General features: G+C 45.2%; 116 protein-coding genes, 1 tRNA gene, 3 rRNA genes, 3 pseudogenes, 1 riboswitch and 2 other annotated features (1 of these 126 cut by a window edge). Of the genes and pseudogenes, 77 read left to right on the forward strand and 46 right to left on the reverse strand.

Translation table 11 applies throughout. The features are described 5' to 3' along the window. Window positions 1-48: 48 nt before the first annotated feature. A complete protein-coding gene (locus tag AAV35_RS03995) occupies window positions 49-1,035 on the reverse strand; it encodes an NAD(P)/FAD-dependent oxidoreductase (RefSeq protein ID WP_008587330.1) in 987 nt (328 codons plus the stop codon). Between the two features lie 228 nt (window positions 1,036-1,263). On the opposite strand from AAV35_RS03995, the gene AAV35_RS04000 reads away from it, so the two are divergent. Both AAV35_RS04000 and AAV35_RS04005 read left to right on the forward strand, forming a co-directional pair. Continuing rightward, on the forward strand, window positions 1,264-2,484 hold the full coding sequence (locus AAV35_RS04000; protein WP_008587331.1) for an NAD(P)/FAD-dependent oxidoreductase: 1,221 nt from the start codon (window positions 1,264-1,266) through the stop codon (window positions 2,482-2,484). A 124-nt stretch (window positions 2,485-2,608) separates the two neighbouring features. Further along, window positions 2,609-2,926: a YuiB family protein gene (locus AAV35_RS04005; protein ID WP_008587332.1), complete on the forward strand. Its 318-nt coding sequence runs from the start codon at window positions 2,609-2,611 to the stop codon at window positions 2,924-2,926. 72 nt (window positions 2,927-2,998) lie between these two features. Here AAV35_RS04005 and AAV35_RS04010 read toward each other — a convergent pair whose 3' ends face one another. From AAV35_RS04010 to kapB, 3 genes are all read right to left on the reverse strand, one after another. Next, complete coding sequence (locus AAV35_RS04010) at window positions 2,999-3,475, reverse strand: divergent PAP2 family protein (RefSeq protein ID WP_008587334.1); 477 nt, start codon at window positions 3,473-3,475, stop codon at window positions 2,999-3,001. A 93-nt stretch (window positions 3,476-3,568) separates the two neighbouring features. Then, window positions 3,569-4,279: a purine-nucleoside phosphorylase gene (gene deoD, locus AAV35_RS04015; protein ID WP_008587336.1), complete on the reverse strand. Its 711-nt coding sequence runs from the start codon at window positions 4,277-4,279 to the stop codon at window positions 3,569-3,571. Window positions 4,280-4,387: 108 nt separating this feature from the next. Beyond that, on the reverse strand, window positions 4,388-4,768 hold the full coding sequence (gene kapB, locus AAV35_RS04020) for a kinase-associated lipoprotein KapB (protein WP_008587338.1): 381 nt from the start codon (window positions 4,766-4,768) through the stop codon (window positions 4,388-4,390). A gap of 104 nt (window positions 4,769-4,872) precedes the next feature. Here kapB and AAV35_RS04025 point away from each other — a divergent pair, with 104 nt between their 5' ends. After that, window positions 4,873-5,061: a hypothetical protein gene (locus AAV35_RS04025; protein WP_008587340.1), complete on the forward strand. Its 189-nt coding sequence runs from the start codon at window positions 4,873-4,875 to the stop codon at window positions 5,059-5,061. A 52-nt stretch (window positions 5,062-5,113) separates the two neighbouring features. On the opposite strand, the gene AAV35_RS04030 is transcribed toward AAV35_RS04025, so the two are convergent. After that, window positions 5,114-6,289 carry a MalY/PatB family protein gene (locus AAV35_RS04030; protein WP_008587342.1) on the reverse strand — a complete coding sequence of 392 codons (1,176 nt, stop codon included), beginning with the start codon at window positions 6,287-6,289 and terminating at the stop codon, window positions 5,114-5,116. A 321-nt stretch (window positions 6,290-6,610) separates the two neighbouring features. Here AAV35_RS04030 and yugI point away from each other — a divergent pair, with 321 nt between their 5' ends. The 6 genes from yugI (at window position 6,611) to AAV35_RS04060 (ending at window position 10,653) form a co-directional block, all read left to right on the forward strand. Beyond that, window positions 6,611-6,997, forward strand: a complete 387-nt coding sequence (yugI, locus tag AAV35_RS04035; protein WP_008587344.1) for a S1 domain-containing post-transcriptional regulator GSP13 — start codon at window positions 6,611-6,613, stop codon at window positions 6,995-6,997. A gap of 104 nt (window positions 6,998-7,101) precedes the next feature. After that, window positions 7,102-8,268, forward strand: coding sequence for an iron-containing alcohol dehydrogenase (locus AAV35_RS04040; RefSeq protein WP_008587346.1), 1,167 nt, complete (start codon window positions 7,102-7,104; stop codon window positions 8,266-8,268). Window positions 8,269-8,486: 218 nt separating this feature from the next. Then, window positions 8,487-8,657: a hypothetical protein gene (locus AAV35_RS04045; protein ID WP_156330838.1), complete on the forward strand. Its 171-nt coding sequence runs from the start codon at window positions 8,487-8,489 to the stop codon at window positions 8,655-8,657. A 66-nt stretch (window positions 8,658-8,723) separates the two neighbouring features. Then, a complete protein-coding gene (locus AAV35_RS04050) occupies window positions 8,724-9,026 on the forward strand; it encodes a hypothetical protein (protein ID WP_008587351.1) in 303 nt (100 codons plus the stop codon). A gap of 2 nt (window positions 9,027-9,028) precedes the next feature. Then, on the forward strand, window positions 9,029-9,223 hold the full coding sequence (locus AAV35_RS04055) for a helix-turn-helix transcriptional regulator (protein ID WP_008587353.1): 195 nt from the start codon (window positions 9,029-9,031) through the stop codon (window positions 9,221-9,223). 89 nt (window positions 9,224-9,312) lie between these two features. After that, window positions 9,313-10,653 (forward strand): glucose-6-phosphate isomerase, encoded by a 1,341-nt coding sequence (locus AAV35_RS04060; protein WP_008587355.1) that lies wholly within the window; start codon window positions 9,313-9,315, stop codon window positions 10,651-10,653. Window positions 10,654-10,944: 291 nt separating this feature from the next. Here the strand turns inward: AAV35_RS04060 and trxA are convergent, their stop codons facing one another. Continuing rightward, window positions 10,945-11,256, reverse strand: a complete 312-nt coding sequence (trxA, locus tag AAV35_RS04065) for a thioredoxin (protein ID WP_008587357.1) — start codon at window positions 11,254-11,256, stop codon at window positions 10,945-10,947. Window positions 11,257-11,371: 115 nt separating this feature from the next. Here trxA and AAV35_RS04070 point away from each other — a divergent pair, with 115 nt between their 5' ends. Further along, on the forward strand, window positions 11,372-11,926 hold the full coding sequence (locus AAV35_RS04070) for a CGNR zinc finger domain-containing protein (RefSeq protein WP_008587359.1): 555 nt from the start codon (window positions 11,372-11,374) through the stop codon (window positions 11,924-11,926). A gap of 59 nt (window positions 11,927-11,985) precedes the next feature. Beyond that, on the forward strand, window positions 11,986-13,047 hold the full coding sequence (locus AAV35_RS04075) for a M20/M25/M40 family metallo-hydrolase (protein WP_008587362.1): 1,062 nt from the start codon (window positions 11,986-11,988) through the stop codon (window positions 13,045-13,047). A gap of 68 nt (window positions 13,048-13,115) precedes the next feature. On the opposite strand, the gene AAV35_RS04080 is transcribed toward AAV35_RS04075, so the two are convergent. From AAV35_RS04080 to AAV35_RS04090, 3 genes are all read right to left on the reverse strand, one after another. Beyond that, the gene (locus tag AAV35_RS04080) at window positions 13,116-13,478 is read right to left on the reverse strand and encodes a TraR/DksA C4-type zinc finger protein (protein WP_008587364.1); all 363 of its coding nucleotides are present in this window, start codon (window positions 13,476-13,478) and stop codon (window positions 13,116-13,118) included. 21 nt (window positions 13,479-13,499) lie between these two features. Beyond that, window positions 13,500-13,886: a PaaI family thioesterase gene (locus AAV35_RS04085; RefSeq protein ID WP_008587365.1), complete on the reverse strand. Its 387-nt coding sequence runs from the start codon at window positions 13,884-13,886 to the stop codon at window positions 13,500-13,502. A gap of 142 nt (window positions 13,887-14,028) precedes the next feature. After that, window positions 14,029-14,967, reverse strand: a complete 939-nt coding sequence (locus AAV35_RS04090; protein ID WP_008587367.1) for a 1,4-dihydroxy-2-naphthoate polyprenyltransferase — start codon at window positions 14,965-14,967, stop codon at window positions 14,029-14,031. Between the two features lie 227 nt (window positions 14,968-15,194). Here AAV35_RS04090 and AAV35_RS04095 point away from each other — a divergent pair, with 227 nt between their 5' ends. The 8 genes from AAV35_RS04095 to ytkD all read left to right on the forward strand — a co-directional run bounded on the left by AAV35_RS04095 (window position 15,195) and on the right by ytkD (window position 24,020). After that, the gene (locus AAV35_RS04095; RefSeq protein WP_008587369.1) at window positions 15,195-16,595 is read left to right on the forward strand and encodes an isochorismate synthase; all 1,401 of its coding nucleotides are present in this window, start codon (window positions 15,195-15,197) and stop codon (window positions 16,593-16,595) included. Then, window positions 16,592-18,337 (forward strand): 2-succinyl-5-enolpyruvyl-6-hydroxy-3-cyclohexene-1-carboxylic-acid synthase, encoded by a 1,746-nt coding sequence (menD, locus tag AAV35_RS04100; RefSeq protein WP_008587371.1) that lies wholly within the window; start codon window positions 16,592-16,594, stop codon window positions 18,335-18,337. The genes AAV35_RS04095 and menD overlap by 4 nt, the downstream gene beginning before the upstream one ends. Beyond that, window positions 18,318-19,109, forward strand: coding sequence for a 2-succinyl-6-hydroxy-2,4-cyclohexadiene-1-carboxylate synthase (menH, locus tag AAV35_RS04105; RefSeq protein ID WP_008587373.1), 792 nt, complete (start codon window positions 18,318-18,320; stop codon window positions 19,107-19,109). The genes menD and menH overlap by 20 nt, the downstream gene beginning before the upstream one ends. 54 nt (window positions 19,110-19,163) lie before the next feature. Further along, window positions 19,164-19,982: a 1,4-dihydroxy-2-naphthoyl-CoA synthase gene (gene menB / locus AAV35_RS04110; RefSeq protein WP_008587375.1), complete on the forward strand. Its 819-nt coding sequence runs from the start codon at window positions 19,164-19,166 to the stop codon at window positions 19,980-19,982. Window positions 19,983-20,050: 68 nt separating this feature from the next. Then, entirely contained in the window at window positions 20,051-21,502 is a 1,452-nt protein-coding gene (locus AAV35_RS04115) for an o-succinylbenzoate--CoA ligase (protein WP_008587377.1), read from the forward strand. Then, window positions 21,489-22,565, forward strand: coding sequence for an o-succinylbenzoate synthase (gene menC, locus AAV35_RS04120; protein ID WP_040609003.1), 1,077 nt, complete (start codon window positions 21,489-21,491; stop codon window positions 22,563-22,565). Before AAV35_RS04115 ends, menC begins: the two co-directional genes overlap by 14 nt. A gap of 74 nt (window positions 22,566-22,639) precedes the next feature. Further along, entirely contained in the window at window positions 22,640-23,416 is a 777-nt protein-coding gene (locus AAV35_RS04125) for an IucA/IucC family C-terminal-domain containing protein (protein ID WP_008587383.1), read from the forward strand. A gap of 139 nt (window positions 23,417-23,555) precedes the next feature. Then, a complete protein-coding gene (gene ytkD, locus AAV35_RS04130; RefSeq protein WP_008587385.1) occupies window positions 23,556-24,020 on the forward strand; it encodes an RNA deprotection pyrophosphohydrolase in 465 nt (154 codons plus the stop codon). A 137-nt stretch (window positions 24,021-24,157) separates the two neighbouring features. Here ytkD and pckA read toward each other — a convergent pair whose 3' ends face one another. Beyond that, on the reverse strand, window positions 24,158-25,747 hold the full coding sequence (gene pckA, locus AAV35_RS04135; protein ID WP_008587387.1) for a phosphoenolpyruvate carboxykinase (ATP): 1,590 nt from the start codon (window positions 25,745-25,747) through the stop codon (window positions 24,158-24,160). Between the two features lie 150 nt (window positions 25,748-25,897). On the opposite strand from pckA, the gene AAV35_RS04140 reads away from it, so the two are divergent. Then, the gene (locus AAV35_RS04140; protein WP_008587390.1) at window positions 25,898-26,275 is read left to right on the forward strand and encodes a thiol-disulfide oxidoreductase DCC family protein; all 378 of its coding nucleotides are present in this window, start codon (window positions 25,898-25,900) and stop codon (window positions 26,273-26,275) included. A gap of 46 nt (window positions 26,276-26,321) precedes the next feature. After that, window positions 26,322-26,424: riboswitch (SAM riboswitch) on the forward strand. A gap of 261 nt (window positions 26,425-26,685) precedes the next feature. Continuing rightward, complete coding sequence (gene metK / locus AAV35_RS04145) at window positions 26,686-27,888, forward strand: methionine adenosyltransferase (protein ID WP_008587392.1); 1,203 nt, start codon at window positions 26,686-26,688, stop codon at window positions 27,886-27,888. A gap of 103 nt (window positions 27,889-27,991) precedes the next feature. Here the strand turns inward: metK and AAV35_RS04150 are convergent, their stop codons facing one another. Continuing rightward, window positions 27,992-28,507 (reverse strand): gamma carbonic anhydrase, encoded by a 516-nt coding sequence (locus tag AAV35_RS04150; RefSeq protein WP_008587395.1) that lies wholly within the window; start codon window positions 28,505-28,507, stop codon window positions 27,992-27,994. 62 nt (window positions 28,508-28,569) lie between these two features. Between AAV35_RS04150 and AAV35_RS04155 the strand changes: the two genes are divergently transcribed. Next, window positions 28,570-29,343 carry an alpha/beta hydrolase gene (locus AAV35_RS04155; RefSeq protein ID WP_008587397.1) on the forward strand — a complete coding sequence of 258 codons (774 nt, stop codon included), beginning with the start codon at window positions 28,570-28,572 and terminating at the stop codon, window positions 29,341-29,343. A 15-nt stretch (window positions 29,344-29,358) separates the two neighbouring features. After that, complete coding sequence (locus AAV35_RS04160; RefSeq protein ID WP_008587400.1) at window positions 29,359-30,423, forward strand: tetraprenyl-beta-curcumene synthase family protein; 1,065 nt, start codon at window positions 29,359-29,361, stop codon at window positions 30,421-30,423. A gap of 9 nt (window positions 30,424-30,432) precedes the next feature. Here AAV35_RS04160 and mnmM read toward each other — a convergent pair whose 3' ends face one another. After that, window positions 30,433-31,005, reverse strand: coding sequence for a tRNA 5-(aminomethyl)-2-thiouridylate-methyltransferase MnmM (mnmM, locus tag AAV35_RS04165; RefSeq protein ID WP_008587401.1), 573 nt, complete (start codon window positions 31,003-31,005; stop codon window positions 30,433-30,435). Window positions 31,006-31,305: 300 nt separating this feature from the next. Next, window positions 31,306-31,504: a binding site (T-box leader), on the forward strand. Window positions 31,505-31,627: 123 nt separating this feature from the next. On the opposite strand from mnmM, the gene leuS reads away from it, so the two are divergent. The 7 genes from leuS (at window position 31,628) to AAV35_RS04200 (ending at window position 40,562) form a co-directional block, all read left to right on the forward strand. Further along, window positions 31,628-34,042, forward strand: a complete 2,415-nt coding sequence (gene leuS, locus AAV35_RS04170; protein WP_008587405.1) for a leucine--tRNA ligase — start codon at window positions 31,628-31,630, stop codon at window positions 34,040-34,042. Between the two features lie 103 nt (window positions 34,043-34,145). Then, on the forward strand, window positions 34,146-34,460 hold the full coding sequence (locus AAV35_RS04175) for a rhodanese-like domain-containing protein (RefSeq protein WP_008587408.1): 315 nt from the start codon (window positions 34,146-34,148) through the stop codon (window positions 34,458-34,460). A gap of 13 nt (window positions 34,461-34,473) precedes the next feature. Further along, on the forward strand, window positions 34,474-34,809 hold the full coding sequence (locus tag AAV35_RS04180; RefSeq protein WP_008587410.1) for a rhodanese-like domain-containing protein: 336 nt from the start codon (window positions 34,474-34,476) through the stop codon (window positions 34,807-34,809). Between the two features lie 456 nt (window positions 34,810-35,265). After that, window positions 35,266-36,834: ribosomal RNA gene (locus tag AAV35_RS04185) — 16S ribosomal RNA — on the forward strand. 223 nt (window positions 36,835-37,057) lie between these two features. Continuing rightward, window positions 37,058-39,969 (forward strand): 23S ribosomal RNA (locus AAV35_RS04190). A gap of 51 nt (window positions 39,970-40,020) precedes the next feature. Then, window positions 40,021-40,135: ribosomal RNA gene (gene rrf, locus AAV35_RS04195) — 5S ribosomal RNA — on the forward strand. The 16S, 23S and 5S rRNA genes sit together here, the layout of an rRNA operon. A 172-nt stretch (window positions 40,136-40,307) precedes the next feature. Beyond that, on the forward strand, window positions 40,308-40,562 hold the full coding sequence (locus AAV35_RS04200; RefSeq protein WP_008590806.1) for a hypothetical protein: 255 nt from the start codon (window positions 40,308-40,310) through the stop codon (window positions 40,560-40,562). A 95-nt stretch (window positions 40,563-40,657) separates the two neighbouring features. Here AAV35_RS04200 and AAV35_RS04205 read toward each other — a convergent pair whose 3' ends face one another. Beyond that, the gene (locus AAV35_RS04205; protein ID WP_008590808.1) at window positions 40,658-41,923 is read right to left on the reverse strand and encodes a BaiN/RdsA family NAD(P)/FAD-dependent oxidoreductase; all 1,266 of its coding nucleotides are present in this window, start codon (window positions 41,921-41,923) and stop codon (window positions 40,658-40,660) included. 95 nt (window positions 41,924-42,018) lie between these two features. Here AAV35_RS04205 and AAV35_RS04210 point away from each other — a divergent pair, with 95 nt between their 5' ends. Both AAV35_RS04210 and AAV35_RS04215 read left to right on the forward strand, forming a co-directional pair. Continuing rightward, window positions 42,019-43,638: a putative polysaccharide biosynthesis protein gene (locus AAV35_RS04210; protein WP_008590810.1), complete on the forward strand. Its 1,620-nt coding sequence runs from the start codon at window positions 42,019-42,021 to the stop codon at window positions 43,636-43,638. 11 nt (window positions 43,639-43,649) lie between these two features. Next, complete coding sequence (locus tag AAV35_RS04215; RefSeq protein WP_008590813.1) at window positions 43,650-44,378, forward strand: pseudouridine synthase; 729 nt, start codon at window positions 43,650-43,652, stop codon at window positions 44,376-44,378. Window positions 44,379-44,437: 59 nt separating this feature from the next. Here AAV35_RS04215 and AAV35_RS04220 read toward each other — a convergent pair whose 3' ends face one another. Further along, on the reverse strand, window positions 44,438-44,635 hold the full coding sequence (locus tag AAV35_RS04220; RefSeq protein ID WP_065757339.1) for a DeoR family transcriptional regulator: 198 nt from the start codon (window positions 44,633-44,635) through the stop codon (window positions 44,438-44,440). A gap of 262 nt (window positions 44,636-44,897) precedes the next feature. On the opposite strand from AAV35_RS04220, the gene pepV reads away from it, so the two are divergent. From pepV to AAV35_RS04240, 4 genes are all read left to right on the forward strand, one after another. Further along, window positions 44,898-46,241 carry a dipeptidase PepV gene (gene pepV / locus AAV35_RS04225; RefSeq protein WP_008590816.1) on the forward strand — a complete coding sequence of 448 codons (1,344 nt, stop codon included), beginning with the start codon at window positions 44,898-44,900 and terminating at the stop codon, window positions 46,239-46,241. 36 nt (window positions 46,242-46,277) lie between these two features. Next, window positions 46,278-46,811, forward strand: a complete 534-nt coding sequence (gene thpR, locus AAV35_RS04230; protein WP_008590818.1) for an RNA 2',3'-cyclic phosphodiesterase — start codon at window positions 46,278-46,280, stop codon at window positions 46,809-46,811. Next, on the forward strand, window positions 46,799-47,689 hold the full coding sequence (locus AAV35_RS04235; protein ID WP_040609521.1) for an NERD domain-containing protein: 891 nt from the start codon (window positions 46,799-46,801) through the stop codon (window positions 47,687-47,689). Before thpR ends, AAV35_RS04235 begins: the two co-directional genes overlap by 13 nt. A 99-nt stretch (window positions 47,690-47,788) precedes the next feature. Continuing rightward, the gene (locus AAV35_RS04240) at window positions 47,789-48,571 is read left to right on the forward strand and encodes a phosphotransferase family protein (protein ID WP_040609531.1); all 783 of its coding nucleotides are present in this window, start codon (window positions 47,789-47,791) and stop codon (window positions 48,569-48,571) included. A 72-nt stretch (window positions 48,572-48,643) separates the two neighbouring features. On the opposite strand, the gene AAV35_RS14480 is transcribed toward AAV35_RS04240, so the two are convergent. Next, window positions 48,644-48,802, reverse strand: coding sequence for a hypothetical protein (locus AAV35_RS14480; protein WP_008590823.1), 159 nt, complete (start codon window positions 48,800-48,802; stop codon window positions 48,644-48,646). A gap of 265 nt (window positions 48,803-49,067) precedes the next feature. Here AAV35_RS14480 and trmB point away from each other — a divergent pair, with 265 nt between their 5' ends. Both trmB and AAV35_RS04250 read left to right on the forward strand, forming a co-directional pair. Beyond that, the gene (gene trmB / locus AAV35_RS04245) at window positions 49,068-49,709 is read left to right on the forward strand and encodes a tRNA (guanosine(46)-N7)-methyltransferase TrmB (protein ID WP_008590826.1); all 642 of its coding nucleotides are present in this window, start codon (window positions 49,068-49,070) and stop codon (window positions 49,707-49,709) included. Window positions 49,710-49,765: 56 nt separating this feature from the next. After that, window positions 49,766-50,611, forward strand: a complete 846-nt coding sequence (locus AAV35_RS04250) for a YtnP family quorum-quenching lactonase (RefSeq protein WP_008590828.1) — start codon at window positions 49,766-49,768, stop codon at window positions 50,609-50,611. Window positions 50,612-50,724: 113 nt separating this feature from the next. On the opposite strand, the gene AAV35_RS04255 is transcribed toward AAV35_RS04250, so the two are convergent. Then, entirely contained in the window at window positions 50,725-51,042 is a 318-nt protein-coding gene (locus AAV35_RS04255) for a PepSY domain-containing protein (RefSeq protein ID WP_008590829.1), read from the reverse strand. Window positions 51,043-51,189: 147 nt separating this feature from the next. Here AAV35_RS04255 and AAV35_RS04260 point away from each other — a divergent pair, with 147 nt between their 5' ends. Beyond that, window positions 51,190-52,257 carry a M42 family metallopeptidase gene (locus AAV35_RS04260; RefSeq protein ID WP_008590831.1) on the forward strand — a complete coding sequence of 356 codons (1,068 nt, stop codon included), beginning with the start codon at window positions 51,190-51,192 and terminating at the stop codon, window positions 52,255-52,257. Between the two features lie 98 nt (window positions 52,258-52,355). Next, window positions 52,356-52,859: a DUF84 family protein gene (locus AAV35_RS04265; RefSeq protein ID WP_008590832.1), complete on the forward strand. Its 504-nt coding sequence runs from the start codon at window positions 52,356-52,358 to the stop codon at window positions 52,857-52,859. Window positions 52,860-52,988: 129 nt separating this feature from the next. On the opposite strand, the gene AAV35_RS04270 is transcribed toward AAV35_RS04265, so the two are convergent. After that, window positions 52,989-53,429, reverse strand: coding sequence for a YtoQ family protein (locus AAV35_RS04270; RefSeq protein ID WP_008590834.1), 441 nt, complete (start codon window positions 53,427-53,429; stop codon window positions 52,989-52,991). A gap of 130 nt (window positions 53,430-53,559) precedes the next feature. Here AAV35_RS04270 and AAV35_RS04275 point away from each other — a divergent pair, with 130 nt between their 5' ends. The 14 genes from AAV35_RS04275 (at window position 53,560) to motS (ending at window position 67,015) form a co-directional block, all read left to right on the forward strand. Continuing rightward, on the forward strand, window positions 53,560-54,588 hold the full coding sequence (locus AAV35_RS04275) for a PTS sugar transporter subunit IIC (RefSeq protein ID WP_008590836.1): 1,029 nt from the start codon (window positions 53,560-53,562) through the stop codon (window positions 54,586-54,588). Window positions 54,589-54,621: 33 nt separating this feature from the next. Then, complete coding sequence (locus AAV35_RS04280; protein ID WP_008590838.1) at window positions 54,622-54,936, forward strand: thioredoxin family protein; 315 nt, start codon at window positions 54,622-54,624, stop codon at window positions 54,934-54,936. A gap of 19 nt (window positions 54,937-54,955) precedes the next feature. After that, window positions 54,956-55,780: a DUF1444 domain-containing protein gene (locus AAV35_RS04285; RefSeq protein WP_008590840.1), complete on the forward strand. Its 825-nt coding sequence runs from the start codon at window positions 54,956-54,958 to the stop codon at window positions 55,778-55,780. Further along, a complete protein-coding gene (gene ytpR / locus AAV35_RS04290) occupies window positions 55,777-56,382 on the forward strand; it encodes a YtpR family tRNA-binding protein (RefSeq protein WP_040609524.1) in 606 nt (201 codons plus the stop codon). Before AAV35_RS04285 ends, ytpR begins: the two co-directional genes overlap by 4 nt. A 146-nt stretch (window positions 56,383-56,528) precedes the next feature. Further along, window positions 56,529-58,976 (forward strand): DNA translocase FtsK, encoded by a 2,448-nt coding sequence (locus tag AAV35_RS04295; protein WP_008590843.1) that lies wholly within the window; start codon window positions 56,529-56,531, stop codon window positions 58,974-58,976. Between the two features lie 77 nt (window positions 58,977-59,053). Further along, window positions 59,054-60,166: a nicotinate phosphoribosyltransferase gene (locus tag AAV35_RS04300; RefSeq protein WP_008590845.1), complete on the forward strand. Its 1,113-nt coding sequence runs from the start codon at window positions 59,054-59,056 to the stop codon at window positions 60,164-60,166. A 178-nt stretch (window positions 60,167-60,344) separates the two neighbouring features. Next, window positions 60,345-61,652 carry a UDP-N-acetylmuramate--L-alanine ligase gene (gene murC / locus AAV35_RS04305; RefSeq protein WP_008590847.1) on the forward strand — a complete coding sequence of 436 codons (1,308 nt, stop codon included), beginning with the start codon at window positions 60,345-60,347 and terminating at the stop codon, window positions 61,650-61,652. Window positions 61,653-61,796: 144 nt separating this feature from the next. Beyond that, window positions 61,797-62,201 (forward strand): DUF948 domain-containing protein, encoded by a 405-nt coding sequence (locus tag AAV35_RS04310; protein ID WP_008590849.1) that lies wholly within the window; start codon window positions 61,797-61,799, stop codon window positions 62,199-62,201. Between the two features lie 16 nt (window positions 62,202-62,217). After that, window positions 62,218-62,547 carry a YtxH domain-containing protein gene (locus tag AAV35_RS04315; protein ID WP_008590851.1) on the forward strand — a complete coding sequence of 110 codons (330 nt, stop codon included), beginning with the start codon at window positions 62,218-62,220 and terminating at the stop codon, window positions 62,545-62,547. Between the two features lie 94 nt (window positions 62,548-62,641). Further along, on the forward strand, window positions 62,642-62,962 hold the full coding sequence (gene ytxJ, locus AAV35_RS04320; protein ID WP_008590853.1) for a bacillithiol system redox-active protein YtxJ: 321 nt from the start codon (window positions 62,642-62,644) through the stop codon (window positions 62,960-62,962). 123 nt (window positions 62,963-63,085) lie between these two features. Further along, window positions 63,086-64,162 (forward strand): bifunctional 3-deoxy-7-phosphoheptulonate synthase/chorismate mutase, encoded by a 1,077-nt coding sequence (locus AAV35_RS04325; protein WP_008590854.1) that lies wholly within the window; start codon window positions 63,086-63,088, stop codon window positions 64,160-64,162. A 166-nt stretch (window positions 64,163-64,328) separates the two neighbouring features. Next, window positions 64,329-65,330, forward strand: coding sequence for a catabolite control protein A (gene ccpA, locus AAV35_RS04330; protein WP_008590857.1), 1,002 nt, complete (start codon window positions 64,329-64,331; stop codon window positions 65,328-65,330). Between the two features lie 46 nt (window positions 65,331-65,376). Continuing rightward, window positions 65,377-66,207: a flagellar motor protein MotP gene (gene motP / locus AAV35_RS04335; protein ID WP_008590858.1), complete on the forward strand. Its 831-nt coding sequence runs from the start codon at window positions 65,377-65,379 to the stop codon at window positions 66,205-66,207. Next, complete coding sequence (motS, locus tag AAV35_RS04340) at window positions 66,197-67,015, forward strand: flagellar motor protein MotS (RefSeq protein WP_008590861.1); 819 nt, start codon at window positions 66,197-66,199, stop codon at window positions 67,013-67,015. The genes motP and motS overlap by 11 nt, the downstream gene beginning before the upstream one ends. Window positions 67,016-67,050: 35 nt before the next feature. Here the strand turns inward: motS and AAV35_RS04345 are convergent, their stop codons facing one another. The 4 genes from AAV35_RS04345 to AAV35_RS04360 form a co-directional block, all read right to left on the reverse strand. Then, window positions 67,051-68,217 carry an acetoin utilization protein AcuC gene (locus AAV35_RS04345; protein ID WP_008590862.1) on the reverse strand — a complete coding sequence of 389 codons (1,167 nt, stop codon included), beginning with the start codon at window positions 68,215-68,217 and terminating at the stop codon, window positions 67,051-67,053. Then, window positions 68,214-68,861: an acetoin utilization AcuB family protein gene (locus tag AAV35_RS04350; protein WP_008590864.1), complete on the reverse strand. Its 648-nt coding sequence runs from the start codon at window positions 68,859-68,861 to the stop codon at window positions 68,214-68,216. The genes AAV35_RS04345 and AAV35_RS04350 overlap by 4 nt, the downstream gene beginning before the upstream one ends. Window positions 68,862-68,864: 3 nt before the next feature. Further along, window positions 68,865-69,512, reverse strand: a complete 648-nt coding sequence (locus AAV35_RS04355) for a GNAT family N-acetyltransferase (RefSeq protein ID WP_008590865.1) — start codon at window positions 69,510-69,512, stop codon at window positions 68,865-68,867. 115 nt (window positions 69,513-69,627) lie between these two features. Then, window positions 69,628-72,378, reverse strand: a complete 2,751-nt coding sequence (locus tag AAV35_RS04360) for a transglycosylase domain-containing protein (protein ID WP_008590867.1) — start codon at window positions 72,376-72,378, stop codon at window positions 69,628-69,630. 125 nt (window positions 72,379-72,503) lie between these two features. Beyond that, window positions 72,504-72,721: a binding site (T-box leader), on the forward strand. Window positions 72,722-72,781: 60 nt separating this feature from the next. Between AAV35_RS04360 and tyrS the strand changes: the two genes are divergently transcribed. After that, a complete protein-coding gene (tyrS, locus tag AAV35_RS04365) occupies window positions 72,782-74,050 on the forward strand; it encodes a tyrosine--tRNA ligase (protein ID WP_008590868.1) in 1,269 nt (422 codons plus the stop codon). 82 nt (window positions 74,051-74,132) lie between these two features. Here the strand turns inward: tyrS and AAV35_RS04370 are convergent, their stop codons facing one another. Both AAV35_RS04370 and AAV35_RS04375 read right to left on the reverse strand, forming a co-directional pair. Then, window positions 74,133-75,293, reverse strand: coding sequence for a DUF4317 family protein (locus tag AAV35_RS04370; RefSeq protein WP_008590870.1), 1,161 nt, complete (start codon window positions 75,291-75,293; stop codon window positions 74,133-74,135). 141 nt (window positions 75,294-75,434) lie between these two features. Next, window positions 75,435-76,952, reverse strand: a complete 1,518-nt coding sequence (locus tag AAV35_RS04375) for an AbgT family transporter (protein WP_008590872.1) — start codon at window positions 76,950-76,952, stop codon at window positions 75,435-75,437. Window positions 76,953-77,305: 353 nt separating this feature from the next. Between AAV35_RS04375 and AAV35_RS04380 the strand changes: the two genes are divergently transcribed. Then, complete coding sequence (locus AAV35_RS04380; RefSeq protein ID WP_008590874.1) at window positions 77,306-78,094, forward strand: carbon-nitrogen family hydrolase; 789 nt, start codon at window positions 77,306-77,308, stop codon at window positions 78,092-78,094. Between the two features lie 137 nt (window positions 78,095-78,231). Continuing rightward, a pseudogene (locus AAV35_RS04385) lies at window positions 78,232-79,452 on the forward strand (NRAMP family divalent metal transporter). Window positions 79,453-79,580: 128 nt separating this feature from the next. Here AAV35_RS04385 and AAV35_RS04390 read toward each other — a convergent pair. Continuing rightward, complete coding sequence (locus tag AAV35_RS04390; protein ID WP_008590881.1) at window positions 79,581-80,060, reverse strand: nucleoside deaminase; 480 nt, start codon at window positions 80,058-80,060, stop codon at window positions 79,581-79,583. Window positions 80,061-80,260: 200 nt separating this feature from the next. Between AAV35_RS04390 and AAV35_RS04395 the strand changes: the two genes are divergently transcribed. From AAV35_RS04395 to AAV35_RS04415, 5 genes are all read left to right on the forward strand, one after another. Next, window positions 80,261-80,455: a hypothetical protein gene (locus tag AAV35_RS04395; protein ID WP_008590883.1), complete on the forward strand. Its 195-nt coding sequence runs from the start codon at window positions 80,261-80,263 to the stop codon at window positions 80,453-80,455. A 172-nt stretch (window positions 80,456-80,627) separates the two neighbouring features. Continuing rightward, the gene (locus tag AAV35_RS04400; protein WP_008590885.1) at window positions 80,628-81,935 is read left to right on the forward strand and encodes a lipopolysaccharide biosynthesis protein; all 1,308 of its coding nucleotides are present in this window, start codon (window positions 80,628-80,630) and stop codon (window positions 81,933-81,935) included. 2 nt (window positions 81,936-81,937) lie between these two features. After that, entirely contained in the window at window positions 81,938-82,702 is a 765-nt protein-coding gene (locus tag AAV35_RS04405; RefSeq protein ID WP_008590886.1) for a 7-cyano-7-deazaguanine synthase, read from the forward strand. After that, window positions 82,699-84,444 carry an asparagine synthase-related protein gene (locus tag AAV35_RS04410; protein ID WP_008590888.1) on the forward strand — a complete coding sequence of 582 codons (1,746 nt, stop codon included), beginning with the start codon at window positions 82,699-82,701 and terminating at the stop codon, window positions 84,442-84,444. The genes AAV35_RS04405 and AAV35_RS04410 overlap by 4 nt, the downstream gene beginning before the upstream one ends. A 40-nt stretch (window positions 84,445-84,484) precedes the next feature. Next, a complete protein-coding gene (locus AAV35_RS04415) occupies window positions 84,485-85,510 on the forward strand; it encodes a glycosyltransferase family 2 protein (RefSeq protein WP_008590890.1) in 1,026 nt (341 codons plus the stop codon). 674 nt (window positions 85,511-86,184) lie between these two features. Here the strand turns inward: AAV35_RS04415 and AAV35_RS04425 are convergent. From AAV35_RS04425 to AAV35_RS14485, 3 genes are all read right to left on the reverse strand, one after another. Next, a complete protein-coding gene (locus tag AAV35_RS04425; RefSeq protein WP_008590894.1) occupies window positions 86,185-86,616 on the reverse strand; it encodes a hypothetical protein in 432 nt (143 codons plus the stop codon). Between the two features lie 301 nt (window positions 86,617-86,917). Beyond that, window positions 86,918-87,565: a hypothetical protein gene (locus AAV35_RS04435; RefSeq protein WP_008590899.1), complete on the reverse strand. Its 648-nt coding sequence runs from the start codon at window positions 87,563-87,565 to the stop codon at window positions 86,918-86,920. A 122-nt stretch (window positions 87,566-87,687) separates the two neighbouring features. Continuing rightward, window positions 87,688-87,858 (reverse strand): hypothetical protein, encoded by a 171-nt coding sequence (locus AAV35_RS14485; protein ID WP_008590901.1) that lies wholly within the window; start codon window positions 87,856-87,858, stop codon window positions 87,688-87,690. Between the two features lie 253 nt (window positions 87,859-88,111). Here AAV35_RS14485 and AAV35_RS04440 point away from each other — a divergent pair, with 253 nt between their 5' ends. The 4 genes from AAV35_RS04440 (at window position 88,112) to AAV35_RS04455 (ending at window position 89,815) form a co-directional block, all read left to right on the forward strand. Beyond that, a complete protein-coding gene (locus tag AAV35_RS04440) occupies window positions 88,112-88,336 on the forward strand; it encodes an N-6 DNA methylase (RefSeq protein WP_008590902.1) in 225 nt (74 codons plus the stop codon). Next, a complete protein-coding gene (locus AAV35_RS04445; protein WP_073991984.1) occupies window positions 88,317-88,805 on the forward strand; it encodes a recombinase family protein in 489 nt (162 codons plus the stop codon). The genes AAV35_RS04440 and AAV35_RS04445 overlap by 20 nt, the downstream gene beginning before the upstream one ends. 155 nt (window positions 88,806-88,960) lie before the next feature. Continuing rightward, window positions 88,961-89,185, forward strand: coding sequence for an AAA family ATPase (locus AAV35_RS04450; RefSeq protein WP_008590906.1), 225 nt, complete (start codon window positions 88,961-88,963; stop codon window positions 89,183-89,185). Window positions 89,186-89,572: 387 nt separating this feature from the next. Continuing rightward, entirely contained in the window at window positions 89,573-89,815 is a 243-nt protein-coding gene (locus AAV35_RS04455; RefSeq protein ID WP_008590908.1) for a hypothetical protein, read from the forward strand. Window positions 89,816-90,008: 193 nt separating this feature from the next. Here the strand turns inward: AAV35_RS04455 and AAV35_RS14330 are convergent, their stop codons facing one another. From AAV35_RS14330 to AAV35_RS04490, 8 genes are all read right to left on the reverse strand, one after another. Beyond that, window positions 90,009-90,356: a hypothetical protein gene (locus AAV35_RS14330; RefSeq protein ID WP_156330891.1), complete on the reverse strand. Its 348-nt coding sequence runs from the start codon at window positions 90,354-90,356 to the stop codon at window positions 90,009-90,011. 16 nt (window positions 90,357-90,372) lie between these two features. Next, complete coding sequence (locus AAV35_RS04460; protein WP_008590910.1) at window positions 90,373-91,230, reverse strand: S8 family peptidase; 858 nt, start codon at window positions 91,228-91,230, stop codon at window positions 90,373-90,375. Window positions 91,231-91,306: 76 nt separating this feature from the next. Then, a complete protein-coding gene (locus AAV35_RS04465) occupies window positions 91,307-91,549 on the reverse strand; it encodes a glutaredoxin family protein (protein WP_008590913.1) in 243 nt (80 codons plus the stop codon). Between the two features lie 86 nt (window positions 91,550-91,635). Further along, a complete protein-coding gene (locus AAV35_RS04470) occupies window positions 91,636-91,824 on the reverse strand; it encodes a YvrJ family protein (protein ID WP_008590915.1) in 189 nt (62 codons plus the stop codon). A 47-nt stretch (window positions 91,825-91,871) separates the two neighbouring features. After that, window positions 91,872-91,942: transfer RNA gene (locus AAV35_RS04475), tRNA-Cys, on the reverse strand. 312 nt (window positions 91,943-92,254) lie between these two features. Further along, window positions 92,255-92,830, reverse strand: coding sequence for a sigma-70 family RNA polymerase sigma factor (locus tag AAV35_RS04480; protein ID WP_008590917.1), 576 nt, complete (start codon window positions 92,828-92,830; stop codon window positions 92,255-92,257). Between the two features lie 133 nt (window positions 92,831-92,963). Further along, a complete protein-coding gene (locus tag AAV35_RS04485; RefSeq protein WP_008590919.1) occupies window positions 92,964-93,194 on the reverse strand; it encodes a hypothetical protein in 231 nt (76 codons plus the stop codon). Between the two features lie 17 nt (window positions 93,195-93,211). Next, window positions 93,212-93,457 (reverse strand): glutaredoxin family protein, encoded by a 246-nt coding sequence (locus tag AAV35_RS04490; protein WP_008590921.1) that lies wholly within the window; start codon window positions 93,455-93,457, stop codon window positions 93,212-93,214. Between the two features lie 145 nt (window positions 93,458-93,602). Here AAV35_RS04490 and AAV35_RS04495 point away from each other — a divergent pair, with 145 nt between their 5' ends. Together AAV35_RS04495 and ltrA are read left to right on the forward strand one after the other, a co-directional pair. Next, window positions 93,603-93,806 (forward strand): hypothetical protein, encoded by a 204-nt coding sequence (locus AAV35_RS04495; RefSeq protein ID WP_008590923.1) that lies wholly within the window; start codon window positions 93,603-93,605, stop codon window positions 93,804-93,806. Window positions 93,807-94,435: 629 nt separating this feature from the next. Next, window positions 94,436-95,677: pseudogene (gene ltrA, locus AAV35_RS04500) on the forward strand (group II intron reverse transcriptase/maturase). 197 nt (window positions 95,678-95,874) lie between these two features. Here ltrA and AAV35_RS14540 read toward each other — a convergent pair. The 4 genes and pseudogenes from AAV35_RS14540 to AAV35_RS14615 all read right to left on the reverse strand — a co-directional run bounded on the left by AAV35_RS14540 (window position 95,875) and on the right by AAV35_RS14615 (window position 100,954). Beyond that, window positions 95,875-97,050, reverse strand: a pseudogene (locus AAV35_RS14540) (cation:dicarboxylate symporter family transporter). 2,123 nt (window positions 97,051-99,173) lie between these two features. Then, window positions 99,174-100,067, reverse strand: a complete 894-nt coding sequence (locus AAV35_RS04510) for a S8 family peptidase (RefSeq protein ID WP_008590932.1) — start codon at window positions 100,065-100,067, stop codon at window positions 99,174-99,176. A 39-nt stretch (window positions 100,068-100,106) separates the two neighbouring features. Next, window positions 100,107-100,790, reverse strand: a complete 684-nt coding sequence (locus AAV35_RS04515) for an N-acetylmuramoyl-L-alanine amidase (protein ID WP_008590934.1) — start codon at window positions 100,788-100,790, stop codon at window positions 100,107-100,109. 11 nt (window positions 100,791-100,801) lie between these two features. After that, window positions 100,802-100,954, reverse strand: a complete 153-nt coding sequence (locus AAV35_RS14615; protein WP_008590935.1) for a YvrJ family protein — start codon at window positions 100,952-100,954, stop codon at window positions 100,802-100,804. Between the two features lie 182 nt (window positions 100,955-101,136). Between AAV35_RS14615 and AAV35_RS14490 the strand changes: the two genes are divergently transcribed. From AAV35_RS14490 to AAV35_RS04550, 7 genes are all read left to right on the forward strand, one after another. Further along, a complete protein-coding gene (locus tag AAV35_RS14490) occupies window positions 101,137-101,445 on the forward strand; it encodes a hypothetical protein (protein WP_008590937.1) in 309 nt (102 codons plus the stop codon). A 97-nt stretch (window positions 101,446-101,542) separates the two neighbouring features. Further along, window positions 101,543-101,719 (forward strand): sigma factor-like helix-turn-helix DNA-binding protein, encoded by a 177-nt coding sequence (locus AAV35_RS14695; RefSeq protein ID WP_204855002.1) that lies wholly within the window; start codon window positions 101,543-101,545, stop codon window positions 101,717-101,719. Beyond that, window positions 101,716-101,919 carry a hypothetical protein gene (locus AAV35_RS04530; RefSeq protein ID WP_008590940.1) on the forward strand — a complete coding sequence of 68 codons (204 nt, stop codon included), beginning with the start codon at window positions 101,716-101,718 and terminating at the stop codon, window positions 101,917-101,919. The genes AAV35_RS14695 and AAV35_RS04530 overlap by 4 nt, the downstream gene beginning before the upstream one ends. 504 nt (window positions 101,920-102,423) lie before the next feature. Next, entirely contained in the window at window positions 102,424-104,562 is a 2,139-nt protein-coding gene (locus tag AAV35_RS04535) for a glycoside hydrolase domain-containing protein (RefSeq protein WP_244890597.1), read from the forward strand. Window positions 104,563-104,703: 141 nt separating this feature from the next. After that, entirely contained in the window at window positions 104,704-105,252 is a 549-nt protein-coding gene (locus AAV35_RS04540) for a hypothetical protein (protein ID WP_008591951.1), read from the forward strand. A 323-nt stretch (window positions 105,253-105,575) separates the two neighbouring features. After that, window positions 105,576-105,761 (forward strand): hypothetical protein, encoded by a 186-nt coding sequence (locus AAV35_RS04545; protein ID WP_008591949.1) that lies wholly within the window; start codon window positions 105,576-105,578, stop codon window positions 105,759-105,761. 181 nt (window positions 105,762-105,942) lie between these two features. Beyond that, complete coding sequence (locus AAV35_RS04550) at window positions 105,943-106,497, forward strand: recombinase family protein (RefSeq protein WP_008591799.1); 555 nt, start codon at window positions 105,943-105,945, stop codon at window positions 106,495-106,497. A gap of 1,702 nt (window positions 106,498-108,199) precedes the next feature. Here AAV35_RS04550 and AAV35_RS04560 read toward each other — a convergent pair. From AAV35_RS04560 to AAV35_RS04585, 6 genes are all read right to left on the reverse strand, one after another. Beyond that, a complete protein-coding gene (locus AAV35_RS04560; protein ID WP_008591797.1) occupies window positions 108,200-109,189 on the reverse strand; it encodes a DUF2268 domain-containing putative Zn-dependent protease in 990 nt (329 codons plus the stop codon). A gap of 94 nt (window positions 109,190-109,283) precedes the next feature. Continuing rightward, a complete protein-coding gene (locus AAV35_RS04565) occupies window positions 109,284-109,649 on the reverse strand; it encodes an ATP-binding cassette domain-containing protein (RefSeq protein ID WP_065757342.1) in 366 nt (121 codons plus the stop codon). A 41-nt stretch (window positions 109,650-109,690) separates the two neighbouring features. Beyond that, complete coding sequence (locus AAV35_RS04570) at window positions 109,691-110,881, reverse strand: IS256 family transposase (RefSeq protein ID WP_065757343.1); 1,191 nt, start codon at window positions 110,879-110,881, stop codon at window positions 109,691-109,693. 99 nt (window positions 110,882-110,980) lie between these two features. Then, a complete protein-coding gene (locus AAV35_RS04575) occupies window positions 110,981-111,193 on the reverse strand; it encodes a hypothetical protein (protein ID WP_008591482.1) in 213 nt (70 codons plus the stop codon). Between the two features lie 256 nt (window positions 111,194-111,449). Next, window positions 111,450-112,052, reverse strand: a complete 603-nt coding sequence (gene rpsD / locus AAV35_RS04580) for a 30S ribosomal protein S4 (RefSeq protein ID WP_008591480.1) — start codon at window positions 112,050-112,052, stop codon at window positions 111,450-111,452. A gap of 272 nt (window positions 112,053-112,324) precedes the next feature. Continuing rightward, entirely contained in the window at window positions 112,325-112,804 is a 480-nt protein-coding gene (locus AAV35_RS04585; protein WP_008591478.1) for a GAF domain-containing protein, read from the reverse strand. A 93-nt stretch (window positions 112,805-112,897) separates the two neighbouring features. On the opposite strand from AAV35_RS04585, the gene refZ reads away from it, so the two are divergent. After that, window positions 112,898-113,482 carry a forespore capture DNA-binding protein RefZ gene (refZ, locus tag AAV35_RS04590; RefSeq protein WP_008591476.1) on the forward strand — a complete coding sequence of 195 codons (585 nt, stop codon included), beginning with the start codon at window positions 112,898-112,900 and terminating at the stop codon, window positions 113,480-113,482. Here the strand turns inward: refZ and hisJ are convergent. Beyond that, window positions 113,460-114,257 carry a histidinol-phosphatase HisJ gene (gene hisJ / locus AAV35_RS04595; RefSeq protein WP_008591474.1) on the reverse strand — a complete coding sequence of 266 codons (798 nt, stop codon included), beginning with the start codon at window positions 114,255-114,257 and terminating at the stop codon, window positions 113,460-113,462. The genes refZ and hisJ overlap by 23 nt on opposite strands. Before the next feature lie 160 nt (window positions 114,258-114,417). On the opposite strand from hisJ, the gene AAV35_RS04600 reads away from it, so the two are divergent. Further along, on the forward strand, window positions 114,418-114,562 hold the 5' end (the start) of the coding sequence (locus AAV35_RS04600) for a septation ring formation regulator EzrA (RefSeq protein ID WP_008591472.1). 1,544 nt of this gene lie beyond the right edge of the window; 145 of the gene's 1,689 nt are visible here — the first part of the coding sequence; it begins with the start codon at window positions 114,418-114,420; its stop codon lies beyond the right edge, outside the window.

A 114,562-nucleotide genomic window follows, 5' to 3' on the forward strand; every position in this document is an offset into this window, starting at 1 on the left:
ACATAAAAAAGCCTGCTCATTGAGTTCAATGAACAGGCTGGGGCGGACTCAGCCGAACATACTTGTGGAATGTTTCGGCTGCACCCGGGCGCTCGGGTCGATGAAATTCTTGGCGTTGTTGACGGCTGTCGGCCCTTCGCCGAAGCCTGAAGCGATCAGTTTCACTTTGCCGGGATACGTACAAATATCTCCGGCGGCGTAAATACCTTCAATGTTTGTTTCCATCTTCTGATTGACGACGATACTGTTCTTGTCGATATCCAGTTCCCACTCCTTGATAGGACCGAGAGAGCTGATGAATCCGTAGTTGACGATAAGATCGTCGATGTTAATGGATTCTTCCTTCTCGCCCTTCACTTCTTTCAATACGACCTGATCGATCGTTTCGTCCCCGACAAGTTTTTCGGGAGTGAAGGGGGTGAGCGTGCGGACGCTTGAATTCTCCAGCTGTTCTACGCTGTGCTCGTGAGCCCGGAAGTTGGCTCTGCGGTGTACGAGTGTCACTTCATTGGCAATCGGCTCCAGCATGAGAGACCAGTCTACAGCTGAATCGCCACCGCCGCAGATCATGACGTTGTGATCGCGGAAACGTTCCATATTATTGACGTGGTAGTGAAGGTTCGTTTCCTCGAAGCGCTCCGTATCCTTGATTTTCAGTTTGCGGGGTTCAAAAGCTCCGTTCCCTGCCGTGATGATAATCGTCTTCGTGTAATGGACATCTTTGTTCGTTGTAAGTTTGAAAGATCCGTCTTCCCGACGCTCGACCGTCTGCACCGCTTCTTCCAGTGTAACGTCAGGATCGAACGCCATCGCCTGTTCGGTGAGGCTGTCCACGAGTTCCTGTGCTCTTACTTTCGGGAATCCGGCGACATCGTAGATGAATTTCTCCGGATAAAGGGCGGTAAGCTGACCGCCGAGATGGGGCAGGCTTTCGATTATGTTGACGGATGCCTGGCGCATACCTCCGTAAAAAGCAGTAAACAGGCCGACAGGTCCACCACCGATGATTGTAATATCATGAACTTTTTCACTCATATAGGGAACCTCCTGTATATACAAAAAATCTCTTGTTTATAGTTTAGCACAATTATTACAATAGATAATTATAGAAAGATTCGCAAGCAAAAGGTTGAAAAACAAAACAAAAAAAGCTAAGATGATAGCTGAGACATTTATGAAAGCGTTACTTTCGCAGTAATCTTTCGACTTTTTCGCCTAACTGTGTGAAATGTGTCACAAATATATAAAATGGATGTGATTGGAATGAACAGACCAAATATTGTTATTTTGGGCGCTGGTTACGGTGGCATGATGACTGCCTCCAAGCTTCAGAAGAAAGTCAGTGCCGACAGTGCAAACATGACCCTCGTCAATATGCACAGCTACCATTATCAATCTACGTGGCTGCATGAAAACGCAGCCGGGACGCTGCATCATGATCGTACGAGAATGGAAGTGGACAATGTTATCGACACGAACAAGATCAACTTCGTGCAGGATACTGTAACAGGTATCGATCCCGATAACAAAAAGGTGAGCCTTCTGAACGGGGAAATCTCCTATGATTATCTCGTAATCGGTCTCGGATTTGAGGCTGCGACGTTCGGAATCAAGGGACTTCTTGAAAACGCCTTTACCATCTCAAGTATCAATAAAGCCCGTCTGATTCGTCAACATATCGAATATAACTTTGCGAAATACAATAATGAAAAAGATAAGAAACAGGAACGTTTGAACCTCGTTGTAGGCGGGGCAGGGTTTACGGGCATCGAGTTCGTAGGTGAACTTGCCAACCGTGTTCCGGAACTGTGTAAAGAGTATGACGTACCGCGTGAAAACGTACGTATCATCAACGTCGAAGCTGCTCCGACAGCACTTCCCGGTTTCGATCCGGAGCTCGTAGAGTACGCAATGAATTCCCTTGAAGCTCGTGGCGTAGAGTTCAAGCTCGGCGCGATGATCAAAGAAGTTACAGCGGACAAGCTTGTTTACGAACAGGGTGATGAAATCGAAGAGATCCCTACCAACACAGTCGTATGGGCGGCCGGTGTTCGCGGAAACAGCCTTGTGGAAGAAGCCGGATTCGAATCGAACCGCGGCCGTACGCCGGTACGTGAAGACCTTCGTCCGAACGGTTACGATGATGTGTTCATCGTCGGGGACTGTGCTCTCATCATGAACGAAGAGACAGAACGCCCGTATCCACCGACAGCACAGATCGCTATTCAGGAAGCGGAACATACAGCCGGGAACCTGAAACGTATCGTGGAAGGTAACCACAACCTGGAACCGTTCGAGCCGAACATTCAGGGTACGGTAGCTTCCCTCGGTAATAAAGACGCAATCGGTGTCATTTTCGATGATAAGAAGATTTTTGGGTGGACAGCCACTGCCATGAAGAAAATCATCGATAACCGCTACTTGTGGAAAGTCGGCGGAGCCGCACTCGTTCTTAAAAAAGGGAAACTCAACTTCTTTAAATAAAAAAGAGGAACAAAGGTCCGGGAACGGGCCTTTGTTTTTTTAAGTGACGGACCGGGCGCTTGCGCTTTTCTGACAGGAATACTACAATATAGCTTGTATCGGAGTGAGAGTAGGGGGAAGAGTATTGGATATTGTACAATTTGCGGTTTCCATATTATTGTTTTTTGTGTTGTTTTTCGGTATATCATTTTTATTGAACATGGTATTGCGGATGTCATGGTTCATGCTTTTCGTTTTTCCGCTGATCGTACTTCTGATCGTGGATGATTTTCCTTTGAATCGTTATTTCCGGGAGCCTGTAGGCGCCCTCAGTGATGTGTGGTCTTCGATTCTCTCTTTAAGCGTGTTTGATATCATTATCTTACTGAGCGGGTTCCTCGGCACACTTGCAGCTGGAATCGTCATCCGTCTGTTACGTAAAAACGGTTATCAAATGTTTTAAGCATCTGAATGCTATTCGGATGCTTATTTTAATGAAAAATTATAAAAAAAGGAAGGCCCGGCGCCTTCCTCCTTAAAATATAAGATAATGGACAAAAAACGTGAGGAAAACTCCGAACACTCCCCCTACGAACACTTCCACAGGCTGATGCCCGAGCATTTCCTTGATTTCTTCGCGTTTTTCGAATCCTTCCTTCGTTCCCCAGCCTCTCGCCTGTTCGACGAACCGCTGGAAATCGTTCAGAAGAATGTTGAGCATAATCGCCTGCTCTCCGGACTGCCTGCGAACACCGGTGGAGTCGAACATTACGATGATAGCGAAGACAGTGGCTACGGAGAAGATGGCAGAGTCGAAACCCTGGTCGATTCCGACACCGGTCGCAAGTGCGGTGACGGCAGCGGAGTGACTGGACGGCATACCGCCCGTGGAGAAGGCGAGTTTGCCGTCGATTTTTCGTGAAGCTATAAATGAAATTGGGATTTTGATACCCTGAGCGAGAAAAATAGCAAGAATTGCCGCCCAGAGAGGGAAGTTCTGGAGGATCTCCATAGCGATCTTCAGCCTTTCTGCATGAAACCTTTATTATGTATTGCATATTATACGTTAAAGTAAAAGCCTCCCGCAATGTGGAGGCTTGTTTGATTAATCCTGGATTACAGCGTCGAGTGCGATTTCCATCATGTCGGTGAAAGTGGTCTGACGTTCTTCGGACGTCGTCTCTTCTCCGGTAAGGATGTGGTCACTTACGGTTAGGACGGTGAGCGCCTGACGATTGTACTTCGCTGCCAGCGTATAAAGGGCGCTCGTTTCCATTTCGATGGCCAGCACGTTATAGTCAGCAAGTTTCTGGTTAAACTCTTTTGCGTTGTCGCGGTAGAACTGATCACTCGTAAACACGTTCCCGACGTGAAGATTGAGATTCTTTTTCACTCCGGCATCGTAGGCGTTTCTGAGAAGGGTGAAGTCGGCGCTCGGGGCGAAATCGACTTCTCCGAAAGTGGCACGGTTCATGCTTGAATCGGTAGAGGACGTATTCGCAAGGATGACATCGCGGACATTCACATCTTCCTGGATAGCTCCGCAGGAACCGACTCTTACAAGTTTCTGCACATCATATGCATCCATAAGTTCGTTTACGTAGATAGAAATGGACGGAACTCCCATCCCTGTTCCCTGGACGGAAACCCTTTCTCCTTTATACGTACCGGTATAACCGTACATACCGCGTACTTCATTATAACATACCGCATCTTCAAGAAAATTCTCCGCAATAAACTTGGCGCGTAGCGGGTCTCCCGGAAGAAGTACTTTATCGGCGATATCACCTTTATTAGCTCCAATATGTGTTGTCATTATAGCTCCTCCTTTGACCGTCTTTCTTATCTAAATTATCATAACGGTTTCATTAAGACAAATGCCCGGTTTGACAGGGGTGGACTTCTTCCCGTTTCTAAAGTGCTTTTACTTGAAGTACTGCTTTTCTAGATCCTGAAGACGGGTCAGCGCTTTCTGATTGAACTCTGTATCCCGTCGCTCCAGTTTCTCTTTGTATTTCTGTACGGAATCTTCCAGGGATTTCATGTAATCAGGGATTTCATCGTCGTAAGGATGAACTGCCTGTTTGTCGACGTTAGCTTTTTCATGGTGGGCCAGGGCTTTTCGCTGATGGAAAAACACATCTTCGGTCTGGCCCGGATTGTGCAGGTCGCCCTGGGCCGGGTGTGTGTGTACGGCAAGGACCTCGACAAGAAATTTGGAACCGCGATCTTCTTTGACTTTTCCTATGTACGTCCCTGTTTTATAAAACGCTTTTACCGTATCATCGATTTTCACTTCATCCATAATTTGGACACCTCCTATGACATTTCTATGAGAATAATAACATATTTACTGCTGAACCCGACCGTTCTTTGTTACAATGAACGCAGGGAGCGTGGTACGACACTATGGATTTTCTATATTTTCCACAGGATAAAACAGAATACATTCCGTCAATGATTATGCTGGTATTGTTCATGGTGGCTGCAATTGTAACTGTCTATATTTTCGTGAAAGCTTCGAAACGGGAAGAAGACCACGTGCCGGAGCATCTGAAGGACGATCCTCATTATTATGAGCGGGAAGAAAATAAATAGAAAAAGCGCGTGACCCCTTGAGGTTCAACCACCCCGGGGTTCACGCGTTTTTTTACGCTTTCGAGTTTACGGCTTTAATGATTCTGTCTACGCCTTCTTCTACGGTCTGACGCGGAGCAGCGATATTCATGCGCATGAATCCTTCACCTTCTTTGCCGAAAGAAGCTCCATCGTTGAGACCGACTTTCGCCTCTTCATTCATGAATTTTTTCAGTTCGTCGGGATCGAGACCGAGCTTCCGGCAGTCGAGCCACAGCAGATATGTGCCTTCCGGCTCGATCACTGTAATGGTATCCGTCTCTGTATGGAAGCGGTCGCGTGCGTATTCTGAGTTTTCAGTAAGGGTTTTCTGAAGATTTTCAAGCCATTCCTCTCCATGTTGGTAGGCAGCTTCAAGAGCGGTGAGACCGAGAGTATTCAACATGTTGACTCCCTGACTCTGGAACTGGCGATTCAGTCTTTCGCGTTTCTTCTCATCCTTCGTCACGACATAAGATGCCTGCAGACCGGCCAGGTTGAAAGTTTTGGTCGGGGAGTAGCAGGTGACGGTGACATCATCGATTTCATCGCTTAGTGAGGCGATAGACGTATGGGTGTTGTCGCCAAGCAGCAGGTCGGAGTGGATCTCATCCGATAGAATGGTAACGTTATGTTTCACACATATGTCGGCCATCTGTTTCAATTCTGATTCCGTCCATACGCGTCCCACCGGGTTATGAGGGCTGCATAGAATGAACAGCGGAACATTGTTGTCTTTGATTTTCTGTTCGAAATCCTCAAAATCGATGGTGTAACGGCTCCCGTCGAAGTTCAGCTCATTTTCGACGATGTGCCGTCCATGTGTTTTTACAACGTTGTAAAACGGAGGGTACACAGGAGTCTGGATCAGTATATCGTCGCCGACTTCGGACAGTGCCTGCACGAGCATATGTAGGCTAGGAACTACGCCGGGGCTGTAAGTGATCCAGTCTTTATCGATGTCGTATTTGTAATGGTTTTTCACCCAGTTCTGGATTGTCTGTTTTACTTCTTCATCCGGGAGAGTGTAGCCGAAAATTCCGTGGGCTACTCTGTCTTGCAACGCAGTCGTTACCGCATCCGGGACCTGGAAGTCCATATCTGCGACCCACATTGGGAGAATCTCTTTATTCTCGAACAGACTCTCAGCAAAGTCCCACTTCACGGAACGCGTACCCTTTCTATCAATCACTTCATCAAAATTGGCCATATTCCTCACCTCATTCATTAATGTATACATACATCTTAACGGAAAACGCAAGGGTTTGTTAACTAAAGGGGAACGTTTATGGAGAAAAATAAGGAAAGCACGCTCGTCAGAAATAAAAAAAGCAAAGCGATAAGTAATCGCTTTGCTTACACAGGGGGAATACGAGAAAGTCTTACATTATATAATATAGCCGGGAGACACGGAGATTAAACATATTTTCGGTAAAAATTTCAGGAAAGTTATTTTTGAATAATAACAACTCTTGTGCTATAATAACTAATTGTGTAAAGAAACGAATAAATAAATCAGGAGTTGTATAGTATGGCAGAGAATTTTCAAGAAGGTCAAGTCGTAGAAGGTAAAGTAACCGGAATCCAACCGTATGGTGCGTTCGTTGCACTTGATGATAAGGTTCAGGGTCTCGTGCACATTTCGGAAGTGACACACGGTTTCGTTAAAGATGTTAACGAACACCTTTCAGAAGGAGACGAAGTACAGGTTAAGATTTTGAATATTGATGAAGCGAAGAACAAATATTCACTTTCTATCCGTGCTACTCAGGAAGCTCCAAAGCGTGCTCCTAAACAGAACAATCGTCAACAGGCGTCTTCCGCTCCAAAAGAAGACCAGTCCGGTTTCAACACTTTGAAAGACAAGCTTGAAGACTGGATCAAACAATCCGACGATCGCGAAAAATATCGTAACTAAGTCCGGGGACCTCCCGGACTTTTTTATTTAGTCAAACATATCTTTTGAGATGTGGGCGAAATTTCTTCATACTTAACGGGAACGAAAAAGGAGGAATTTTCAGTATGAAATCATTTGTTTTTTACAATCCGACCAAACTGATCTTCGGTAAAGATCAGGTAAAAACACTCCCGGACCATTTGCCTGCAGGTACGAAAAACGTACTTCTCGTCTACGGTGGAGGCAGTATAAAGAAGAACGGTGTATATGATGACGTAATGGAGCAGCTGAATAATGAGGGGGCTGCCGTTACGGAGCTGTCCGGTGTGGAACCGAACCCGAAACTGACAACGGTGCGTGAAGGCGTCGAGTTGTGCCGTGAACATGATATAGATTTTATTCTCGCTGTTGGCGGAGGCAGTGTCATTGACGCTGTGAAGACGATTGCCGCAGCTGCGAAATACGAAGGGGATGCCTGGGACCTCGTTACGAGAAAAGCGGCTCCAGTAGACGCTCTCCCGTTCGGCACCGTACTTACAATGGCGGCGACGGCCAGTGAAATGAATGCCGGATCGGTCATCACGAACTGGGAGACAAATGAAAAATACGGGTGGGGACATCCGCCTTATACGAATCCGAAATTTTCTATTCTCGATCCCCAAAACACCGTGACGGTTCCGAAAGATCAGACCGTCTACGGCATCGTTGATATGATGACTCACTTGATGGAACAGTATTTCCACGAGGAAACGCAGTCTCCTGTCCAGGATGAGATGATCGAAGGGGTCATGCGTGCTGTGAAGGATACCGCTCCGAAACTACTCGAAGACCTCTCGAGCTATGAGCACCGCGAGACGATTATGTATGCCGGAACACTTGCCCTTAACGGAATGATGCAGATGGGTTACAAAGGAGACTGGGCGTCCCACAACATTGAGCATGCCGTTTCGGCCGTTTATGATATTCCGCATGCCGGTGGTCTCGCTATCCTGTTCCCGAACTGGATGGAATACAATATCGACGTTCAGACGAAGCGTTTCGCCCGTCTTGGTGAAAAAGTGTTTGGTATCGAAACGGAAGGCAAAACGGACAAAGAAGTCGGCCTTGAGGGCATCAAAGCCCTTAGAAAATTCTGGAGTTCTCTCGGCGCACCGGAAACGCTTGCCGATTACGACATTTCTGACGAGAAATTCGATACAATCGTGGACCGTGCCATGAAACGCGGACCATTCGGTAACTTCTCCGAACTTCAGGAAAACGACGTCTACCGCGTTCTCGAGCTTTCCAAATAAGAAAAGATCACGGAGTTTCGGTTATAGGAGAAACACGAGCATTAGGATTGAAACAGAATAATTACACAAGAACCGGACCCATGGGGTTCGGTTTTTTGTTTTTGTACCACTCGAATTCCGGTATCCTTCCTTTCAAAAGAAATGAAAGAGGCTGAAGGGAAGGATTAGATGCTTTTCCTGCCGTTGGGGAGAGAAAAATAGTAGTGAAGGTCACGATTATGGAAGAAACGTTACCTTCAGTCCCATTGTCAAAGCGCGAAGGGAAGGAAAAATCGGAATTACCACACGACGATCGAATCCTGCTGCTTTTTCTATTAAAAAAAGAGACCACACTGGCTACAGAAGAAAATTCTGGCTCGAATACACTCATTTTTGTAAAAAGTATTTGACATGAAGAGCGACAATGCTACAATAAAAATGTCAAAAAAATTTTACATTATAACGGGAGGTATTGGATGGACTGGGTCAAAATCGTATATGCGCTCGTTTTGCTTGCATGTGCTGTGTACATTTTGAGTGTAACTTTTTTCGCAAGAGGGGACGAAAGGAAGAAATTCATCAATCGTAAGGCTCAATCGTATACGTTTGGAGTGATCTTCGGAACGCTGATTCTGGACATTGGCAATGTGATTTTTCAGACAGTCCGTGGGAACCCCGCCAGTTACGGGGAAGGAATCTCACCGCTCATGTTCCTCACTATAATTATAGTCATTTATATGGGAACGCTGCTATTTTACAGAAATAAGTATGGAGATTAACTATGGAAAATCAGATCAAAGAACTAAGAAAAACGGCGAAACTGTCGCAGGAGGAACTGGCCAGGGCATGTAAAGTTTCCAGACAGACGATAAATGCAATCGAGAACAATAAATATGATCCCACCCTGCAGCTGGCATTCGATATTGCCTCCGTACTGGACTCTAATGTGGATGACCTGTTCGTCCCGAGAAGGTAGGCGGTCTTCCCCCGTGTTTACTTGATTTACATTTGGTGATTCTGTAAAGTTAATGAATGAAAATACAACAAGGATCGGGAGGAGTTTGGATGACGCACGTACGTTTCGATTATGATAAAGCACTGAAATTTATGAATGAACATGAGGTCGGCTATATGCAGGATGCCGTCTCTCTCGCCCACCGCGCCCTGCACGAAGGAACCGGGGCCGGGAGTGATTTTCTCGGGTGGCTGGACCTGCCTGAAAACTACGACCAGGAAGAATTCGGACGTATCGAGAAATCGGCGGAGAAGATTAAAGCTGATTCGGACGTATTGCTCGTTATCGGTATCGGAGGATCGTATCTCGGAGCGCGGGCGGCGATTGAAATGCTTCAGCACAGTTTTTTCAATGAACTCGGAGACCGCAGCGCGCCTCAGGTATTTTTTGTAGGTAACAATATAAGTTCTTCCTATATCAACGACCTGCTTGAATTGATCAGGGATAAAGACGTATCCATCAACGTTATTTCGAAAAGTGGTACGACGACGGAACCGGCGATCGCTTTCCGTATTTTCCGTAAGTTCCTTGAAGAGAAATACGGCAAAGAAGAAGCGACGAAACGGATTTATGCCACCACTGATAAGAAAAAAGGTGCGCTCAAAACACTGGCGGATGAACAGGGATATGAAAGTTTCGTCGTTCCGGATGATGTCGGAGGACGGTACTCCGTTCTGACAGCAGTAGGCCTGCTGCCGATTGCCGCTTCCGGTATTCCGATACAGGAAATAATGAAAGGCGCCCGCAAAGCTCAGCACGAACTTTCCGGTTCTTCGCTTGAGGATAACCCGGCGTATCAGTATGCGGCGGTGCGCAACATTTTTTATAATAAAGGGAAATCGATTGAAATGCTCGTGAACTATGAACCGGGACTGCAGTACTTCTCCGAATGGTGGAAGCAGTTGTTCGGAGAAAGTGAAGGGAAAGACCAGAAAGGTATTTTCCCTGCATCGGCAAATTTCTCGACAGATCTGCACTCTCTCGGTCAGTTCATACAGGACGGCCGCAAAGATCTGTTCGAAACGGTTCTTCATGTGGAAAAACCGAAGTCCGATTATACGCTCGAAGCGGAAGAGAATGATCTGGACGGGCTGAATTACCTCGCCGGTAAAACGATTTCCGAAGTGAACGAGAAAGCGTACCAGGGAACGATGCTTGCGCATACGGACGGAGATGTTCCGAACCTGATCGTCCATGTGCCTGAGATGGATGCCTACACATTCGGTTATCTCGTATATTTCTTTGAGAAAGCCTGTGCCATCAGCGGCTATATCCTCGGAGTGAATCCGTTCGATCAGCCGGGAGTGGAAGCGTATAAGAAGAATATGTTTGCCCTCCTCGGTAAACCCGGCTTCGAAAAAGAGAAAGAAGAACTGGAGAAACGGCTGTAAAAATAGCATGGCACTTATGAAACCGGACCCCAGGGGCCCGGTTTTTGTGTTTGCTTATTGTTTTCGTGCCCTTCAGAAGGCAAGGGGGGGACTGAAGGTAAGGCAAAACCACTTTTCCTGCCGTTGGGGAGAAAAAAACGGCGCCGACGGTCACGATTACGGGATAATCGTTACCTTCAGGCCGATTGTCAACTTATGAAGGGAAGGGAAACCGACGTCCTTATGGAAAAGAGGACATTTTACTAAAAAAACTCCCCGCTTCTTCCTGCGGGGAGTCTTCACATTCGTCTATTACACGTGTTTTTGTGCTGTAGCCATGATTTCTTCTTTCGGCTGGAAACCGACGGCCTGGTCTACAACTTCCCCGTCTTTAAGGAAAAGAAGGGTAGGAATGCTCATCACGCTGTGTTTCTGAGCAGTTTCCGGATTTTCATCAACGTTCAATTGTACGACGCTGATCTGATTATCCTCTTCATCGATCTCCTCAAGTACAGGAGCAATCATTTTGCAGGGACCGCACCACGGAGCTCCGAATTCAGCTACGACGAGACCTTCTTTTGTCTCCTCGGTGAATGTGGAATCTGTAACATCTTTAACAGCCATGATATCTCTCCTTCGTGCCATTATTTCTAACCGTTAAAATTAAACTAAGTGGTTAGAAGTACACTTTAAAATATGATAGAATAAAAGTCAACCATTCAGTTTAAGGAGAATGTATATGACTGTGATAACGGAAACAGGATATTCTTATATCAGTGATCATCTTTTCGTGAACTTCCTGAATACGATCAATGGGGCAAACAGCCAGGTGACGGACCTACTCATGCAGGAATCCGGGACCGATAAGTGGCTGGAGTTGATGTACAGCCGGGAACTGCTCAATTCTGAACAATTCAGGAAGCTGAAGGAAGAAACTTTTGATGATGGTGCGATCCGCGATTTCCGTGACAGGGGCAGGGAGTATGTGTTGGAAGGGAAACATACGGAATTCATCTCGTCTCTGACCGGGAACGTGAAGCAGGCACCTCTCTACTTTGATAAGCATTTAAATCCGGTTCCGAGTTGCGGGGGCAGCTCTGGACTTCTATCCCTCCTCTCTTATAAAATGCTCGAAGCATACCAGGGCAGCATTTTTTCCAAAATAAAAAAATGTCATTCCCCGGACTGTTATGCATTATTCGTAGATTACAACGGGAGAAGGAAATGGTGCTCCATGGAAATATGCGGCAATCGCACAAAAGCGCGAAAGCACTATGCAAAGAAAAAGGAATAATCCGAAGTACAGAGAATTCATAGTACAGAACGGAAATACAGAACAAAGGGGACGAGGATATGAGGGAAAAAAATACGGACTTTCTTATGGAGCTGCTGAACACAGCCTCTCCTTCAAGCTATGAAATGCCGATTCAGAAAAAATGGATGGAGGCGATGAAACCTTACGCGGATGAAATCCGCACGGATCATGCGGGTAACGTGATCGCCGTCAAGAACCCGGAAGCCGAAATGAAAGTGATGCTTGCCGGTCACTGTGATGAAATAGCGCTTGTAGTGAACAGAATCGATGAGGACGGATACGTATATATCGATAAAATGGGCGGCGTGAACCCGAAAGCGGCCATAGGAATGAAAGTGGATATCCTGGGCACACACGGTCGTCTCTCAGGCGTGATCGGAGTCAACGCTCAGCATCACGGTGGCATCAAGGGAGATTTTGACCTGAGCGATCTGTTCATTGACTGCGGGGCGAAATCAAGAGAGGAAGTCACTGAATATGTACAGATCGGGGACCTTGCCGTTTATAGACGGACACCCGAAGTGATGATGGACAGATACGTTACCGGACGGGGACTTGATAACAGAACCGGCCAGTATATCGTGGGAGAAGTGTTGCGGAGACTCCATCAGACGAATATCAATGTGGGAGTATATGCAGCCAGCACCGTAAATGAAGAAACGAATATGGGAGGAGCTTATTTCGCTGCAGCCGGAGTGGAACCTTCTATGGCTATTGCCTGCGACGTCACGTTTGCTACCGATTACCCGGGAGTAGATAAAAAAACACACGGGGACGTGGAGCTTGAGAAAGGCCCGGTGCTCGCCAAAGGAGCACCGATCAACCGGAATATTAATCAATTGCTTGAAAAAGCTGCCGGGGAGAAGGATATTTCTCTTCAATATGAACTTACGTCACGAGCTACCGGTACAGATGCCGATCGGATGAGGCTGACCGGGAAAGGCGTGCCTGTAAGTCTCGTTTCCCTTCCGCTCAGATATATGCACTCGCCGGTCGAAACGGCCAGTCTTGAAGATATAGAGGAGTGCATCGAGCTTCTCGTGACCTTCATCAGTGATTTGAGCGGCGAGGAGAGTCTTAACCCGCTGGACTTAGTATGAATTCAGGTGATTTTCATTAAAACAAAGACGAGACCCGAATGCAGGGTCTCGTCTTTGTTTCGTATAGATCATTCTTCTTCATCCACGCGGATACGGGCAGTAGGCATCGCTTCGAGTCGTTCCACCGGAATGTCTTTGCCGGAAATTTCGCTTTTTCCATACGTACCTTTTTCAATCTTCTCAAGACCGTCCACTGCAGCCAGGTAACGCTCGCGTGCTGTGTCAAAAAGCGTCTGCTCTTTGGACTGTTCGTGCATTTCCGTACCGGAGTCGGCCGGATGGTCCTGGATAGACGAGATATCACCGGTGTTGTCTTTCGAATATTCTCCGTTTTCATATCCGTCGTGGTGACGTTCCATTTCTTCTTCCGCTTCTTCTTTGATTTCGGTAAGGCGCTGTTTGAAGTGTTGCAGTTGTTCTTCGGATAGCATAAAATAATCCTCCTTATAGATTCACGCAGGAACGACACCGAGAGTGCAGCGGGATACGGACAGGTTATTACCGTCTTCGTCGGTGATCTCCACCGACCACACCATGGTACGACCGCCCCGGTGCACCGGTACTGCCTTTGCATATACCGTTCCGTCGCGTTTACTTCTGATGTGGTTAGCGTTGATTTCGATGCCGAATACCTGCTGCTGTTCAGGGTCGATGTTCAGAAATCCTCCGATACTTGCTGCCGATTCCGCCAGCGCAACGTTGGCGCCGCCGTGAAGAAAACCCATCGGCTGATGAGTCCGTTTATCCACAGGCATCGACATCTTCACCTGTTCCTTATCCGCTTCTATCAGTTCTATTCCAAGCGTTTCCATTAAAGTGTTTTTCAACATTTCTTTCATGACACTCATTCCTTTCCAGTTTTCCCGTAATTTTTCCGTTCAAACTTAAGAGTGAAAGCAGTGTTTCCGCGCACCCTTACTGATTACTATATATGAAAAAGAGGGGGTACGGTAGTGCACCCCTCTTCTTTTTATGCTTATTTTAAATCAGGGAAATGAGTAAGGACAGGCCGAGCAGCACCCCGTAGAAAGTGTTCGTCTGGGCGGTACCTTTCATAGCCGGCATCATATCCACCGGTGTCTTCTTCCCGGAGAAGCTTCTCACCGCTTTTTGAGCGTGAACGGCACTGAGAAGAGTGAGAAGAGACCACCATGGCAATAATCCGGTGATTATATAAATGATTGTCAGCAGGTAAACGATGATAAAGTTCGCTGCCAGAAAAGTCACTGCCCCCTCGTGTCCGAGGAGAATGGCGAGTGTACGTCTGCCGTTCGTTTCATCTCCGACGCGGTCCCGTATATTATTAGCCATCATAATCGCTCCAATACAGATGGCAACAGGGATGGAGATACCGAAAACGGCCCAGGTGACAACTTCCGTCTGGATGTAATAAGCGATACCTATGATGACAGGACCCATAAAAAACCCGGCTACCAGCTCACCAAATGGGGTATAAGCGATAGGGAGGGGGCCTCCGGTATACAAATACCCGACGAGCATGGAAGCAGAGCCTATAAGGGCGATCCACCATGAGGTGAGCATACATATATACACACCGAGAAGTACGGCGATGGCGAAGAAAGATAGTGCGAGATATAATACCGTTTTGGGATGGATGCCATCGCGTACGATCGTGCCTCCGATACCGACAGACTCTTCCGTATCAAGCCCGTGGACGTAGTCATAGTATTCATTGAACATATTCGTGGCAGCCTGAATGAGTATAGAGGCGATCAGCATGGCTGCAAACAGCCCGAAAGCGATCGTGCCCTCTTTATGGATGACGGCAAACATCGTTCCCACAAATACAGGAACGAAAGACGCAGTCAGGGTGTGGGGTCTCAGCAGACGCCACCACACATGGAAGCCGCTCCGTTCATTCAGAGAAGCCCGTACGTCATTTGTGGTTCCGGTGCTCATGAAGCTTCTCTCCTTTAATCATTAGTAATAACATACTAAGTTTAGGCAAATCAGCAGGTAGTGTCAATCTTTGTAACCCGCTGCCATATGGAGGGAGGGGATAGTGTATGAACTGCTGCGAAAGTTCTTTTTTCCACCGGCTGTCAACAGATTTCTTGAAGCCTAAGTAAAAAGAGAATAAAATAGAGAAAGATATGAAAGCTGTCCCCCGGGATAGGAGGAGAAAAATGCTACAAGTGAAAACTTTTCAAACAGAGGATAAATTACGCAATGTGCATGAGGAGGCCCGGATGAACGATGAGCCGCTCCTGATGAGTATTACAGAAAGAATAGACCCGCTGGACCCTTTTTCTTTTTTTGAACAGGGAAAGCAGGTGGATATGCACCGTCATTTCTGGAAAAGTGCGGAAGAAGATTTCACCCTTGTCGGTATCGGAAGCGCTGTACGGATATCGAAAGAAGGAGAAGGACGTTTTCAGGAGAGCGAGCAGGAGCTGTTCGACTGGCGAAAGAGTGTCCGGCAGTGGAATCCGTACAATAAGAAAGGAACCGGTACGGTAGCTCTCGGAGGATTCGGCTTCCGCCCTGAATCGGGCGGGGAAGAACCCTGGCAGGAATTCCCGAACAGCAGCATGACGATTCCTGAGTTCCTTTTGACCAATGATGCGGAAGGTTCTTTTCTGACGACGAATTATCTCGTTTCGCCGGAGGAGGACGTCGAAACGATTATATGCCGGATGGAAGAAGATAAGGAGAGACTGCAGACTTCCGACTCTTCCGGTGACACGGAAACCGGTGTCCGTCTTGAGAAAATCGAAGAGGTGCGTCCGAAAGAATGGAAGCAGTCGATCGCCGACGCCACTGCTGAACTGAAAGCAGGCACTCTTTCGAAAGTGGTGCTGGCACGGGAAGTCCGCCTGACGTTCGACTCCGAAGCCTCGATTACGAAAGTGCTGAAGGATCTTTCCGACATGCAGAACTCGAGTTACGTGTTCGCGTTTGAACACGGCGGCTCCTATTTTGTCGGGGCTACACCGGAGCGGCTGGTGAAAGTCGAGGACGATGAGCTGTTTTCGGCCTGTCTGGCCGGCACGACGAAGCGCGGGAGTAGCGAGGAGGAAGATGAGACACTCGGTCTTGCTTTACTCAACGACCAGAAGAACCGTCTGGAACATGACTATGTCGTTCAGATGATCCGGGGTGCCGTGGAGAATTACTCCGTAAACGTAGAGATTCCGGAAGCACCGTCATTATATAAACTTAGAAACCTGCAGCACTTGTATACGCCAGTGAAAGCGAAACTGAAGGAAGGGTACTCCCTTCTTGATGTAGTGAAAGATCTTCATCCGACTCCCGCTCTCGGGGGGCTCCCGCAAAAAGAAGCCGTTACCTATATCAGCCTCCACGAAGTGATGAACCGCGGGTGGTATGCAAGTCCGGTCGGGTGGATCGATGGCGGAAGGAATGGGGAATTCGCTGTTGCTATCCGTTCTGCTCTCATACGGGGAGATAAAGCTTCTCTGTTCGCCGGATGCGGCGTAGTAGAGGATTCGAAGCCGGAAGAAGAATATGAAGAGACGAAAGTGAAGCTGAAACCGATGCTTGCAGTTTTAGGAGGGGAAGAATGAGTTATACGGAGGATCTCTCACGTTACATCACCCATTTCATCGATCAACTTACTTTATCCGGAGTGAAACATGCCGTAATATCACCGGGGTCGCGTTCGACACCGCTCGCGATTACGGCAGCCGAATCCGGAGGTGTGAAGCACTGGATCCAGCTGGATGAACGTTCCGCTGGATTTTTTGCAGTCGGACTTGCAAAGGAGAAGCAGGAACCTGTAGCCCTTATTTGTACCTCCGGGACAGCTGCTGCCAACTATTACCCGGCTGTGATCGAAGCCTTCTACAGCCGGGTGCCGCTGATTCTGCTTACGGCAGACCGTCCGCATGAACTGAGGGATGTAGGTGCCCCGCAGTCCATAGACCAGAATAATATGTACGGGTCCTACACGAAATGGTTTCATGACATGATGATTCCGGAAGCGGGTATGGAAATGTATGCCAGGAAACAGGCGGCCCGGTCTGTAGAGGAATCTCTGAGAAACCATCCCGGTCCTGTGCAGCTGAACTTCCCTTTAAGAGAGCCGCTTATGCCTGATTTCAGTCTCTCCGGTCTGTGGAGAGGAGAGCGGACTTTCTCTCCGTTCACCCGGGGCAAATTGAGAGTGGAGGAGGGTGAACTGCAACGGCTTGCCGGTCGCTTCCGAAAACGCGGTAAGGGAGTAATCGTCTGCGGCCCGCAGACAGACTCTTCGCTCGTACCGGCAATTGAAAAGCTCGCAAAAGCGCTGGACGTCCCTGTCTTCGCCGATCCGTTGTCCCAGCTTCGTACTGCCGGGTTTTCGGAAGAGTACATTATTACGCATTATGATTCCCTCCTCCGTTCGGAAAGGTTCAACGCCCTGCTGCTCGAAGCCGATTATGTTGTGAGATTCGGGGCGATGCCCGTCTCAAAAGCGTATTTGAAATGGGTGCAGCGTGCCGGGGACACAGAAATGTTCGTCGTTGACAGCGACTCCGGGTATCGCGACCCATCCGGAGTAGCGGGTGAATTCATATGGAGTGACCCCATCGCGTTCTGTGAGGATATTCTTCCTTTCATCGAAACACCGGAAGATAGCTGGAGAGAGTTTCTGAAAAGTCTGGATGAACTTGCAGCCGAGACGATGTTCCATAAAGAAGAGGAGGGATTGTACGAAGGGGATGCCGTACATGATTTGGCCCCTCTTCTCCGGAAAAATTCCGTTTTGTTCGTCGGAAACAGTATGCCGATCAGGGATGTCGACACGTTTTTCCCCGCTTTGGATACAAACGTCTCCATCCTTGCGAACCGCGGAGCTAACGGAATCGACGGGGTGACATCGGCGGCGGCCGGCACAGCTGCCTCCGGTCGTGCCGTGACCCTGCTGACGGGTGATGTTTCCTTCTTCCATGATATGAACGGGCTTCTCGCTGTGAAACAGTATGACCTCGATTTGACGATTGTAGTGTTCAACAACAACGGCGGGGGAATCTTTTCCTATCTTCCTCAGGCCGGGCAGACGGAACATTATGAAGCGCTTTTCGGTACGCCGCTTGATATAAATCTTGAGGAGGCGACCCGGATGTACGGCGGCTCTCACCGGCGGGTGGAAGAAAGGGAAGGCTTCATAGCGGCAGTGCAGGAAGCTCAGGCCGAGAAAGGTCTTTCAGTCGTGGAAGCCGCAGTGTCACGGGAAGATCACGTTGCCAATCACCGGAATAAGTGGAGCAGTCTCGACAGACAGATAGCCGGGAAGGTGCAGGAATATGTACATCACCGTCCGTGAGCGTTCCTACTGGGTGGAAGATGAAGGAACAGGACCGGTCCTCTGCTTTCTCCACGGTTTTACGGGCAGCACGTCCATATGGAAAGAAGTAAGAAAGTTTTTTCCTGAGTTCCGGTTAGTACTGATCGATTTGCCGGGGCATGGAAAAACGGGGGATCTCGGTCCTGTCTCCATGGAGAAGGCTGTGCATGATCTGGAAATGATTTTTCAAAGACTGGAAGTGACCAGGGTCTCTCTGCTCGGCTATTCCATGGGAGGGAGAACCGCTTTATGTTTTGCGGAACGCTTCCCTCATCTTATAGACCGGCTGATTCTTGAAAGTGCTTCTCCCGGACTTTCCTCCCGGGAAGAAAGGGAAGAACGCATCCGTAAAGATAAAAAAGTGATAGCGCTTTTGCAAAACAGCGGAATCGAGGGCTTTACCGATAAATGGGAATCCCTCCCTCTCTTCGAAACGATAGCTTCCCTGCCCGGACACCGGCAGCAGAAGCTGAGAGAGGAACGTCTCGATAACGATATCGACGGACTTGTCCATTCTCTGGAAGGGATGGGCACCGGAGTTCAGCCTTCCATGTGGGACTCCCTCTCTTTTCTTATGTTTCCGGTATGTCTTATTGCCGGAGGAGAAGATAAGAAGTATGTGGCAATCAACGAAAGAATGGCCGGTCGCTTCCCGGATGCACAGCTCTGCGTAATAGAAGGGGCCGGACACATCCCTCACCTGGAAAAACCGGAGATTTTCTCTGAAATCACCCGTTCATTCGTGATATAATGCCAATTGGGTAATACATTCTATACAATTTACATAATAAAAGGAGGACTTTTCATGTCTGTGAATTGGGTTCAGGAACATGAATATGAAGAAATTCTGTATGAAACATATGGCGGAATCGCAAAAATCACCATTAACCGTCCGGAAGTGAGGAACGCGTTCACCCCGCTTACCGTCCGGGAACTGATTGACGCATTCACACGGGCCCGTGACAATTCGAACGTGGGAGTTATCGTACTTGCAGGAGCCGGAGACGCCGCATTCTGTGCAGGTGGTGACCAGAGCGTACGCGGCCACGGCGGGTATGTCGGAACCGATGAAGTGCCTCGTCTGAACGTACTGGATCTTCAGCGTCTGATCCGTGTCATTCCAAAACCGGTGGTAGCTATGGTGTCGGGATACGCAATCGGTGGAGGGCACGTACTGCATGTCGTATGTGACTTGACGATTGCCGCTGATAACGCAGTTTTCGGTCAGACAGGACCGAAAGTGGGAAGCTTTGACGCAGGATACGGGGCAGGACTCCTGGCTCGCATCGTCGGTCACAAGAAAGCCCGCGAAATCTGGTATCTGTGCCGTCAGTACTCGGCCGAGGAAGCAGAAAAAATGGGCCTCGTAAATACGGTCGTCCCGCTTGAACAGCTGGAAGAAGAAACGCTCCAGTGGTGTAAAGAGATGCTTGAGAAATCTCCGACGGCCCTTCGTTTCCTCAAAGCCTCTTTCAATGCTGACACCGACGGTCTTGCCGGACTTCAGCAAATGGGCGGAGACGCAACGCTATTGTACTATACGACCGAGGAAGCGAAAGAAGGACGCGATGCGTTCAAGGAAAAACGCAAGCCTGACTTCGATCAATTCCCGCGTTTCCCATAAGTAAAGGAAAGAGCGTCTGTTGCAGGCGCTCTTTTGTGCGTATGAATTTATTGAGAGGAGCGAGTTGTATGACGACGATGCCGCATTGGCTCAGTAAACAGGCTTTTCTGCAGCCGGAGTACCCTGCCGTCGACTTCCCGGACGGTTCCTGCATTACATTTGCAGAGCTTGAGGAAAGGTGTAAACGTAAAGCGGCAGCTCTTTCTTTTCATGGAGTGAAGGAAAAAGACCACATAGCGATTCTTTCTTCGAACCGCGTCGCCTTTATCGAGTCGGTATTTGCTCTCAGCTATCTGGGAGCAAGAGCTGTTCTTTTGAACACCCGGCTCACGATCAGGGAACTGGATTATCAGATTCACGATGGAGATGTGAAGGCGATCATTTATGAGGCGGCTCAGGAAGAGAAAGTGGAAGCACTGACCGCCGGGGATGTATCGCCTCTGCCATTTCACACTCTCACCGGCGATTACACGATGCCGGAGATGAAAGAGAGGATCGATCTGGAGGATGTTTTTACATTAATGTACACTTCGGGGACGACCGGGGCTCCGAAAGCCGTCCTTCACACCTACGGTAATCACTGGCACAGCGCCGTCAGCTCCGCCTTGAACCTCGGAATGGAACGGAGAGATAAGTGGATTTTGAATTTACCGATGTTCCACGTAAGCGGATTTTCCACTCTGATGAAAGGTGTCATTTACGGAATGACCATCGAGCACCATGCCCGTTTTGATGCGCAGGAAGTAGTGGAGAGCATTAAACACAGAGGAGCCACGATGGTCTCCGGTGTTTCCGTGATGCTCGAGGAGCTTGTGGAAGTGTTCGACCGTGACGATATCCCCGGTTCTTTTCGCTGTTTCCTGCTTGGCGGAGGTCCTGCTACAGAGAAATTGCTGAACCGGGCGGCCTCGCTCGGGATTCCGGTATTTCAGACGTACGGTATGACGGAAACGACTTCTCAAATTGCAACGCTCGCTCCGGCTGATGCCACGAGGAAGCTCGGTTCTGCAGGGAAAGCCCTAGCTACAGCTTCTCTTCACATCAATGCAGCGGAGGGAGAGATCGGCGAGATTCTTGTGGCAGGGCCGATGGTGTCCGGTGGGTATTATAAACGCGATCGGGAGGAAGGACTCCTGTTCGCCACCGGAGACATGGGTTACTTCGACGGAGAAGGCTTCTTGTATCTTTCCGGGCGTAAGAAAGAAATGATCATCTCGGGCGGGGAGAATATTTATCCGGCGGAGATCGAGAACGTACTCGTGCAGGTGCCCGGAGTGTCGGGGGCGGCTGTCACCGGCATGAAAGATGAGAAATGGGGAGAGGTTCCCGCGGCTTTTCTCACCGGGAAAGATATAAAAAGGGATGAGATACTGCAATATTGCGAAAGACACCTGGCGCGTTATAAGCATCCGGCATATGTATACCGGGTGGCCGAACTCCCTCGAAACGCTTCGAATAAAGTGCTGAAGTATAAGCTTACGGAGATGGTGAAAGCGGGGGAGTGCGATGAAATTGAATAAAGCCGTCCTTCACAGGGTGGAGGTACCCATGAAAGCCCCTTTCACTACGGCACACGGAGCGATCGGGTCGCGTGAAGTGATTATCGTGGAAGTGGAAGATGACAAGGGGGAAAGAGGGTACGGCGAAATTGCCGCTTTTCCGAGCCCCTTCTATACGGAAGAGACCGTAACGACAGCCTGGCATATAGCGAAAGATTTCCTCCTCCCCTCTCTGAATGAGAAGGACGCCACCAGGATATTCAGGACCGTACAGGGGCACCCTATGGCGAAAGCCGGTATCGAGCAGGCCCTGTTCGATCTGAAAGCCAAAAGAGAAGGCAGGAGTTTATCCGAGTATATCGGGGGGACGAGAAAGGAAGTTGCCGCCGGGGGAGTGATCAGTCTCTCCGGTGACCCGAAAAAAGAGCTCCGTACTCTGAAGCAGGCAGGTTTCCAACGGGCAAAGGTGAAAGTCGAGCGGGGGCGGGAAAAAGAGCAGCTGCAGGAGCTGAGGGAAGAGGACGCCTCGTTTCCGCTTATGATTGACGGGAATGGTGCGTACGAGTCCCCGGACGAACTGCTTCCTCTTGATGAATTCAAGCTTCTGATGATTGAACAGCCGTTTCAATCCGGAGACTTCCGGAAGCACCGTCATTTACAGAAGAAAATGAACACGCCGATATGTCTCGATGAGTCGATCCGGAGCTTTGAAGATGCTGTCCAGGCGATGGAATTCAAGGCCTGCCGGATACTCAACGTAAAACTGAGCCGGGTGGGCGGATGGTCCGAAGCCCTGCAAATTCATGACCGGGCAGTAAACGAAGACATGCCGCTCTGGTGCGGGGGTATGGTGGAGACCGGCATCGGGAAAGCTCATAGTCTTGCGCTGGCTTCCCTGCCCAATTTCACTCTCCCCGGTGACTTATCCGGATCTGACCGGTATTTTAAGAAAGATATTATAAAAGACCCCATATATCTGGAGAATGGTTTCATACGTGTGCCCACGGGTCCCGGGATAGGAGTCGAACCGGATTTCGGGTATATGGAAAGTGTTACGAAAGACAGATGGTTTCAACGATACTGAAAATGATTATCAAAATCATTGACACACCTGTAAGTAATTTCTACACTTGTAAGTGAATAGAAGAGGTGAGGAATATGAGTGAAGAAATGATTACGAGAGAAGAAGAACAGTTTTTGAATGAGCATTTTCGCTTTTTTACGGATCAACATTTGCAGGAACCGGTTTTGGAAACGGTTCGTGCAACCGATTTGTTATCCCGCGAAGGAATCGAACATGTTTTGAATGACCTGCATCTGTATCTTGATTCACAGTCGTTTCTTACTACCGGTTCCCTGCTCGGGAAAAGGTTCGGATATTACGCTGTTACGGTGCCGATTGTAATGATGACGGTGTTTGATAAATTCCCTGACGTTTCCCCCGGGAATGTGGAGTACATCCGTATCGATGAGAACCCGAAATGGTTCCCGAAATTTCATCTCAGGGATAAAACGGTATCCGTCCCGGGAGAAGACAGGGAAGAGTGGATAGTTGAAAATATGCGGCACTTATTCAGGGATTTCCTTCAGCCCGTTCTTTTCCACATTCATAAGACTACGCGTATTTCAAAGAAGGTATTATGGGAAAATACAGCCATTTATCTGTACTGGTTTTATGAACGCAAACTTCCTGAATGGTATGAAGGAGAGGAACTGGAAGAGAAAAGGAAAGACTTTCGATATATCATCGATGAACTGGACGGAGAACCGTTCGGTGAACAGAAAAACCCTTTCACTTACTTCGAGTCTCAGCCCGTCTTGCCTTCAGGGGCTAGGGAAAGGAAATGCTGCTGCCTCTCCTACCGGCTTCACGAAGACAGTACGTTCTGTAAAGTATGTCCCCATCTGAAACAGATGGAGAACATGAAGAAATAGTTTCTTCCGGAAGATGCTGCAATGATTTCCGGTACGGCCGGTGGAAAAAAGAAGAAATGAAACATTTGTAATTTTCCCTTCATATGGTACGATTTAATTAGAGTAAAAAGAGTGTTTTGGAAAAGGCAGTTGATACCATATGCAAGAGTTCTATGATTATTATAATAATCCTGTGAAATTATCTTTTAAGGACCACCCTTTTTCAAGCGAACCGAAGCACGTATGGGTGATTTGCCAATACCGTGGAAAATGGCTGCTGACCGAACACAAGGAACGTGGTCTGGAGTTCCCCGGCGGGAAAGTGGAAGAGGGGGAGACCGCCTCGGAAGCTGCTGTCAGGGAAGTGAAAGAAGAAACGGGAGGCATCGTCGATCAGCTGCGTTACGTCGGTCAATACTTCGTCAAAGGTAAAGGTGGCACGATCATCAAAAACGTTTATTTTGCAGAGGTTTTACAGTTGCGGGAAGAAGCCCATTATTTCGAAACGAACGGTCCGGTACTGCTCGAGCAGCTTCCGGAAGCTTTGCCGAGACAGAAAGAGTACAGTTTTATGATGAAAGATAAAGTGCTCCCGTGCTGCCTGGAAAGAATTGGAACGGCTTAGCGTAAGATGTGTAACTACCAGGGGACTCCCCGGGCTGTCGAGAAATTCTCGGCAGCTTTTTTGTTAGAAGACCGATAAAAATAAGCATGCAGAGAAATGGAGCGTTTCTCTGCATGCTTGTTGTCTGTATGACAGTATTAACGTTTGACCGGTCCGGCTGCTGCAATCGTTTCGTCAGCATAAGCGAATTTCTTGAAGTTCTCATGGAACTTGGCAGCCAGGCTCTCTGCCTGCGTATCGTAATCACTTTTGTCTTCCCAGGCATTACGCGGAATCATGACTTCCTCCGGAACACCGTCACAGTGAAGAGGAATGTTAAGGCCGAAGACAGGGTCCTGGTACATTTCCGTGTTTTTGAATTCTCCGTTCAATGCAGCATCCACCATACGTCTCGTATAGGACAGTTTCATTCTCTTACCTGTCCCGTAAGCTCCGCCGGTCCAGCCGGTGTTGACGAGGTAGACGTCTGTGTTGAACTCGTCGATTTTCTCACCCAGCATCTTCGCGTAGACGGAAGGCGGTAACGGGAGGAACGGTGCGCCGAAGCAGGCGGAAAACGTAGCTTCGGGCGTGGTGACGCCCCGCTCTGTCCCTGCGAGTTTACTCGTATACCCGCTCAGGAAGTGATACATCGCCTGTTCTTTCGTAAGTTTGCTGATAGGCGGAAGAACTCCGGTAGCATCAGCTGTCAAAAAGATTATTTTATCGGGATGTCCGGATTTACTTTCCTCAAGAGCATTGTCGATATGATCAAGCGGATAAGCGACACGCGTGTTTTCCGTCAGGGAAGTGTCGGTGAAATCCGGTTTCCCCGTACCCGGGTTTACAGCTACGTTTTCGAGTACCGCGCCGAATCTGATGGCTCTGTAAATATCAGGTTCCGTTTCAATAGAAAGGTCTTTAGTTTTGGCATAACAGCCGCCTTCCATATTGAACACACCTCTATCGGACCAGCCGTGTTCATCGTCACCGATAAGGTAACGGGAAGGGTCGGCGGAAAGAGTCGTTTTTCCTGTACCGGAGAGTCCGAAGAAGAGAGCGGTTTCTCCCTCCGCGTTCACGTTAGCGGAGCAGTGCATCGGCAATACGTCCTGTTTCGGCAGGAGATAGTTCATCACGGAGAAGATCGACTTCTTGATCTCTCCGGCATACTGCGTGCCGCCGATCAGTACTATTCTATGTTTGAATGATACCGTTACGAACACTTCGGAATTGGTTCCGTCTGTCTCCGGGTCGGCTTTCAGCCCCGGTGCAGAGAGCACTGTGAACGCATTTTCGTGAAGAGGTTTCTCTTCACTCCCGGGTCTTATGAACATCTGCCTTGCGAACATATTGTGCCAGGCGTATTCTGTAATCACACGGATTGGCAGACGGTAGTCTTCATCGGCGCCTGCGTAACCCTGGAATACGAAACGTTCAGGGAGGTCTTTCAGATATCCGATCACTTTGTGGTAAAGGTGAAGGAATGTTTCTTCCTGCATCGGCTGGTTCACTTTGCCCCAGTCGACCTTTTCGGCAGTTTCATCGTCTTTTACAATGAATTTATCGTTCGGGGACCGTCCTGTATATGCTCCGGTTTCTGCCTTTACAGCTCCGGTATCGGTCAGTGTTCCTTCATTCCTGTTGAGTATGTTTTTCGTAAGGTCCGGAACAGAAAGCTGTACTTGTGTTCCTTCTTCCTCAAGCAGCTCCTCGATGCTTGAACGGTCGCTTCTGGCATGAATCATTTTAAAAACCCGCCTTTCCCTGAAATTCCGCATGTAAGCGATTATTTGTAAATAGTATAACACATTGTCGTTAATAGTCCATACTGCAATTCATTTTTTTAAAATCATCTGCAGCTGCTGTATAATCTGGAGAAAAGGAAGGTGAAAAGGTTGAAGAAATCGATCGTTCTGTACGATGCCGCATGTCCTTTGTGCCTTAAAACGAAAAAGTGGGTGAGCCTCCTGGACCGGGAAAATCGACTGCTCTGGCTGTCGCTGCAGAAGCTTACCGAGTATATTTCTCTTCCCGCTGAAAAAGAAGGACAAATTCGTGAACAATTACATTTATATGATCCTTCGCGCAACGAACATGTAGGGTATGACGCGATCACCTATATATGTAAGGAGTCGCCGCTGCTTCGCTTCGCCGGAAAGCTGATGGAGTTTCGGACTGCGAGGGCGGTCGGAGTTCCGGTTTACCGATTTATCGCTAATAACAGATACAGAGTGGGAATCCACGATTGTAAAGACGGAAGCTGCTCCATCTAATTGACAATCATAGCTGATTTGGTATGATAAAATGCGAACGGTAACTCTCTTATCCAGAGTCGGTGGAGGGACAGGCCCGAGGAAACCCGGCAACCTTCTTTTGATATGGTGCTAACCTGACGCAAGAGTACTCTCTTGGACGATAAGAGCGGAAGGAAATCATCCCTTTCCTCATACGATGAAGGAAAGGTTTTTCTTTTTTAATGAAGGAAATCAAAATTTCTCTTAATAGTATAAACGTTTCCTGAAGGACCTTCCTGTTTTCCATGCATGGTTAATGAAGGAATGGAACTGATTCCGGTTTTCAACCCGTGAAAACAGGGGCCGGAATTCGGAAACAGAATGCAGTATATTAAAGTATGATGCTGGTAAGAGTGCCGTAATCAGAGTTTAAGGAGGAATCATGTAACATGGCAGCAAATCGCCGGTTGTTCACATCTGAATCGGTTACGGAAGGGCATCCCGATAAGATATGTGACCAAATTTCCGATGCAATTCTTGATGAAATACTGAAGGAAGACCCGAATGCCCGGGTGGCCTGTGAGACAATGGTTACCACAGGACTTGTACTTGTCTCCGGGGAAATCAGTACGACGACATATGTGGATATCCCGCAGGTCGTAAGGCAGACAATTAAAGATATCGGGTACACGAGGGCGAAGTTCGGATTCGATGCCGATACCTGTGCCGTCCTTACAGCTATTGATGAACAGTCCCCGGATATCGCGGGCGGAGTGGATGAATCTCTGGAATCGAGAGAAGGACAGATGAGCGAAGAGGAAATCGACGCAATCGGTGCCGGGGATCAGGGTCTTATGTTCGGATACGCAACAGATGAAACGGATGAACTGATGCCTTTGCCGATCTCGCTTGCTCACCAGTTGTCCAAGCGTCTGGCGGACGTGCGGAAAGACGGGACCCTCTCCTACCTGCGTCCGGACGGTAAGACACAGGTGACTGTGGAATATGACGAGAACAACAACCCGCTCCGGGTCGATACGGTGGTCATCTCTACGCAGCATGCCGAAGAGATTACGCTTGGGCAGATTAAGGAAGATTTGATGAAGCACATAATTGTGCCGGTCGTCCCGGAGAAGTTCATGGATGACCAGACGAAGTACATCCTTAACCCTACAGGCCGTTTCGTTATCGGCGGGCCTCAGGGTGACGCAGGGTTGACAGGACGCAAAATCATCGTTGACACTTACGGCGGCTATGCCAGACACGGAGGAGGGGCCTTCAGCGGCAAGGATTCCACTAAAGTGGACCGCTCCGCTGCTTACGCCGCCCGCTACGTTGCAAAAAATATTGTTGCCGCCGGTCTTGCGAAGACGTGTGAAGTACAGCTCGCATATGCCATCGGGGTAGCCGAACCGGTCTCGATTTCCATCGATACGGACGGTACCGGGGAAGTCACGGAAGCCAGGCTCGTGAAAGCTGTGCGGGAACTTTTCGATCTACGTCCGGCAGGGATTATCCGCATGCTCGATTTGAAACGTCCTATTTATCGACAGACGGCCGCGTACGGTCACTTCGGCCGCCCGGCGGATCATTTCCCCTGGGAAAACGTCGATAAAGTGGATTTGCTGAGAGCTAAAATAAAAGAAGAATAGATAGGCCGCACGTACAAAAATCCGAACGAAAGCGTTCGGATTTTTGTTTATTCCGTTAAATTAGAATAGAAGAAAAATACACGGCCGAGGCCAGAACAAAGAATCATTTCTCTCCGCTGTTTTTATAATACTGTCCTTTTTCCACGTAGCTCTTACGTATACGATCCAGTTCTTTGAGGTCTTCGCCGGTCAGATCTCTCACTACTTTAGCCGGGCGTCCCACGGCAAGAGTGCGGGGAGGTATCGTTTTACCTGGAGGAACGAGACTTCCGGCACCGAGAAAAGCTTCTTCACCGATGACGGCGCCGTCGAGTACAATCGATCCCATTCCGACTAAGGCATTCTTTTTGATGGTAGCGGAGTGAAGCGTAACCTGATGGCCGATGGTGACTCCGTCCTCCAGCGTAAGCGGCATGCCCGGGCTCTGGTGGAGAAGACTGAGATCCTGTACATTTGTATTATTTCCGATTCTGACAGGAGCGACGTCGCCCCTGATTACGGTTTTGAACCAGATACTCGCATATTCCCCGATCGACACATCCCCGGTTATGACAGTGTCTTCAGCCACGTAAGCCGTGTCGGCAATTTCGGGATAGTAACCTTTATATTCGCAAATCATCTTCATCCTCCTTATACTGTATATTATAGTAAGTATATCAGAGGAAAACGGAGGTACAAGTGATGCTGAAAGAATACATATCTGTTACGCCAAAAGCCGTAATCGTTGTCGTACACGGGGCTTTTGAGCACGGAGGACGCTACAGGACTCTGGCTGAGAAATTCCAGACGGATGGTTACTCGGTGGTCGTCGGAGACCTTCCCGGTCAGGGAGACGATATAGACAATCGGGGCCATATCCGCAGTTTCCGGCAGTACCTGGATACCATTGAAGGATGGGTGGAGTATGCGAAGGAAGCGGAGGTCCCTGTTTTTCTCCTTGGTCACAGCATGGGAGGGCTTGCCGTTATCCGGGCGCTGCAGGAAAAATCGCTCCCGGTCCAGGGTGTGATTTTATCCTCTCCGGCACTCGGCATAAAGAATGGAGCAAGTAAACCGCTTGAGGCGATGGCCAAGGTGATGGACAGGCTTTCACCATCTCTGCTCGTATCATATCCCTACCGTCCCGAAACAGTTACGAGAAATGAAAATGTGTGGGAGCAGGACAGGAAGGACGACAAAATTTTGCAGAAAGTATCTGTAAGATGGTACAAAGAATTTCAAAGAGCTATCAAAGTCGCTCGCGACAAACCGTTCAGCGATGTCCCCCTCCTCCTCATGCAGGCAGGAGAGGACAAGATGGTGAACTCTGAAGACACGAAGCGCTGGTTCGATGCACAGAATTTGACGGAGAAGGCTTACAAAGAATGGCCGGGCCTTTATCATGAACTGTTCAATGAGCCGGAGTGGGAAGAAGTTTACCGTTACGCTTTAAGTTTTATAGAAATACACCGTTAAGAGGAGGATCCAGTTTTGGCAAAGCAGGCACCGAAGCAACCGATAGCCCTGATGTATCAGGGGTACAGATTTATATTTCCAGAGGTTTACCGTCAATTGGAGGCCTGGAAAGAGAGGGCGGCGGATATTCCGGATCCCGAACTGAGATTTCAGGCAACAGACAGTATAGAGAAAAAAGCTTTTCACTGTGAGGGAGGCGGGCTTTTCTCCCTGCTATCCGGAGCGCAGTGGAAAGAAACCGTCACTTTCGTAGTGGCATACCAGACCATCTGTGATTACCTGGATAATTTATGTGACCAGAGCGAATCCCTGGACCCGAAAGACTTCGAAAGTCTCCACTTTGCGCTGGAAGATGCGGTTCATCCCGATTATGAACACCGTGATTATTATGCATTCAGAGAAGAGAAGGAAGACGGGGGATACCTGAGTGAACTCGTTTCCACCTGCCAGGGTGTACTGAGCCGTTTTCCGTTCTATCACCTCGTTCAGCTGGACGTGGCGGATCTGAGCGCGTTATACGGAGAGTTCCAGGTGCATAAACACGTGAAGGAAGAAGAGAGAGTGGGGCGCATGCAACAGTGGCATCAGAGAAATATGTCCAGGGTACCGGATATGCAGTGGTATGATTTTTCAGCCAGCACCGCTTCTACCATGGGAGTATATACGCTCGTCGCCTATGCTGCGGGGAAAAGGGTGAACAGAGAGTTGGTCCGGCGTGTCAGAAACTGTTACTTCCCTTACATGCAGGGGATGCACATACTGCTTGATTACTACATTGACCAGGCAGAAGACGAAGCGGATGGTGAGATGAACTTCTGTACATATTACCCTTCCAACGAAGCGCTGAAAAAACGTATAGGAGAATTCATGGAGGAGACAGATCGTAAAATAGCGGAGCTTCCGGATGCCGACTTTCATCAGATGCTCCGCGAAGGTGTCGTGAGCATGTATCTGGCCGACGAGAAAGTTAAGGAGCTTCCCGGCTCTTCTTCGATGGTGCCATACCTCCTGAATAAGAGCGGGACAAGAAGCTGGTTCTTCTACCTGAATGTTAAAGCTTACCATAAACTGAAAGCCTGACCACAAAGGTCAGGCTTTTTCTAATGCTACAATGAAAGGTGCATTGTTTTTCTGATTGAGAAATTCGTACTTGAGTACGTGAACCGAACGCTGATCAAGATTTCCGGCGTATTCCATCACTTTTTCTTTCTCTTTTTTTCCACCTTCATGACCGTGGTAGACGACGAGGACTACGAGACCGCCTTTTTCCATAACTGAAAGGATATTATCAATGGCTTCAATGGTGTGCTCGGGGGTAGTAACGACGGTTTTATCGCTTCCCGGCAGAAACCCCAGGTTAAAGATGGCCCCTCTGATATTCGGATGACGCTCCTCCGGTATGTATTTCAGCGCTTCTGCGTGAGACGCTTCATTTAAAGTCACCTGATGAACCGAGTTATTCTCTTTCAGTCTGGCAGCTGTAGCTTCTATTGCGTCCTTCTGGATATCAAACCCGTACACATGGCCGGACTCTTTTGTGAGACTGGCCAGAAAAAGAGTGTCGTGGCCGTTTCCGCAAGTAGCATCAATGGCTATATCCCCTTCGGTTACTGCTTTCTTCATCAGTTCGTGTGAAAAGGGGAGGACTCTGTCGAGATTCATAATGCTCCTCCTTTAAAATAAAATGGAGAAATCATTGTATCATATCAAAAAGAAAAACATCGCCTTTTTATTTCGACGATGTTTTACCTTTGGAAGATCCACGTTTGGACACTGTATTATAAGCTTTGCGAGCGTATCTTTTCGTTTTTTCCGGATTGCGTTTTGCGTAGGATACCGCTTTTCTGATTAAATTTTTCATTTTATCACCTCATATTTAGTCCTTCCCGCTGCAGGAGTTTCTGAAACACAGGAAACAGTTGACAAAGAGGGCTGTATTCATTAAGATACGGTTATAATTGAGGCTGCGTGATAAGGGGAATAGTAGCAATCGAAAAAATACAGAGAGACAGCGGCCGGTGAAAGCTGTTTTTGATTCGTTGTGAACTCGCCCCTGTACTTAAAAGCACGTATCCCGGCTTATCCACCGTTATCGGAACCGAGTGAGCGAAAAATTCGCTAATGTGGGTGGTACCGCGGGATACAGCCTCTCGTCCCATAATTATTGGGAGGGGAGGCTTTTTTTCTGGTTTTGAACAAATAGAAGAAAATTCGATCCGAGGTTTCAGGTTTGATGATTCCATATAGTAATGACACAGTACATAGTTGAACAGGAGGAAGGTAAATGGCTTTTAATCATAAGAACATAGAGAAGAAATGGCAGACCTATTGGCTCGAGAATAAGGTGTTCAAATCCGAAACGGATACAGACAAAGAGAAGTTCTATGCTCTGGATATGTTCCCTTATCCGTCCGGATCAGGTCTTCACGTCGGGCACCCGGAGGGGTATACAGCTACGGATATCCTCTCGAGAATGAAGCGGATGCAGGGGTATGAAGTACTTCACCCGATGGGATGGGACGCTTTCGGGCTACCGGCTGAGCAGCACGCTCTCGATACCGGGAATGATCCGGAAGAATTCACTGCGCACAACATCGAAACGTTCCGTCGACAGATCCAGGAACTCGGTTTCTCCTACGACTGGGACAGGGAAATTAACACGACGGATCCCGACTATTATAAATGGACGCAGTGGATTTTCCTTAAATTGTACGAAAGGGGACTCGCTTATATAGATGAAGTTCCTGTAAACTGGTGCCCGGCTCTCGGCACGGTTCTTGCCAATGAAGAAGTGATCGATGGAAAGAGTGAGCGGGGCGACCATCCGGTGGAACGCCGGCCGATGAAACAATGGATGCTCAAAATCACTGCTTATGCGGACAGACTGCTGGATGATCTTGAAGAACTGGACTGGCCGGAGAGCATTAAGGATATGCAGCGTAACTGGATCGGGAAATCCGAAGGGGCGGAAGTGGAATTCGATATCGAAGGTTTCAATGAATCTTTCAAAGCGTTCACCACCCGGCCGGACACTCTTTTCGGTGCTACATATGCTGTGTTTGCCCCGGAACATCCTTACATTGAAAATATAACCGCCGAAGAACAGAAAGAAGCGGTCCAGAAATACGTTAACGAAGCAATGAATAAGAGCGATCTTGAAAGAACGGATCTTGCCAAAGGAAAATCTGGCGTTTTTACGGGCGCTTATGCTGTCAACCCGGTTAATGGAAAGAAACTTCCGATCTGGGTAGCCGATTATGTCCTTATGAGCTACGGGAGCGGTGCAATCATGGCAGTTCCGGCTCATGATGAACGGGACTACGAATTCGCGCGTAAATTCGATCTTGAAATCATTCCGGTCGTCGAAGGAGGAGATGTGGAAGAGGAAGCTTATACGGGTGAAGGCCCCCACATCAATTCCGATTTTCTAAATGGACTTTATAAAGAGGAAGCAATAGATAAAGCGATCCAGTGGCTTGAAGAAAACGGCAAAGGCCAAAAACAGACGACTTACCGTCTCCGTGACTGGCTGTTCAGCCGTCAGCGTTACTGGGGAGAACCGATACCTGTTATCCACTGGGAAGACGGGTCTGTAACCGCAGTACCTGAAGAAGACCTTCCGATTGAACTGCCGAAGACGACGGAGATCAAACCGTCCGGTACGGGAGAATCGCCGCTTGCGAATATCAGTGACTGGGTGAACGTTACGGACCCTGAAACGGGAATGAAAGGGAAGAGAGAAACGAATACGATGCCTCAGTGGGCCGGCAGCTGCTGGTACTACCTGCGGTTTATCGATTCCGATAATGACGAAACGTTCGCGGATTACGAGAAGCTGAAAAAATGGCTCCCTGTAGATATCTACATCGGCGGCGCAGAACATGCCGTTCTGCATCTGCTTTACGCACGTTTCTGGCACAAAGTGCTTTACGATGCAGGAGTAGTACCGACGAAGGAACCTTTCCAGCAGCTGTTCAACCAGGGTATGATTCTTGGTGAAGGCAACGAAAAAATGAGTAAATCGAAAGGGAACGTAGTTAACCCGGACGATATCATTCATACTCACGGAGCGGATACTCTTCGTCTTTATGAGATGTTTATGGGGCCGCTGGAGGCGTCTATCGCGTGGTCTGAAAACGGACTTGAAGGAGCACGGCGTTTCCTTGACCGTGTGTGGAGAATCGTTTCTCCTGAAGGGAAGCTGAACCCTGCCATAAAAGAAGATGCAGATAAAGAAGCTCTGGAAAAAACGTATCATGAAACAGTGATGAAAGTGACGGAGAACTTCGAAGATCTTCGTTTTAATACGGGTATTTCCCAAATGATGGTGTTCATTAATGACGCTTATAAAGCAGACGAGATCCCTAAAACTTTTATGGAAGGATTCGTTAAACTGCTTTCCACTGTGGCGCCTCACGTCAGTGAAGAAATGTGGTCGAATCTTGGTCACGAGGGAACGATTGCGTACGAACCATGGCCGACGTTCGACCCTGAAAAACTCATAGAGGAAGAAGTTGAGATTGTCGTCCAGGTGATGGGGAAAGTCCGCGCCAAAATGATGGTGAACAAGGAAGCTTCTAAAGAAGATCTTGAAAAATCCGCCCTGGAACATGAAGAAGTCAAGCCGTGGCTTGAAGGGAAAACAGTAAGAAAAGTTATTGCCGTACCCGGAAAACTGGTTAATATTGTAGCTGATTAATTATGCGCCTGTCCCTTTGCCCGGGGGCAGGCTTTTTTCTTGACTTCTAATGAAGATTTAATAGAATTACAATTGCAAAACCTAAAAAAGGAGGATGGTCAACATGAGTACTATTCCTGAAATGAACGGTGAAACACTCGAACAGAAGTTGAAAAACGGAGAAAATATAACAGTTATAGATGTGCGGGAAGACGAAGAAGTCGAAGAAGGTATGATTCCGGGAGCTAAACACGTCCGTTTAGGAGATTTGCAGGATAGATACACCGAACTGGATAAAGAGGACAATCACGTAGTCGTCTGCCGTTCCGGAAGGAGAAGTATGAAAGCGTCCGAATTTCTTAAAGAGAACGGATTCACAACCGTTACCAATCTCGAAGGCGGTATGCTGGGATGGCCCGGAGACGTCCGCAAAAAATAAAGAAGGTGAAAAGATGATTTATTGGGGTGGGACAGCAGCTATCGCTCTGCTTTTGTTTATTACCACGCGTACAAAAGGATGGAACGGGCTGCAGACCTTAAATGATAATGAAATCAGCGACAATGATTATTGTGTGATTGATATAAGAGACTATATTTCTGCACACCGCTCTCCTTATCCGGGAGCAGAGAACATCCCTCTCAGTTATCTGCCGAGAGAAGTGAAGGAAAGATTCGACTGCCCGAAAGAAATTCTTCTCGTCACAGATGACGAACGGGGAGCGGTAAAAGCCGCCAGACTGTTGAGAAAGAAAAGAAATCAGTCTGTATATTATGTGAAAGCTTCCTGAGAGAAGTGAAAAAGGAAAAAGCACAAAAACCGAAACCTGACGTTCGGTTTTTGTGCTTTTTGTATCGTAAGAAAAAGAGGATAATGGTATCCGAAAGCAGTGAAGCGCAGGGCAAGGAAAAGAGGAACCCGTGAACATTCACATGCTTTATCCGGGTCAGTGATACCCTGTGTATGCGGGGGGGTGCCGGTATATTCACTAGCGCAAAATCATTATCGGTAAAAAACATAAATTAAATTTCAAAAAGTCATTGACCTTCGAAGCTGTAGAGTGTAATATTGTTTTTGCTGCTTTGAAAGGCAGAAAAAACAGAGTGAATTAATTGTTGACTTTCTGTAACTGAAAGTGGTACAATAGTTTTACTTCGCATTAATAAGTAGATCTTTGAAAACTGAACAATGTTTTATGCCATGCGTCAATTTTTTGAACGAATTATGATTGAGCTAATCAATCTCTTTTATGGAGAGTTTGATCCTGGCTCAGGACGAACGCTGGCGGCGTGCCTAATACATGCAAGTCGAGCGCGGGAAGCGAGCAGAAGCCCTTCGGGGCGGACGCTCGTGGAACGAGCGGCGGACGGGTGAGTAACACGTGGGCAACCTGCCTGTAAGACCGGAATAACCCCGGGAAACCGGGGCTAATGCCGGATAACCCAACGGTTCTCCTGAACCGATGGTAAAAGGATGGCTTCTTGCTATCGCTTACAGATGGGCCCGCGGCGCATTAGCTGGTTGGTGAGGTAACGGCTCACCAAGGCGACGATGCGTAGCCGACCTGAGAGGGTGATCGGCCACACTGGGACTGAGACACGGCCCAGACTCCTACGGGAGGCAGCAGTAGGGAATCTTCCGCAATGGACGAAAGTCTGACGGAGCAACGCCGCGTGAATGATGAAGGTCTTCGGATCGTAAAATTCTGTTGTGAGGGAAGAACAAGGACCGTGCGAACAGAACGGTCCCTTGACGGTACCTCACGAGGAAGCCCCGGCTAACTACGTGCCAGCAGCCGCGGTAATACGTAGGGGGCAAGCGTTGTCCGGAATTATTGGGCGTAAAGGGCACGCAGGCGGTTCCTTAAGTCTGATGTGAAAGCCCGTGGCTCAACCACGGATGGCCATTGGAAACTGGGGAACTTGAGAACTGAAGAGGAGAGTGGAATTCCACGTGTAGCGGTGAAATGCGTAGATATGTGGAGGAACACCAGTGGCGAAGGCGACTCTCTGGTCGGTTTCTGACGCTGAGGTGCGAAAGCGTGGGTAGCAAACAGGATTAGATACCCTGGTAGTCCACGCCGTAAACGCTGAGTGCTAGGTGTTAGGGGGCTTCCACCCCTTAGTGCTGAAGTTAACGCATTAAGCACTCCGCCTGGGGAGTACGGCCGCAAGGCTGAAACTCAAAGGAATTGACGGGGGCCCGCACAAGCGGTGGAGCATGTGGTTTAATTCGAAGCAACGCGAAGAACCTTACCAGGTCTTGACATCCTTGGCTACTTCCAGAGATGGAAGGTTCCCTTCGGGGACCAAGTGACAGGTGGTGCATGGTTGTCGTCAGCTCGTGTCGTGAGATGTTGGGTTAAGTCCCGCAACGAGCGCAACCCCTAATCTTAGTTGCCAGCATTCAGTTGGGCACTCTAAGGTGACTGCCGGTGACAAACCGGAGGAAGGCGGGGATGACGTCAAATCATCATGCCCCTTATGACCTGGGCTACACACGTGCTACAATGGATGGGACAAACGGAAGCGAACCCGCGAGGGGTAGCCAATCCGAGAAACCCATTCTCAGTTCGGATTGCAGGCTGCAACTCGCCTGCATGAAGCCGGAATCGCTAGTAATCGCAGATCAGCATGCTGCGGTGAATACGTTCCCGGGCCTTGTACACACCGCCCGTCACACCACGAGAGTTGGCAACACCCGAAGCCGGTGAGGTAACCTTTACAGGAGCCAGCCGTCGAAGGTGGGGCCAATGATTGGGGTGAAGTCGTAACAAGGTAGCCGTATCGGAAGGTGCGGCTGGATCACCTCCTTTCTAAGGATAGGAACGGGTCTTTCCCCTTACGGGAAGGATCCGCACGAACCGGGCGCTCTTATGGAGCGCTCCGGCGCATGGCTAAAACATGTTCAGTTTTGAGAGATCTATGCTCTCTTTGAACCTTGAAAACTGGATAAGAAACAAACAGACAATATCGTAAGATATTGATCTGGACCAACATCGATCTTTATTTTAGAATGAAGCGTCTTTTCACTAGTATAGTGAAGAAATGAAGGGCGCACGGTGGATGCCTTGGTACCAGGAGCCGATGAAGGACGGGACAAACACCGAAATGCTTCGGGGAGCCGTAAGTAGGCGTTGATCCGAAGATGTCCGAATGGGGGAACCCACTGTCCGTTATGGGACAGTACCGATCACTGAATACATAGGTGGTCGGAGGTAGACCCGGGGAACTGAAACATCTCAGTACCCGGAGGAGAGGAAAGCAAATGCGATTTCCCGAGTAGCGGCGAGCGAAACGGAACCAGCCCAAACCAGAGAGCTTGCTCTCTGGGGTTGTAGGACACTCCCTTGGAGTTACCAAGAGGGAGGATAGGCGAATCGGACTGGAACGTCCAGCCATAGCAGGTAACAGCCCTGTAGCCGACATCCTCCCTCCTCCGGAGTGGATCCTGAGTACGGCGAAACACGAGAAATTTCGTCGGAATCCGGGAGGACCATCTCCCAAGGCTAAATACTCCCTGGTAACCGATAGTGAACCAGTACCGTGAGGGAAAGGTGAAAAGCACCCCGGAAGGGGAGTGAAAGAGAACCTGAAACCGTGTGCCTACAAGTAGTCGGAGCCCGTTAATGGGTGACGGCGTACCTTTTGTAGAATGGACCGGCGAGTTACGATCGGCTGCAAGGTTAAACACCGTAGGTGTGGAGCCGCAGCGAAAGCGAGTCTGAACAGGGCGTCTCGAGTAGACGGTCGTAGACCCGAAACCGTGTGATCTACCCATCTCCAGGGTGAAGGTCAGGTAATACTGACTGGAGGCCCGAACCCACGTAAGTTGAAAATTACGGGGATGAGGGGTGGGTAGGGGTGAAATGCCAATCGAACACGGAGATAGCTGGTTCTCTCCGAAATAGCTTTAGGGCTAGCCTTCGGCCAGGAGTCCTGGAGGTAGAGCACTGATTGGATGAGGGGCCCCTACCGGGTTACCGAGTTCAGTCAAACTCCGAATGCCAGCGACTCGCGTCGAGGAGTCAGACCATGGGTGAGAAGGTTCATGGTCAAGAGGGGAACAGCCCAGACCGTCAGCTAAGGTCCCTAAGTGTGTGTTAAGTGGAAAAGGATGTGGCGTTGCTTAGACAACCAGGATGTTAGCTTAGAAGCAGCTATCATTGAAAGAGTGCGTAATAGCTCACTGGTCGAGTGACGCTGCGCCGAAAATGTACCGGGGCTAAACACACCACCGAAGCTACGGATTTGCATCGATGATGCAAGTGGTAGGAGAGCGTTCCAGGAGCTGTGAAGTCAGACCGTGAGGACTGGTGGAGCGACTGGAAGTGAGAATGCCGGTATAAGTAGCGAAAAAAGAGTGAGAATCTCTTTCACCGTAAGCCTAAGGGTTCCTGAGGAAGGCTCGTCCACTCAGGGTTAGTCGGGACCTAAGCTGAGGCCGAAAGGCGTAGGCGATGGACAACAGGTGGAGATTCCTGTACCACCCGCCTCCGTTCGAGCGAACGGGGGGACGCAGGAGGATAGGGAGAGCGCACCATTGGATGTGTGCGTCCAAGCTGTGAGCGCGTCGGATAGGCAAATCCGTCCGGCAAGTGCAAGCAGTGATGGGGAGAGAACATGAGTATCGAAGCTCCTGATTTCACACTGCCAAGAAAAGCCTCTAGCGAGGATGGCGGGTGCCCGTACCGCAAACCAACACAGGTAGGCGAGGAGAGTATCCTAAGGTGATCGGGAGAACTCTCGTTAAGGAACTCGGCAAAATGACCCCGTAACTTCGGGAGAAGGGGTGCTCCTCTGCCGAGGAGCCGCAGTGAAGAGGCCCAAGCGACTGTTTACCAAAAACACAGGTCTCTGCGAAACCGTAAGGTGAAGTATAGGGGCTGACACCTGCCCGGTGCTGGAAGGTTAAGGGGATGCGTTAGCGTAAGCGAAGCGTTGAACCGAAGCCCCAGTAAACGGCGGCCGTAACTATAACGGTCCTAAGGTAGCGAAATTCCTTGTCGGGTAAGTTCCGACCCGCACGAAAGGTGCAACGACTTGGGCACTGTCTCAACGAGAGACCCGGTGAAATTATACGATGCGTGAAGATGCGCATTACCCGCGACAGGACGGAAAGACCCCGTGGAGCTTTACTGTAGCCTGATATTGAATGTTGGTATCGCTTGTACAGGATAGGTGGGAGCCATCGAAACCGGAGCGCAAGCTTCGGTGGAGGCGCCCGTGGGATACCACCCTGGCGGTACGGACATTCTAACCCAGGACCGTGATCCGGTCCGGAGACAGTGTCAGGTGGGCAGTTTGACTGGGGCGGTCGCCTCCCAAAAAGTAACGGAGGCGCTCAAAGGTTCCCTCAGAATGGTTGGAAATCATTCGCAGCGTGTAAAGGCACAAGGGAGCTTGACTGCGAGACCTACAAGTCGAGCAGGGACGAAAGTCGGACTTAGTGATCCGGCGGTACCGCATGGAAGGGCCGTCGCTCAACGGATAAAAGCTACCCCGGGGATAACAGGCTTATCTCCCCCAAGAGTCCACATCGACGGGGAGGTTTGGCACCTCGATGTCGGCTCATCGCATCCTGGGGCTGTAGTCGGTCCCAAGGGTTGGGCTGTTCGCCCATTAAAGCGGTACGCGAGCTGGGTTCAGAACGTCGTGAGACAGTTCGGTCCCTATCCGTCGTGGGCGTTGGAAATTTGAAAGGAGCTGTCCTTAGTACGAGAGGACCGGGATGGACACACCGCTGGTGTACCAGTTGTTCCGCCAGGAGCATTGCTGGGTAGCTACGTGTGGACGGGATAAGTGCTGAAAGCATCTAAGCATGAAGCCCCCCTTGAGATGAGATTTCCCTTTGTAGAGATGCCTCTGAGACGAAGAGGTTGATAGGTCCGGTGTGGAAGCGTGGCGACACGTGCAGCAGACGGATACTAATCCATCGAGATCTTCTCTATACGTTGGTCGTATGTTTCTTATCCAGTTTTGAAGGTTCATTCCTTCCTAGATGTGGTGGCAATAGCGAAGAGGTCACACCTGTTCCCATGCCGAACACAGAAGTTAAGTTCTTCCGCGCCGATGGTAGTCGGGGTTACCCCCCGCAAGAGTAGGGCGCTGCCACATTACTTCAGACCCTGAACATTACGTTCAGGGTCTTTTCTATATGAAAAATGTCATATAGAATCTTATTCGTAAGTGATTTTAAAAATTCGGAAAGTCATGGACGGGTACATAGACGTGGCACTGGTTGCCCGGAAATTGGCAGAAAATCCAGCTTTAAAAGTGAGTGGTTGCAATGAAAATGATACGGTGGAGTTATTCGAGAAGAAAAGTGGTACGTGCTTACTTTGATAAATTTCCAGGGAGCACTTTTTATTTCAGGAGGATACGTTCTTATTTTTATCTTTACAGTTCAGACTGGAGTGAAGAGGATCCCCTGCTTGAAGAGGGAGACCAGGAAGAAATGCAGCTTCTCGTCAATGAATCCCTCGGGAGAAAAGAAGCGTATAGAAATAGAAAATCCCTCGGGACAAAGACTTCAGGGCACTGAAGCAAAATTAATAGCGGGTGACTTTTTCACCCGCTATTGATACATAATTATTGAGCATTTTGAAATATAAGGGAGTATGTGGGATAGGAAATTTTCTACCCTTCACTCATACCTTCCCACGCTGCATTCATACCGGCTACATTTCCGGTAACGAGAGCGGAAGTAATGTTGTATCCTCCGGTATATCCGTGAATATCCAGAATCTCTCCGCAGAAGTAGAGGCGGGACATTTTTTTGGATTGGAGTGTATTCGGAACGACTTCCTTGATAGAGACTCCTCCTCCGGTAACGAAGGCTTTTTCAATCGGCTGGGAATCATGGACGGAAACGTGAAAGTACTTCAGGTTTTTCAGAAAAGAGTGGAACTGCTCTTTCGACAGGTGAGCATTCGTCTCTTCCGGAGTAATCCCGTTCTCCTCCATCAGGAAGTCGATCATTCTTTCCGGAAGTACTCCTTTAACAGTGTTTTTCCACGTCTTTTTCGGATGATCTTTTGACTTCTGAAGGTATGTTTCAGTAAGTTGTTCCAGGGACTGCTCGGGTAGAGCATCAATCTCGATTGTTACCGGTCTGTGTCCCTTCATGAATTCTTTTACCGCGAACTGGGAACATCGCAGAACGGCAGGTCCCGAAATGCCGAAATGGGTGAATAACATGTCCATTTTGTGGGTGATGATCGGTTTACTTTTACGGTTGAGTACGCTGACATTCACATCCCGCAAAGAAACTCCCTGAAGTTTCTTATCTTTAATGAAGGCATCTTTCGAAAGAAGAGGGACTTCTGTCGGGTACAGGGTCGTAATGGTATGGCCGGCCGTTTTTGCCCACTTGTATCCGTCTCCCGTTGAACCTGTATGAGGAACGGCTTTACCGCCAGTGGCAATGATAAGGGATTTCGTGCGAATCTTTTCCGAATCATCCAGGTGGACGGTGTGCCCGGATTCCCCGTACTGTATAGCGTCCACCTTCGTTTCTTTTCTGACTTCCACGTGGAGTCTGTCGAGATAAGCGAGCAGAGCCTTCACTACATCCTGTGCTTTGTTGCTGGCCGGAAACATACGGCCGTGGTCTTCTTCCTTCAGTCCGACTCCGAGGTCCTCAAAAAAAGAGATGATGTCGTAATTGTTGAAAACGGAAAATGGGCTGTATAAAAATTTCCCGTTCCCCGGGATATGTTTGATCACTTCTTCTTCAGGGAGGCGGTTCGTAACGTTGCATCTTCCTCCCCCGGAAATTGCCAGTTTGGTACCCAGTTTTTTACCCTTTTCTATTAAAAGGACGGAAGCGCCCTGTTCGGCTGCAGCAATGGCTGCCATCAGCCCGGAAGGACCGCCTCCGATGACGGTTACGTGATAAGTCATGAATTTCTCACCTTTCTGATGGTACGTGTTCTCATGAAATGTATGATAGAATGAGTAGGATTAATTCTACAATACTTGCAGAGGAAGATAAAGCTATGTCTAAAATTTTAAAAGGTACGATGATTTTAACCGGAGCGACTTTCCTATCGAAGTTTCTGGGAATGATTTATACTATCCCTTTCGAACAGATGGTCGGCCCGGAAGGTATTGAACTGTACTTCTACGCTTACACGCCGTACAACATACTTCTGAGCCTTTCGACGCTCGGAGTGCCTATGGCTGTTTCAAAGTTCGTTTCCAAATATAACGCCCTTGAAGACTACCAGACGAGCCGGGATATGTTCCGCTCCGGGATGTATCTGATGGCGGCTACGGGAATTATCGCTTTTCTGCTGCTGTTTTTCGGTGCTGAGAAAATAGCTTCTTTCAGCCTTTCCGATGAAGATTCGGCGGCGGTGCTTCAGGATACGACTCACGTCGTACGCATGGTCAGTTTTGCCCTGCTCGTCATCCCTTCCATGAGTATAATACGGGGATTTTTCCAGGGGCATGAATCGATGGCTCCTACAGCAGTATCTCAGGTGATGGAACAGATTGTGCGGATCGCTTTCCTGCTTACCGGCGTATACATAGTGTATTACGTATTGGATGCATCGCTCGCTCAGGCTATCGGTATGAGTACGTTCGCTGCTTTCGTCGGTGGTATCGCTTCGCTGGTCGTACTTCTTACATACTGGAAGAAAAGGAAACCATACCTGGACAGGCATCTTAAACAACAGAAAACGAAGAGCGGTTTAACAACGCCGGATATGTTTAAAGAATTGCTCAGTTACGCCGGACCTTTTGTATTAGTAGGAATAGCAACACCGCTGTACCAGCTGATCGATCAATTTACGTTTAAACAGGCGATGGCAGATGCAGGACTTGCAGACATTGCAGGAGACGCCCTGCCTGCTATCCATGTCCTCAGTCATAAGCTGGTCATCATACCGGTTACGCTTGGACTTGGCATGGCTGTGACCGTACTTCCTGCTATTACAAGTTCTTTTACGAAACGGGAATTTAATAAACTTGACGGACAGATCAACCAGGCTTTGCAAATTATCGCTCTGCTGATAATACCGGCAGTTGTCGGTCTGTCTCTGTTATCGACGGAGGCTTACGGAACGTTTTACGGTCTGGAACAGCTTGACTATTTCGGTGATCTGTTAGGATGGTATGCCCCTGTCGGGTTATTTTTTGCATTGTTTACAGTCACCTCATCTATTCTGCAGGGCATTAACCGGCAGAATTTTGCGGTTGTCAGCCTCGGTGTCGGAATACTGCTTAAGCTCATGACCAACTCGCTTCTTATCCAGCTGTTCGGAGCGAAAGGTTCCATCATCTCCACCGGTCTCGCCGTACTAGCTGCAGTCATTCTCAATCTGTGGAAAATACGGCGAAGTACTGATTTTTCGTATAGAAAACTTTTCAAACGGAGCGTATTCATTGCTATATTGACCGTCATTATGGCAATCGTTGTGCTGCTTGTAAAAATGGTCGGCGGTGTATGGTGGAATCCGATGGAAAATCGCATGGGAGCACTTGCAGTACTGTTTCTCGGGATTGTGGCCGGAGCTTTTACTTACCTGACGCTGGCCTATAAATCCACGCTGCTTGAGCATGTGCTCGGCGACCGGGTGAAGCGGATAGAACGAATATTCAACAGATCCTGAGGAGGATACGAATGAGAATAGACAAACTACTGGCAAATATGGGCTATGGAACGAGAAAAGAAGTGAAATCATTACTCAAAGGCGGGACTGTCCACGTAAATGAGTCTCCTGTGAAAAATGGAAAAACTCATGTAGACCCGGAAGAAGATGTTGTAACGGTAGCGGGAGAGAAAGTGGAGTATCGGCGATTCATCTATTTAATGATGAATAAACCGGGCGACCTTATATCTGCAACGGAGGATCAGAATGAGTGGACGGTGGTCGATATTCTGCAGCCGGAAGACAAAGTATTTTCCCCATTTCCGGTCGGACGGCTCGATAAGGACACTGAGGGTCTCCTTCTGCTGACCAACGACGGTCAGCTGTCCCATCGGCTTACCTCTCCGAAGAAAGGAGTAGGAAAGACGTATGTCGCAGAAGTTGCGGGAGAGGTGACCGGGGACGATGCGGATGCATTTGAACGAGGGGTGACCCTTGATGACGGATACGTCACCAGACCTGCAAATCTTCATATTATAGAATCGGGCGACATCTCTCACGTGGAACTTGTAATCACGGAGGGGAAATTCCATCAGGTGAAACGGATGTTTGAAGCACGGGGGAAGAAGGTAACCAGATTAAAGCGGGTCAAAATGGGAGAACTTGTACTGGATGAAGAACTCGAGCCGGGAGAATACCGGGAGCTCCGTGAAAACGAAATCGAATACCTGCACACCATTACGAGTAAAGATAAGGGATAGAGTACCGGCTTATATCACCTTAAAGAAAGGCACCCGTTACGACGACGGGTGCCTTACCTTTACGATGCTTTCACTTTTTTTTCTGTCGTTTTCCATTTTCCCCTGTAAGGGCTGCACACAAGACCATTATATTCCAGTACGTGTAAATCTCTTTGAACGGTTCGATCGGTTATTCCAAATTCTTCAGCTACCTGAGCCGTTGAGACGGTACCTTCTGTCTTTATAAACAGATAGGTCGATTTAATACGGTCAAGCATACGTGTCGATGGACGATTCAAAAAACCACTCCTTCAGTATCGGTATCAATGGCGCCTCGTATCAAAACCCTTTGAGGATACGTTCATTGTACAACAGTGAGAAAGCATCAGCCACCTTTCCTGTACTATTTTACAGAAAATTCATCGAATTTACAAAAAATTCACGGGATCGCAAGGAACAAACCGGAGCGGGACAGGATTACCGTCAGCTCGTTCAGAATAGCGGAATTCCCGGTATAAAAAAGAAGAAAGGATGAGAAAAATGAGTAACGACTACGCTACTATGAATGAATTCGTAAAAAGGCTGAACAGACTCATACGGATACCCAGTGTATATAAAGAAGACGAACCCCCTTTCGGTAAAGACGTTCGAATGGCCCTGCATGAGTTGCTGGAAATCGGGGAAGAAGATGGATTTACCGTTAAAAACGTTGACGACTACGCAGGGCACGTTGAATTCGGCGAAGGGGAGGAACTGTTCGGCATACTTGCCCACCTGGACGTGGTGCCGGCCGGAAGCGGCTGGAGTGTTCCTCCTTTTGAATTGACAGAAAAAGACGGCAAACTTTTCGGAAGAGGGGTTCAGGATGATAAAGGACCGCTCATGGCGGCTTATATAGCTATGAAAGAGCTGAAAGAAGAAGGATTCGTCCCCCGTAAAAGAGTGCGCTTAATAGCCGGAACGGATGAAGAGAGAGAATGGAAGGGAATAGACTATTATTTCACAAAAGAAGAGATGCCGGAATTCGGTTTCACTCCAGATGCAGTCTTCCCGGTGATCCACGCGGAAAAAGGACTGTGGGATATTCATCTGGTTCGGGACAATTCTGAAGACTTCACTTCGGAGATGACGTATATAGAAACGATCTCGGGCGGCAGCCGGTTGAACATGGTTCCGGAGGCGGCAGAGGTTACTATTATACACAGGGGTGAAAAAGAACTGACGTTTCCGGAAGCGGAGAAAGTCTACAGGAACGGAGAAAAACTGACAGCCGTATTTGCGGGTTCATCAGCTCACGGAAGCACCCCGGACCGGGGAGTCAACGCCATCAAAAAGGCACTGAAATCCCTTGCCGGAGTATCCTTCCCCGCTCCTCAGAAAGAAATGATAGAATGGATGAATACATATTTATCCGATTCGACGGGAGAAGGGCTGGCTATTGATTCGAAAGACGAAGTTTCCGGGGCTCTTACCCTGAATGTCGGAACGCTTCACGGGAATGAAGAGAAGTGGGAAATCGGTCTGAATATCCGTTATCCTGTTACGGAATCATATGCGGAACTCATAAATAAAATGAAAGATTCCCTCCCGGGCTGGCTTACATTCAAAGAGACGGATCATATGGCCTCCATCTATCTCCCGGAAGATCACGCCGGTATACAGACGCTGATGCAGGCGTACAGAAGTGTGAGCGGAAGAAAAGAGACGCCGGAAGCGATCGGCGGTGCAACGTACGCCAGAGTTCTAAAGACAGGAGTAGCGTTCGGTGCCGTCTTTCCCGAAAGTCCGGACACCGCTCATCAGGCAGATGAGATGGTGCTTCAGGAAGATATGAGAAAGGCGATTGACATATATAAACAGGCTATTTTTACTTGGACGCGATAACAGGTATCTATTCTTAAGGGCAGGAGAGTGATATAATTGAAATCCACTCATTATTTTCTTGGAGTCCCTGTAAAGAATATAATCATTAAAGAACGGCTGCTGGAAAACAGAAAAAAACTACAACAACAGATGGACTATAAAGTATGGACAGCCCCTGAAGATTTTCATCTTACCCTCCGTTTCCTCGGAGAGGTGGAGGATATAGAATACTGGAAAGAGAAGGTGGCCGGGGCCTCAGCCTTCCCGCCATTCGATCTGGAGATCGGGGAAGTCGGTTTCTTCGGCAACCCGCAACATCCGAGAGTCGTTTTTCAGTCCGTCTCGCACTCGGAGGAACTGCAGCGACTGTTCAATTATTTTCAGGAAGGGGAGGCGGGCCGTTTCCACCCGCATATCACCCTTGCAAAGAAATGGAGAAAAGGAGAGCTCCCTGAAATAGAAAGCGGCAGCTTCCTGTCCTGGGATGTGGACACGTGCACCTTATTCAAAGTCCATCCGGGCAGCATTCCCAAATATGAACCGGTGACATCAGTTACACTTAAGGGTCAGGTGAAGAGATGGCACAATTGATTAAGCTTCAGGATTACATTTCGCGCTATGAATCGAATATTTTCCACTATACCGGTGAATTCATCCAGATGAAAAAGAAAAACTGGGAAGGGCTCAATAAAGCCTGGAAAAATGGCGGACTTTACGAAGAGCAGGAAGAAGCTGTTTCAGATGAAAGCGGCCTGTTGAAGCGGATTTGGAACAGAGTTCGAAACAGAGAAGAGGAAGTATGGGAGGAGCAGGAGGTTCAGCCGGAAATACCTGCCGATGAAGAAGAATTGAAAATTCAATTTCTGAACCAGCTTCTTCATTTTCAATTAAAATGGGCATCCACTACGCTGCAGGAAAAGTCATTCGTAGACTGGGGCTATGAACGGGATGACCTGTTGAAATATTATCTGCAACGCTTTCCCGACACATTTTTGCTGATGTATGAACCGCTGGTGGAGATGAAACGTGCAGTTCTTGAACTGGACCAGATACTGATCGGCCCGGACCGGATCGATATTATCGTCCACCTTGATGTTGAGGAGGGTACGATAATACACCCGGAGGAGGGGAGAAGCTGGATTTTGGAAGAAAGCGGAGTAAGAAGAAAAATCCCTAACCCCATTCTTCGGCTGCACAGGTCGGAAACGTACGTACGCAGCGTTCTGCAGACATATAATCATACATTTCCGTATCGAAAAATAGTTCTTGCTCCCGGTGCCATCTTCCAGGAAACCGTCCCCCCATATTCGACGGAATATATAGGGAAAGCGGAACATGAGGACTGGATGAATAAAAAGCGTATGCTTAAGATGCCTTTAAAACACTCCCAGCTTAAGGCTGCTCAGCTTCTCATGAAACACGCGAGAGTCACTTCTGTAAAAGCACCGGAGTGGGAGGAATCGGAATAACTTGAAAGAAATGGTCCTTTTACGTTAATCTTATTGAGTTAAATTAAGAAGCGGGACCGAGAATACTCAACAGGAATTGAGGAATTGAAGGTGAACTGGTTGGAACACATATTAGGGGACGAATGGTCGATCACTCCGGCCGGGGGATCGACGGGTGAAGCTTATTATGCAAAGAAAAAGGAAGGAAAACGCTTGTTTTTAAAGCGTAATTCTTCCCCTTTTCTTGCTGTGCTCTCAGCGGAGGGGATTGTACCGAAGCTTGTCTGGACGAAACGTCTGGAAAGCGGAGACGTTATTACAGCTCAGGACTGGATGGAAGGGCGTGAACTTGAACCCGAGGAGATGTCTCATCCCCGGGTTGCAGAACTGCTCAGTAAAATCCACTATTCCAAAGAATTATTAGATATGCTGATGCGTCTGGGGAAAACACCGTTGTCCCCGGCAGATATTTTGACGGATATAATAAATGATCTGGCTCTGACTCCCAGGTTGCGGCACCATGCGGGAGTGCAGAAGGCGATAGCTTACTTACAGGAAAACTGTTTTTCGATAGATGATGCGGACTGTGTCGTCTGTCACTGTGATACGAACCATAACAACTGGCTCCTGTCGGAGGATGAGTATTTGTATCTCATAGACTGGGATAATGCTATGGTCGCCGATCCCGCTCTCGACCTTGGTATGCTCCTTTATTTTTATGTACCGGAGGAGCATTGGGCCGAGTGGCTGACTTATTACGGAATAAAAGCTACCGATGAGTTGTACGGGAAAATGAAATGGTATGCTATTTCTCAGTTACTGGCTTTCATACAGTGGCATGATATGCGTGAAGAGGAAGATGAAGTGGCGCATCGGCTTTATCTGCTTGAGAAAGTAATATAAAAACCCCTGGTTATCCGGCAAAAACCGGTAACGCAGGGGTTTTTTACATTTTAAATGAAAGTGCACGAAGTATTACAGTTCCGGCGCGTACTTAAGTTCGTTCTCGCGGGCCTTCGAACTGGTTTTTTCGTTCAGGACTTCCACCGGGTAAACGAACAGGCTGTAACCTACAAACAATACTCCGACAGCCGCTACAACTGCAAGATCGATAACACTACGTAGTAAATTCATTTTTTCAACTCCATTTTAAATTTATAATATGATTTCTTTTGCACATATATAATCATAGATCAGGAAGCGCTTACAACCCAACAACGAAAGTAGTCCATATATCCCCTTTCATAAGCTCAAGCCGAAGTAACGGCTGTCAGGTATGCTTATGCGATTATATTAACGCATATACTCATTCATACGCTGTTATAGTCCAAAATTGATAATTAATTTTTTCCCGGAAGGAAACGTGGTACGATAATGAAAGAATAAAGGAGGAATATATGTGAGAAATCGTAATAAACCATGGGCGGATGATTTTTTAAAGGAGAACAACCACATTCTTGCCGAGGAGCCGTTTTCCAATAAAGGAAATTGGCAGCAGTCTTTTTCGAAAAAACAGCCGCTCCACTTGGAAATAGGCGCAGGGAAAGGCCAGTTCATAGCAGGAATGGCAGAAAAGTTCCCCGAAGTTAATTTTCTGGGGATCGAACGGGTCAAAACGGTCATGGTCGGAGCTGTCAAAAAAGTGAAGACGGCAGAAGTGGAAAATGTCGTTTTGGTTAATGAAGATGCCAAAGATCTGCGGGATATGTTCGGGACAGATGAGATCGACCATATCTACCTGAATTTTTCCGATCCGTGGCCTAAGAAAAAACATCATAAAAGAAGACTGACCCATGAAACATTTCTGGAACAGTACCGGGATGTATTGAAATCGGACGGGAGAATCACATTAAAAACGGATAACCGCAGTCTGTTCGAATATTCGCTATCGAGTTTTTCGAAATTCGGGATGACTCTGGAAGATGTGACACTTGATTTACATGAACTCGAGGACGAAAGTAACGTCATGACCGAGTACGAACAGAAATTCTCGGCCAAAGGTCAGCCGATCTACAGATGTGAGGTCATCAACAGAATTTGATAACGCTTACATGTAAGCGGGGATTATGCTACTATTGAAAGAAAGGGGGAATGATTATGGAAAAATTGACAATCGGTGATGCTTCTCTTACATGGCTTGCGGGCGGGAACAATCATCTCGACGGCGGTGCTATGTTCGGAGTTGTTCCGAAGCCGCTCTGGAGCCGTAAATACCCGGTGAATGACAAAAACCAGATTGAGCTTCGTACGGACCCGATCCTTCTCCAGGTGGACGGAAAAAATCTTATCATCGATTCCGGCATGGGAAATGGCAAACTTACGGATAAGCAGATGAGGAACTTCGGAGTTACTGAAGAGAGCCGCATAGATGAATCTCTTCGGGAAGCAGGACTCACCCGTGACGATATCCACTTCGTTCTCATGACCCACCTTCACTTCGACCACGCATGCGGACTTACGGAGAAAAAGGGTGAAGAGTATGTCTCCGTATTCCCGAAAGCCACGATTATAACGAGTGAAACGGAATGGGAAGAAATGAGAAACCCGAATATGCGCTCGAAGAATACATACTGGAGGGAAAATTGGGAAGCGATCCAGAGTCAGGTGGAAACTTTCAGGAACGAATGGGAAGTGCTCCCCGGTCTGAAAATGATGCATACGAGCGGTCACAGTAACGGTCATGCCGTTATCAGGTTCGAACGCGGGGAAGACATTTTCATTCATATGGCCGATCTTATGCCTACTCACGCCCATCAGAACAAATTGTGGGCGCTCGCTTTTGATGATTACCCGGTTACGAGCGTTCACGAGAAGGATAAATGGATGGATGAAGGGTATCAAAAGGGCGCCTGGTACACTTTCTACCATGATGCCTACTATCGTGCGCTTAAGTTCGACGAAGAAGGGGAAGTCGTAAAGGAAGTAAAAAGGGAACGGGACTGACCGTTTCCTGAACATCCGGCATTTCATATGTATATAAAAAAATCCGAACATTCCGGGACACTTTGAAGTCTCCTCCGGAACAGTTCGGATTTCTTATTATCTGTCTGTAACTGTTAAGACGCTTCTTCCGATACGTCAACTATTGTACCTGTAGCACTGTCGATGAAAAATTCGTACTGGGACGTTTCTCCGTCCTGATTACGGGAGATTCCACCGCGATATACGTTGTAGTTGATACCGTTCTTGTTCAACTGTTCAGGTTTCATGTAAATCCAGGAACCGCTGATAGGGCCCTGCTTTTTGAATGCTTCTTTAGCTATTTTCAAAGCTTTTTCCGGGTTTACCCCTTTTTTCGAAGAAATCTGTTCTTTTACTACGTAACCGGCAAGAATTCCGGCTCCGGTGGCAAGCGTTACTTTTTTCCAATCCATGATATTCACCTCTACTAATTATGATATCTTCCATTATACTAAAGTATCCGTTGAAAAGAAAATCTAAACTTTAAGATGTGAATTGTAGCAACCAGATAGAACTTTCGTTAAAATAGAAGGAAGAAATAAAAAAGGGGTTGTACATACATGAATCAGGAGACAAAGCAGCTGTTCCGCACGTTGACAGAACTACCGGGCGCTCCGGGTAACGAGCGGAACGTACGCACGTTCATGAAAGAGCAACTGGAAAAATATTCGGATGAAATAGTACAGGATAAACTGGGTGGTGTCTTCGGAAAGAAAAACGGGGAAGGCCCACGGGTCATGGTCGCCGGTCATATGGATGAGGTCGGATTTATGGTTACGCAGATTACGGAGAATGGAATGCTCCGTTTTCAGCCGCTCGGGGGCTGGTGGAGCCAGGTACTGCTGGCACAGCGCGTTCAGATTATGACGGATAAAGGAAGCGTAACCGGAGTCATCGGATCCATCCCTCCGCACAATCTTACGGAAGAGCAGCGGAATAAACCGATGGAAATTAAAAATATGCTGATAGATATCGGGGCGGACGACAGAAAAGATGCAGAAAACATAGGTATCAGACCCGGTCAGCCGATTGTGCCCGTGTGTCCTTTTACTACAATGGCCAACGAGAAGAAGATCATGGCTAAAGCCTGGGATAACCGGTACGGATGCGGGCTTTCCGTGGAACTTCTGAAAGAACTCCAGGGTGAACAGCTGCCGAACGAACTGTACTCCGGTGCTACAGTTCAGGAGGAAGTCGGACTGCGCGGCTCGCAGGTTGCTGCCAACATGATTAAACCTGACATTTTCTACGCTCTGGATGCATCTCCTGCGAATGATATGTCCGGAGAGAGCAAAGAGTTCGGTCAGTTAGGTAAAGGAGCTCTTTTGCGCATTTTTGATAAAACGATGATTACGCACCGGGGCATGAGAGAATTCATTCTTGATACAGCCGAGTCGAACGATATCCCTTACCAGTATTTCGTATCTCAGGGAGGCACCGATGCCGGTCGTGTTCATATCGCCAATGACGGCGTGCCTTCTTCGGTTATCGGAATATGTTCGAGATACATTCATACCTCTTCTTCGATCATTCACGTCGATGACTATGCCGCGGCAAAGGAACTGCTTAAAAAACTCGTAAGAACGACAGACACCAACGCACTTGAACAGATCAGAAAGAACGTATAAAGGAGAATGTACAACGCTCAGCTGTATGTGGTTTAGGCTGGGCGTTTTTTTTGCTATAATGAGTAAATCATACTTTAAGAATAGTGCAGGTGGACGATATGAAAATTTATGTAGGTTCTTTGAATCCTTCCAAGTTGACTGCAGTAACTGATGTTTTTGAGAACGATACGGTAGTGGAAATGGACGTGGATTCAAAAGTTTCCTCGCAGCCCTTCTCGGATGAAGAAACGCTCGAAGGAGCTATTCATCGGGCCCGTGAATGTGCAATGACCGCTAAAGCGGATCTCGGTATAGGTCTTGAGGGCGGCGTGATGGAGATTGGGGACGATCTTTATCTGTGCAACTGGGGGGCTCTCGTTGATCAACAGGAGAACATTTATACGGCGGCAGGAGCCCGGATTCCCCTCCCTGATGAAATTCATGAGCAGATGAGTAAGGGACTGGAACTGGGGGAAGTTATGGAGAAGTATGCCCAGAAGAGTGACGTACGTAAAAAAGAAGGGGCAGTCGGCATTTTTACGAATGGACAAATGAATCGTGATAAAATGTTCCGGCATATCGTGACGCTACTGAAAGGCCAGTGGGAATACGATAATCTGTAAGCCTCATTCATTCCGTGAAGTTTTGTTACGCACTTTTCATCAGGAATTTCTTCTTTCTGTGTTCAGTGCACTTTATAAACAGTTATTTCTAAAAAAGCAATCACGCCATTCATGCGTGATTGCTTTTACTCATTCGTATACGTAATTCAATACTTCAATCGCCTGATCGATATTCTCTACCGTTACAGTAGCCTGATTTGAAAGTTCTTTTAACGGATGAATCAGACTTTCATCGCGAATAAGAATCGTCGGCTTACCGGCCTGAATGGCAATACCGGCATCCATAGCGGTATTCCACTGTTTATAGTTCTCACCGAAATAGGCTATGACGGCATCGGATCTTTCCATAAGCAGTTTGGTGCGGAAATTGTTGATGGCTGAAGCTTTGTCATCTTTGATTTCTTTATTCGGCTGCTCCCCGAGGATATCCTCTCCGACGTTGTCGGAACGACTGTGATTCTCCTGAGGGTGGACGAATTTCACTTTAAGATCCTTTTTCTCGGCTTTCTGTTTCAGTTCATCTCTCCATGCATCATGTATCTGACCTGCCAGATATACACGTAATTCCATGCAATCCCTCCTGAATTAATAGTTCAGAGTCAAGTATACCCTCAGAAACAGGAAATTAATCCTGCATAATAATGTTTACATGTGTATATACATTGACGTATGCTGATAGAAGTGGGAAGGAGGGCAAGATGTGAGAGCTTATTTAGAGAAAAAAGGGGTTTCCCTTTCACCGAAAATTTATTTCATCGACTCATTGAGTTATATGGCCCTCGGATTATTTTCGTCTCTTATTATCGGACTTATTATCCAGACTGTCGGCGAACGGCTGCCGCTCGCTTTTCTCTCCACCCATTTAATAGAAATGGGTGATCTGCTTATGAATGTCCTTATATGGGGAGGGGCGATCGGAGTAGCGGTAGCGTACGGCCTGAATGCTCCGCCGCTCGTAATGTTTGCTGCCCTTTTCAGCGGGGCGCTCGGTGCGGAAGCGGGGGGACCTGCAGCCTCTTTCACTGCAGCCCTTATCAGTACGGAACTTGGAAAGCTGATCAGTAAAGAGACGAGCCTCGATATTATACTGACTCCGTTAGTGACGATAGTGACAGGATATACGGCCGGGTCACTTATCGGGATCCCGATAAGTGCTTTTCTTGAGGGTTTCGGTAATATCATCAATTGGGCAACAGTCCAGGAACCTGTCCTGATGGGGATACTGGTAAGCGTTCTGATGGGTATCGCACTGACTGCGCCGATTTCAAGCCTCGCTATATCTTTAATGCTTTCTCTTGAGGGAGTAGCGGCGGGGGCGGCAGCAGCCGGCTGTGCAGCCCAGATGATTTCCTTTGCCGTACTCAGCTATAAAGATAATACGACGGGTGGGATAATCGCCCAGGCGATCGGAACGTCCATGCTTCAAATCGGGAATGTGATTAAAAAACCGGTGACTATGATTCCTCCCGTTATAGCAGGAGCAGCAGTCGGGCCGCTGGCCACTGTAGTATTCACTCTCGAAAATAATGCTGCCGGCGCGGGTATGGGCACGAGCGGATTCGTCGGTCAGATTATGACGGTGGAAACGATGGGCTGGAGCAGGGAAGTCGGTATCGCAATTCTCGTAACCCATTTTTCGGTTCCCATAATCGTCACTATCATTCTCGGTATATGGTTCAGAAGAAAAGGATGGATTAAACCGGGAGACCTGGCGATTGAAACCAGCTAGTGGTATGCTACAATGACTCATGGAGGGATACGTATGGACCGTTTGCAATCAGTGGAAGAATTTGAACAGTTAGCAGAAAACGAGCAGACTGTTTTTATGTTTTCGGCAGCCTGGTGCCCGGACTGCAGGGTTATTGAACCTGAGTTACCGGAGCTGGAACGTGAAAATCCGGAATGGACGTTTGTGTACGTCGATCGCGATGACTTCATTGACTTGTGCGCGGATTATTCCATTTTCGGCATCCCGAGTTTCCTTGCTTTTAAAAGCGGGGAAGAGAAAGCCAGGTTTGTCAGTAAAGATCGCAAGACACTGGAGGAAATACAGAGTTTCATCGACGAAGCGAAATGATTAAAGAGGAGTTTTACCGATGAAAATGACGAGCATACAAATGAAGAAAAAACTGGAAGAGCGCCTTGATGAGAACGGCTGGCGAACTTCTTTCAACAGGGATAAAGATACTTTTCGCGTGGAGTGGGAACACTCCGGAGAAGGCATTACAGTAACAGTGCCGAATGTCATCTCCAAATGGCAGGAAAAAGGAGAAAATTCCCTGGATGAACTCGAAGAACATATTCGCGAAGCGCTTAGGGTCATGAATGAGAATACGGAACTTTCCGGCCAGGAAAAGAACGTATATCCCGTGATCCGGGCCGCTTCTTTTCCAACAGAAACTGAAAACGGAAAGAAACTGGTTTACACCGAACACACGGCCGAAACAAGAATTTATTACGCTCTTGATCTTGGAAAATCGTATCAGCTCATCGACTACCAGAAACTGGAAGAGGAAGGCTGGAGTATCGATCGAATGAAAGAAGTCGCCTCTTTCAACGCCCGGTCCCTCGAAGTGAGTCTGCGAAAAGACACCGTATACGGAAACGACTTCTATTTTCAGTCATTGAATGATGGTTACGACGCCAGCAGAATATTGAATGAGTCCTTACTCGAAGAGATGAAAGCAGAATGCAAAGGGGAACTGGCTATAAGTATTCCCCATCAGGACGTAATCATCTTTGCCGACATACAGAATGAAGGCGGATACGATATACTGGCCCAGATGGCGATGAAGTTTTTTGCGGAAGGTCTTGTACCGGTAACTTCCCTTTCTTTCCTATACGAAAATGGGGAGCTGGAACCTATATTCATACTTGCACAGAAAAAACCGAAGGAAAAAAAAGGGGACGATGAAACGTGATGATTTATTATAACGAGAAGGGCGTCGGTGACGTACTGCTCATTCCGTTTAATGAAACTGATAGAGATAACAGAACACATGAAGCATTCGGAGATATAGTGAAGATTACGGATAAAACGGACGGTTCTGTCCTCGGTTACAATATTTTCAATGCTTCCCGTCACTTCAGCGATCTGGGCAATGGGCAGATGCGGATGGACGAAGAGAAACTCGAAGAACTTAAAAAGTTATTTTCCGACCAGAATCTTAATGATAACCTCGATCTGGACCTGGAAGAGAAATTCGTCGTCGGTTATGTGGCGGAGATTCAACCGCATGAAAATGCCGATAAACTGAGCGTCTGTCAGGTTGATCTTGGAGATCAGCAGGTGCAGATCGTCTGTGGAGCTCCTAATGTGGACGCCGGACAGAAAGTGGTAGTTGCTAAAGTCGGTGCCGTCATGCCCGGGGGTATGAAAATCAAGGATGCTAAGTTGAGAGGCACAGCTTCAAGCGGAATGATTTGCTCCAGTAAAGAGCTTCACCTCTCGGACGGTTCGGAAGGAAAAGGTATTCTTGTGCTGGATGACTCTTATGAAGTCGGAGCCCCTTTTCCTGTATAAAGTTGAATAAAAGATACCGGGATACAATAAATCAAAAATGCAAAGAGGTGCGGGCCTCTTTGCATTTTTAACTTTTTTGAAAAACACAACGGAGGAAAAAGCTGATACAATAGAAAGAAAAGTATGCAAAGAAAGAGTGAATAAATATGTGGAAACAATTCATCGATAAATGTAAACAGCTTTTTGAACCGGAAGAAGAATTACCTGAAGAAGACAGAACGGCTCCTACATATCGAAGTTCGGAAGCAAAATCAAAAATGACGTACCATTACCCGAAAACCGGCTCGTTCCGCTTTCCGATGATTCCGGATAACTCTGCTGACAACTCCCGCGTGAAGAAGGAAACAAAAGAAGCGGAAGCAGACAAAAGCCTGCAGCGAACAAGACAGCGTACCAGAAGGACGCAGTCGGAGGAAAGTATGGATAACAAAGGTTTTGAGCAGTTCAACTACCGAAGAAAGAAGGAAAATGCCGAAGAAAAAGAAAAGAGACCTTCTCCTTCTGCCAAACCCTTCACCCCTACGGCGGTTCCGTCCCCGGTCCATGGGTTTCAACGGCAAAGAAATTATGGAAAAGATGAAGAAATCACAGAAGAAAACGAGTTGATTCCCTCTGAGGAAGAGGGGATCCCGGATTATGAAACAGAGGAGGCGCCGGAGACGGTTGCGGAATCTGAATTTTTGGATATGGAAGACGAAGTGGAAGAAGAATCTGACGTTTCCGGAGATGCGGGCACGGAAGTCTTCCTTTCTATAGAAGAGGATACCGGGTCTACCGAAGAAGAGCTGCCGGTACAGGAAGAAGACGAAGTAAGAAACGGGGAGCCGGAGACTGCTGTTCCGGAAGAAGAAAAGCCTGTAGAAGAAACAGGGCAGGGGACGTTCAGGGCAGCAGAGAGGGCAGCTGAGGAGAAGGAAAACGCAGCGGAAGAAGAGACTTCGGAACCTGCGACGATCATTACCAGAGAAAAGCCTGGGAACAAAGAAACGAAGAGCAGCCGATCTTCCGTCCCCTTCAATGTAATTATGACTCCGAAGGACAAAAGATCGAGAGACAAGAAACCAGAGGAACAAAATACGTCTCCGAAGACTGCAGAACCTGAGAAGACTGCAGAACTGCCGGAACAGAACGATCTGACCGGAGAAGCTAAGAGAGAGACAGACAATAGAAGAGAATACGAGTTACCTCTCTATTTATTCAACGATAAAGTCGTCAGGGAAGAGAATGAAGATACGATTATCATCGAACAGATGGAGCAGCTTGAAAACACCCTTCAGCAGTTCCAGGTAAAAGCCAAAGTTACAGATGCGATGAAGGGACCTACGGTAACCAGGTTTGAAGTGCAACCCGAGCCGGGAGTGAAAGTTAGTAAAATCACCAATCTCTCCGACGATATTAAATTGAAGATGGCTGCCAGAGACATCAGAATGGAAGCACCGATACCGGGGAAACAGGCCGTTGGCATTGAAGTGCCGAACCATAAATCACAGATGGTGGGTCTTCAGGAAATTTTTGAAACGGAAGAATTCACGAACTCCGATTCTCCTCTTACAGTCGGTCTCGGCCTCGATATCGCAGGCATACCTTCCGTAACGGACCTGAAAGATATGCCGCACGGGCTGATAGCCGGAGCTACCGGTTCCGGTAAGAGTGTATGCATTAATACAATCCTGCTCAGCCTGCTCTATAAATCGCACTATGAAGACGTCAAATTCATGCTCATCGATCCGAAAATGGTGGAACTTGCTCCGTACAACGGTCTACCTCAGCTCGTCTCCCCGGTCATTACGGATGTGAAAGCAGCAACTTCTGCCCTGAAGTGGGCAGTGAAAGAGATGGAGGAACGCTACGAGAAATTTGTGGAATATGGCGTACGTGATGTTGAGAAGTACAACGACAAAGTGATCCGGGAAGGGAAAAGCGAGAAAAAGCTCCCGTATCTCGTAATCGTAATCGATGAACTTGCTGACTTGATGATGACTTCTCCGCAGGAAGTGGAGGATGCCATCTGTAAAATAGCACAGAAAGCGAGAGCTTGTGGTATTCACCTGCTTGTAGCTACTCAGAGACCCTCCGTGGACGTCATTACGGGGCTCATTAAAGCGAATATCCCGACGAGGATAGCTTTCAGTGTTTCCTCCCAGGCTGATTCCAGAACCGTGCTGGATGCCGGCGGCGCCGAGAAACTTCTCGGTAAAGGGGATATGCTGTTTATGGGTAACGGGGACCGGACTCCGCAAAGAGTTCAGGGAGCTTTCGTTTCTGATGAGGAGATAACGAGAGTCACCGGATTCATGAAAAATATCGCACCTGCCAATTATTTGTTTGAACAGGAAGAATTACTGAATCATATAAATAATGAAGAAGAGACGGACTCTCTGTTTGATGAGGCGGTCCGCTTCGTCCTATCTCAGAACGGGGCCAGTGCTTCTCTTATTCAGCGAAGGTTCCGGGTAGGATATAACCGTGCCGCCCGTCTGGTCGACCAGATGGAGGAGCACGGGATCATATCTTCACAGAAAGGCAGTAAGCCGAGAGATGTACTGCTTACCGAACAGCAGTCGGAAGAATGGAAGCAGGGGGAACTATCCTGAATCCCTTGTGAAAAGCTCGGCGTTTCATTATGATAGAAGTGAAGCAGTGACGATTTAAACGGATAAGGAGTAAAGCTATGAAGGAAATATTACAAAAACTGAATGGGGAAATATCCCGTTTGACGAACAAAACATTTAAATTCGATGAACGTATCGGTGAGGGATGGTTTTCAGCGGTTTATTTTCTTAAAACCAATGATATCGTAAAGAAACATGTAGCCGATAACACTGTAACCATGCAGTTTTTCCAAAAGAGTCATGCGGTTCTCTGCGGTACGGATGAAGCTATAGCTCTTATCCACACGTTTGCAGAAAATCCCGGATCCCTGGAGGTTTACTCACTTAAGGACGGGGATCGTGTCAGCCCTTTTGAACCTGTGTTGACAATCAGCGGTCCTTATCAGGAGTTCGGTTATCTCGAAGGAATTATCGACGGTATTCTCGCGAGAAGAACCTCGGTAGCTACTAATGTGTATAATGTAGTGAAAGCGGCGAGATCTTCCGGGAAACAAAAACCGATAATTTTTATGGGTGACCGGGATGATCATTATACACAACAGGCAGGAGACGGCTACTCGGCTTTCATAGGCGGCTCCACCGCCCAGGCCACCCACGCCATGAATGAGTGGTGGGGGAAAGCAGGTATGGGTACTATGCCCCACGCATTACTCCAGATGTTCAAAGGGGATGTAGTAGCCGCAACGAAAGCTTATCAGGAAGAGTTCCCCGAAGACGAATTGACGACCCTTGTAGATTACAACAACGACGTTATCGGGGACTCCCTGAAAGTCGCCCGGGAGTTCGGCGATGATCTGAAGGGTGTGCGTCTTGATACATCCCGAACCCTTGTCGATAAATATTTCCTGAGAAATGAACATCTTATGGGTACTTTTGACCCGCGTGGAGTCAATCCTGAACTCGTATTTGCACTCAGGAAAGCCCTCAACAGGGAAGGGTACAATCACGTGAAAATAATAGTGAGCGGTGGATTCTCGGAAGATCGTATCCGTCATTTTGAAGAGAATAAAGTTCCGGTGGATATGTACGGAGTCGGCGGGAGTCTGCTGGATATCACCATCGGTTTTACCGGGGATAATGTTCTGTTGAACGGGGAACAGGAAGCGAAGCAGGGTCGTAAATATACCCCGAACCCGCGACTGGAGAAAGTTGATTTTGTTCCCGGACATTAGTAATGGATAAAAAGCACGAAGGAATTCGTGCTTTTTTCATTGTGACAGAAGGACATACTTCCTGCTTTTGATTACTAAAAGAACGTGATAAAATGATATAGCACTAAGCTGGGAAATTTACATTACTGAATAATACATATAAGTTTACCTATATGGAATTTATTACGGAGGTTTTTTTATGACTACTTACCACTTTGTTGGTATTAAAGGTACGGGTATGAGTGCTCTGGCACAAATACTTCATGATTCGGGCGAAACGGTCCAGGGGTCGGATGTGGATAAATACTTTTTTACCCAGAAGGCTCTGGAAGAAAAGGGAATCAAAATACTGCCTTTTTCTGCGGATAATATTGAAGAAGGATATGTAGTAATAGCCGGCAACGCTTTTGGTGATGAGCACGAGGAAATAAAGCGGGCCAAAGAGCTTGGACTCACCTATTACCGCTACCACGACTTTTTGGGCGAGTGGCTTAAACGTTTTACGAGTATCGCCGTAACCGGAGCCCATGGGAAGACTTCCACAACCGGTCTTCTTTCCCACGTACTGGATGAAACCTACCCGACCTCTTTCCTTATCGGGGACGGTACCGGAAAGGGAGGGGAGAACAGCGAATACTTTGTATTTGAATCCTGTGAATACAGGCGTCATTTCCTTTCTTATTATCCGGATTATGCCATCATGACAAACGTCGATTTCGACCACCCCGATTACTTCACAAGTATCGATGACGTGTATGACGCATTTCAGCAGATGGCGATGCAGGTAAGAAAAGGTATAATTGCGTGCGGGGATGATGAACATCTGCAGCATATCAAAGCCAATGTCCCTATCGTTTATTACGGTTTTCAGGAGTCGAATGATTTCCAGGCTAAAAATGTGTACGAAACAGAAGAAGGCACTACCTTTGATGTCTTTGTAAGAGGTACCTATTATGCGACCTTCACGATTCCGCAGTTTGGATCGCATACTGTATTGAATGCACTGAGCGTCATCGCTCTCTGCGACTATGACGGTATACCGGCCGAAGAGATCAATGCACTGAAAACATTCGCCGGAGTGAAGAGAAGATTCACGGAGAAAGAATGGGGCGGGCAGATTCTCGTAGATGATTACGCTCATCATCCGATAGAAATTGCCGCCACCATCGACTCTGCACGGAAAAAATATAAGGGGCGTCCGGCGGTAGCTATTTTTCAGCCCCACACTTTTTCAAGAACGAAAGCTTTCCTCAAAGAGTTTGCCGAAAGCCTGCAGGAAGCGGACTACGTTTATCTGTGTGACATCTTCGGTTCTGCACGGGAAAGTAAAGGTAACCTGACTATCAACGATCTCCAGGAACTCATTCCGGGTGCTGAAATACTTGCTATTGAAGACACAGAAAGATTGAAAGAGCACAAAAACGGTGTTCTTCTGTTCATGGGAGCGGGAGATATTCAGAAATTCCAAAAAGAATACGAAGCAAAAGTGAAAAGCGTAGCCGAGTAACAAAAGCACACAAATAAAGACTTCCGGGGGATTTTTATAATCCCCTGATAATGTTATAGTTAGGGAGTGTCATCGGTTTAATTGCGCTTATGGAAGGGTAGTAGATATAAGTACTATCTACATAAGAAAAGAGGGGTGGAAATTATGGATATTCTCACTTATGTTGCGATCGGAGTCGCAGTATTGGCTTTGATTGTACTCGCAGTTTACGCTGTGAAGACTATCTCCACCGTTAAGAAAACGATGAATCAGGCGAACGAGACGGTAGAAGGAGTTCAGGAACGTACGGAAGGAATCACTACCGGTGTCACTACTCTTCAGGAAAAAGGTGAATCCCTGACTGAGAAGCTGAACAACCATAAAGAACTTCTGGATGAAACGATAGCGCAGATCAAGACTCCTGCCAGCAAAAAGGATGATTTCGATAAAGCGCTCAGTGACGTCCCGACGTCCAACGTCCGTGCAGACTCACAGGAAGTCAATGAAGTTTTTGGCTGGGTTCATGCAGTGCTTGACGTATGGGGAATTACGAAGAAGTATAATATTTAAAGGAGGATGTTGACAAATGGCAAAAGAGAAACAGAATCAGAACCAGGGGAACAGCAAAGATTTTATATTGGGAACGATTATAGGAGTGCTTATAGGTGCGGCTACTGCATTGTTCGTAGCTCCTAAATCAGGCAAGGAACTTCGTGAAGATCTTAACGAAAATTCAGGAGTATGGAAAGAAAAAGCAGCTTCGACTACTCAGGACCTCAGTTCTAAAGTTAAAGAGAAAGTACAGGGGAACTCCGACGAAAAAGAAGCTGAACAAGCTGCCCAGGAGGTTGCGGAAGCAATCGAAGAAGCAGCCCGCGAACTTGAGCAGGAACAGGAAAAAGGACAATCCAATTAATTTCAGGAAGGCGAGGGCTTGCTCCCTCGCCTTTTTTTCTTCTATGATAAGGGGAAAGGAAAATTATGATTGCAGAAACGGGAGGAGATTACAGATGGAAACAGTAAAATCTATTCAGCAACTAAAAGAATTATTGAAGAGCGAGGAAGAATTTATACTATTGAAACACAGTCTTACATGCCCTATAAGCGCATCTGCAAAAGGGGAAGCAGAGAACTTTGAACGTTCTTCCGATACTCCGGTGTACTTCATCCCTATTCAGGAAGCAAGGGATGTATCCCAGTTTGCAGCTGAGGAGTTGAAAATCTCCCATGAATCCCCACAGGCTTTTTATATAAAGGATGGATCGGTAGAATGGGATGCGACACACTTTGATATTACGAAGGAGAACCTGGATAAGGCGGTCATTTCCTGAACATATATCTGTTAACTATGATGAATTTCTTTAATAAGGGTGACAATTCAAAATAATTCAGCTATAATTGCCCTAATTATCAATAAGAGGTAATTTTTTATGAAGGAATAAGGGGGACTAACGATGAGTAACCAACAACTCGATCAATTACGTAATGAACTGGATGATGTAAACGTAGAGCTATTGAATTTAATAAGTAAACGCGGTGATCTGGTAAAGAGTATAGGAGAAGTGAAAGAGCAGCAGGGTATGAATCGTTTTGACCCCGTGCGTGAGAGAGCAATGCTTGACAAAATAGTGGAGAACAACGAAGGTCCTTTCGAGAATTCTACAGTAACGCAGCTTTTCAAAGAGATTTTCAAAGCGAGCCTTGAGCTTCAGGAAGACGATCACCGGAAGGCTCTGCTGGTGTCACGTAAGAACAAAGCCGAGGACACTGTTGTGAATATCAAAGGGGAAAAAGTCGGAGCCGGAGAGCTGACCCACGTATTCGGCCCGTGCTCGGTGGAGAGTTACGAACAGGTCAAGGAAGTAGCGCAGGCCGTAAAAAAACAGGGTGGTAAACTGCTCAGGGGCGGTGCATACAAACCACGTACTTCGCCTTACGATTTCCAGGGCCTCGGTGAAGAAGGACTGCAAATTCTTAAACGCGTGGCAGATGAGGAAGGTCTCGCCGTAATTTCGGAAATAGTCAATCCCGCCGATATAGAGAAAGCCGTAGACTACATTGATGTCATTCAAATCGGTGCCCGCAATATGCAGAACTTCGAACTTCTGAAAGCGGCAGGTGCCGTTAAGAAGCCGGTTCTTCTGAAGCGCGGTATGTCAGCTACTATCTCTGAGTTCATCAATGCGGCTGAGTACATCATCTCCCGGGGTAATGACCAGATCATCCTGTGTGAACGCGGAATACGCACATACGAGAAAGCTACCCGTAATACGCTGGACATTTCAGCGGTTCCTATTTTGAAACAGGAGACTCACCTGCCTGTTCTTGTGGACGTAACGCACTCAACAGGCCGGAGAGATTTGTTGCTGCCGACTGCAAGAGCTGCAATCGCAATCGGAGCAGATGGTATAATGGCTGAAGTTCACCCTGACCCGGCAGTGGCGCTTTCAGATTCTGCCCAGCAGATGGATATCCCTACATTCGAATCTTTCATTAATGAAATAAATAAGCAGCAACCGGTGAAATCATAAATTTACAAAAAGTCAGGTTAACAGCCTGGCTTTTTAAATTGTACCGGTTTCGTTATAATGAATGGGAAGACATGAATTGCAGGTTTTTCTTAAATATCGTATGATTATTAAGATTAATTAATAGGGTATAGTAGTTTTAAAAGCAGTTTTAGAGGAGGAAATGAACATGAATGTAACAATATATGATGTGGCACGGGAAGCCAATGTATCCATGGCTACTGTGTCCAGGGTCGTAAATGGTAACCCTAACGTGAAACCGGCTACAAGAAAGAAGGTCCATGAAGCGATTGAACGTCTCGGTTATCGACCGAATGCCGTAGCCAGAGGGCTGGCCAGTAAGAAGACGACTACGGTAGGAGTGATCATACCGGATATTTCCAGCATCTTTTTCGCTGAACTGGCCAGAGGGATCGAAGATATTGCGACGATGTATAATTATAATATTATTTTGAGCAACTCCGACCAGAACAAAGATAAAGAACTTCATCTGATCAATACAATGCTCGGCAAGCAGGTGGATGGTCTCATCTTCATGGGAGGAGATATAACAGAGGAACATACAGAGGAGTTCCGGAGAGCTTCTGTACCGGTTACGCTGGCGGCGACGCTCGACGAAAGTGAAGAGACTCCTTCTGTAAACATCGACTACGGCGACGCAGCTTATGAAGCTACTGAACATCTGCTTTCCACCAGTAAAAGAGTAGCTTACGTTTCAGGACCGGATAATACGTCCATAAACACGAAAAAACTGGAAGGTTATAAACGCGCATTGAAAGATTATAACCAGGGCGTCGATGATGAACTCCTCGTACTGGGTGATTATTCGTATGATTCGGGTCTGGAAGCGGCTGAACAGATTATCGCTCTCGAAGAACGTCCGGGCGGAGTATTCGTAGCTTCCGATGAAATGGCTCTCGGTGTCATCCATGGTTTTCAGGACAAAGGTATCAGCGTACCGGAAGATATCGAAGTGATCGGCTTTGATAATACCAGACTTGCAACGATGATCCGTCCTACGTTATCTACTATTGTACAGCCGATGTATGATATTGGAGCCGTGTCGATGAGGCTTCTGACGAAATTGATGAACAAAGAACAGGCGGAGGATACGAATGTGATCCTTCCTCACAGAATCATTGAAAGAAACTCAACGAATCAAAAAAAGTGACGATATATAAAGTATAAGTCACATCGTTCGTTGAGGAGAGAGCAGTATGAACAAAAAAGATATATTGACTCCGATAGGTATTACGTTAGGTTTCATTATGATTATGGTCGGAATCACGGTCAACGGCGGGATAGGAGGGCTGAAGTCGTTCATTCAGGCTACCTCTGTGTTTATTGTTCTTGGCGGAACCCTTGCCGCCCTGTTCGTGAACTTTAACCTGGGAGAAATGAAACTGGCTTATAAAGCCATTCGCATGTCCTTCAACAAGGATTCCATGGATTTGCCCGAACTGATAAAGCTGTTTGTTAAATTATCCGACAGAGCTCGGCGCGAGGGACTTCTGGCTTTGGAAGCGGAAGCGGAGAACATCGAAGACCCTTTTATAAGAAAAGGAATATTGATGTCTGTGGACGGAATAGAACCTGAACTGGTAAACGAAATCATGAGTGCCGAAGTGAGTGCGGTCGAGGAACGTCACCAGAGAGGTCGTGCGATCGTAGAAAAAGCCGGAGAATACGCCCCGGCCTGGGGGATGATAGGTACGTTGATCGGCCTTATCCTCATGCTGGAGAGTTTGAATGATCCCGCTACGCTCGGTCCTCAAATGGCGGTGGCCCTTTTGACGACACTGTACGGTACAGTTCTTGCAAACCTTGTTTTTTTACCTATGGCCGGGAAACTCGAAAACAAAACCGATCAGGAAATCTTCAAAAAGCAGATAATCACCGAAGGTATTATCGGTGTACAGTCCGGACAGAACCCGAAAATTCTGGAAGAAAAACTGAGTGCTTTTCTATCGGAGGAAGAAAAAGAAAAAATGGCTTCCAAGGAAGCACAGGAACAGGAAATGCCGAAGGATGCGGCCAATGAAGCATAGAAAACGAAAGGCCAAAGTGGAAAAAGGGTCGCCCAAATGGATGACTACATACGCAGATATGATTACGCTCATCCTTGTATTCTTCGTATTATTGTTTTCCATGTCACAGATCAGTGAAGTGAAGTTCGATTCCGTCGCAGAATCTTTCAAGAATCGTATGATATTCGACTTTATGCCCTCGCCGGTGGAAAGCAAAAATCCTACCGACCGCACTGAAGTCCGTGAAAATGGTGATGATCGCAGTGATTTCGATGAACCGATCGATGTGCCCGAGATAACATCGGAACCGGAAGAGGAGATAGAGAAAGAAGAAGCGCAACAACTGGATGAGCTTATGCAGGAAGTGCAGGAATTTCTTGAAAAAAATAGTCTTAAAGACATTATTTCAGCCGAACGCACGAATAAGGGAGTGGTTCTCGTTCTGCAGGAACAAGTGCTGTTTGAAAGTGGAGAAGCTTCAATACTGGAATCCGGCCGCCCTTTCCTCGGAAAGCTGCGGGACCTGCTGATACAGGTGCCTAACCATGTACGAGTGGAAGGACACACGGATGATCGTCCGATTGCGACGGCGAAGTTCCCCTCGAATTGGGAACTCTCCGGAGCGAGAGCCGGAAGTGTGATACGCTATTTGCAGAATAATGATCCGAGACTTGAATCCGGCCGGTTTACAGCGGTAGGGTACGGTTCCACCCGTCCGGTCGTCGAGAACAATTCAAAAGAGAACTGGAGAAAGAACAGAAGAGTTGAAATCGTAATTCTGGAGTCCGAATATGAAAAGAATGAACAGGCATCCCTGTCCTCATCCTGAGGAACGGAGATGCCTGTTTTTCATGACTGGATAGTTCAATTATAGTGAATCTGATTATTGATGAACTGCATGGCGGCTTTCAGTGTTTTGGCATTCTTTTCGGTTATTTCCGGTTTTCTCGGAATCTTTTTGTAGGAGCCGTCGGGATCGTGCCACGTGTGCGGAAGAGAGAAAGGAGCTTCCGGTTCCCATTTTTCCAGCCATGCTGCCGGGAGTTCTCCCTGGAAAGGAGCCTGGTCCTTCATCACTTTCCATAGCTGCGCCCAGGCCCGAGGCACTACTCTCCATATATCATATCCTCCGCCCCCGAGAGCTACCCATTTCCCTCCGCAGTGTTTATGAGCGAGTTCATGGGTAAGGGCAGGGATACGTTCGTATATTTTCATCGTTGAACAGAGGTGTGTGAGCGGGTCATAAAAATGAGCGTCCGCACCATTCTGGGAAACGATGATATCCGGTTTGAAATATGCAGCGATTTTTTTGAAAGCGGATTCATATACGTCTAAAAAAGATTCGTCTTCTGTAAACGCGTCAATCGGTAAGTTGAATGCATAGCCGTAACCCTCTTTCAGTCCACGTTCATTGACATATCCGGTACCGGGGAAAAGATACCTTCCTGTTTCATGTATAGAAAAGGTACAGATATCCGGATCTCCGTAAAATGCCCACTGCACTCCATCTCCGTGATGTGCATCGGTATCCACATACATTACCCGCTGATTGTATTTCTTCTGTAAATATTTAATCCCTACGGCGCCGTCGTTATATATGCAGAAACCGGAGGCTCTTCGTTCGAAACCATGGTGAAGGCCGCCCCCCAGGTTAAGGGAATGATCGGTACGTCCTTGCATCACTTCATCGATAGCCGAAAGCGTACTTCCCACTATCAGTGAAGAAGCCTCGTGCATCCCTTTAAATATGGGAGTGTCTTCCGTACCTATACCGAATTCGAATCCCTCTTCTTCGGAGAGGTCGCCGACGCTCGCTTTTTTCACAGCTTCAATATACTCCCGGCTGTGAAAAAGAGCAAGCTCTTCTTCCGTGGCATAGCGCGGGGAAACGATATCCTCATCCTTAAGCGCCCCGGAGTCCTTCAGCAGATCGTAGGTGAGCTCTACTCTCATCTGGTTGAAAGGATGATCATCACTAAAGCGGTAAGTGGCGTAATCTTTGGAATATACGAATTTGGATGAACAGCTCATTGGGACATCCCCGGTTCCTTCGGCCAGAGTACCTCATATTCCGAATTTCTTAAGTCTTCGATCATCGGATACGGATTCATCGTCTGGACTCTGAAGACCACGACTTTGTAGTTGCTGTCGGGTTTGTATGGATAAACGAGAATGGAAGTGAGGTTCAGTTTTCTCTTTCCTACGATATTCACTACACCGGGCAGCATGCCGGGCCGGTTGGGTACCTTGACTTCGATTTGGGAACTCTGCACATTCGTCCCCGTAAGCTGGATGAGCGTATAAAGAAGATCTTTTTCTGTGATTATTCCGACCAGTTTATTATTTCTGGTGACGGGAACGCAGGCGATTTCATTATCATAGAAGATATTTGCAACCTCTTCGATAAAGCCGAGCGGATGTACGGTAATGACTTCGGTAGTCATAATGCTTCCCAGACTGTTGGAAAGTTCGCTGAGGTCGGAATCACGCTCAAATACTGAAGGACTGGCATCTCTTACGTCCCGGTCGGAAACGATACCGACGACGTACATGTCTTCATCGACGATTGGAATGTGACGGATCTGATGGGTGTTGAGGGTTTTAAGTGCATCTTCTATAGTATCTTCCGTAGTAAGCGTATGAACTTCAGTAGTCATCATTTCTTCAACGAGCATTGGTCAGGACCTCCTGTTTGAATACTGATGTTTCGTAAGGAAACGCAAATGGTCGAACTTATCCACATCGGATCCGCTGACGTTTTTTCCTATGCGGACCATTAGACAATTGGCAGGATGGGATATGATTTCGGGATCGTCTGTCGGAGCGGGCGTAAGGCCCCCGGCTCCCATCATCTTTTCCATCACTTTCCGGTACTGCCATATACTGAGTCCTGTGCTTTTCAGGTCCCAGTGCCAGTAGTATTCCGTGGAAATGATAATGTAGTTTTCCATATATTCATCAAGCATGGATACTTCTATAAGCTGGGAACCGACTCTGTATCCGCGAAAACCCGGGATCACCTCAATAGCGCCGAGCTCAATGAGGTTTTCCATTTTCCCTTCGGCCCAGCGTTCCAGAGGATCTGGATGAAGATAGGTGACATAGCCGACGATTGTACCTTCAAAACGGGCCACAATAATTCTTCCCTCCGGAAGATTAGCTATTCCTTTTATCGCTTCGAACTGTTTTTTGGGGGGACGAAAAGCAGTTAACTGGTCATGGAATGAATATTGGGAGAGCTCATCGGATGTAAGAGGACCTTCAATTATCAGGTCATTTGTATCCGTTTTCACATTCCTCTGAAAAAATGACTTTGTATGTTCCACATATCCACCGCCTGTAAAAATATTTCATGCTACTACCATATTACCTATAAAATAGCCGTTTGAAAAGAGTAACTCCTTTTCAAACGGCTATTCACTTCTGACGGGCAATACAGGACTATTCGGCAGTTACGGTTTCAGATAATCCTGATTCCTGTCCGTAGTAATCTACTGCTCTTACGGCGTAAACTCCGGAGGTACCGGAGAGGTCCATGGAAGTGGAGCCGGTGCTCCCGGTTTTGGAGAAGTTTCCACCCGGTGACCCTGCGCGGTATATTCTGTAACCGACTACATCATCGCTCGGGGAACTTCTCCAGCTGATAGTGTTCCCCTGCAAGCGGAGATTTCCGGGAGAAGAAGGGGGCTGTCCGTCGTTAGTTATATCCTCTCCGACTCCTGCTTCACTTTCGGGAGGGAGGGAAACATTTGACCATTCTTCCCTGTCCGGGATCAGGTGCTCAAGCGTCTTTTCGTTATCGTAGCCATTATTTTTAAGGAACTGGGGTTTCAGACTGACCCCGTCTCCCTCGCTCGTGATGAATTCCTCCGGTGTATCATCCCCGGCAGCTACGAGGTCTCCTTTTATCTCTGTGAAGTCCCCTTCTGTCAAACTGTCATCTTCTTCTGTAGGGGCATGCTCCTTGATATAAAGATCGCTCTTGGAAAGACCGACGGAGGAACACAGTTCGGAAGTTAAAAGGCCCGAAGTGGCACAGTAAGATTTCTCCACGATGCCGGCAGGCTGTTCAAAACGCTGTTCAGGAGCCATGAGATCCGGCCGGATTTCCGTTACCGCATTCACGACATCGGCCCACAAACTGTTGTTTCGGTCACTGTAGCCATTACTGTTCAGGCTTTCTTTGCGGTCATATCCCATCCACATACTTATGGTTACGTTAGGGTTGGTGGCTACAAACCATGCATCTTTGTAATTTTGCGAAGTTCCTGTCTTCCCGGCCCAGTCTACACCCGGGTTTGTAAGCTGACTCTTCACATCATCGGCCGTACCGTAATCGAAAACGTCACGCAGAACATCTATCGTGAGGTAGGAGGCCTGTTCACTGAACACTTCTGTCGACTCATTTTTATGCTTATAAAGTGTATCACCTTCTTTAGTAACTATTTCGTCAATCATATAAGCATCAGTATACGAACCCATATTTCCGAATGTAGCGAAACCGTTCGTATTTTCTTCCACCGTAACTCCATTGATGGTGGATCCTAAAGAGGTCGATAAGTTTTCGGCATCTTCAGCGGTAATCGCTTCAAAGCCCATTTTTCGCAAGTAATTGTCTGCAGGGTTCTGATCGACGAATTCACTGTAAGCTTTGACCGTCGGGACGTTCCAGGAATTGGCCAGCGCCTGCCGGGCGGAAACAAGTCCGTGATACCCTCCGGCATAGTTGTCTACACTTGTATTTTTATTCGGGTACTTGTACGGCACATCTGCCAGTACTGATCCCGGCTGCAGGGCTCCCAGATCAAAACCCGGCCCGTAGACGAGCAGCGGTTTCATCGTACTCCCGTTCGAACGTCTTGCCTGCGTAGCATGGTTCAGCTGCTGAACGTCAAAGTCGCGACCTGCAATGAATCCGCGGATAGCACCGGAAGAGTTTTCCTGGAGGATACTTCCGACTTCCACCGGGATTTCTTTCTCACTGATCTCCCCAGTTTCCGGATCCTCCACAGGGATAGTCCGCCATGTGTCGTAGTTATTATAATTATTCTTCACCCGCTGCATGACATCATAGACTTCTTTGTCGATCGTAGTGTGTACTTTCAGACCGCCCGAGGACAGGCGACGGTCGGCCAGAGTAGTGTACTCTTCCATCAACTGATTATCATTTTCCAGATCTTCCATCGTAAGACCATCTTTCTTGGCCAGCTGCTCTTTCAGAATTTCTCCGGCCCTTACTTTGATTTCACGTGTCAGGAAAGGGTAGTCGGAACTTGGTAAAGGTTTCGGAGAGGCGAGATTGGATTTCAGATCATAGGCAAGTGCTTTTTCATATTCACTTTCTGTGATATGTCCTTTTTCGTGCATACGTTCAAGTACTTCTTCCATTCTGTTCAGGCCAGGCTGGAGCCCTTCCTCTTCCTTTACACCGCCGGAGTTTTTAAAAGGAGTATAACCGAAAGGGTTCTGAGGGAGCCCGGCTATGAAAGCGGCCTGCGGAATGGAGAGCTCCCCGGCGTCTACTCCGAAAATTCCACGGGCAGCACTTTGGACGCCTGCAATATTCTGGCCGTTTGCGTTCCGGCCGAAAGGTACGATATTCATATAAGCTTCAAGAATCTGATCTTTATCGAAGAATTGTTCCACACGCAGTGCGTTCATAACTTCTTTTGCTTTTCTTTCAAAAGAGACTTCATTTGTAAGAATCTGGTTTTTGACCAGCTGCTGCGTCAGGGTGCTTCCTCCGGTTTTGGTACTGGAATTGGTTACCTGCTGCACGACAGCCCGTAACAGAGCTTTTGGCACAATCCCGTTATGTTCTCTGAAATTCTCATCCTCCGTTGCAAGCACGGCTGACGTAAGGTGATCACTGACGTTATCGAGCTGCACTTCCTCCCGGTATAAATCAGATTGAACGTCCCCGAGCAGTTGATCGTTCGTAAAATAAAGCTGTGAGGTTTCTTCATAATTATACAGATTGGAGGCCAGTTCCTCTTCGCTCCGTACAGGTTCATCCTCAACGAGAGAAGCGAAATAACCGGCACCTACCCCTCCAACAAAAAATACACCTATAATTCCGACGATAATAAAAAATAGTAAAACGTTCCATAAAACATCATATGTAATTCGTGTATACTTAAAAATAGTGCCGTCTTCCCAGCGTTTTCGAATAGTATCCCTGTTCCACTTCATGATTGGTGACCTCCTAAAATGACACTGCCAATTATATCATATCCGTAATATCAGATGCATGAGAGCCGAAAGAAATAATTGCTTTCAAGAACAATGTATGATAAAAATGATACATAATTAAATCTGTTAAAGCTATGAACGGTTGCAGTAGGTTCTGCGCACTTCTACACAGAGAGTCGATGGCTGGTGAGAATCGACAGAGGTTCAGAACTGAATTACGTCCGGGAGCATCTTCTGGTGTGAATCAGAGGACGGTTGCATGTATTTGCAGCCGTTATATAAATGAAGTGGCACATAAGTGCAACCAGGGTGGTACCGCGACCGTTAAGACCTCGTCCCTTTCCGTAAGGAGACAGAGGTCTTTTTTAATGCAGGAAAAAATTTATTTACAGGGGTGAAACGTATGCATATTTTAGACAATTTGTCCAAAAGAGGCCTGGTCAATCAGGTTACAGATGAAGAGGGATTGCGGAAGCACTTAAGTGAGAACCAGGTAACGCTCTACTGTGGATTCGATCCTACGGCCGACAGTCTCCATATCGGGCATCTGCTCCCGATTCTCATGCTGAAACGTTTTCAGAAAGCGGGACACCGGCCGATTGCTCTTGTCGGCGGCGGTACCGGTATGATAGGGGACCCGAGCGGACGTTCTACAGAGAGACAGCTGAACTCCGAGGAAACCGTGAAAGGTTTCAGTAAAAAAATCGAAAATCAGATGGCGGGAATCCTTAATTTTGATGAAGGGGAGAATGCTGCCGTAGCGAGAAACAACCACGAGTGGTTATCGGAAATGACGATCATAGATTTCTTACGTGATACGGGGAAACACTTCGGTGTCAACTATATGCTGGCAAAAGATGCGGTGGAGTCCCGGATCGAAGCCGGTATCAGCTATACAGAATTCTCCTACATGATTTTACAGTCCCTGGATTTCCAGAAACTTTACGAAAAGGAAAACTGTACCCTCCAGCTCGGAGGAAGTGACCAGTGGGGAAATATTACTGCAGGTCTTGAACTGTTACGCCGCTCGGCAGCGGGAGAACAGGAAGTGGAAGCCTATGGCATGACGATGCCGCTCATTACGAAAGCGGACGGTTCAAAATTCGGTAAAACGGCCGGCGGCGCTATCTGGCTCGATCCTGAGAAAACGAGTCCTTACGAATTTTACCAGTTCTGGGTTAACGTGGACGACAGAGACGTTATTAAATTCCTTCATTTCTTCACCTTCCTTGATTTCGATGAAATAGAAGAACTTGAACGGGAAGTACAGGAACGACCGGAACAACGGACAGCTCATAAACGGCTGGCCGAGGAAATGACCAGAATTGTTCACGACGAAACTGCGCTCGAACAGGCTCAGAGGATTACAGAAGCTTTGTTCAGCGGAGATATCAAATCACTGAACGCCGGAGAAATTGAACAGGGTTTCAAAGGTGTTCCAGGGTACACGGTGGAAGAAGACGGGAAACGACTGGTGGAACTGCTCGTCGAAGCGGGTATTTCTTCCTCGAAGCGCCAGGCCCGTGAAGATATTTCCAACGGGGCGATTTATATCAACGGAGAAAGAAATCAGGAAGTAGGTCATGAACTCGGAGAAGCGGACAAAATCGAAGGCAAATATACGATCATCCGCCGAGGTAAGAAAAAATACTTTTTCATCGAGTATAAATAAAAAGATGCGTACCTTACGGAAATAAAAGAAAAGCGGGTGGTATGGACATTCTCTCCATATCACCCGCTTTTTGATGTGTTTTTTATTCGATATCCTCCGGAAGCATCTTGAACCCGGAGATCTCTGCATCCTCCTCCACTTCGATCATAATGTAGCGTTTGCCGTTCCGGTTAACCTGCCTTACGTGCGGAAGATCCTGAGGACTGACGGATATGTTCGCCACTTTCGTACTTATTTTGATCGATTTTGAGTTGTACTTCGGAAGTACACTGCTCGCTTTCAGTTCATAGGATTCTTCATCCGTCACTTTGTGGAAAGCTTCTTTGACTTTTTCCTCTTCCACTTCATGACCGTTCTTGCTTAGGAAGCTCCTTATATCCCGATAATCCAGTTTAGGGGATTCATCCTCTTCACTGCCTTCAAGCGTATAATTGATATCTTCGTAGACACTTGCAAGTGTCGAAGGACTCATCCGGTCCCCGACTACATCTTTGACGACTTCTTCAAAGACTGCTTTATCCTCTTTTGCAGTCATTGCTTTTTCCCCCTCAAGAACTTCTTCCATGAAAAAAGAATCGGGCTCATTCGGTTTTCCGGCAGAGTAGAGCACTCTGTTCACATCTCCGGTGCCATCCGTGATGACAGGAAACAGAAAGCCGCCGAGAGGTTTCTTCAGATCGATGACGGGATCGACGTCCACTTTATATTTGAACGTTTTCTCTATGTAGTCGAACTGTATTTCTTTTTCCGGGGGGTCCGTCTGGTTAATACTGCACAGCATGAACTGGCTCGAGAGCATCGTGTCCCGGTCGGCTTCTTCGGATTCAGCTGAAGGTGTCGTCGTTTTCAAATACTCGCCTTTTACGAAGGTGATGACTATGTCTTTATCGTAGGCCTGTTCTTTCATTATTTTTTCGGTCATTTCGAGCATCTGCTCCGACCACTCCTCCGTGTCGTTACTCAACAGACTCTTGTGCAGAAGAAGCTGGGTAGGTTCCTCGGTATCCCGTCTGAATTTAAGTTCGAACAGCTTCTCATCCAGCTGCCCGGAGAGGAGTTTTTTGAAATTCTGCATGAACAGCTCCTGCTGGTCCTCTTCAAGCATCTCAAACGCCTGGTGCTGAGCGTGGAAAGGTTCGGAAGTTTCTTTCATAATGTACACCGTAAAAAGATCGGTGATATTTAAAAGGTCGGTATCGGTTTTCAACTGTCTGCGCAGGGCAGCTATATCTTTTTTATTCATGGATGGTCCCTCCTGTAAAGCAGTGAATTTTGCATAATGTCCATTATACCTTTCGTACGGAAATTCGGTAAGAGATTTTTTAGAGGAGCAAAAGGAAAAATAAGACCATGGGAACGAGACCCATGGTCGAAATAGCAGTAACTAATAGGAGATAGGAGCTCCCGGTCCCACCGGAATTCCGAGCAGCACCCATACCAGAAGGAGTACGAGCCATCCCAGAAGAAAAGCGACGGAGTACGGAATCATCATGGAGATAAGCGTTCCTATACCTATCTTCTTATCGTAACGTTGAGCAAAAGCGATGATGACAGGAAAATAAAGGAGTAAGGGAGTTACCATGTTAGTGACAGAGTCAGAGATTCTGTACAGTAACGTCGTAAACTCCGGTGAATAATCCAGATTCATCATAATCGGTACGAATACAGGGGCGAGAATCGTCCATTTGGCTGAGGAACTGCCGATGAAAAAGTTGACGAGCATGGTAATCCCCATAAAAGTAAGGATCAGTCCTGTTCCTGTAAAGCCGGTGTTTTTCAAAAACTCCGCTCCGTTGAAGGCGATGACCGTGCCAAGGTTCGTTTCACGGAAATAGGCGATGAACTGTCCCGCCGTGAATGCCAGAGCGATGTAGCCGCTCATGCTCGCCATCGTCTTTCCGAGTAGTGTTGTCAGGTCTTTATCATTTTGTATTTCCTTGGATACAATACCGTAGATAAGACCCGGAACAAAGAAAAGGACGAAAATGACAAAAACAAGAGCGTTAAAAAATGGGGAATCGATATAAGCACCGTCGCCCCGGAGCGGTCCGAGAGACAGGTAGACCATAATAGCAAAAGTTACGAGGAATCCGAGCCCTGCCAGGCGCATGCCGCGCTTTTCCCTGACAGTCAGTTTTTCCAGGTTTTCTTCTTCCTCTCCTTCATATTTACCGAGACGGGGCTCGACGATTTTGTCAGTGACGAGCGTACCGATGACAGTTATCAGGAGAACGGAAGCTGCCGCAAAGAAATAGTTCATCGTTACCGTAATCGTATCTGCATAAGCAGGATCGATTGTTCGGGCAGCATCCGCTGTAAGTTCCTGCAGGATGGCATCGGTCGAAGTCAGTGCCAGATTGGCACCGAACCCTCCGGAGACTCCCGCAAACGCCGCAGCGAGACCGGCGAGCGGGTGTCTCCCAAGTCCGAGAAACAAAACAGCGCCGAGAGGGGGAAGCACTACATAACCGGCGTTCACCGCAAGGCTGGACATAACCCCTGCAAATACGAGAGCTGCTGTCAGGAGCCGGTTCGGCACCCCGAATACGATGCTTTTCAATGATGAATGAATCAGTCCGGTCTGCTCAGCCAGCCCGATCCCGAGCATTGTAACAAGGACAGCGCCAAGAGGTGGGAAGGCGATGAAGTTCTCGACTGCACTGTTGAATATGTAGTCCAGTCCGTTCAGACTAAAAAGATTTTTAACTTCCACCACTTCTGATGTTGTGGGATTCGTAACAGAGACACCTGAAAAAATCCCGGATATGACTATGACGGTAAATGCTAATATTGCAAACAGCAACAAAGGGGATGGAAGTTTGTTTCCTATCCATTCTATTCCGTCGAGGGCGCGGAACAGCAATTTACGGAAGGGAGAAAGCTTCTCCGTATTGTTTTTCAATGTTTTTACCTCCTTTTAAACTTACCTTTTTACTAGGGATTAAATTTAACAGGGGCCCGGACGAAAGTCAAGAAAGTGAACAATGAACGATTTCGAAATAATTTGACAGCTGTGTCCGTTTTGAGTACTCTGACGGTTAAGCGTCAAGTCATGTATTTTAAGGCTTTGTTACGTCCTTTTTTTAAAGGAAAGGAAGCAAGAAAAAACATCGGGCTGGAAAAGTTATTTTTGAAAAAGATTGAATATCAGTAATTTTGGGAATTATTTCACTGTCGATAGGGCTTGAAAAGGTTATACTTGAAGGCTGAATTTCTGAAACAATCGAAGAAGGTTAGAGTAAAAGGGGGAGACGAATGAATATTTTAGTCTATCAGATGGATGTTATTCCGGGAGACCCGCAGGCAAACAGGGAGAAAGTAGGGAAATGGCTGGAGGAACAGGAACTTCATGACGTGGATCTGGTCATGCTTCCGGAGATGTGGACGACAGCTTATACACTACCGGAACTGGATAATATAGCCGAAGATCCTTCAGACAGTGAAACAGTCCGGTTTCTTAAAGAAGCGGCTGAGCGTTACCAAGTGCATATAATGGGAGGGTCCATCGCTGTTAAAAGGTATGAAAAAGTATTTAATCGGGCCCTGATTATAAATAACACAGGAGAGCTTATCTATCATTACGACAAAATGCATCTGGTGCCCATGCTGAATGAACCTGCGTACTTAAGTGGAGGAGAAGAGCCGGTAAGAGTATTTGAACTCGACGGGATCAAAATGGGGGTAGTTATCTGTTATGACCTGCGCTTTCCGGAAATCATCCGCAGTCTTGCTCTTCAGGGATGTAAACTTTTGTTCATCCCGGCGGAATGGCCGGAGAGTCGACGGACGCACTGGGATGTATTGAGTGCTGCCCGCGCTGTGGAGAATCAGATGTATGTGGTGACATGCAATCGCCCGGGCGAATATGACGGTATTACATTTGCAGGTTCTTCGGCTTTTATCGATCCGTGGGGCAACGTTCTGCAGAAAGGCAGTGTGGAGCATGAAGAAACACTGCGACAGGAATTAGAGCTTTCAAACGTTGCAGAAGTACGCGAAAACGTACCCGTCTTCGACAGCAGAGTACCTTCTCTGTACGATTAATAAAGCAGCTGGATTTTTTATGATTTGACGTTCCGGAATGGTATGGTTCTGTCTTGAATAAACATTATCCGACATGAATACAAAGTCGAACAACTGCAGAAATCGATCGAATATAAGAGAAAGGGAAGGTGGTGACCATGGGACAGAACCAGGAAGAGCTGAAGAAGAAAAAAGTACAAAGGCGGGTGCTGTGGGGAGCGATATTTCTGATGGCGACTTCTTCGATAGGCCCCGCCTTTCTGACACAGACGACGGAATTCACTTCCCGGTTTATGGCCAGTTTCGCTTTCGCTATACTGGCCTCTATCATCATCGATATAGGTGCCCAATTGAATATCTGGAGGATTCTTGTAGTCTCAGGTAAACGGGGACAGGACGTAGCTAATATGGTCTTCCCCGGGCTCGGTTATTAAGTCGCAGCACTTATCGTACTTGGAGGCATCGCCTTCAATATCGGGAATGTGGCGGGCGCAGGCCTTGGTATCAACGTACTTTTCGGTATCTCTCCGAAAATAGGGGCGGTCATTACCGGTATAATAGCCATTGTCATATCCACTGTTAAAAATGCCGAGAAAGTTATAGACATTCTTATCCCTATTTTAGGTGTAGTGATGATAGCCATGGTCGGATACGTCATGGTCACGACGAATCCTCCTGTCGGAGAGGCAATGATTCGAAGTGTTCTTCCGGAGGACTTTGGAGTTCTCGTACTGCCGGTCATAACGCTTGTCGGAGGCACAGTGGGCGGTTATATTACATTCGCGGGGGCCCACCGGCTGATAGACCGCGGTTTTAAGGGAGAAGAAGCCTTGCCGCTGGTCACGAAAGCGGCGAACTTCGGTATTCTGACCACCGGAGTAATGAGAGTGTTTTTATTCCTCGCAGTGCTTGGAGTCGTAGCCGCCGGTTATACACTGGATGAAGGAAACCCGGCAGCTTCCGTATTCCAGGTCGCGCTTGGAGATGTAGGGTATAAAATCTTCGGAGTGGTATTGTGGTCTGCCGCTATCAGTTCCTTCATCGGTTCCGCGTACACCAGCGTTTCATTTGTAAGATCTTTTCATCCTCAGCTCGAAAAATATTACAAATGGCTCATCGTCGGTTTCATCGCTTTTTCCACTATCATTTTTGCGATCGTCGGAGAGCCGGTCACGCTACTGATTATTGCGGGCTCGGTCAATGGTCTGATCTTACCATTAACTCTTGGTTCGGTTCTGCTGGCCTCAAGGAAGAAATCTGTCGTCGGGGAATATAAACACCCTGCTTGGATGCTTATATTCGGCATCGTTGCAGTGGTAGTGACCGTCGTAGCGGGAGTTCTTTCCCTGCAGGGGATCGCCGGTTTATGGCAGGGATGAAGTTGCGGTCGGATAGCAAATAAGCATACAAATGCACGGACGCACCAGTAGCCGAACATTATTGTTCCGCTGCTGGTGCGTCCGTTATTTCGGAATCGATATACCGTTTTCTGATCCGATACGATGTATTACCCGGAGTGTTTCGTTCCGTGTTTCTCGTTCCAGGCCTTGTAAGGAGATATGCCTTGAGAGTGACTTTCCCTTTCCATCGGCAATCTTCGCTGATTCATAGGTTTGGAAATTTCATCGTAGAAGTTTTCCAGCTCAAAATATTCCCGGTCATCGCGGTAGTATGTTTTATACTCATCTCTTTCAACAATGTACGTTACCTTCTCGGGGCTGCAGTAATAAATGGCGCCGAGACACATGGGGCAGGGGCTGGCCATGATGTATATATGACAGTCTGTTAAATGTTCCGTCCCTAACTTTATACAGGCGTCTCTGATAGCCAGAGTTTCCGCGTGTGCTGTCGGGTCATTTGTCTGGGCGGCCTCGTTGCCGCGTTCCGCGATAATTTCTCCGCCCTTTGTGATGATGCAGGAGAAAGGCCTGCCTCCCTCAGCGACATTATCTTCTGCCAGCTGAATCGTACGTTCAATAAAATTCATGCTTTATTCCTCCTCTATTTGCAAATCATTTAAAGAGTAATTCCCTCAGGAGATTTATTGAAACCGGCCTAGTGAGATTTGCTCAGTTATAGGAAAAGAAATATTTTCAGAATCCGGGAGGGAGATTCGATGCATGAGCCGGCTGCTTCTGACGAAGGGTTATATGTTAAAATGAAATAAATGGACAGGGAGGGGTCTGCTTGATTCCTGATAGGAAGAAAGAATATGTGGGGATAATGATTTCCAGAGTAATATTGAGCATCATGCTGATTTGTAGTGTGTATGCCTTTGTCGACAAGGAACCGGTTGTTGCAAAAACGCTTGCGGCAGCAGGGTTCCTCGGCATTGCATTTTTATTAGTCGTATCTTTTCAAGGGAGACGTTTCAATAATTGATTCTCCTGCACCCGGGCTTTAAAAGAAGATTCGGGGAGAGGGAAGCTTTCATTACTATAACAATAGCATATACGCAAAATGTAAGTTATAATTTTAATCGATAATTACTTGTTACTCGGGTAATCTTCATTTTCAGTTTACCAATATACATATTCACGAAAAGAGATGTCAGATGAATGCTTTAATTTCCAGATTTTTAAAAGGCGGCTTCATTCGTAAAGTATTAGTGATGGTCTCGGGGACGGCCGGGGCCCAGGCGATTATACTATTGGCTTCTCCTGTGATCACAAGGATTTATGGGCCTGAAGCTTTTGGTGTTCTCGGAGTTTTTATGGCTGTATCCATGATTTTGATACCCGCTTCGGGGCTCGGGTATCCGATCGCCATAGTGTTACCGAAGCATGAAGAGGAAGCGGTAGGATTAACCAAAATCTCTTTGTGGTTAAGTGTGGGCATGGCGCTGCTCTCACTGGTGATTGCCTTTCTGTTCGGAGAAGAACTGCTTGAATTATTGAATTTCACAGATATTAATAACTACTTGTACTTTATTCCTCTGGTCATTCTGTTCGGCAGTCTTCTTCAGATTTCGGAACAGTGGGCTGTAAGACTTCAGGAATTCGGCGTGATCGCAAGGACGAACATGTATCATGCTCTTATTGTGCAGGGGAGTATGGTGGGGATAGGTCTTATCTATCCATTTGCGTTCGTCCTTATTCTCATGAATGTGACCGGTCAGCTTTTGAAAGCTGTTTTTATGGGGACGGGCAGTCTGAGGAAAAGGAAATCGAAAGGCTCTATCGATGTTACTCATCCTCCGCTGAAAGAAACAGCCCGCAAATACAAAGATTTCCCCAGATACCGGGCTCCCGAGATGTTTCTGAATGCTGTGTCGCAGAACATCCCGATTATGCTGTTAAGCAGCCTTTTCGGTCCTGCTGCAGCCGGTTTCTTCACTTTGAGCAGAAGAGTTCTGGCAGCTCCGGCTACTTTGATTGGAAAAGCGGTAGGAGACGTTTTCTATCCGCGTATTACCGAAGCTTACTACAATAAAGAAAGCCTGCAGAAACTTATAAAGAAAGCCACATTAGGGCTTTCTCTTGCCGGTCTCATTCCTTATGGTACTGTAGTACTTCTCGGTCCCTGGCTGTTCGGCTTCGTCTTCGGTGATGAATGGGTGCAGGCAGGGGAGTATGCACGCTGGATGGCTCTGGCTTCTTTCTTCGGATTTATCAACAGTCCGAGCGTCAAAGCGCTGCCTGTATTGTCTGCTCAGGGCTTCCAGCTGTTGTTTACAATAGTTATGCTGATAGTGAGAATAGCTATGTTAGCAGTGGGTTCGTTCGTTTTTGAAAGCGACCTCGTAGCTATAGCTCTCTTCGGTCTCAGCGGAGCTGTCCTTAATTCGCTATTGATCATGATAACGATAAATATAAGTAAGAAGTTCGATGAAACATCATTAAATAAAACCGAAGGAGAATGAATATGCAAAAAACACATCACATACTCTGGACGGGCGGTTTCGATTCCACTTTCCGTGTACTGGATCTCGTTTTAAATAAAAAAAGACTGGTTCAGCCTCACTACATTATCGATGAGGAACGCCCTTCCACTAATAAGGAACTGGAAACCATCCATACGATTATCGCCCACGTCGGGATTATGGATATGAAGGCCGCCGAACGTATAAAGCCCCTGATTATCGTCAATAAAAAAGACATTACGTCCGAACAGGAGGATAAGGATAAGTTTGAAAGATTGGTATCAACTTCCTTTTTAGGCACACAGTATGTATGGCTACCTGCTTATCTGAAACAAAACGGCATTGCGGAAATCGAATCGGGAGCTCATAAGGATGACAATATCGAAACGTTCATTGCTGATTACGTTAAAAAAATAGAGGATAATGACGATTACTACTACATGCTAAAAAATGAATACGCAGACACCGATCTGTCCATATTCGCCCGCTTTCAATTTCCGCTGCTCGATTATTCGAAACTGGATATGGAAAGGATTGCTAAAGAAAGTGGTTTCCACCACCTTATGGAGATGACGTGGTTCTGTTACCGTCCGCAAAAAGATGGGCAGCCCTGTGGCTTATGCAATCCGTGCAAATATGCCAAAGAAGAAGGAATGGAAAGAAGAGTACCGAGACCGAGAATCGATGATTTTATAATGTTCTATTCATTAAAGTATTTAAGAAAAGCGAAAAGAAATCTGGTGAACGGGAGCGGTAGTAAGAAATGAAGGACTTTTTGTTTTCTACAGAGGAGTTTGCTGCGGCAGCTCTTAAAGAAAGAAGTGCGGATTCAGAAATATTCGCAGGGGAAACGATTCGGCAGTTTGAAGGTGAATGGGGTACACTGCTCGTTACCGAGGACTGTTATACTCAATACCAGCCTTATGAAGACGGGGAGCGCCTTTTTATCGTGCTGGGTGGACCTTTATACACCGGCCCGGAGTCTGAAGGTTTCCTTTCCGCTGTCCCACGCCTGATGGGTGACTGGGAGAATATCGATTTCTCCCGGCATTTCGATGGGCCTTTCGCTTTGCTTAAAGTAAATAAGGAAGAGAAACGGATGGATTGTGTAACGGATCTGCTTTCTTTTATCCCCGTCTACAGAGCAGAGCGGGAGGGACAGCTGCTGTTGTCTTCTCACGTGGACCTGCTGGCGGATGCAGCGGGAGAAAGAGAGAAGCGGGATGCTGTATCCGAACTGGACTTCGTTCTCCACGGAGCTGTTACGTATCCGTACACAGCGTACGAAAATATACGACAGGTTTCTCCCGGTACGATTCACACGATCGATAAAAATACGGCAGACATCAGCGGGAGAACCTGGTGGCTGCCTGAAGAGATTCTTCGTTACACTTCCATCGGGGAAGCGGCTGACGATTTAAGAAACACAGTCGAAACGTATGTTAACCGTGTAACGGAAAAAGAGTCTTCTGTCGCCCATTTTATAAGCGGGGGAGAGGACTCGAGAACGATAGCCGGACTGATTCCCGATCACCTTCATAAAGATTCTTTCGTGTTTCTGGATGATTTAAACCTTGAAGGTAAAATAGCCAAAAAATCAGCAGCTATTTACGGATCGAATTTCCACTTTTATGCGAGAGACCCGTTACACTATCTGTATATCCTGCCAGGCAGCAGCGAACTCGTCGGTTCCGGTTCGGAATACAAACACGCCCATACGTACGGATTTCATGAAAAAGCCGGTCTGAACAAATATCCGGTCGTACTCGGCGGTCTGTTTTCGGACGCTCTGTTGAAGGGGGCAAGGATCCGGAAGATACGCGGAAGCAAAAAATTCCCGTTTCTCCCTGATATAAAAGACAGCTTTTATACAGTCAATAAGGAAGCTGGTGTGGATATATTCAGGGAGGAGGTAATGAAAGCTCTTAGAAAGAGGAGAGAAGATCATTATCACACCATTAAAGAGATGAGACCTGAATCTGCGAAAGAATGGTTTCAGATGTGGCCGGCGTCCATGAATATGAACATACCCAATTTACATGTGAACCGCAGACTGTTTTGTTCATATGAGCCGTTTATGGCTAACGGCGTCGTGAAGATAAGTGCTTCCGTTCCTCAAAGTTGGAAAATGAACAGAAAACTTTTTCACAGGGCATTCAAACCATATTTGAAACCGGCATGGTGGTTGTGGCATTCCGATGGAAGATTCCCTTATTTCTCAAGGTATGCCAACATAATGCCGCAACTGTTCGTATGGATGTATATGAATCTTGCAGTTAAAACCGGAAGAATCAAAGGGCACCAGGGGCCTTTTGCTCACTGGGACACGATTTTTTCAAGCGAAGCTTTCCGGCAAACGAAAGAAGAGTATCTGAATTACGGGGGCGTTCTGCCACAGACGTTGAAATCAAACCACCCGTTCAGCAGCATTTTTGAGAGCGATCAGCTGGAGCCCCAGCAGAAAATAAATTTATTGCAGGTCCTCCATCATCATAAGACGGATGGATAAAGCCAGGAACGTCGTGAACGTATAAGTCAGGAGGTTAAGCATGCAACAGCCATTAGTAACGGTATTCATACCCATGTTTAATGCAGAGGAATATATTCAGAATACGCTGGAGAGTATATTGAACCAGAGCTATAAGAATCTGGAGGTGCTCGTAGTCGATGACGGGTCCTCGGACCGTTCAGTAGAAATAGTTGAACGCTATACCGATGATCGAATACGGGTTGTCACAAATGAGGAGAATAAAGGTATTCCTTATACAAGGAACGTAGGCCTGTCGCTTTCCAATGGAAAATACATGGCGATTATGGATGCGGATGATGAATCAACCCCTGAAAGAATCAGGGAACAGGTCAGCTACATGGAGGAACACTCCGACATAGATGCTGTAGGTGCCTACTACCGGGCTAAGGGGAGTAATAACTCCAGGATTATGAAGGCTTATCATACGTCATGGGAAGAGATTAGAATTCAGCTGATGTTCAACAACCAGCTTGGAAATTCTACCGCTATGATCAGGATGGCTACTGTAAGGGACAACAGGTTGACGTACAATGAGAGTTACTATGTATCCCAGGACTATGAATTCTGGTCCCAGTTGTCTAAAGTCGGCAAAATCGAAATTCTGCCACAAGTGCTGGTGGATTACCGCACGGGTCATTCCAATGCTACGAATGCTTCCCTCTCGAATAAGATGTTCGAACGGAAAATACTGATCGACGGGATTCATAAAGATTTACTGGAGCACTACGGTTTTCAGCTTTCCAATGAAGAAGTACAGGTATTCAATAATTTCTTCTTCCTGAATGTAGTTACTGTCTTTGATGAGGGATACGTGATGAGAATCAGGGAAGTGCTGCAAAAACTTCTGGATACCAACGAAGCTTTTGATAAGGAGCTTCTGAAACGGGTTCTCAGAGTCAACGTTCTGCGGGGGCTGAGCAACAGCAGTGTCAATCTTAAGCAAAAGACTGACCTGTTTCTTGATTTATTTCAGGAAATCACCTTCGAAGAAATATTCCATCTGCTTTCGCGACATTATCATAAGAAAGTGAAGGCGCTTCTGTGATGTAAAAGTACCGCTGACTCAAAAGCCGTATAATTTATACGGCTTTTTTGATTTTTTATCTTTACGATAGTATGTATTTGAATTAATAATGAACCGTTTGTTGATATTATTAAATGATGAAGGGATTTTTTATTGTGCTTACGGTTTGTGAAGAATACTTAAGTAACAATTGAAGAAGTCTGTGTAATTATCAAAAAAAAGATGATTAATTCAATAGGTAGTGTAATCAATTCCTATTTGTTCTAAATATGTAAAGTAATATTTCAAAGCTGTACAGTAAGTCTGTAGAGTATTGCTACTACTCTCCTGGTTATAGTGATATTTCATGTACTTTGCAACGGGTTCAACGGGTAATCGATTTGAATCAATTAGCAGATATACTTTTCTATTCCCAATCAATATTTGTTCTACCTTCATGAAAACATCTCCAACCAATTATAATTTACGATAGTGCTTCTACTTATATAAGGATTACCGTTATTGTCGTTTCTTTAAGATCCTCAAACTATCGTTTCTGCCGAGTGCTGCCCTCGCACCGAAGCTACGTCCTCAAAAGGCAAACAAACGTTCCTGTATATTGTTACATTTTATACTTATTAAACCCTATATTCAACCATTATTTATTCAATTAATTATGTAAAAAAAGGGGGTAAGTAGCCTTCATAATAGACTGATTACCCAATGGAATAGTATCTTAATTTAACATTCGTGAATGCCCAGTACTCCCGGTCGCCGTAGCCGATATCTACAACAACGCGGGAAGCACGATCGCCACTCTGATCTCCGCCGTCCACGTCGATACGTTCATAGCCGGAAAACAGATCTTTGTTCGCTTCATTGGAAGATGGTTGGGTCTCGGTCTCCGGGGTTTCGGATGCGGTCGTCGTTTCTTTTTCCTTTTCTGTCGTTTCTTGAGAAGGCACTGGGTCTTCCGTTTCCTTGTTTTCTTCTTGGGTTTCCGGTTCTTCCTCTGTCGTGGTCTCGTCGGCCGCGACTTCTTCGGTTTCTTCAGGTTTCTCAGGGGTAGAGGTCGCTTCGTCCTCCGCACACCCTAACGTAACGAACATGGTCAGCAGCAAAAAAACGTACATAATCATTTTTTTCATGGGAAGGCTCCTCTCGGGATGATAGATGAATCACAGGGACCTCGGGACCGCCCCGGGGTCGTTGTAGTTGTAGTATATCATCTTCGTTTCGGTTGGGGGGGGAAGAGGAAGAAAAAAGCCCCTTCCATATATGTGCAGATGCAGGGGCGTGTCGAACCCTACCTATCCGTTCAGGAAGGAGAAAAAAAGGAGGTCGTTTGGAGGTGGAGTGTTATTTCTAATAGTTTTTCGAAAGAACAGAAAGGTTAGATATAAAATTAGGGGAAGACTCCCTCGTGAAGTACTTCCCCTTTAAAGATTATTATTTATATTTATATCTAACTGTAAAGTGTGGATCCCTTTGGTAAGAAAACTCAGTAGCAAGTTTACCAGTTTCTTTTAGTTTTGTTTTGACTTCTTCAATGTTAGCTCCGTTGTCCGCTAAACCTTTAGTTTCTTTATCATCTATTGTAGCTTCTTTTGGAGTAATAACAGTCAAAGCTACTTTAGATCCATTAGGCATTTTCCCATCAATTGGAAGTCTAATTTGAAAATCGAACGTTTTGCTTTCTACAGGAAAGAGCTTGTAATCATAACGAAGTTCATATACGTATTCATTATTATTGTTCGTTACTTGCCTCAATTTAGTCTTAACTAAAGCATTTTTTAATATTACTTTAGCAGCGTCTTCAGCAGTTTCACCAATTTTATTACCCTCAGCAAGGATGTTTTCAGTTCCCTCAGTTAATTCTTCTTCCGTATACGGTCGAAATTCCAGACCTTCACCGAGAATGAATTCCATAATATGATTTTCTAATGAAGTTTGTGAAGGGACATAATACTGAGAAGTTAACTCTGAAGAAGTTACAATTGTAGAGAAAACTGAAATCTCATCATATTCAATATCAGCATAGAGCGAAGTAGGCCTTACAAGAACAGTGGCATCTTGAACTTTTAGATTATTCGGCAATTAAATGCTCCTTCCCATATTTTGTAATAAATGAATTGAATGCAATTCACCTTCCTAATTATTTCATTAAATATCAAGAATAGTCAAACGATTATCTGTTCTTGGTATTTTTTGTGCGAAAATTATTTTCTCTTAGTCACACCTTTGAATGAACCGGAGCCACTAGCTTTTTGGTTCATGAATCGTCCAGTTTTACTGTTTCTCTTTGTCCAATTGCCATTAGGAGCTTTGAACTGACTCCGTGATTTCACCGCGCCTATTCTTCCTTTCTTTGGTTTTCCATTTGTAGCCACGATAACCCTCCTTTTTTACTTAATGGGAACAAACGTTCCTATTATATTATAAAATATGAGAATTTTGAATTCAACATATTCTGTTTTAATTTGTTTTTTATCTATATATTGAATTAAACTGAGTCTATACTGAACAAATATAATTAAACTTCATGTGTTAAAATGGAAGAACTTATTATATGTTTAAATCTTTCAATTTCTATAGTTAATCCCTGTGTTTGTCTTCAGAAAATGATTTGATGAGGGTGAAATAATGATAACGGAGCATATTCATAATCAAACTAAAAAATATACAAAAAAGACAACGAAAGATGCAAGAAAGAAAATAGGACAGTTTTTCACTCCTACTCCAGTTGCTAACTATATGGCAAATTTAGTAACAGTTAATCATCAAGAAATTAAGGTGTTGGACCCAGGTGCAGGTACAGGAACGTTGACTGCTTCTTTTTGTGGATCATGTGAGTGGGAAAAACTTTGAACGCGAACAGTATCAGTTATTGAAACGAATTCTCCGGAAGGGGGATGTGTTGTACATACATTCTCTAGACCGGTTTGGCCGGAACAAAGACGAGATTATACAAGAGTGGAACGAACTCACAAAAACAATGCAGTGTGACATTGTCGTGCTAGATATGCCCCTCCTGGATACGCGAGAACAAAACGATTCGATGCGTACCTTTATCGTCGACATGGTACTTCAGATTTTGTCCCGGGTGGCGGAGGAAGAACGAACACGCATTCGCCAGCGGCAACGCGAAGGGATTGATTCAGCCCAGCGCAAAGGGGTGAAACTGGGTAGACCACAGGTTCCTCTTAATGAACGTTTCAAGGAAACCTATGACCAGTGGAAAGAAGGGAATATCACGGTCGTTGAAGCATCTAGACGTATCAATGTAAATAAAACAACATATTACCGTATGGTAAATCGCTATGAACAAGAATTGTAACTTTCCCAATAGATGTTAATTTTGTAATCTAGAATTTTTACGGTGGATGAAATTTTTAACTAATTTTATAACCCCTGAATGAATTTAAAAGTGAATTAGTGTAAAATAATCACAAGTGAGGTATTATATAGACCTATAATTTTGGGGGCCCTGAAATGATATTAGAAAAAATAAAAATCGAAAATTTTCGTATGTTGAAAGATTTTGAATTAGATTTTAAAGAAGATCTTTCTTTAATTGTCGGAAAAAATAATAGTGGAAAAACTTCTCTATTAACAATAATGGATAAATTCCTTAATTCGAAACATTTCCAATTTAGATGGGATGATTTTCATTCAGACTATCAGAAATCATTCTATAACATTTTAATGAATCAATAAGAATTTAATAATGTAGGAGGTATCAAACAAACATTATTTATAAAATACGACCATAGCGATAATTATGCCAACATACAAAAACTTATGCTGGATCTCAATCCAAACAATAACATCGTAGTTTTAGAATTTTATTATTCCATTTCTCAAGAAAAATTAAAAAAACTCAAAGAAGACTTAGAAAGAAACAAAAAAACTAATTGGGAAGACCTTATGAGGTACATGAAAAAAAGAACCAATTTCCCTTTATTTGGATTAAACAAAAAATGGAGTGGTAAATTATACTGTTTGATGAGGTGAGAATGACCAAGTAATGACTATCTTTAATTATTCGTATAGCTAGGATAAGTAAACAATTCAGCTAAATTATTCTCGAAGGGGGTCATAGGAATGGAAAATAAGAAAACTCCGTATGTAATTTATTGGATTATTATAGGTATCGGAATACTGTCATTTACAGTACCTATCTTCCGTGAGTACGGGATCATCACTACCTTAATACTCACGTTCCTCTGTGGTATCTTTAGTGGGGCAATAGCAATGGTTATTGGTAAACGTAGCTTTATGTATATAAGTGGCTTGCTATTGATTAGCCCATGGGTGTTTTTATTATCTAAACATTTTATCAATTAATATAGACCGTTGCTTTTTAATAGTGAGAATAAGACTTTAGTTCCCACCTCTGTTCTTTGAAAATATACAATGAAAATGCCGGTTGTTTTACTGTTGATGACAAAACCCCTTCAAGATCATAATCTTGAAGGGGTTTATTAATTTGCTGATTTAATTCATAGTTCTCAATGCTTCCGGTCTTTTTTATATCTTTTTAGCAGCGTGTATCTGCCCAGATACCAAAACGAATTACTCCTACACCAAGGTCATCTTTATCAGCTGTGCAATCCATTAGCTCATTGTGACATTTACATCTATCTTCACCACGATTTAAACACTCATCGTGGAAATAACAGCAAAGGTCAGTAGAGTTAACTATAGCTCCACCTCCATATTGACGGCCATCGCCACAGTCTCGACCGCAATAGTTGTATTCTAAGCTCTCAGTCGTACCTGGTGTTGGTCCAGTACCAGTGTAAAAACTACAACAAGTGTCAATACAGTTGACTTGAAGATAAACTTCTTCTGATTCATTAATAGAAGTATTGTTAATTTCGTCCATTTTAATTCCTCCAATTTTAGTCTTTAATTTTAATCAAATTTTCGTAATGAGCAAATAATGATTTTTCATTTATAAGTCTTGACTTAATAAAACGATCGATACTTTTATCCGAATAGATGTTCAGTAAAAGCGCCAACAGCCCTGTAATATGTGGAGCTGCCATAGACGTACCAGATAAAGCGATTTCATTGTTGCCGGGAATAGTAGACAATATATCAACACCAGGGGCTAATAGTTCCGCCTTATTATTTTTGGTGGAAAAAGGTGCAATTTTCTTGTCTCTATCTACAGCACCCACCTGTATAACTTCAGGAAAGTAACTAGGGAATAGTTTCAGATCACCAAGTTCGGCATTGTTGAAATTTCCAGAAGCCCCCACTATGAATATATTTTTCTCCTTTGCTTCTTTCAGTGCCTTTTCAAGCTCAGAGTTTTCACTCTTTGAAGCTAGGGATAAATTTATTATATCCACTGTCTCTCCATTTTCCCCCACCCATTGCGATGCAAAATTAATAGCATCAATTACAGGTCTAAAAGATTCCACTTTAAGTGAATTAAATACTTTCAACACCAATATCTTTACATAGGGGGCTACTCCAACCAATCCATTTTGAAAATTACGTGCACCAATAATTCCTGCTACATGAGTACCATGAGATACATTGTCTGAAACATCATGTTTATCCCCAAAATCAGTAAAGTTGTAGCTTGCAATAATACTTGAACTGAGGGCACTATGGTGTACGTCGCATCCAGAATCTATGACAGCCACCACTCTGCCTTTTCCATAACCCGTTTGTGTCCACAAATTAGGTGCACCTATTGCTTCGACTCCCCATGGAATGCTCTCTTTGTTCATAGACTGTTCGGCCAAAGCGAATCACTGCACCTTTCATTCGGATTTCAACCACTAAACTGCTTACCTAATATTTTACATAGACAAGATTTATTTATTTTAGTAGTTCTTTTTCAAAGGTCTCTTTATCAAATCCTGTAACTTTAATATAGTTATTTTCGGATTTAATTACAGAAAAAGGTGTTTTATTCACACCGTACTCTACTAGTTCTTCTAAGTGTGTTTTACTCTCTGAAACATCTCTCTCTTCAAAATCTACCCCATTTTCCTTCAACCACTCTTTCAAGTTTTTTGAGTGATTACATTTTTGCAGCGTGTACACAATAACTTTTTTCATTTGTTAATTCCTCCTTTAATCTTATATAGTGAAACTACCCTAATTAATTAAACGATTTATATAAAAAACTTTTTTGATTGATGTTTCTATTGTTCATCAATCATAGGGTGAAGGATTTTTATCATCAAGTTAAAAAAAGAGGGCGTACGACTTAACGTATGCCCTCTTTCATCAATTTGTTTAAAGTTTTTTTCTAAGCGGGTCAACAAATAAAAAGTTACGACAATAGGAAACCCTAAATTTCCGATGAGACTTAACCATGTGTTTGGATCCATATAGGCACCCTCCTTCCCCTTTATTTCGTAGTTCTTGCTTTCAGAAGAGGTAGTACCCGGATTTGAACCGGGGTTCAAGGTTTTGCAGACCTCTGCCTTACCACTTGGCTATACTACCGTATTGAATAATCATGGGGACAATAAGGGTGAAGAAGCGAAGGCTTCAGCACCCTCCCTTTCCTACCCATGAATTGTTGATCATTCCTTTTTAGTTATCACCTGAATTTTCAGGACAGCATGTCCCATCAAAGACTAGATTTCCTCCGATTACCTTATGATAACCTAAACAATCTGACTGGAACCCGCAACACTCTTTAATTTTCGCACAAACAATTTCTGCTTGAGGCTCTACATTTTTATCACTCATCTCTTCACCCCACTTACTATAGAAAGTGAAAGTTACCGAAAAAAATAAACAAGAGAAGTGAATTTATTTCTCCGCATACTTCTCTATGTTTTGGAGCGCCCGTGTCTTGAGATTGGATACGTTTTGTTCACTATCCCCCAGGTATGCCGCAATTTCTTTATTATTTAATTCATGAATAAAAAACAGTGAGAGGACGTGCTTTTGTTTTCTCGTCAGCTTACGAACCGCCTTGGATAAAGTCGGGTTGGTAAATACATCCTCTAAGTTTTCTTCCACTAGCTCATCATAAGGAACCTCTTCACCCCCAAGAACTTCCGATAATTGTTGGTTGTCTCCTTCTTGGTTATTATCTAATGGCTTATTTAGGATTAACGGAAACCTCTGAGCATCTACATTTTTTCTTTTGTCATAATCAATCGAAAAGTAATGAATTAAGTTAGATAAGTAACTTACAATTTTAGCCCGATAAAAATAATGCCTGAATTTTTCATCGAGCAAAATCGATGCTTGGTGATCCCCTTGGAGGTGCTTTTGTAATAAATTTAAATGTCTCTCTTCCTGTAAAAAAGCCCGGACAATGGGTTGCTGCATAAAAGTGGGATTGTTTTTTCTGAATTCTTCTATACTTCGATTTTTCATCTTGGTATCACCCTTTGCTACGATTCGTTCCGAGTGCGAATTTTACATAAGATACGATATAATGGACAAAACAGGAACACACGTTCGTTTTGTCCATTATATTACATTTTATTTAGAAAGAAACTAAGGAATTTTACAACTTTTGATCTAAGTGCTCTTGGCATGTATTCAGAGAATAGGACTCTCGACAATTTTTTCGTATTTTTTGGATATGCTGAGCTAGCAGCACACAAATATCTTGATAGAGGATCTGCTCCTCACCGGTGGCACAATCTAACTTTTGTACAAATCGATGTAATTCTTTCCTTAATTCTATATGACGGGCAAATAGAGATTCGAGATATTGGTCTTCTGCTTCGTTCATAGACCTCCTCCTATCCTTTAATTGATGTGGAAATGTTGTTTAAGCTTTTCGGGATTGAAACCTGAAATATGGAAAGGGCCATCCTCTGTTTTTATTACCGTCAAGGGGACTCCTTTCACCCCAAAGTCCAACAGTTCTTTTCTGTAGTGATAATTTTCTTTAACGTTTTTTTCCTTATAGGAAATTTGGTGGAAATTCATCCATTCTTTTAATTTGTGACAAAAACCGCAGGTAGGGGTCGTGTAAATAGTAATGTTTTGCATACATTGATTCCTCCTTTACTAAAAAGAGTGAAAAAAATATACAATTTTACACACTTTTCGAAAAAATGGAAAAATGTTCTTTTCTGGTGTTTAAAATTCTTTCTTTTTGTCACTTTAGGAAGAAGATAGAAAGGGGAGGTCTTAGATGCTAAACTATAACGAAAAAGAAATAATTGACTATATCCATCAGCTCGACCCAAAAATTAAGAAAGCATTGCATCAAACAAAAACAGAAGAACGAGAGGATTTAGAACAATCAATTAAACTGAAAATTTTAGAAAATGAAGAGAAGATTGTAAATATTCAAGCCATGGGTTTTTTCGAGTTCAAAGAACAATTTTCACATTAGAGAAATGGTATCTGTGTGAACACCACGTGCTTTTCTTAAGAATATTCTGAAAGACAGTTTCTTCATCGAAGAGCTGTCTTTCTTTTTGTGTGCCCGGCACGGGTATAAACTATAGGGTTCAAGTCCTGAACGGCGAAGGTCGTTGTAGCCGTTAGTCAAAGGCAAGGGTGTCCAGGGAGACCTGGAATCTAAAGGAAGCCGGAGGCAAATTTCCGCCGCGAGGAACACGAACCTCATAATAGGCTGTCTGCCTGGGGTGAGTCTGCGAAACAAGACGAAGCCCCAACGACCAAAGGGGCAGGCAGTAAATGAGGCGGGGATATGGAAAGGAAGTTTATGCTTTTACCCGGGGAGGTCTGATGGACAAGCCGTACACATGCGGTAACCGATTCCTAAGGAATCGCTGAACCATCAGAAGTCAGCCGAAGCCATAGTACCTTACCTTCCGGAAGGTAGGGGAAGGGCTGAATCATAAAATGAGTACCATTTCTCTGGCGTACGTATCATCTGATGACACAGAATATATCAACCAGTTGCGAGAAAGAAGTGAAGTCTTCGAGGGCGTAACTGGGGTGGAAGATTGATGCCACACAATAGAACGAAATGATCACGTGGAGGGTAAGTAAAATATGTTGGAAAACATCCTACACCGAAACAATATGAATGCCGCCTATCTCAAGGTGACAAAGAATAAAGGAAGTCATGGCGTGGATGGCGTTTCCACCTCCGAACTGAAAGCTCAGATTTCGGGAGAATGGGACACCATCCACGACCAACTTCTGAAGGGTACGTATCAACCGTCTCCCGTCCGTCGAGTCGAAATCCCGAAACCGAACGGAGGCAAACGGGAGTTAGGTATCCCTACGGTGATGGATCGCATGATCCAACAAGCGCTTAACCTCTATCTTCAATCGATATATGACCCAGCGTTTTCCACACAAAGCCACGGATTCCGACCGGGAAAAAGAGCCCATGATGCGGTGAGGCAGGCGAAAACCTATATCAATGAGGGATACACTTGGGTTGTGGACATTGATCTTGAGAAATTCTTCGACCGAGTGAATCACGACCGCTTGATGCGAACGCTAAGCTTCCGCATTAAAGACCACCGGGTGCTTCGTCTTATCCGAAGATACCTTCAAGTAGGTATTATGGAAGGTGGGCTTACGACCCCAAACCGAAGTGGAATACCTCAGGGAAGTCCATTAAGCCCTCTTCTTTCGAATATTGTGCTCGATGAACTGGATAAAGAACTGGAATCCAGAGGTATTCGCTTCGTTCGGTTCGCTGATGACGTGCAAATGTATGCAGGTTCCAAACGAGCCGCCGAACGTATCCTCAAGAATATGATGACCTTCATCGAAAAGACGCTGAAACTCAAGGTCAACCGAGAGAAAAGTGCGGTGAGCCGCCCATGGAAACGTAAGTTTCTCGGGTTCAGCTTTACACCTTCGGTGAAAGGAAAGGCTAGAGTGCGCGTCCACAAAGATTCGGTTCATAAGGCTAAACAACGTTTACGCCAATTGACGAGTCGAAAGTGGAGTACCGATATGAAATACCGTATTGAGAAAATTAATGAGTTTCTTACCGGATGGTATAACTACTTTCGTTTGGCGGAAACGCCATCGATCTTCAAAAGAATGATGGAATGGTTGAAGAGAAGACTTCGAATGATTTGATGGAAAGAGTGGAAACTGCCCAAGGCCAAAGTGAAGAATTTAATAGCATTGGGAGTGACAAAGGCGAAAGCCTTCGAATGGGGAAATACAAGAAAAGGCTACTGGCGTATAGCCAGTAGCCCAATTCTCCATCGCACACTCAATGACCACTATTGGCAACGTATGGGTTTGAAATCATTGAATGCACGTTGAATTTTATGAAACCGCCGTATACGGAACCGTACGTACGGTGGTGTGAGAGGACGGAGGCTAGTCACCTCCTCCTACTCGATTGGATATTAATGAACAAGGGCATCTTTGCTAGATTTCTTGAAAAACAAGGAGAGTAAGAAAGAACCCTACAAGACCCGAGGTTCTCAGTTAGATAAAGATGGTTATTTATTCAATACTCAATTTGTTGTAATGCCTGCGGTCGTACTCCGACTTACATTCAGAGCGATTCTTCCCATATCGATGAGGGGTCCAACGGATATTAATAATCCGGCAAGACCTACAGGTAAATTTACAGTCGATAATACAATTATGGCAGCAAGCGTGGCGCCGCCTTCTACTCCTATCACTCCAAAAGAACTGATTGCTACGACAGCGACTACTGTCACCAAAAGGGAAAGAGAAGGTGGGACAATGTTCATAGTAGGAGCAATCATGACTGCTAACATCGCTGGATAAATATCTGCACATCCATTTTGACCTATAGAAAAACCAAATAAACCGGAAAAATTCGTAATACTATCCTGAACATTAAAAAACTTTCGTTGGGTTTTAATATTTAGAGGCAGCGAAGTCGCACTTGACTGTGAAGAAAAAGAAAAGGCAAGAACAGGAAAAGACCCTTTAACGTAGTCGATAGGCTTTACTCCAGCTAGGAAAATCATCCCTATGTTTACGAGAAACATTAGCCCAAGGAGAATGTATGAAGCGATTAAAAATTCACTCAAGTCCCCAATGGCTTGTAGACATCATTTTGTCATAAGAGTCATTACTCCATAAGGAGTAAGTTGGATAATCATTTTTAATAACTTCAAGACTAACGTTTGAAGGGACTCCATAAGGTCTTCTAAACGCTGTGCTGCGGTTGGTGCATCTTTTTTTAACTTTAATAAAGCTATCCCGGTTAAGGGGGAAAATAACACAATAGCAACCGCAGAGGTACTTCGACTTCCAGTGAAATCTAAGAATGGATTGCTCGGTATACCATAGAGAATTCTTTCAGTAATGGTTTGATGATCCAAATCATCTAAATTAGCTTCTAAGCGATCAAATCGAAGCGTTTCAGCTTCCCAAATATTTAAGGAGGAAGTATCTAAATTAAAACTTAAGGAAACTCCAATGCCAATCAGGGCAACTATAGCTGTCATGCCTAAAAATATTTCAATCACCGACATCGAAACTTTACCCATTTTGCTTAAAGAATGGGTATTTATAAAAGCCATGACAATGAATACAAACAGTAGAGGCATTATTAACATCTTTAGAAAACCAACCTCCTCATATCCGACCATCTTAATCCACTGCAGACTGCGGGAAATATTCAAACTGTTTTCTCCATATGTCCATTGCAACAAAGCCCCATAGCACCGGGGCCAAGCCCTACCATAACTTACTTAGGAAAGGGTATAAGAGAGCGTTTTAAAACGAAACTCAAAACCATAAATGCACTGAACAAATTTAGGTTAATCAAAACTAACGTTATATCCATATTATTCCTTTATTAATTTATAAAAAAGTAAAGAGGAAAAAAAGAAAAGTTACATTTCTCTTAGGAAAATTACTCATGAAGTTCAATGATAAGCTCGACCAACTCTTCGTGCTTACGTGATTGCGATGGGGTCACATGGCCAAAAAATCCGTAAGGTGTTTACGGTCACTCGCAAGCACGGGGTCGAAGAGAAGGAATTACCTTTTAAAGAAGGAGTGCTAAGTTTTGTCCACGATCCATTTAACCAACACCTTTCGTCCGAAGTTGAAACCTCACTCAATTGGTACGATGGCTGTCTAACCTTTACGGACACCTCTGATTACTCTGAAATCACATATAATCACTGTGGAGCAGAATGTGGAGATCGAGGCGCTTACGGCGGAGGGTATAAGGTGAATTCACTGGACGGATGTTGCTATGCACACGATAATTGTTACAGTGCCTTTGGATCCAATGATTGTGGGTGCGACCAAGATTTGGCTGACTGGAATATGACGGAAACCCTGGTTATTGGCAGGTTTATACATGGGCTAGCAATAAATTTTGTAACTAAGTTAAAAAGAACATGTGGAATAAAATGACCACCGTTATCCCGGTGGTCATTTTTATGTATGCACTTATTTTTTGTGGTTATTCGTGAAGTTCCTACCCCATAGTAATCTACCAGAAAAACTTTGTTTGATGATTCTTGTTTTAGAAATGATTTCCATATAAAGTAACTCTCTATAGTTGATATAAGAAATAATGTGTTCTCTTCCATTCAACAAATAATCTACAGAGTAAAATCCAGTTCAAGAAGATCCACGTTTTCCAACCACGTATATTCACTCTAAAGTTTTATATCTCCGTAACACTCACGTTAAAGAACTCTTTCTTCGCCCTGAAGGCCTTATCTCAAACATTATGTATGATTAATAAAACAGCATTTTAGTTTTACTGAGTTAATGTGTTATTGTGTAGCTTTAGATGAACCCTGTTCATCCATTTGGTTATTCAATACTTCAATAATGCAATAGCAAAATAACTCATGTTATGAGAGGCTTCTTGAACCATTATCATGTCAGCGTTTTCCTGTTGGTGCGGAAATAAAGGATATCTAGAGAGGTACAATGCTGAAATTGCATACTAGAACTCTTAAATTATTCATTTTTTGAAAATAGATTTGTGGAAATATTACAGGTGATAATTCGCTTTTAATCCGCGTAAGCCTTAAAGTAGTTAAGGTTTATACGTCATTTATTTATTAACAATGCATGTTTTGATTGGCCGATCTAAATACAGGGGAAAGAAAATATTTATTCATATTGCAATGTTAAGGTCTGATAAATTCTTAAAGTCCAGACCATAACAAAAAGTATGAAACTACTTTCTGATTTAGACCTAGATTAATAAGATAGTCTAATAACTCAAACAATACATCACTATCTGCATTCTTCAGAAAGATGGCGACAGATACATCACCCTCCGTGATATTGCTTCTCTCTATGAAACCCCGACTACTTATATCTACTCTCTAATTCCCTACGAAGATGACCCTGATGTCCAAGATTTTTTGTTCGGCCAAACGATTGAGCTTCTAATCTTTTTATTACTCCATGAAACCAAAATGCCTTCTTATCTTATAACCGTGATAAGAAGACAAAGTTCTAAGTATATTTATCAGCGAATCAGTTACGATGGGAACAGTTGGCGCAGCAAAAATGTACATAGATTACGAAAAGCCTAATCAAAAAAATGTATAGGGGGAGAACACCGTTTTTTTATAAGAACGTGGGAGAAAACTATGAATTCGTACAATCATGTAGTTAATGCTTTAAAACAATGGTCATTCATGAACGGGTGGACGTTGAACACTTCCGATATTAAAACCCGGCCCCCTTTATGACCTAAGGGGCCGGGTTTTTTATTGTTCTATACTATACCAACGTACCTCGTACGATAGTAGAGGACAGAGGGGGGATAAATCTAACCTATGATGTCAAAGGAAACTTAGGCAAAGGAAACAATGCGATCCCCTTGTTCTGTGAGAACGGTACATTTGTTTAGCGCTGTTAAGATGTTAGGAATGGAAATCTTTTGATCCTTTTCTTTTAATAAACGGTGCACCAAACTAATAGCACCAGTTATTTGCGGTACGGCCATGGACGTACCTGTTAATTGCGCGTATTTCCCGTTAGGAATCGTGGAAAAAATATTGGTACCCGGGGCCACGTAATCGATGTTTTTATTCGTGTTGGAATAATGGGCCACTTGATCGTTCCGAGTCATCGCTCCTATTTGTAAGACCTCTTTGTAAAAGCCGGGATAAAAGATTTCGCTGGTACTCCTTCGCCCATCCCCGTCATTGCCCGAGGCAGCTACACTTACAATACCGTTCTGATAAGCCTTTCGGATAGCACGATGAAGGGCGGCATCGTTTTTCGGACCTCCTAAGGAAAGGTTCAACGTCGCGACGTTTTCGTTATTAGGCCCTCGCCATCTAATCGCATAATCAATAGCCTCTACTAACGATTGATAATTTCCGGAGTTAGGGTATTCCCCCAGGACCTTTAAGATGAGTAATTTTGATTTAGGAGCTATTCCTACCATGCCCTTCCTGTCCTCTTTGGCAGCCACAATACCGGACACGTGCGTTCCATGGATACCACTATCTTGAACATCGGACTTGGTACCTGTATCAGTGAAATTACGTACATCGATAATATTTTCCCTGAGATCAGGGTGCGTGATATCACACCCTGAATCGATAATAGTGTTCACTACCCCTTCGCCTTGATGGGCGTCTTTCCATATGGCCGGAGCGTGCATTCTTGTCACCCCGTAAGGTTTTTTATGAAATTTCTCTTCTACCTTTATTTGTGGCGTGTTTATTTTTGTAGTCATCGCCATCCCCCTCCTGTTCGATTCCCGGCGTGCCTCCGGTTACGGCAGCATTGTCACGTATTGGTCGTTTGCCGTGATATATAATCCACTTTTTAGTTGGTACATTTGATGCGAATCTACCAGTAACTCATCTTTCAACGTAAAAACCTCTCCCGCAGTCACTGTAGTGTACCTAGCGTCCCAATCGGGACGATCGTACACCCAAAGAGTTTGGGCTTCAATAACAATTCTTTGGCCAGCAATCGATCCTTCGTCCTCCTCTGTTCGTAATTCTTTTTTAAATGCCTCCCAATCATTCAGCAAACGAGCCGGACAATTTTTTCCCGTCCACCTGTGATGCGTAACTACATTCGCATAAGGAATAGAGAGACTTGCTTTTAAGGACTGTATAAGCTCCATGGCTTTTTGTTTTGTTTTAGAAAAAGAACCGTCTTCATTCACGCAAAGTTCTATGCCGATGGATGCAGCGTTCCCTTCGCTTCCGGCATGCCATCCTATTTCATTAGTAGGAAGATGTTGAATAATCTGCTTATCGTCTACGGTATAGTGCCAGGACACCTGGCGGTTTTGAGCTTCTTCTCCCTTCACGTACCTAGCATGCATCTCAGCATCGGCACCTGTGTTTGTATTAGCTGTCTCGTGAATAGTGATATGCGTGGCATTTAGCTGATCTCCCGGACGATTTGTATTCGTGGTAGGAATTACATCTTGTTTGATTTCCATCTATACCCCTCCTATTTTTTCTTTTCAAGGACGTTCTCCAGAATGCGTATAGCTGTCGTGAGGCTATCTAGTCTTTTTTCGAATCTAGTTAATAGATATATAGCTACCAACGTAGGAAAGCCATAATTACCTAGCAATACTGCCCAGTCTGGTATATTCTCCATATCTACTCCTCCTTTGCTTACCTCAGAAAGAGGAAAAAGCCTGAATGAATCAACCAGTCGTCATATAAATTTTCAAAGTTATAGTGTAAAATAAAAAAAATGAGAACACATGTTCTTATTTTGGTTGATGTTTGGCCTGTTTTTCTTCTTTCTATAGTAATTGCATAATAAGGAGGGTTTTTATGGTGAATAAAAAACAGGGGAACAATCTTCCATCTTCTTATAGAGAAAACGACGACTTTTTTTCAGATCCTTTGATTCAATCATTTATGAACGAAGGGAATAATAAAGAATTGTTTAGAGAAGCTACGAACGAAAATAATCTTGAAGCGTCCAACTGTCTGGATCAGCGCTTTCGGGAATTCTATTTAAGAGTTCGATTGATTCATTACGTCGATAAATTGGCTCGTTTATACGTGAAATCTTATGGAGAAAAAAAGGAAGCACTATGCGGAACTAACGTTAGACACATCTGTCCAAAACGGAAGTGAAGGAGAAACATCCATAAAGGATCTGTATCCTCATCCGCAACCGCCCCTTGTCGAGGAGACGGCACGATCTATTGAAGATATTTTACCCACGAAAAAAATGATTCAGATCTACCAGTCATTTAGTAAGCAAAAACAAATCATTCTTTATTTATGGGTTTATGTTCAGTTATCTATCAGAGAAATTGCAGAAGTCCTTTCCTGTTCTCCTCAGAATGTTTCCAAATTGAAAGCGAAAGCGTTGAGTCAATTACGAGAAGGGAGGGATAGGCGATGAATAAGAATGAAATTATCATGGAAGTCGTAGAAAGAATGAACGCGAGGATTGAAACAGGCGCCAAAGGCACGGGTTTTCAGGATAGAGAGGATGTAAAACAAGATATCCATATGCGTCTTGTGAAGGTGGCTCACGACATGGACGTTATATCTTTTTGGACTTTTAAACAGAACTTTGAAAAAAATACGGAGAATGGTTGAAAAACTACGGTTTCTTCTTCTTTTATAGATAGACCAACAAAAAAGGAGAGATTTTACATGAACATTGATAACCAATCCATTCATTCAAACGAAGTTCCAAGGTGATCGACATGGTTCAGAAACAACGATTTGTTGTATTTTTATATTTAACAAAGCTCAGTCGATGGAAACTTTGGGCCAAAACTGAATCTAATGTTGAAAAGTTCAAGAAGCCACAGGGCTTTATGTGGATGAGGATGTAGGCCGGATGACTATGAATCTTTTATAGCTGGAAGCTACTCACCCACACACTGACAAAGAGGTAGAAGAGAAATTAAAAGAAATGGGTGTATCTACGGAAAAAGTAACTTCACCCGTAGAAAAAAATATATTCAACTTTTATAGTGCAGTTTTTTGTTACTTTTGTGAGGATCTGAATTATGGGATGTTTTGTAATATTGAAAGTAACGGAGCTTTAATTACAAGTTCTGAAATTTTATGAAGGGGTGTATTTTTGTGGATGAAATGGTGCTTTTAACACAAGAGTGGGTAAATGAAACTTACGGAAATCATCCGGGTTACAATACCATCGATGAAAATGGTAACACTGGATGGAATACAATTCATGCTTTAACACGAGCGCTTCAAATTGAACTGGGAATTACTAATACAGCTGATAACTTTGGAGCTGGAACGTTAGCGAGAGTTAGAGGTATCACTCCTATATCTAAAAATTCGAATACCAATAAAAATATTGTGAAAATTATTCAGGGAGCATTGTATTGTAAGGGGTACGGTCCTGGGGGAGTTACAGGAACTTATGGGTCCGGAACTGAAAGAGCAGTGACCGTTTTACAAAGAGACATGGGAGAAGATAATCCGAGTGGAAGTGTGGATGGGAAATTTTTTAAAGCTTTACTATCCATGGATGCTTATTCTTTATTGTATGGAGGAGAAGAATCTATTCGTACCGTCCAGCAATGGATGAACAAAACTTACATCCATAGGAAAAACTTTTTTTATATGCCTTGTGATGGACTATACTCCAGAAACACGCAAGAGGCTCTAATCTACGCTATTCAATATGAAGAAGGTTTGAGTGATTCAATTGCTAATGGTCACTTTGGTCCTAGCACTCAGAGCTTGTTACCTACGCTGCAAGTGGGTGATGCGGATGGTACCGACAATTTTGTTAGATTGTTTCAGGCGGCTATGAGGTTTAATGGATATGATGTTTCATTTGACGGCCAATTTGATGCAAATTTGAGTAGTAAGGTTAAGGACTTTCAATCTTTCACTAAATTAACTGTTAATGGACAAGCTGACTTCCAAACATGGGCTTCTTTATTAGTAAGTACCGGAGATCCGAGCCGTGACGGGAGTGCTTGTGATTGTATTACGGAAATAACTCCTGCTCGAGCCGAAACTTTGCGACAGCATGGTTATGAAACTGTAGGGCGATATCTAACAAATGTACCTGGCGGTTTAAATAAAAAAATCCAACCAGGGGAATTGGAAAACATTTTTAATGCTGGGCTCACAGTTTATCCAATATACCAAACTGTAGGAAGAGATGCTTCTTACTTTAATGAAGAGCAGGGTAAGGAAGACGCAATTTCAGCTTTTAAGGCAGCTCAAGACTATGGTTTTAAGGATGGAACCATCATTTATTTTGCTGTGGATTTTGATGCGTTAGGGTATCAGATCTCAGGAAATATTATTCCTTATTTTCGATCAATTAAGCAAAGTCTAAATGTTTTGGGATATGACTACAAAGTAGGTGTTTATGGAGCTAGAAATGTCTGTATCCAAGTATCTGAGGCTGGTCATGCGGTGAGTAGCTTCGTAAGTGGTATGTCTACAGGATTTAGTGGGAATCTAGGTTATCCTCTTCCTGGTAATTGGGCTTTTAATCAAATTTCAACAATTACAATTGGATCTGGAGACGGTCAAATTCAAATTGATAATAACATTAAATCCGGACGTGATAATGGAGCTTCTTCAGTAAGTAGTGAAGTTTCCAACAATGATCCTAGTGTGCATAGTGTTAGCTCACCATTTGCTGAAATTCAAGAGATTTATAGCTCAGAATCTGTAGATACTATAAGCTATTCTAAGGCTTATGATATTAAGCTTGGGCGAATAGAAGGCGAGCTAACAGGACAAATTATTTTTGGAGATGCTAGTAAAGGTAATTGGGACTTAGGAGTCGACAAAGCTATAAATGGTGACGTAATGGATGGAATTATAAACCAATTTTTAAATAAGATGTTAGAAGATGGTTATCTTCCTTCTGGAGTAAATGAAGTTACAGAGGCACGAGCAGAAGTTGACAGAATAATGGATAAAATTCCGAATATCTCGGAGATTAGAGTTGATCAACTGAATCCTAAGTTATCATCTGAATCTCCATTTTTCATAATGGAATACCTTGTTATAGAGATAATGAGAAAATCTGCCCCTAGTGTATACGTAAAAGAAAAGTTAGCTCTAACCGATGTAGATTGGGATGAAGATAAACTGCAAAAAGAGGCACAAATTATAATTTTAATCTTAATTCTTGCTTATGCTACTTCGTTTGCGGTAAGTGCAGCAGTAATAGCTGCACTTGGAAAGCGCTTAGGTCAGGCTTTAGCTAGATCTATGGGTATGTTATCAAAATGATTTCAATTTAAAATATATGAGTGTAAACCTTTTTTCACAAAAAAATTATCTCTCTTATAATGAAGGGAGATAATTTTTTTGGTTTATCTATGAATGATATAGTTTTAAAGACAATAGATACAAGAAGTGGGAGTTGAGTCTTTGTTTAAGAAAGTGTATGCCGTATTTATTATTGAATTTATTAGATTTCTGTTATGGGTGTTATTTTCCCACCCAGATAAAAAGCGTGAGAAAAAAGACGTTAACAATAGTATTGAAGATTTAATGAAAATAGCACAACAAAATCTAGTTAAATCTCAACGTCTAAATCAAGACCTAACTAAAGGGATGGTATCAGGACCTACTAAATCAATTAAGAAATTAATAAATGCATTTGAAAAAAATCGGTATTTATTAGAAGAAGATGAGCAGGAATTTTATTTACAAGTAGCTAGAGTTTGGGCAGGGGGACTTTTCAATAGTTATTATATAGCATTGATTTGTAGTGGAATCTTTTTGGTTACTTATTTAAGTACCTTTTTTCTTCATCCTTACCTTAGTGGATGGAGTACTGTTATTTGGATGACGATATTGTTTTTTAGTGCAATTATTGGAATTATTAATGCTTTACGTATTGAAGGAGGAATAAAATGGCTCCTTCTACTTCTTAATGTCTTTTTCTTTATTATCTTTATTATGATAATGAGTTGACTTTAAAGTTCCATCATATGCTGTGTTCTTTTACTAATAGCAAAACATCATTATCGCTCGCAAGTAGCTAAAGAGTAGACAACAAGGGGGGATTATATATAAGTGCTTATTTTATTTTCCCTTGTCCTACTGATGGAGTGGTATTGTTTGGATGTTGACATTTATAAAGGTTGTACCAAAGACTTTAAGTTATTTAAACTTTCTTGTGCAGTTGATTCATTATAATCATTTTCATCATTTTTACCATTAGAATAAAAACTAAGAAGACCATTTCTAGAATCATTAATCAAACAAATATGCCAAGGGCAGGGAGGATATTTAAGATGGAAAGTTATACTTATCGGGAGAATATTTTCAATTTTTCTCAAAAACCATCGATAATAAAAGATGTTGAAGGAAACGAGGCATATGAAGTACAACTTTATTATTTAAGTGGAGTTCAGAAATTATTAACGCAAGGACTGGGCCGTGTCACTAATGGAGCCACAAATATATTCAATCGTAGATAACAATTATTGTCTTTGTTCCAAAACTCGTCCTTTTCTGTACACATAGACTTTGCATACGAAAAGGATCTTTTTTTATGTATTTCGTGTACAAAAACCCTGTTCATCATTCTGTGTCCATTAACCAATTTTATTTTATCTTATGGTACAATGAAAACACGGAAAAAGAGAAATGAGGGATACAATGTTCATCGGATATGCACGTGTTTCTACAGGATTACAAAATTTGGATTTACAATTACATGCGTTAACCGAGTATGGATGTGAGAAAACGTTCCACGATAAAATGAGTGGAACGAAAAAACAACGTCCAGGTTTGGAGGAGGCAATTCATTATGCACGGGAAGGAGATACGATTGTCGTTTGGCGTTTAGATCGCTTAGGGAGGAACATGCAGGATTTGATTCAACTGGTGAATGAATTAAATGAACGAGGCGTCGCTTTCCATAGTTTACAGGAAAATCTGACGATGGATAAAAGCAATGCGACCGGTCAGTTAATGTTTCACTTGTTTGCGGCCTTTGCCGAATTTGAACGGAATTTGATTGAAGAACGCTCGGCTGCAGGACGAACAGCTGCAAGAGCAAGAGGACGTCTCGGGGGACGCCCGGAGAAGTTTGGAAAAAAAGACATAGAAATGATGCGCTCTCTGATTACCAATGGGACTCCCATCAAAGATGTTGCGGAGAAGTGGGGAGTGTCTCGAACCACGATTTATCGTTATTTGGAAAAAAAGTAGATGGAAAGTATTGTTAAATATTGGTATCAAAACTTCAAAGTTTTGAACAAGAGTTTTCCGAAATAGCCATAAATATTCTAATGATTACTGTTTTTTTGCTTAATGATATACAATACATAGCTATATTGAAAAACTTGATTAGTAATGATTTTTGAAACGGATAATTTTTAAATAATTTATTTTATTTCGGCATTTCAAGTAGAAAAGAGTTTTGGGGAAGAGACGAAAAAAAGAATAGTATGATTGTCCCTATAAGGTTTTACTAGATAAATAGAAAATAAAAACTACAATTTCTTTTACATTTGAGGATGTTTTCAGATAAAGAGAGAAAGAAGAGTTCATTTAGAAGTCATAGATTTAAGAGAATAAATACTTATTCCAATTTAGAATAGAAAAAATATTAAAATATGAGAGGATATTTTGAAATGAAAGCTTTGATAATTTAGTGATTATTGGGGAAAGAACTGATAAAATATAACAAAAGTATTTTGAAAAATGCTACTGTTTCCATTTATAAAATTTAATCAGGTGGTGGGCACTTATTATCTTGTACAGTATATTCGTTAAAACTATTTTAAGCTTGACTTGGTTCACACTTTTGATTGGCGGCTTGTTAGTAGCGGGGAAAATAAGTGACATTTTACATAGAAGATACATTAATAGAATAAACAACTTAAGCCATTTTATTATCTTCTTTTCTTCTACGTTTTCTTTTCTAGTTTTCATCGCTTTCATTTTAACCAATTTTATAAATTGGAGTTACTGGGAGATTCATTTCATAATAGGGTTATTATTAGTGGTTTTAATATATTTCATGCAGTTCAATAGATATTTAGGAGAGAGGTTTAATTATATTTCGGTTTCTCATATTCACGCCTCAAAAAAGAAAATCGGGTTTAGTTTTATTTTTACTCCTGTGAATTTTGCAGTAATAATGTTTTGGTTTGTAAGCATCTTAGTAAGTCTGATCAAATACTACTAAGAATGTAGAAATTTTATATAAAACAAATTCCGTATCCAATTTAACACGCTTTGTGTAATAATCTTTGACTGGATTTAGATTACTATTTCTAACTCGACTTTCTTGATTTTTCGTAAATTTATATTCCTTTATTTGTTCCCAGATCGCTTTAGAATTAACTCCTATTTCTTTAAAAATAGCTATGATAGGTCAACTTTTTTGATGTAACTTTCTAATCATAAAAAACTATTCAGCCTTAATCATTATTCCTACACCTCAAGCTTTATTTAGTATAGAAACGATTATCTGTTATTATTGGGAAATTTGAAACCGTTGTTATTAGGGATTTTATCACCGTTGCTTACAGTTTTTAAGAATCTTATTAAAACTGCTTACAGAAAGAATGTGCCTTCATTGAAATATAAAGTTCAACTATTGCTACTAAACCCTTTTCATCACAAAATTAGCTTACTTTTTACAGCATATTAAATAATATGGAGAGGTCAACAAATATAAAGATGATCCCTAAACACCCCCACCCACACCCAGTAGCTCCTTCTGAAGCCATTTCGATTTTACTGAGGTCTTTATCATCTCTGAAATTGTTTTTATCTATGTTCCTCACCTTTTCACTCCTCGCCATTCTGCCGTTTTTATAATATTGCACGATAAGTATATAAGAAACTTTGAGAATTTCTATGCAATTGGAGGGGGGAGTATTCCGCCCCCCTATAATTCATTTTATTGAAGAAGCTCCTCATAACTTGTTTTTTCAATTAGTTGTTGGGGTGGTAAATCAATCCATTCCTGCATAGAGGAAGGGTTGTTACTATCTATATAGTCTTCTACGATTACAGCTCCTATCTTATAATTGGACGCTGCGGGGATATTTCTATTGGAGTTCCCTCGTTCCAACGTGTAGTAAGTATCTGCATTGTAGCCGTCCCCCTCTTCTTTAAGAACGCTGAGCACTTCGTTTTTCTCACTTTTTTCCAAAGGAGAGTTCCAACTTGTTTCTACGGAAGGGTATACTTTTCTGGCAAATGTGTCGGCTTTTCCTTCACTAATTACGAGTTCATTGATACTGCCCCAATTTCCACCATTCCCTTCACCTTCAACCAAATGACCGTATTCATGAGCTACCGTGTATTTCAGTTGTTCTTCCTCATAGGAAGGAGCCAGTTTCACAATCCCTGTATCTGCACTAAGGGTCACTCCCGTTACGCCGCCAAGATTATAAATCGGAAAATGGTTTGTAGGATTGAGAGGCATAACAAAGATAGTTTTATCAGTACCGGGCAACTTACTCGAGGACTCCTCCAAAGCACTTTGGACACTATCCATAATCGCATCTTTCTGTTTTATAAGTTCTTCTGTGCTCTTCTCCAACTCTTCAACATTAGTATTATATTCAAAATATTCCTCGTAGTATTCCGATGTTTCCAGGTTCTTCTCCTCGGCTATATTTTTAAAAGGGGAAATCACATGTTCCTCATACAAAGTTTCACGATCTTTTGAAGAATCACCCCTAACTTTCTCTGTATAGTTCAATGTCTGAGAAAATAAGGGAATAAGGGTGAAAGTTTGATCTTTATGAGTGAATTCAAGGCCTTCAATTTCTCGAGAGTTCTCTTCTCTAGCTGTACCAGTTTTTTCTTCTGAGGTTGAATCACATCCGAAGGACAGTAGTGTAAATGTGAATAAAAGGAAAAATAAAGTCGATTTTTTCATTTGTATCTCACTTCCTTGTAATAAGTTTAACTGGACACTTTTGGAATTTAAATTTATTATTGGAGATAATTTCCAATATATTAAAGTCGTATTGCTAATTTTCTACAAACACTTCACCTCTTTCTGTCATACCATTTTCGCTCATTTCGTATATCTCAGTGCAATTTTGTGCCAAAAAATGCTCATCATGAGAAACTATTATAATCAACGAGTTATGTCTGATTGGATCTAAAAAATCCTTAAAATTTTCCAAAGCTTTTTTATCCAAATTATTAGTTGGTTCATCCAAAAGGTATATATATGCTTCTCTGTATATTAATCTGTAAAGACCAATTTTTTGCCACTGCCCTCCTGAAAGTGAATTACTATTTCTATACCATTCTCCTAGTTGCGTTTCTTCTTCAAATTGTTCTTGAAATATAAAAGAATCCTTATCAAATCCATAAATAGGTACCGTCAATAAGTTTGTGTAAATTGTCAGGGTGATCCTCGGAGGAGGGGTTATCTTTTCTCCTCTGTCTCAGTTTGAGACCCATACCGTTCTTCGAACATGGTGTGCAGTTCAGGGCTTGCTTCCTTGAAGCCACGGAGTCTGCGTGTGGACCATTTGGTGTTACATTCGTCGGAAATCATATAGATCACCTTTTCTACGGCTTCTTCGGAGGGCAGACTGTTCATCGTCTTCAGACGTTTCTTGAATTCTTTCATGGTGCGCTCGATGATATTCGTCGTGTAGATCATCGGTCGGATGGAGGAAGGATAGTTCAGGAACGTCGTCAGGACGTAGAAGTCTTCCCTCCAGGACTTGGCGATTTTCGGATATTTCTTCTGCCATGTGTCACAGAAGGCGTCCAACTGTTTTTCCGCTTCTTCTTTACTGTTGGACCGATAAATGGCTTTCATGTCTTCACTGATGGCGGAACGGTCCTTTTTCCGGACCTTGTTCAGCGTGTTCCGTACTTTATGGACGACACAGCGCTGCACATCAGCTTTCGGATAGATAGCTTTCATCGCTTCCTCCAGACCGGGAAGTCCGTCGAAGATTCCGAGAAGAACCTCCTCACAACCACGGCGGTAGATGTCCGAGAGGACTTCCTCCCAACCGAGAGAGCTTTCCTGACCACCGACATAGAAACCGAGAATCTCGCGATACCCGTCTTCCGTAACGCCGATGACTACGTAGACGACCTCATTCGCCACATCGTCCCGGCGCAATTTCAGGTACGTGCCGTCGAGATAAAGAACGGCATATCTTTTCTGGAGAGGGCGCTCCTGCCAGGCACGGATGTCTTCAATCACCACATCGGTGATGTTACTGATCGTGCCAGGGGCGTAAGCATGACCGAGGATGTGCTCGAGGAAGTTTCCGATTTCACGCGTGCTCATGCCTTTGTGATACATGGTGACAATCGTTTCCCCCAACCACTGTTCGTATCGCTGATAGGGCTGGAACATTTCCGTCTGAAATGCATTGTCCCGATCTCTCGGTACCTGGAGGTCTTCGATCCTTCCGTACTTTGTATCCAATTGGCGGCCATAGCTACCGTTTTTATAATTTTTCAATTCCGGATTCTCTTCGAAGAACTGGTTCATTTCTTCCTTCATGACAGTCTCCAGCTTTTCCTGAACGAAGGAACGGACCATGTCCTCTAATTGATTTTCAAAGTTGTTTTGTCCTATACTTGTAGACATAGGTAGGGCATCCCCTTTCATGAGTTGATTTGGTCGTTAACTATGAGGATACCCTACCTCTTTTTTTGTCTTCAAGAGCTTTACACAAACTATTGTACGTCATCGTGTAACCATTACACATTTAAATGTATTATATTTAACTTGTATTAGATAAACTGTAACCCAAACTGCTATAACTGCTATCGGAATCATGACAACTCCAACATTCTCTTCAGGTGCAAAAGCCAGAACAGCCCAGGCTAAAAAGAGTGTAAATCCCACGAAAAGGGCACCTAATATAATATTAAGTATATGTATATGCTTTTTTGCCATATCCAATCCTCCTAATCTCGATTAAATAAACGAACTGTTTACGTGTATTTTAACTTAAAAGATGACCAGGAATCCAATGACTGAAGCCGTTGTGAGCATATCAGGAATTTGTATATGTGTGAAAAAAGCTCACCTGCTGTTCAGCTTGAGCGTATATTTGCCCGTATTTTCAAACAGGTGGCCAAAGCCAAATAAAAAATCCCCTGAACGTTGAATAAACAACGTCAGGGGATTTTTCGTTGTACACCCGTATCTATTAACGGGAGTAGTACTCAACGATAAGAGCTTCGTTGATCTCGGATGTGAGTTCAGCGCGCTCTGGGAAGCGGGCGTAGGAACCTTCACGCTTCTCTTCGTCGAAAGTAAGATATTCCGGAACGAAGTTGTGAGATTCGATAGCATCTTCAACGATGGTCAAGTTCTGGGATTTTTCACGAAGACCGATCGCCTGACCAGGTACTACGCGGTAAGACGGGATGTCAACGCGACCGCCGTCGACTGTTACGTGACCGTGAGTTACAAGCTGACGAGCCTGTGGACGGGTACGTGCAAGACCGAGACGGTAAACGAGGTTATCAAGACGGGATTCAAGAAGGATCATGAAGTTTTCACCATGAACACCTTTCATTCTTCCTGCCTGTTCGAAAATGCGTTTGAATTGACGTTCAGTCAATCCGTACGCGAAACGGAGCTTCTGCTTCTCCTGAAGCTGAAGACCATATTCAGATTGCTTTCTGCGTTGTGTTGGACCGTGCTGGCCCGGAGCGTAAGGGCGTTTTTCAAGCTCTCTGCCTGTTCCGCTCAAAGAAATTCCATAGCGACGTGACTTTTTCCAAGTTGGACCTGTATAGCGTGCCATTGGGATTTCCTCCTTTGTCTATTTTATTTTGCATAAAATAAAAACAGTGTGTGTCCCTGCTTCACTGCGTATGATGTTTTCATGTACCATCGCCCCAGCAGCAAAGGGTTACTCGATACACCTCTTTATCAAGAGGAACAAAATACGGACAATGACGGTTCACGTAGGCTGCTGTTTATTTTACACAAAGGATATTGTACCTTGAACTGACTGTTAAGTCAAGAGGGGGAGCGGGACAAAAATCTCCGCTGCCGGAACAGCGGAGATCTGTCTTAAATATATTGTTCGAGGATACTGACGAACTCGTTCAGATACTTTTCGTCCGTCTCATCAAAACGGTCGGTGCTCGGGCTGTCGATATCCAGCACGCCGAAAACTTCGTCATCCTTCATGATAGGAACAACGATTTCCGACTGGCTGGCCGCATCACAGGCGATGTGTCCGGGGAAAGCATTGACGTCTTCCACCCGCTGAGTTTTCTGTTCGGACACGGCGGTACCGCACACACCTTTACCGGGCGTGATGCGCAGACAGGCAGGAAGCCCCTGGAATGGACCGAGGACAAGTTCTCCGTCCTCCATCATATAGAAGCCTACCCAGTTAACGTCGTCCAGAAATTCATTCAGAAGCGCCGAAGCGTTGGACAGATTGGCGATTACGTTAGGCTCACCATCAATCAGTGCCTTCAGCTGTTTTAAAACGAGACTGTAATTCTGTTCCTTCGTACCGTTATACGTGATAGATTGAAACATAGGGAATAAGCTCCTTTCAATTTTGAAAAAAATAATTGTGCAGGGATTTTCAGTATTTCAATAGAATAATATATTGCAGGAGAGGGGACGCTAATGATGAAAAACACGCACCCTACGAAAGAAAAAGTGATTCAGGCAGCAGGAACACTTTTTTATCAGAAAGGTTATCATGCGACTTCTGTGCGCGATATTGCCAAAGAAGCCCAAGTGAATATTTCTCTGATCAGTTACTACTTCAATGGTAAACAGGGGCTTTTCGAAACGATTGTCATCGATCATCTCGAAGCGAATCTGAAATTGCTCGAAGAGTCGCTGGGTGAACATTTCCTTACAATAGTTAAGAGAATTTTACACTATAAAATGGATAACTATCAACTGTCCTGTTTTGTCCACAGAGAAATGATGCTTGATTCGACGCTGCTCCGGGAACTGCTTGTTACTTATATAGCGAAGGAAGACTCTCTGTGGGCGAGTATATTGTTTCAGGCGGATGATATTTCCGATCTCCGTTATGGCCAGGAATTACAGCTTCTGCAAATGAAAGGGATGCTTCAGGCTCCTTTCACCGTCCCCTGGTATCAGAGAGGGGAAAGAAGCAGTACGGAAGCTAAACGCTATTTTATTGATAAGTATGTTGAAAACATCCGGCAGTGGTTCAAAGGAGATCCTGTCGAATAAGTTCTTTGCCGGCATTCATCCCTTTTGCTGTATGGGCATCTGAGCCGTATACAAGAGGGATGCCGGTCTCATGAGCCTTAAGAGCTATAAAGGAAGGGGGATAAGGTTCCGTGCAGTACTCCTTCATCATCCCTGCACCATTATAGTCAAGCTCCATGGTGCTGCATTTTATAAGCGGAAGGCTCTCTTCCGCCATAGATTCCCATCCTTCCGGCGAGGGGTACAGGTGATGAAACTTCCTGATAAGAGTCATATGGCCGACCCGACCCGGCTTACAGGAACCGAGGTCTGCTGAAGCAGAGTGACGGATCTGCCGGAAATAAGCCGAGTACAGCGAATGGATTCCGCCGAAGTCGTCAACTGCCTGCCGGAAAGCTTCAGGACTGTAATCGATACAATGCCAGAACGATTCTCCCTTCAGAAAGTGGACGGACAGGATACTATCCGAGAGATGAGGCCCATATTCATCAAGGAAGTCACGTATTTCCCGCTCATATCCCTGTATGTAATCGACTTCCAGCCCGGGATGGATAGTTATATCTGTCTTGTACAGATCTCTCACTTTATTCACCGTTTCCAGATAGTTTTCGAAGTCTTTCATTGACATGGCGCTGTCTTTACCGGGAACCGGGTCCTCGAAATTCGCCGGGAGGGGAGCGTGTTCCGTGAAGGAAATCGTCCTGTACCCGGAACGTAAAGCTTTTTCTACATATTTGTCAAACGAGTCCCTGCTTCCGTGTGGACAGAAGGGGCTGTGTATGTGACCGTCTCTCATTCGGATACATCCTTTCCGATAAAAACTTTTGATTTTACACCGGGAATTTTTTAATTATTTTAGCCAAAAGCATTAGATTAATGGTATCATAAAAGGTAATGAATCTGTAAGTTGTCGGTACTGAACGCAGGTTCCGTCATGTAGCCAGGAGGGATTTTGTATGAAGTATATAGTAGGTGTGATCGTAGTGATCATCGCCCTTATTATTGTCGGATTTATATGGAGAAAACGTGTGTATGATCAGATCGATCAGCTGGAAGGTTGGAAACTGGATATCAGGGACCGCAATGTTTCTGAAGAGCTGA

This window comes from Salimicrobium jeotgali, assembly GCF_001685435.2.
GTDB classification, from domain to species: domain Bacteria; phylum Bacillota; class Bacilli; order Bacillales; family Halobacillaceae; genus Salimicrobium; species Salimicrobium album.

Bases quoted from the DNA above. Each gene is read 5' to 3' on its own strand.
- AAV35_RS04535 (WP_244890597.1), top strand. From the start codon at position 102,424: ATGGTGCTTTTAACACAAGAGTGGGTAAATGAAACTTACGGAAATCAT.
- AAV35_RS04405 (WP_008590886.1), top strand. From the start codon at position 81,938: ATGCAAAAAACACATCACATACTCTGGACGGGCGGTTTCGATTCCACT.
- leuS (WP_008587405.1), top strand. From the start codon at position 31,628: ATGGCTTTTAATCATAAGAACATAGAGAAGAAATGGCAGACCTATTGG.
- AAV35_RS04300 (WP_008590845.1), top strand. From the start codon at position 59,054: ATGAAGGAAATATTACAAAAACTGAATGGGGAAATATCCCGTTTGACG.
- AAV35_RS04485 (WP_008590919.1), bottom strand. From the start codon at position 93,194: ATGAACGAAGCAGAAGACCAATATCTCGAATCTCTATTTGCCCGTCAT.
- AAV35_RS04350 (WP_008590864.1), bottom strand. From the start codon at position 68,861: ATGCTCGTTGAAGAAATGATGACTACTGAAGTTCATACGCTTACTACG.
- pepV (WP_008590816.1), top strand. From the start codon at position 44,898: ATGAGTAACGACTACGCTACTATGAATGAATTCGTAAAAAGGCTGAAC.
- refZ (WP_008591476.1), top strand. From the start codon at position 112,898: ATGATGAAAAACACGCACCCTACGAAAGAAAAAGTGATTCAGGCAGCA.
- ccpA (WP_008590857.1), top strand. From the start codon at position 64,329: ATGAATGTAACAATATATGATGTGGCACGGGAAGCCAATGTATCCATG.
- ytxJ (WP_008590853.1), top strand. From the start codon at position 62,642: ATGGAAACAGTAAAATCTATTCAGCAACTAAAAGAATTATTGAAGAGC.
- AAV35_RS04310 (WP_008590849.1), top strand. From the start codon at position 61,797: ATGGATATTCTCACTTATGTTGCGATCGGAGTCGCAGTATTGGCTTTG.
- AAV35_RS04115 (WP_008587377.1), top strand. From the start codon at position 20,051: ATGACGACGATGCCGCATTGGCTCAGTAAACAGGCTTTTCTGCAGCCG.
- AAV35_RS04465 (WP_008590913.1), bottom strand. From the start codon at position 91,549: ATGAAAAAAGTTATTGTGTACACGCTGCAAAAATGTAATCACTCAAAA.
- AAV35_RS04400 (WP_008590885.1), top strand. From the start codon at position 80,628: ATGAATGCTTTAATTTCCAGATTTTTAAAAGGCGGCTTCATTCGTAAA.
- AAV35_RS04095 (WP_008587369.1), top strand. From the start codon at position 15,195: ATGCTACAAGTGAAAACTTTTCAAACAGAGGATAAATTACGCAATGTG.
- AAV35_RS04070 (WP_008587359.1), top strand. From the start codon at position 11,372: ATGACTGTGATAACGGAAACAGGATATTCTTATATCAGTGATCATCTT.
- AAV35_RS04235 (WP_040609521.1), top strand. From the start codon at position 46,799: ATGGCACAATTGATTAAGCTTCAGGATTACATTTCGCGCTATGAATCG.
- AAV35_RS04560 (WP_008591797.1), bottom strand. From the start codon at position 109,189: ATGAAAAAATCGACTTTATTTTTCCTTTTATTCACATTTACACTACTG.
- AAV35_RS04075 (WP_008587362.1), top strand. From the start codon at position 11,986: ATGAGGGAAAAAAATACGGACTTTCTTATGGAGCTGCTGAACACAGCC.
- AAV35_RS04455 (WP_008590908.1), top strand. From the start codon at position 89,573: ATGGAAAATAAGAAAACTCCGTATGTAATTTATTGGATTATTATAGGT.
- trxA (WP_008587357.1), bottom strand. From the start codon at position 11,256: ATGGCTGTTAAAGATGTTACAGATTCCACATTCACCGAGGAGACAAAA.
- AAV35_RS14695 (WP_204855002.1), top strand. From the start codon at position 101,543: ATGATTCAGATCTACCAGTCATTTAGTAAGCAAAAACAAATCATTCTT.
- deoD (WP_008587336.1), bottom strand. From the start codon at position 4,279: ATGACAACACATATTGGAGCTAATAAAGGTGATATCGCCGATAAAGTA.
- AAV35_RS04545 (WP_008591949.1), top strand. From the start codon at position 105,576: ATGGAAAGTTATACTTATCGGGAGAATATTTTCAATTTTTCTCAAAAA.
- AAV35_RS04125 (WP_008587383.1), top strand. From the start codon at position 22,640: ATGAGTGAAGAAATGATTACGAGAGAAGAAGAACAGTTTTTGAATGAG.
- AAV35_RS04585 (WP_008591478.1), bottom strand. From the start codon at position 112,804: ATGTTTCAATCTATCACGTATAACGGTACGAAGGAACAGAATTACAGT.
- AAV35_RS04415 (WP_008590890.1), top strand. From the start codon at position 84,485: ATGCAACAGCCATTAGTAACGGTATTCATACCCATGTTTAATGCAGAG.
- AAV35_RS04495 (WP_008590923.1), top strand. From the start codon at position 93,603: ATGCTAAACTATAACGAAAAAGAAATAATTGACTATATCCATCAGCTC.
- AAV35_RS04440 (WP_008590902.1), top strand. From the start codon at position 88,112: ATGATAACGGAGCATATTCATAATCAAACTAAAAAATATACAAAAAAG.
- AAV35_RS04055 (WP_008587353.1), top strand. From the start codon at position 9,029: ATGGAAAATCAGATCAAAGAACTAAGAAAAACGGCGAAACTGTCGCAG.
- AAV35_RS04425 (WP_008590894.1), bottom strand. From the start codon at position 86,616: ATGAAAAAAATGATTATGTACGTTTTTTTGCTGCTGACCATGTTCGTT.
- AAV35_RS04255 (WP_008590829.1), bottom strand. From the start codon at position 51,042: ATGGATTGGAAAAAAGTAACGCTTGCCACCGGAGCCGGAATTCTTGCC.
- menD (WP_008587371.1), top strand. From the start codon at position 16,592: ATGAGTTATACGGAGGATCTCTCACGTTACATCACCCATTTCATCGAT.
- AAV35_RS04360 (WP_008590867.1), bottom strand. From the start codon at position 72,378: ATGAAGTGGAACAGGGATACTATTCGAAAACGCTGGGAAGACGGCACT.
- AAV35_RS04050 (WP_008587351.1), top strand. From the start codon at position 8,724: ATGGACTGGGTCAAAATCGTATATGCGCTCGTTTTGCTTGCATGTGCT.
- kapB (WP_008587338.1), bottom strand. From the start codon at position 4,768: ATGGATGAAGTGAAAATCGATGATACGGTAAAAGCGTTTTATAAAACA.
- AAV35_RS04025 (WP_008587340.1), top strand. From the start codon at position 4,873: ATGGATTTTCTATATTTTCCACAGGATAAAACAGAATACATTCCGTCA.
- AAV35_RS04175 (WP_008587408.1), top strand. From the start codon at position 34,146: ATGAGTACTATTCCTGAAATGAACGGTGAAACACTCGAACAGAAGTTG.
- AAV35_RS03995 (WP_008587330.1), bottom strand. From the start codon at position 1,035: ATGAGTGAAAAAGTTCATGATATTACAATCATCGGTGGTGGACCTGTC.
- mnmM (WP_008587401.1), bottom strand. From the start codon at position 31,005: ATGAATCTCGACAGAGTCCTCCCCTTTTCACACGAACTGATGAAGAAA.
- AAV35_RS04370 (WP_008590870.1), bottom strand. From the start codon at position 75,293: ATGAATAAAAAAGATATAGCTGCCCTGCGCAGACAGTTGAAAACCGAT.
- tyrS (WP_008590868.1), top strand. From the start codon at position 72,782: ATGCATATTTTAGACAATTTGTCCAAAAGAGGCCTGGTCAATCAGGTT.
- AAV35_RS04315 (WP_008590851.1), top strand. From the start codon at position 62,218: ATGGCAAAAGAGAAACAGAATCAGAACCAGGGGAACAGCAAAGATTTT.
- AAV35_RS04530 (WP_008590940.1), top strand. From the start codon at position 101,716: ATGAATAAGAATGAAATTATCATGGAAGTCGTAGAAAGAATGAACGCG.
- AAV35_RS04570 (WP_065757343.1), bottom strand. From the start codon at position 110,881: ATGTCTACAAGTATAGGACAAAACAACTTTGAAAATCAATTAGAGGAC.
- AAV35_RS04550 (WP_008591799.1), top strand. From the start codon at position 105,943: ATGTTCATCGGATATGCACGTGTTTCTACAGGATTACAAAATTTGGAT.
- menB (WP_008587375.1), top strand. From the start codon at position 19,164: ATGTCTGTGAATTGGGTTCAGGAACATGAATATGAAGAAATTCTGTAT.
- AAV35_RS04390 (WP_008590881.1), bottom strand. From the start codon at position 80,060: ATGAATTTTATTGAACGTACGATTCAGCTGGCAGAAGATAATGTCGCT.
- AAV35_RS04325 (WP_008590854.1), top strand. From the start codon at position 63,086: ATGAGTAACCAACAACTCGATCAATTACGTAATGAACTGGATGATGTA.
- AAV35_RS04150 (WP_008587395.1), bottom strand. From the start codon at position 28,507: ATGATTTGCGAATATAAAGGTTACTATCCCGAAATTGCCGACACGGCT.
- AAV35_RS04345 (WP_008590862.1), bottom strand. From the start codon at position 68,217: ATGAGCTGTTCATCCAAATTCGTATATTCCAAAGATTACGCCACTTAC.
- AAV35_RS04280 (WP_008590838.1), top strand. From the start codon at position 54,622: ATGGACCGTTTGCAATCAGTGGAAGAATTTGAACAGTTAGCAGAAAAC.
- AAV35_RS04000 (WP_008587331.1), top strand. From the start codon at position 1,264: ATGAACAGACCAAATATTGTTATTTTGGGCGCTGGTTACGGTGGCATG.
- AAV35_RS04210 (WP_008590810.1), top strand. From the start codon at position 42,019: ATGTCTAAAATTTTAAAAGGTACGATGATTTTAACCGGAGCGACTTTC.
- motS (WP_008590861.1), top strand. From the start codon at position 66,197: ATGAAGCATAGAAAACGAAAGGCCAAAGTGGAAAAAGGGTCGCCCAAA.
- metK (WP_008587392.1), top strand. From the start codon at position 26,686: ATGGCAGCAAATCGCCGGTTGTTCACATCTGAATCGGTTACGGAAGGG.
- AAV35_RS04410 (WP_008590888.1), top strand. From the start codon at position 82,699: ATGAAGGACTTTTTGTTTTCTACAGAGGAGTTTGCTGCGGCAGCTCTT.
- AAV35_RS04010 (WP_008587334.1), bottom strand. From the start codon at position 3,475: ATGGAGATCCTCCAGAACTTCCCTCTCTGGGCGGCAATTCTTGCTATT.
- AAV35_RS14490 (WP_008590937.1), top strand. From the start codon at position 101,137: ATGGTGAATAAAAAACAGGGGAACAATCTTCCATCTTCTTATAGAGAA.
- rpsD (WP_008591480.1), bottom strand. From the start codon at position 112,052: ATGGCACGCTATACAGGTCCAACTTGGAAAAAGTCACGTCGCTATGGA.
- AAV35_RS04285 (WP_008590840.1), top strand. From the start codon at position 54,956: ATGAAAATGACGAGCATACAAATGAAGAAAAAACTGGAAGAGCGCCTT.
- menC (WP_040609003.1), top strand. From the start codon at position 21,489: ATGAAATTGAATAAAGCCGTCCTTCACAGGGTGGAGGTACCCATGAAA.
- AAV35_RS04200 (WP_008590806.1), top strand. From the start codon at position 40,308: ATGAAAATGATACGGTGGAGTTATTCGAGAAGAAAAGTGGTACGTGCT.
- ytkD (WP_008587385.1), top strand. From the start codon at position 23,556: ATGCAAGAGTTCTATGATTATTATAATAATCCTGTGAAATTATCTTTT.
- motP (WP_008590858.1), top strand. From the start codon at position 65,377: ATGAACAAAAAAGATATATTGACTCCGATAGGTATTACGTTAGGTTTC.
- AAV35_RS04090 (WP_008587367.1), bottom strand. From the start codon at position 14,967: ATGAGCACCGGAACCACAAATGACGTACGGGCTTCTCTGAATGAACGG.
- AAV35_RS04080 (WP_008587364.1), bottom strand. From the start codon at position 13,478: ATGCTATCCGAAGAACAACTGCAACACTTCAAACAGCGCCTTACCGAA.
- AAV35_RS04575 (WP_008591482.1), bottom strand. From the start codon at position 111,193: ATGGCAAAAAAGCATATACATATACTTAATATTATATTAGGTGCCCTT.
- pckA (WP_008587387.1), bottom strand. From the start codon at position 25,747: ATGATTCATGCCAGAAGCGACCGTTCAAGCATCGAGGAGCTGCTTGAG.
- AAV35_RS04250 (WP_008590828.1), top strand. From the start codon at position 49,766: ATGGAAAAATTGACAATCGGTGATGCTTCTCTTACATGGCTTGCGGGC.
- AAV35_RS14480 (WP_008590823.1), bottom strand. From the start codon at position 48,802: ATGAATTTACTACGTAGTGTTATCGATCTTGCAGTTGTAGCGGCTGTC.
- AAV35_RS04515 (WP_008590934.1), bottom strand. From the start codon at position 100,790: ATGGAAATCAAACAAGATGTAATTCCTACCACGAATACAAATCGTCCG.
- AAV35_RS04060 (WP_008587355.1), top strand. From the start codon at position 9,313: ATGACGCACGTACGTTTCGATTATGATAAAGCACTGAAATTTATGAAT.
- AAV35_RS04470 (WP_008590915.1), bottom strand. From the start codon at position 91,824: ATGGATCCAAACACATGGTTAAGTCTCATCGGAAATTTAGGGTTTCCT.
- AAV35_RS04480 (WP_008590917.1), bottom strand. From the start codon at position 92,830: ATGAAAAATCGAAGTATAGAAGAATTCAGAAAAAACAATCCCACTTTT.
- AAV35_RS04450 (WP_008590906.1), top strand. From the start codon at position 88,961: ATGATATTAGAAAAAATAAAAATCGAAAATTTTCGTATGTTGAAAGAT.
- AAV35_RS04265 (WP_008590832.1), top strand. From the start codon at position 52,356: ATGAAAATTTATGTAGGTTCTTTGAATCCTTCCAAGTTGACTGCAGTA.
- AAV35_RS04085 (WP_008587365.1), bottom strand. From the start codon at position 13,886: ATGAAAGAAATGTTGAAAAACACTTTAATGGAAACGCTTGGAATAGAA.
- AAV35_RS04490 (WP_008590921.1), bottom strand. From the start codon at position 93,457: ATGCAAAACATTACTATTTACACGACCCCTACCTGCGGTTTTTGTCAC.
- AAV35_RS04380 (WP_008590874.1), top strand. From the start codon at position 77,306: ATGAATATTTTAGTCTATCAGATGGATGTTATTCCGGGAGACCCGCAG.
- AAV35_RS04220 (WP_065757339.1), bottom strand. From the start codon at position 44,635: ATGCTTGACCGTATTAAATCGACCTATCTGTTTATAAAGACAGAAGGT.
- AAV35_RS04260 (WP_008590831.1), top strand. From the start codon at position 51,190: ATGAATCAGGAGACAAAGCAGCTGTTCCGCACGTTGACAGAACTACCG.
- murC (WP_008590847.1), top strand. From the start codon at position 60,345: ATGACTACTTACCACTTTGTTGGTATTAAAGGTACGGGTATGAGTGCT.
- AAV35_RS04180 (WP_008587410.1), top strand. From the start codon at position 34,474: ATGATTTATTGGGGTGGGACAGCAGCTATCGCTCTGCTTTTGTTTATT.
- AAV35_RS04030 (WP_008587342.1), bottom strand. From the start codon at position 6,289: ATGGCCAATTTTGATGAAGTGATTGATAGAAAGGGTACGCGTTCCGTG.
- AAV35_RS04270 (WP_008590834.1), bottom strand. From the start codon at position 53,429: ATGGAATTACGTGTATATCTGGCAGGTCAGATACATGATGCATGGAGA.
- AAV35_RS04155 (WP_008587397.1), top strand. From the start codon at position 28,570: ATGCTGAAAGAATACATATCTGTTACGCCAAAAGCCGTAATCGTTGTC.
- AAV35_RS04215 (WP_008590813.1), top strand. From the start codon at position 43,650: ATGAGAATAGACAAACTACTGGCAAATATGGGCTATGGAACGAGAAAA.
- AAV35_RS04510 (WP_008590932.1), bottom strand. From the start codon at position 100,067: ATGACTACAAAAATAAACACGCCACAAATAAAGGTAGAAGAGAAATTT.
- AAV35_RS04045 (WP_156330838.1), top strand. From the start codon at position 8,487: ATGGAAGAAACGTTACCTTCAGTCCCATTGTCAAAGCGCGAAGGGAAG.
- AAV35_RS14330 (WP_156330891.1), bottom strand. From the start codon at position 90,356: ATGGACGAAATTAACAATACTTCTATTAATGAATCAGAAGAAGTTTAT.
- hisJ (WP_008591474.1), bottom strand. From the start codon at position 114,257: ATGAGAGACGGTCACATACACAGCCCCTTCTGTCCACACGGAAGCAGG.
- AAV35_RS04295 (WP_008590843.1), top strand. From the start codon at position 56,529: ATGTGGAAACAATTCATCGATAAATGTAAACAGCTTTTTGAACCGGAA.
- menH (WP_008587373.1), top strand. From the start codon at position 18,318: ATGTACATCACCGTCCGTGAGCGTTCCTACTGGGTGGAAGATGAAGGA.
- AAV35_RS04040 (WP_008587346.1), top strand. From the start codon at position 7,102: ATGAAATCATTTGTTTTTTACAATCCGACCAAACTGATCTTCGGTAAA.
- AAV35_RS14615 (WP_008590935.1), bottom strand. From the start codon at position 100,954: ATGGAGAATATACCAGACTGGGCAGTATTGCTAGGTAATTATGGCTTT.
- yugI (WP_008587344.1), top strand. From the start codon at position 6,611: ATGGCAGAGAATTTTCAAGAAGGTCAAGTCGTAGAAGGTAAAGTAACC.
- AAV35_RS04205 (WP_008590808.1), bottom strand. From the start codon at position 41,923: ATGACTTATCACGTAACCGTCATCGGAGGCGGTCCTTCCGGGCTGATG.